The organism is Sphingobium sp., from assembly GCF_036170395.1.
Classification (GTDB): Bacteria; Pseudomonadota; Alphaproteobacteria; order Sphingomonadales; family Sphingomonadaceae; genus Sphingobium.
Genome location: NZ_JAVHPD010000070.1, coordinates 1 through 115,343, shown reverse-complemented (window position 1 = coordinate 115,343; position 115,343 = coordinate 1). Strand labels below are relative to the sequence as shown.

At 66.6% G+C, this 115,343-nt stretch carries 97 protein-coding genes (1 of these 97 running past the window's edge); 29 read left to right on the top strand and 68 right to left on the bottom strand.

The features are described from left to right. The 3 genes in view from fliF to V2B31_RS17640 are tightly spaced (at most 20 nt apart) and all read right to left on the bottom strand, a layout consistent with a single transcriptional unit that may run on beyond the window. A protein-coding gene (fliF, locus tag V2B31_RS17650) for a flagellar basal-body MS-ring/collar protein FliF (RefSeq protein ID WP_328280962.1) crosses the window boundary here: on the bottom strand, positions 1-1,456 show its 5' portion. 311 nt of this gene lie to the left of the window's left edge; only the first 1,456 of its 1,767 coding nucleotides appear in the window; its start codon is at positions 1,454-1,456; its stop codon lies off the left edge, out of view. 3 nt (positions 1,457-1,459) lie between these two features. Continuing rightward, on the bottom strand, positions 1,460-1,822 hold the full coding sequence (fliE, locus tag V2B31_RS17645; RefSeq protein ID WP_328281077.1) for a flagellar hook-basal body complex protein FliE: 363 nt from the start codon (positions 1,820-1,822) through the stop codon (positions 1,460-1,462). A gap of 20 nt (positions 1,823-1,842) precedes the next feature. Continuing rightward, on the bottom strand, positions 1,843-3,111 hold the full coding sequence (locus tag V2B31_RS17640; protein WP_328280960.1) for a sigma-54 interaction domain-containing protein: 1,269 nt from the start codon (positions 3,109-3,111) through the stop codon (positions 1,843-1,845). A gap of 342 nt (positions 3,112-3,453) precedes the next feature. On the opposite strand from V2B31_RS17640, the gene V2B31_RS17635 reads away from it, so the two are divergent. The 3 genes from V2B31_RS17635 to mdoH all read left to right on the top strand — a co-directional run bounded on the left by V2B31_RS17635 (position 3,454) and on the right by mdoH (position 7,923). Continuing rightward, complete coding sequence (locus V2B31_RS17635; RefSeq protein WP_328280958.1) at positions 3,454-4,269, top strand: flagellin N-terminal helical domain-containing protein; 816 nt, start codon at positions 3,454-3,456, stop codon at positions 4,267-4,269. A 225-nt stretch (positions 4,270-4,494) separates the two neighbouring features. Then, positions 4,495-5,982, top strand: coding sequence for a glucan biosynthesis protein (locus tag V2B31_RS17630; RefSeq protein ID WP_328280956.1), 1,488 nt, complete (start codon positions 4,495-4,497; stop codon positions 5,980-5,982). Between the two features lie 60 nt (positions 5,983-6,042). Next, positions 6,043-7,923: a glucans biosynthesis glucosyltransferase MdoH gene (mdoH, locus tag V2B31_RS17625; RefSeq protein ID WP_328280954.1), complete on the top strand. Its 1,881-nt coding sequence runs from the start codon at positions 6,043-6,045 to the stop codon at positions 7,921-7,923. A gap of 65 nt (positions 7,924-7,988) precedes the next feature. Here mdoH and V2B31_RS17620 read toward each other — a convergent pair whose 3' ends face one another. After that, complete coding sequence (locus tag V2B31_RS17620) at positions 7,989-8,450, bottom strand: Lrp/AsnC family transcriptional regulator (protein WP_328280952.1); 462 nt, start codon at positions 8,448-8,450, stop codon at positions 7,989-7,991. 151 nt (positions 8,451-8,601) lie between these two features. Here V2B31_RS17620 and ald point away from each other — a divergent pair, with 151 nt between their 5' ends. Continuing rightward, positions 8,602-9,717 carry an alanine dehydrogenase gene (gene ald / locus V2B31_RS17615; RefSeq protein ID WP_328280950.1) on the top strand — a complete coding sequence of 372 codons (1,116 nt, stop codon included), beginning with the start codon at positions 8,602-8,604 and terminating at the stop codon, positions 9,715-9,717. Between the two features lie 95 nt (positions 9,718-9,812). On the opposite strand, the gene V2B31_RS17610 is transcribed toward ald, so the two are convergent. The 9 genes from V2B31_RS17610 to V2B31_RS17570 form a co-directional block, all read right to left on the bottom strand. Then, entirely contained in the window at positions 9,813-10,199 is a 387-nt protein-coding gene (locus V2B31_RS17610; protein WP_328280948.1) for a putative quinol monooxygenase, read from the bottom strand. Between the two features lie 182 nt (positions 10,200-10,381). Then, on the bottom strand, positions 10,382-11,191 hold the full coding sequence (locus tag V2B31_RS17605) for a citryl-CoA lyase (RefSeq protein WP_328280946.1): 810 nt from the start codon (positions 11,189-11,191) through the stop codon (positions 10,382-10,384). Further along, on the bottom strand, positions 11,178-12,137 hold the full coding sequence (locus tag V2B31_RS17600; protein ID WP_328280944.1) for a 2-hydroxyacid dehydrogenase: 960 nt from the start codon (positions 12,135-12,137) through the stop codon (positions 11,178-11,180). The genes V2B31_RS17605 and V2B31_RS17600 overlap by 14 nt, the downstream gene beginning before the upstream one ends. Positions 12,138-12,245: 108 nt before the next feature. Continuing rightward, complete coding sequence (locus V2B31_RS17595) at positions 12,246-12,551, bottom strand: bifunctional 3-phenylpropionate/cinnamic acid dioxygenase ferredoxin subunit (RefSeq protein WP_328280942.1); 306 nt, start codon at positions 12,549-12,551, stop codon at positions 12,246-12,248. Between the two features lie 106 nt (positions 12,552-12,657). Then, entirely contained in the window at positions 12,658-13,494 is an 837-nt protein-coding gene (locus V2B31_RS17590) for an alpha/beta fold hydrolase (RefSeq protein WP_328280940.1), read from the bottom strand. Beyond that, positions 13,491-14,420, bottom strand: a complete 930-nt coding sequence (locus V2B31_RS17585) for a VOC family protein (protein ID WP_328280939.1) — start codon at positions 14,418-14,420, stop codon at positions 13,491-13,493. The genes V2B31_RS17590 and V2B31_RS17585 overlap by 4 nt, the downstream gene beginning before the upstream one ends. Then, positions 14,417-15,316, bottom strand: a complete 900-nt coding sequence (locus tag V2B31_RS17580; RefSeq protein WP_328280937.1) for an SDR family NAD(P)-dependent oxidoreductase — start codon at positions 15,314-15,316, stop codon at positions 14,417-14,419. The genes V2B31_RS17585 and V2B31_RS17580 overlap by 4 nt, the downstream gene beginning before the upstream one ends. Further along, positions 15,316-15,876 (bottom strand): aromatic-ring-hydroxylating dioxygenase subunit beta, encoded by a 561-nt coding sequence (locus tag V2B31_RS17575; protein ID WP_328280935.1) that lies wholly within the window; start codon positions 15,874-15,876, stop codon positions 15,316-15,318. Before V2B31_RS17575 ends, V2B31_RS17580 begins: the two co-directional genes overlap by 1 nt. Further along, entirely contained in the window at positions 15,873-17,144 is a 1,272-nt protein-coding gene (locus V2B31_RS17570; RefSeq protein ID WP_328280933.1) for an aromatic ring-hydroxylating oxygenase subunit alpha, read from the bottom strand. The genes V2B31_RS17575 and V2B31_RS17570 overlap by 4 nt, the downstream gene beginning before the upstream one ends. Before the next feature lie 152 nt (positions 17,145-17,296). Here V2B31_RS17570 and V2B31_RS17565 point away from each other — a divergent pair, with 152 nt between their 5' ends. Together V2B31_RS17565 and V2B31_RS17560 are read left to right on the top strand one after the other, a co-directional pair. Continuing rightward, positions 17,297-18,166 (top strand): AraC family transcriptional regulator, encoded by an 870-nt coding sequence (locus V2B31_RS17565; RefSeq protein WP_328280931.1) that lies wholly within the window; start codon positions 17,297-17,299, stop codon positions 18,164-18,166. After that, positions 18,163-18,849, top strand: a complete 687-nt coding sequence (locus V2B31_RS17560) for an enoyl-CoA hydratase/isomerase family protein (protein ID WP_328280929.1) — start codon at positions 18,163-18,165, stop codon at positions 18,847-18,849. Before V2B31_RS17565 ends, V2B31_RS17560 begins: the two co-directional genes overlap by 4 nt. Here the strand turns inward: V2B31_RS17560 and V2B31_RS17555 are convergent. The 21 genes from V2B31_RS17555 to V2B31_RS17455 form a co-directional block, all read right to left on the bottom strand. Further along, positions 18,830-19,669, bottom strand: coding sequence for a hypothetical protein (locus V2B31_RS17555; RefSeq protein ID WP_328280927.1), 840 nt, complete (start codon positions 19,667-19,669; stop codon positions 18,830-18,832). The two genes, V2B31_RS17560 and V2B31_RS17555, sit on opposite strands and share 20 nt — an antisense overlap. A 10-nt stretch (positions 19,670-19,679) precedes the next feature. Further along, entirely contained in the window at positions 19,680-20,405 is a 726-nt protein-coding gene (locus tag V2B31_RS17550) for a GntR family transcriptional regulator (protein ID WP_328280925.1), read from the bottom strand. A gap of 49 nt (positions 20,406-20,454) precedes the next feature. Then, positions 20,455-21,159 carry a glutathione S-transferase family protein gene (locus V2B31_RS17545; protein ID WP_328280923.1) on the bottom strand — a complete coding sequence of 235 codons (705 nt, stop codon included), beginning with the start codon at positions 21,157-21,159 and terminating at the stop codon, positions 20,455-20,457. Then, positions 21,159-23,549 (bottom strand): TonB-dependent receptor, encoded by a 2,391-nt coding sequence (locus tag V2B31_RS17540; protein ID WP_328280921.1) that lies wholly within the window; start codon positions 23,547-23,549, stop codon positions 21,159-21,161. Before V2B31_RS17540 ends, V2B31_RS17545 begins: the two co-directional genes overlap by 1 nt. 64 nt (positions 23,550-23,613) lie before the next feature. Further along, entirely contained in the window at positions 23,614-24,798 is a 1,185-nt protein-coding gene (locus V2B31_RS17535) for an MFS transporter (protein WP_328280919.1), read from the bottom strand. Continuing rightward, complete coding sequence (locus V2B31_RS17530; protein ID WP_328280918.1) at positions 24,795-25,943, bottom strand: acyl-CoA dehydrogenase family protein; 1,149 nt, start codon at positions 25,941-25,943, stop codon at positions 24,795-24,797. The genes V2B31_RS17535 and V2B31_RS17530 overlap by 4 nt, the downstream gene beginning before the upstream one ends. After that, entirely contained in the window at positions 25,940-26,668 is a 729-nt protein-coding gene (locus tag V2B31_RS17525) for an enoyl-CoA hydratase/isomerase family protein (protein ID WP_328280917.1), read from the bottom strand. The genes V2B31_RS17530 and V2B31_RS17525 overlap by 4 nt, the downstream gene beginning before the upstream one ends. Further along, on the bottom strand, positions 26,665-28,176 hold the full coding sequence (locus V2B31_RS17520; protein WP_328280915.1) for a class I adenylate-forming enzyme family protein: 1,512 nt from the start codon (positions 28,174-28,176) through the stop codon (positions 26,665-26,667). The genes V2B31_RS17525 and V2B31_RS17520 overlap by 4 nt, the downstream gene beginning before the upstream one ends. 400 nt (positions 28,177-28,576) lie before the next feature. Further along, positions 28,577-30,427 carry a bifunctional sugar phosphate isomerase/epimerase/4-hydroxyphenylpyruvate dioxygenase family protein gene (locus V2B31_RS17515; RefSeq protein ID WP_328280914.1) on the bottom strand — a complete coding sequence of 617 codons (1,851 nt, stop codon included), beginning with the start codon at positions 30,425-30,427 and terminating at the stop codon, positions 28,577-28,579. Then, positions 30,424-31,317, bottom strand: coding sequence for a shikimate dehydrogenase (locus V2B31_RS17510; protein ID WP_328280912.1), 894 nt, complete (start codon positions 31,315-31,317; stop codon positions 30,424-30,426). The genes V2B31_RS17515 and V2B31_RS17510 overlap by 4 nt, the downstream gene beginning before the upstream one ends. 63 nt (positions 31,318-31,380) lie before the next feature. Beyond that, entirely contained in the window at positions 31,381-34,332 is a 2,952-nt protein-coding gene (locus V2B31_RS17505) for a TonB-dependent receptor domain-containing protein (protein ID WP_328280910.1), read from the bottom strand. A gap of 66 nt (positions 34,333-34,398) precedes the next feature. Further along, positions 34,399-35,691 carry an MFS transporter gene (locus V2B31_RS17500; RefSeq protein ID WP_328280908.1) on the bottom strand — a complete coding sequence of 431 codons (1,293 nt, stop codon included), beginning with the start codon at positions 35,689-35,691 and terminating at the stop codon, positions 34,399-34,401. Further along, positions 35,688-36,143, bottom strand: coding sequence for a type II 3-dehydroquinate dehydratase (locus tag V2B31_RS17495; RefSeq protein WP_328280906.1), 456 nt, complete (start codon positions 36,141-36,143; stop codon positions 35,688-35,690). The genes V2B31_RS17500 and V2B31_RS17495 overlap by 4 nt, the downstream gene beginning before the upstream one ends. Positions 36,144-36,258: 115 nt before the next feature. Further along, positions 36,259-37,326 (bottom strand): hypothetical protein, encoded by a 1,068-nt coding sequence (locus tag V2B31_RS17490; protein ID WP_328280904.1) that lies wholly within the window; start codon positions 37,324-37,326, stop codon positions 36,259-36,261. Then, positions 37,323-37,856 (bottom strand): DUF3237 domain-containing protein, encoded by a 534-nt coding sequence (locus tag V2B31_RS17485; RefSeq protein ID WP_328281074.1) that lies wholly within the window; start codon positions 37,854-37,856, stop codon positions 37,323-37,325. Before V2B31_RS17485 ends, V2B31_RS17490 begins: the two co-directional genes overlap by 4 nt. Before the next feature lie 5 nt (positions 37,857-37,861). Then, entirely contained in the window at positions 37,862-39,472 is a 1,611-nt protein-coding gene (locus V2B31_RS17480) for a carboxylesterase/lipase family protein (protein ID WP_328280902.1), read from the bottom strand. Further along, positions 39,472-40,464, bottom strand: coding sequence for an alpha/beta hydrolase (locus V2B31_RS17475; protein ID WP_328280900.1), 993 nt, complete (start codon positions 40,462-40,464; stop codon positions 39,472-39,474). The genes V2B31_RS17480 and V2B31_RS17475 overlap by 1 nt, the downstream gene beginning before the upstream one ends. An 83-nt stretch (positions 40,465-40,547) precedes the next feature. Beyond that, positions 40,548-41,207, bottom strand: a complete 660-nt coding sequence (locus V2B31_RS17470; protein WP_328280899.1) for a TetR/AcrR family transcriptional regulator — start codon at positions 41,205-41,207, stop codon at positions 40,548-40,550. A 143-nt stretch (positions 41,208-41,350) separates the two neighbouring features. Further along, complete coding sequence (locus tag V2B31_RS17465) at positions 41,351-44,293, bottom strand: amidohydrolase family protein (RefSeq protein ID WP_328280897.1); 2,943 nt, start codon at positions 44,291-44,293, stop codon at positions 41,351-41,353. 23 nt (positions 44,294-44,316) lie between these two features. After that, positions 44,317-46,170, bottom strand: coding sequence for a gamma-glutamyltransferase family protein (locus tag V2B31_RS17460; RefSeq protein WP_328280896.1), 1,854 nt, complete (start codon positions 46,168-46,170; stop codon positions 44,317-44,319). A 49-nt stretch (positions 46,171-46,219) separates the two neighbouring features. Continuing rightward, positions 46,220-49,363 carry a TonB-dependent receptor domain-containing protein gene (locus tag V2B31_RS17455; RefSeq protein ID WP_328280894.1) on the bottom strand — a complete coding sequence of 1,048 codons (3,144 nt, stop codon included), beginning with the start codon at positions 49,361-49,363 and terminating at the stop codon, positions 46,220-46,222. A 434-nt stretch (positions 49,364-49,797) separates the two neighbouring features. Here V2B31_RS17455 and V2B31_RS17450 point away from each other — a divergent pair, with 434 nt between their 5' ends. The 3 genes from V2B31_RS17450 (at position 49,798) to guaA (ending at position 54,638) form a co-directional block, all read left to right on the top strand. Beyond that, positions 49,798-51,675 carry a gamma-glutamyltransferase family protein gene (locus V2B31_RS17450; RefSeq protein WP_328280892.1) on the top strand — a complete coding sequence of 626 codons (1,878 nt, stop codon included), beginning with the start codon at positions 49,798-49,800 and terminating at the stop codon, positions 51,673-51,675. Between the two features lie 98 nt (positions 51,676-51,773). Further along, on the top strand, positions 51,774-53,024 hold the full coding sequence (locus V2B31_RS17445; protein ID WP_328280890.1) for a TCR/Tet family MFS transporter: 1,251 nt from the start codon (positions 51,774-51,776) through the stop codon (positions 53,022-53,024). 42 nt (positions 53,025-53,066) lie between these two features. Continuing rightward, on the top strand, positions 53,067-54,638 hold the full coding sequence (gene guaA, locus V2B31_RS17440) for a glutamine-hydrolyzing GMP synthase (RefSeq protein WP_328280888.1): 1,572 nt from the start codon (positions 53,067-53,069) through the stop codon (positions 54,636-54,638). A gap of 91 nt (positions 54,639-54,729) precedes the next feature. On the opposite strand, the gene V2B31_RS17435 is transcribed toward guaA, so the two are convergent. Continuing rightward, on the bottom strand, positions 54,730-55,629 hold the full coding sequence (locus V2B31_RS17435; RefSeq protein WP_328280886.1) for a LysR family transcriptional regulator: 900 nt from the start codon (positions 55,627-55,629) through the stop codon (positions 54,730-54,732). A gap of 116 nt (positions 55,630-55,745) precedes the next feature. Here V2B31_RS17435 and V2B31_RS17430 point away from each other — a divergent pair, with 116 nt between their 5' ends. Beyond that, positions 55,746-56,699: an SDR family oxidoreductase gene (locus V2B31_RS17430; RefSeq protein ID WP_328280884.1), complete on the top strand. Its 954-nt coding sequence runs from the start codon at positions 55,746-55,748 to the stop codon at positions 56,697-56,699. A gap of 64 nt (positions 56,700-56,763) precedes the next feature. On the opposite strand, the gene V2B31_RS17425 is transcribed toward V2B31_RS17430, so the two are convergent. The 5 genes from V2B31_RS17425 to V2B31_RS17405 all read right to left on the bottom strand — a co-directional run bounded on the left by V2B31_RS17425 (position 56,764) and on the right by V2B31_RS17405 (position 63,697). Beyond that, a complete protein-coding gene (locus V2B31_RS17425; protein ID WP_328280882.1) occupies positions 56,764-58,116 on the bottom strand; it encodes a DUF3526 domain-containing protein in 1,353 nt (450 codons plus the stop codon). Then, positions 58,116-59,519 (bottom strand): DUF3526 domain-containing protein, encoded by a 1,404-nt coding sequence (locus V2B31_RS17420; protein WP_328280880.1) that lies wholly within the window; start codon positions 59,517-59,519, stop codon positions 58,116-58,118. Before V2B31_RS17420 ends, V2B31_RS17425 begins: the two co-directional genes overlap by 1 nt. After that, positions 59,516-60,241 (bottom strand): ABC transporter ATP-binding protein, encoded by a 726-nt coding sequence (locus V2B31_RS17415; protein ID WP_328280878.1) that lies wholly within the window; start codon positions 60,239-60,241, stop codon positions 59,516-59,518. Before V2B31_RS17415 ends, V2B31_RS17420 begins: the two co-directional genes overlap by 4 nt. After that, the gene (locus V2B31_RS17410) at positions 60,241-62,304 is read right to left on the bottom strand and encodes a TonB-dependent siderophore receptor (RefSeq protein ID WP_328280876.1); all 2,064 of its coding nucleotides are present in this window, start codon (positions 62,302-62,304) and stop codon (positions 60,241-60,243) included. The genes V2B31_RS17415 and V2B31_RS17410 overlap by 1 nt, the downstream gene beginning before the upstream one ends. Before the next feature lie 238 nt (positions 62,305-62,542). Next, positions 62,543-63,697, bottom strand: coding sequence for a PepSY-associated TM helix domain-containing protein (locus V2B31_RS17405; protein WP_328280874.1), 1,155 nt, complete (start codon positions 63,695-63,697; stop codon positions 62,543-62,545). A 363-nt stretch (positions 63,698-64,060) separates the two neighbouring features. Here V2B31_RS17405 and V2B31_RS17400 point away from each other — a divergent pair, with 363 nt between their 5' ends. The 3 genes from V2B31_RS17400 to V2B31_RS17390 are packed head-to-tail and all read left to right on the top strand — an operon-like array spanning position 64,061 to position 70,823. Next, positions 64,061-67,426, top strand: coding sequence for a transglutaminase family protein (locus tag V2B31_RS17400; protein WP_328281070.1), 3,366 nt, complete (start codon positions 64,061-64,063; stop codon positions 67,424-67,426). After that, positions 67,426-69,879: a circularly permuted type 2 ATP-grasp protein gene (locus tag V2B31_RS17395; RefSeq protein WP_328280872.1), complete on the top strand. Its 2,454-nt coding sequence runs from the start codon at positions 67,426-67,428 to the stop codon at positions 69,877-69,879. The genes V2B31_RS17400 and V2B31_RS17395 overlap by 1 nt, the downstream gene beginning before the upstream one ends. Next, complete coding sequence (locus V2B31_RS17390; RefSeq protein ID WP_328280870.1) at positions 69,876-70,823, top strand: transglutaminase family protein; 948 nt, start codon at positions 69,876-69,878, stop codon at positions 70,821-70,823. The genes V2B31_RS17395 and V2B31_RS17390 overlap by 4 nt, the downstream gene beginning before the upstream one ends. Here V2B31_RS17390 and V2B31_RS17385 read toward each other — a convergent pair. Next, on the bottom strand, positions 70,762-72,135 hold the full coding sequence (locus tag V2B31_RS17385) for a cytochrome P450 (RefSeq protein WP_328280868.1): 1,374 nt from the start codon (positions 72,133-72,135) through the stop codon (positions 70,762-70,764). The genes V2B31_RS17390 and V2B31_RS17385 overlap by 62 nt on opposite strands. After that, positions 72,132-73,256: a hypothetical protein gene (locus V2B31_RS17380; protein WP_328281067.1), complete on the bottom strand. Its 1,125-nt coding sequence runs from the start codon at positions 73,254-73,256 to the stop codon at positions 72,132-72,134. Before V2B31_RS17380 ends, V2B31_RS17385 begins: the two co-directional genes overlap by 4 nt. A gap of 22 nt (positions 73,257-73,278) precedes the next feature. On the opposite strand from V2B31_RS17380, the gene V2B31_RS17375 reads away from it, so the two are divergent. Next, on the top strand, positions 73,279-73,572 hold the full coding sequence (locus V2B31_RS17375; protein ID WP_328280866.1) for a hypothetical protein: 294 nt from the start codon (positions 73,279-73,281) through the stop codon (positions 73,570-73,572). Beyond that, positions 73,569-74,393, top strand: coding sequence for a 3-deoxy-8-phosphooctulonate synthase (kdsA, locus tag V2B31_RS17370; protein ID WP_328280864.1), 825 nt, complete (start codon positions 73,569-73,571; stop codon positions 74,391-74,393). The genes V2B31_RS17375 and kdsA overlap by 4 nt, the downstream gene beginning before the upstream one ends. Positions 74,394-74,495: 102 nt before the next feature. On the opposite strand, the gene V2B31_RS17365 is transcribed toward kdsA, so the two are convergent. The 3 genes from V2B31_RS17365 to V2B31_RS17355 all read right to left on the bottom strand — a co-directional run bounded on the left by V2B31_RS17365 (position 74,496) and on the right by V2B31_RS17355 (position 79,060). Next, positions 74,496-75,761 carry a glutamate-5-semialdehyde dehydrogenase gene (locus V2B31_RS17365; RefSeq protein WP_328280862.1) on the bottom strand — a complete coding sequence of 422 codons (1,266 nt, stop codon included), beginning with the start codon at positions 75,759-75,761 and terminating at the stop codon, positions 74,496-74,498. A 249-nt stretch (positions 75,762-76,010) separates the two neighbouring features. After that, complete coding sequence (locus V2B31_RS17360) at positions 76,011-76,640, bottom strand: class I SAM-dependent methyltransferase (RefSeq protein ID WP_328280861.1); 630 nt, start codon at positions 76,638-76,640, stop codon at positions 76,011-76,013. Positions 76,641-76,765: 125 nt separating this feature from the next. Further along, the gene (locus tag V2B31_RS17355; protein WP_328280860.1) at positions 76,766-79,060 is read right to left on the bottom strand and encodes a CDC48 family AAA ATPase; all 2,295 of its coding nucleotides are present in this window, start codon (positions 79,058-79,060) and stop codon (positions 76,766-76,768) included. A gap of 336 nt (positions 79,061-79,396) precedes the next feature. Here V2B31_RS17355 and V2B31_RS17350 point away from each other — a divergent pair, with 336 nt between their 5' ends. Both V2B31_RS17350 and V2B31_RS17345 read left to right on the top strand, forming a co-directional pair. After that, the gene (locus V2B31_RS17350; RefSeq protein ID WP_328280858.1) at positions 79,397-80,275 is read left to right on the top strand and encodes a LysR substrate-binding domain-containing protein; all 879 of its coding nucleotides are present in this window, start codon (positions 79,397-79,399) and stop codon (positions 80,273-80,275) included. Between the two features lie 57 nt (positions 80,276-80,332). Then, positions 80,333-81,487: a GGDEF domain-containing protein gene (locus V2B31_RS17345; protein ID WP_328280856.1), complete on the top strand. Its 1,155-nt coding sequence runs from the start codon at positions 80,333-80,335 to the stop codon at positions 81,485-81,487. Positions 81,488-81,660: 173 nt separating this feature from the next. Here V2B31_RS17345 and V2B31_RS17340 read toward each other — a convergent pair whose 3' ends face one another. Continuing rightward, positions 81,661-82,332: a glutathione S-transferase family protein gene (locus tag V2B31_RS17340; RefSeq protein ID WP_328280854.1), complete on the bottom strand. Its 672-nt coding sequence runs from the start codon at positions 82,330-82,332 to the stop codon at positions 81,661-81,663. A gap of 186 nt (positions 82,333-82,518) precedes the next feature. Between V2B31_RS17340 and acs the strand changes: the two genes are divergently transcribed. Beyond that, positions 82,519-84,462 carry an acetate--CoA ligase gene (gene acs / locus V2B31_RS17335; protein WP_328280852.1) on the top strand — a complete coding sequence of 648 codons (1,944 nt, stop codon included), beginning with the start codon at positions 82,519-82,521 and terminating at the stop codon, positions 84,460-84,462. Positions 84,463-84,976: 514 nt separating this feature from the next. On the opposite strand, the gene V2B31_RS17330 is transcribed toward acs, so the two are convergent. Further along, positions 84,977-86,185: a UbiH/UbiF/VisC/COQ6 family ubiquinone biosynthesis hydroxylase gene (locus V2B31_RS17330; RefSeq protein ID WP_328280850.1), complete on the bottom strand. Its 1,209-nt coding sequence runs from the start codon at positions 86,183-86,185 to the stop codon at positions 84,977-84,979. 253 nt (positions 86,186-86,438) lie between these two features. Further along, entirely contained in the window at positions 86,439-87,530 is a 1,092-nt protein-coding gene (locus V2B31_RS17325) for a branched-chain amino acid aminotransferase (protein ID WP_328280848.1), read from the bottom strand. Positions 87,531-87,685: 155 nt separating this feature from the next. Here V2B31_RS17325 and V2B31_RS17320 point away from each other — a divergent pair, with 155 nt between their 5' ends. Next, a complete protein-coding gene (locus V2B31_RS17320; RefSeq protein ID WP_328280846.1) occupies positions 87,686-88,702 on the top strand; it encodes a threonine aldolase family protein in 1,017 nt (338 codons plus the stop codon). Further along, complete coding sequence (locus V2B31_RS17315; protein ID WP_328280844.1) at positions 88,699-89,592, top strand: DMT family transporter; 894 nt, start codon at positions 88,699-88,701, stop codon at positions 89,590-89,592. Before V2B31_RS17320 ends, V2B31_RS17315 begins: the two co-directional genes overlap by 4 nt. Before the next feature lie 120 nt (positions 89,593-89,712). Here the strand turns inward: V2B31_RS17315 and V2B31_RS17310 are convergent, their stop codons facing one another. The 14 genes from V2B31_RS17310 to V2B31_RS17245 form a co-directional block, all read right to left on the bottom strand. Beyond that, positions 89,713-89,859, bottom strand: a complete 147-nt coding sequence (locus V2B31_RS17310) for a hypothetical protein (RefSeq protein ID WP_328280842.1) — start codon at positions 89,857-89,859, stop codon at positions 89,713-89,715. A gap of 55 nt (positions 89,860-89,914) precedes the next feature. Beyond that, the gene (locus V2B31_RS17305; protein WP_328280840.1) at positions 89,915-90,709 is read right to left on the bottom strand and encodes an SDR family NAD(P)-dependent oxidoreductase; all 795 of its coding nucleotides are present in this window, start codon (positions 90,707-90,709) and stop codon (positions 89,915-89,917) included. Positions 90,710-90,805: 96 nt separating this feature from the next. Next, positions 90,806-91,168 (bottom strand): HesB/IscA family protein, encoded by a 363-nt coding sequence (locus tag V2B31_RS17300; protein WP_328280838.1) that lies wholly within the window; start codon positions 91,166-91,168, stop codon positions 90,806-90,808. 87 nt (positions 91,169-91,255) lie between these two features. Then, positions 91,256-91,705 carry an SUF system Fe-S cluster assembly protein gene (locus V2B31_RS17295; protein ID WP_328280836.1) on the bottom strand — a complete coding sequence of 150 codons (450 nt, stop codon included), beginning with the start codon at positions 91,703-91,705 and terminating at the stop codon, positions 91,256-91,258. After that, positions 91,702-92,904 (bottom strand): cysteine desulfurase, encoded by a 1,203-nt coding sequence (locus tag V2B31_RS17290; protein ID WP_328280834.1) that lies wholly within the window; start codon positions 92,902-92,904, stop codon positions 91,702-91,704. The genes V2B31_RS17295 and V2B31_RS17290 overlap by 4 nt, the downstream gene beginning before the upstream one ends. Before the next feature lie 136 nt (positions 92,905-93,040). Next, a complete protein-coding gene (locus V2B31_RS17285; RefSeq protein ID WP_328280832.1) occupies positions 93,041-93,793 on the bottom strand; it encodes a SufD family Fe-S cluster assembly protein in 753 nt (250 codons plus the stop codon). Then, the gene (locus tag V2B31_RS17280) at positions 93,790-94,167 is read right to left on the bottom strand and encodes a hypothetical protein (RefSeq protein WP_328280830.1); all 378 of its coding nucleotides are present in this window, start codon (positions 94,165-94,167) and stop codon (positions 93,790-93,792) included. Before V2B31_RS17280 ends, V2B31_RS17285 begins: the two co-directional genes overlap by 4 nt. Further along, positions 94,164-94,907: a Fe-S cluster assembly ATPase SufC gene (gene sufC / locus V2B31_RS17275; protein WP_328280828.1), complete on the bottom strand. Its 744-nt coding sequence runs from the start codon at positions 94,905-94,907 to the stop codon at positions 94,164-94,166. The genes V2B31_RS17280 and sufC overlap by 4 nt, the downstream gene beginning before the upstream one ends. 105 nt (positions 94,908-95,012) lie before the next feature. Further along, positions 95,013-95,468, bottom strand: a complete 456-nt coding sequence (locus V2B31_RS17270; RefSeq protein WP_328280827.1) for a hypothetical protein — start codon at positions 95,466-95,468, stop codon at positions 95,013-95,015. Positions 95,469-95,475: 7 nt separating this feature from the next. Next, positions 95,476-95,694, bottom strand: coding sequence for a hypothetical protein (locus tag V2B31_RS17265; protein WP_328280825.1), 219 nt, complete (start codon positions 95,692-95,694; stop codon positions 95,476-95,478). Next, positions 95,691-96,188 carry an endonuclease domain-containing protein gene (locus V2B31_RS17260; RefSeq protein WP_328280823.1) on the bottom strand — a complete coding sequence of 166 codons (498 nt, stop codon included), beginning with the start codon at positions 96,186-96,188 and terminating at the stop codon, positions 95,691-95,693. The genes V2B31_RS17265 and V2B31_RS17260 overlap by 4 nt, the downstream gene beginning before the upstream one ends. After that, positions 96,188-97,669 (bottom strand): Fe-S cluster assembly protein SufB, encoded by a 1,482-nt coding sequence (sufB, locus tag V2B31_RS17255; protein WP_328280821.1) that lies wholly within the window; start codon positions 97,667-97,669, stop codon positions 96,188-96,190. The genes V2B31_RS17260 and sufB overlap by 1 nt, the downstream gene beginning before the upstream one ends. After that, complete coding sequence (locus tag V2B31_RS17250; RefSeq protein WP_328280819.1) at positions 97,666-98,076, bottom strand: RrF2 family transcriptional regulator; 411 nt, start codon at positions 98,074-98,076, stop codon at positions 97,666-97,668. Before V2B31_RS17250 ends, sufB begins: the two co-directional genes overlap by 4 nt. Positions 98,077-98,164: 88 nt before the next feature. Continuing rightward, positions 98,165-99,106, bottom strand: coding sequence for a helix-turn-helix domain-containing protein (locus V2B31_RS17245; protein WP_328280817.1), 942 nt, complete (start codon positions 99,104-99,106; stop codon positions 98,165-98,167). 546 nt (positions 99,107-99,652) lie between these two features. On the opposite strand from V2B31_RS17245, the gene V2B31_RS17240 reads away from it, so the two are divergent. Together V2B31_RS17240 and ggt are read left to right on the top strand one after the other, a co-directional pair. Then, complete coding sequence (locus V2B31_RS17240) at positions 99,653-100,696, top strand: quinone-dependent dihydroorotate dehydrogenase (protein ID WP_328280815.1); 1,044 nt, start codon at positions 99,653-99,655, stop codon at positions 100,694-100,696. Positions 100,697-100,750: 54 nt separating this feature from the next. Further along, positions 100,751-102,448 carry a gamma-glutamyltransferase gene (ggt, locus tag V2B31_RS17235; RefSeq protein WP_328280814.1) on the top strand — a complete coding sequence of 566 codons (1,698 nt, stop codon included), beginning with the start codon at positions 100,751-100,753 and terminating at the stop codon, positions 102,446-102,448. A 235-nt stretch (positions 102,449-102,683) separates the two neighbouring features. Here the strand turns inward: ggt and V2B31_RS17230 are convergent, their stop codons facing one another. The 3 genes from V2B31_RS17230 to V2B31_RS17220 all read right to left on the bottom strand — a co-directional run bounded on the left by V2B31_RS17230 (position 102,684) and on the right by V2B31_RS17220 (position 104,409). Beyond that, positions 102,684-103,187: a hypothetical protein gene (locus tag V2B31_RS17230; protein ID WP_328280812.1), complete on the bottom strand. Its 504-nt coding sequence runs from the start codon at positions 103,185-103,187 to the stop codon at positions 102,684-102,686. Between the two features lie 163 nt (positions 103,188-103,350). Further along, positions 103,351-103,773: a SufE family protein gene (locus tag V2B31_RS17225; RefSeq protein WP_328281066.1), complete on the bottom strand. Its 423-nt coding sequence runs from the start codon at positions 103,771-103,773 to the stop codon at positions 103,351-103,353. A 117-nt stretch (positions 103,774-103,890) separates the two neighbouring features. Further along, entirely contained in the window at positions 103,891-104,409 is a 519-nt protein-coding gene (locus tag V2B31_RS17220; protein ID WP_328280810.1) for a hypothetical protein, read from the bottom strand. 128 nt (positions 104,410-104,537) lie between these two features. Between V2B31_RS17220 and V2B31_RS17215 the strand changes: the two genes are divergently transcribed. Together V2B31_RS17215 and V2B31_RS17210 are read left to right on the top strand one after the other, a co-directional pair. Next, positions 104,538-105,428, top strand: coding sequence for an aldose 1-epimerase family protein (locus V2B31_RS17215; protein ID WP_328280809.1), 891 nt, complete (start codon positions 104,538-104,540; stop codon positions 105,426-105,428). A gap of 124 nt (positions 105,429-105,552) precedes the next feature. Further along, complete coding sequence (locus tag V2B31_RS17210) at positions 105,553-107,130, top strand: peptide chain release factor 3 (protein ID WP_328280805.1); 1,578 nt, start codon at positions 105,553-105,555, stop codon at positions 107,128-107,130. A 227-nt stretch (positions 107,131-107,357) separates the two neighbouring features. Here the strand turns inward: V2B31_RS17210 and V2B31_RS17205 are convergent, their stop codons facing one another. Further along, a complete protein-coding gene (locus V2B31_RS17205) occupies positions 107,358-108,503 on the bottom strand; it encodes an FAD-dependent oxidoreductase (protein WP_328280803.1) in 1,146 nt (381 codons plus the stop codon). Positions 108,504-108,772: 269 nt separating this feature from the next. On the opposite strand from V2B31_RS17205, the gene V2B31_RS17200 reads away from it, so the two are divergent. The 4 genes from V2B31_RS17200 to V2B31_RS17185 all read left to right on the top strand — a co-directional run bounded on the left by V2B31_RS17200 (position 108,773) and on the right by V2B31_RS17185 (position 112,445). After that, a complete protein-coding gene (locus V2B31_RS17200) occupies positions 108,773-110,023 on the top strand; it encodes a putative DNA modification/repair radical SAM protein (RefSeq protein ID WP_328280799.1) in 1,251 nt (416 codons plus the stop codon). A gap of 65 nt (positions 110,024-110,088) precedes the next feature. Beyond that, positions 110,089-110,439 (top strand): hypothetical protein, encoded by a 351-nt coding sequence (locus V2B31_RS17195; RefSeq protein ID WP_328280795.1) that lies wholly within the window; start codon positions 110,089-110,091, stop codon positions 110,437-110,439. A 57-nt stretch (positions 110,440-110,496) separates the two neighbouring features. Beyond that, positions 110,497-110,961, top strand: coding sequence for a hemerythrin domain-containing protein (locus tag V2B31_RS17190; RefSeq protein ID WP_328280793.1), 465 nt, complete (start codon positions 110,497-110,499; stop codon positions 110,959-110,961). 86 nt (positions 110,962-111,047) lie between these two features. Beyond that, positions 111,048-112,445, top strand: coding sequence for a UdgX family uracil-DNA binding protein (locus V2B31_RS17185; protein WP_328280791.1), 1,398 nt, complete (start codon positions 111,048-111,050; stop codon positions 112,443-112,445). A gap of 118 nt (positions 112,446-112,563) precedes the next feature. On the opposite strand, the gene V2B31_RS17180 is transcribed toward V2B31_RS17185, so the two are convergent. Then, on the bottom strand, positions 112,564-113,307 hold the full coding sequence (locus V2B31_RS17180) for a metallophosphoesterase family protein (RefSeq protein WP_328280789.1): 744 nt from the start codon (positions 113,305-113,307) through the stop codon (positions 112,564-112,566). After that, positions 113,291-114,064 (bottom strand): hypothetical protein, encoded by a 774-nt coding sequence (locus tag V2B31_RS17175; RefSeq protein ID WP_328280787.1) that lies wholly within the window; start codon positions 114,062-114,064, stop codon positions 113,291-113,293. The genes V2B31_RS17180 and V2B31_RS17175 overlap by 17 nt, the downstream gene beginning before the upstream one ends. A 143-nt stretch (positions 114,065-114,207) precedes the next feature. Between V2B31_RS17175 and V2B31_RS17170 the strand changes: the two genes are divergently transcribed. Then, positions 114,208-115,343, top strand: a 1,136-nt coding sequence (locus V2B31_RS17170; RefSeq protein WP_328280785.1) for a carbon starvation CstA family protein, incomplete at its 3' end; no start/stop codon positions are given.

Below are 115,343 nucleotides of genomic sequence, written 5' to 3'. Positions count from 1 at the left end.
GCAGCGCGACCAGCAACGCCGACACGTTGCGCGCCAGCGGAGCGATCCAGTCGGCCTCATACCAGGGGACGACCGGCGTCTCTGCCTTGACGAAGCTGCGCGAAGAGAGAGCGACCACGTCGCCGCGCGCCTGATCGAACCCCACCGCGCCCTTGACCAGCGCCTCCAGCGCCGCAATCTCCTGCGCCGAACGCGGCTTGCCGTCCGCGCCATTGTCGAGCGCGACCGCGACCGACAGCCGCTTGACCGTGCCCACCGCGTCCTTGGTGACCGAAACCTCCCGACCCAGCTCGAAGCTGCGGTTGAAGGTCTCTTCGGTCTTCATCAGCGGATTGGGCGGGGTGCCGGGCTGAGCGCCCTGCGTGCCGTCTGCCGTCTGCCCCTGAGTCACCGCCTGGCCGTTGGGGTTGGTCTGGGTGACGGTCGGGTTGACCGGCGCCTGGTTGCTGAGCGCGCCGGGGATGCCCGACGCCTCGCCCGCGCCCTGCCCGCGCGGATCGGACGCCCAGGTGCCCTGCTCGGTGCGTAGCCGCGCCTCATCCTGCGGGTAGGTTTCGCGGGTGGCCTGCCGTTCGGCGAAGTTCAGCTCGGCATGGACTTCGGCCGAAAACTTGCCCTCGCCCAGGATCGGGGTCAGCAGCGCGATCACCGACTGGCGATAGCGATCCTCCATCCGCGACTGGATGGCAAGCTGGCGGTCGTCGGCGGCGTTGCTGTCATTATTGCTGATGAGCCGGCCATTCTGGTCGACCACCGAAATATCCTCAGGGTTGAGTTCCGGGACCGAGGACGCCACCAGATGCACGATCGCGCTCACCTGCGCGTCGGTCAGGCTGCGCCCCTGCGCCAGGCGCAGCATTACCGATGCCGACGGCTTGGCCCGATCGCGCAGGAAGACGCTCGGCGGCTCGACCGCGAGATGCACCTTGGCGGTCTCGACGCTGTCGATCGCCTCGATCGTACGGGCAAGGTCGGTTTCACGGGCGGAGCGCAGCTTTTCGCCCTCGACCGCGCGGCTTGCGCCCATCGGCAGGCTGTCGATCATGCTGTTGCCGTCGGGCGCGCTCTTGGGCAAGCCCTGCGCGGCGAGCATCATCTTCGCCTTGAAATAGTCGCCTTCGCCCACGGTCATCGCGCCGCTATTGTCGAAGTCGTAGGCGATGCCATTCTGGTCCAGCACCTGCGCCACCGCCGACTTGTCAGCGTCGGGCAGGCCACGGAACAGGTCGCGCTGCGGCGGTTCGCGTAGCGCCAGCCAGGCAGCGCCGGCAACCGCGACCGTGCCGAGCAGGCCGATCAGCGGCAGGCTCTTCGCGACGGCGGGCTGCTTCATGAAGCCGGCGAAGCGCGCCTTGATGGCGTCGAACCCCTTGGCTCCCGCGCCGAAGGGCGTGGCGGTTGCGGGCAGGGCCGGAGCGGCGGAGCCGACGGTGGTGGAGAGGGCGTTCTCGCTCATCGATTAAACCGGCATGCTCATAATGTCCTTGTAGGCGGACAGAAGTTTGTTGCGGACCTGAAGGGTCGCCTCGAAGCTGACCGACGCCTGCTGCTTGGCGAGCATCACGGCGGCGATGTCGGTGGTCTCGCCCCGCTCGAACGCGGCGGCGGCTTCGCCGGCCTGGTTCTGGAGGCCGTTAACCTGGTTGAGCGCGCTGTTGAGCGCCTCGGTGAACGCGCCGGGCCGGGTGCTTTCCTGCGTCCCGCCGGTGGCCGCCGCCGCGCCGGCATTGCCGGCCTCGCTGATGTCGCGCAGCGCCGCATTTTTTTGCAGGATGGCGTTGCGGATCGCCATCACGCTGTCGGTCGGGGACATGCCGTTGATCGCCATGGGTCAGCCCTCCTTCACGCCGCCGCCAGCTCGCGCATCTCGGCGAGCCGATAGCGCAGCGTGCGTTCGGAAATGCCGAGCTTCCGCGCGGCAGCGGCGCGATGGCCATCGGTCTCGCGCAGGGCGAGGCGGATCGCCTCCAGCTTGGAATGGCGGGCCACATCGCGCAGCCGGATCGGCGCGGCCGGCGTGACCAGCGCCACCGGCGCGACAATGGCGGGCGCGGACGGCGGCGCAGAGCCCAGACTGAGATCGTCCGCCTCGATCCGATCGCCGTCGCGCAGCACCAGCGCGCGCTGGAGCACATTGCCCAGTTCGCGCGCGTTGCCGGGCCAGCCATGCGCGACCAGCTTCTCGATCGCCTCGGCGGTCGGCCAGACGAAGCCCGCCTTGCCCATGTCCGACAGGCGCAGCAGCATCGCGGCGGCGATGGCGCTGATGTCGCCCCGGCGTTCGGCCAGCGGCCGCAGCTCCAGCGGCATCACGTTCAAGCGCCAGTAAAGATCTTCGCGGAAGCGGCCGGCGGCGACTTCCTCGGCGAGGTTCCGGTTGCACGCCGCGATCACGCGGACATTGACCGGAACCGGATGCGTCGCGCCCACGGGCAGCACTTCGCCTTCCTGAAGCGCGCGCAGCAGCTTGGCCTGAAGCGCCAGCGGCAGTTCGGCGATTTCGTCCAGGAAGAGTGTGCCGCCGTCCGCCGCCAGGAACAGCCCTTCCGACGCATTGGCCGCGCCGGTGAAGCTGCCCTTGCGGTGCCCGAACAGCATTGCTTCCATCATCGTTTCGGGGAGCGCCGCGCAATTGACGGCGATGAAGTCGTGGGTCGACCGGCCCGATCGGGCGTGGAGGAACCGCGCCATGCCTTCCTTGCCGGTGCCGGTGTCCCCCTGGATCAGCACCGTGGCGTCGCTGCGTGCGACCCGCCCGGCGAGCGTCATCAGCCGCGCGCTGCCATTGTCGCCGACGGCGGGAACCGAAGCCGGCCGCGCCAGCTCGGCGATCAGTGCGAAGGCGAAGCCCATGTCGGCCATGCCGAAGGCGACCCGTGCGGGCAGGCCATTGGCGGCCGGCAACAGCGACGGCGCGCCGGGGACGATGGTGATGAGGATGTCGCGATGGGTGGCATGACCGATCTCGGTCGCCAGCAATATGCGGCGGTCGTCCCGGTCGCGCGGGCTGGCCGCATCCACGATCCGCACCGCATAAAGGGCATTTTCGAGCCAGTGCTGCAAGCCCGGAACGAGCGCGCAGACGCCACGGCTCACGTCAAGCGATGACATGAGTTTGAACCCCAAATTTTGGCCGGCTTGTACCCCCGTACGCCCCTAGCCCCTTCGATGAAGGATGCTTACGCCGCATGTGGTTATCAGAAGGTTAATTCGCATTGCCGCTTGCCGCCCGGCGGCAATTTATTTCCGGGCGGAGCGGCAAGAATATCGGACTTCTGTCTGTCGTGCGCGCGGCGCGCCCGCGTGGGGGCCGTCGCGCCCATGCGAATCGCCGCGCTCCGGCAAAAAAATCAAAGGCTCGGCTAAAAGCCCCCGACGCCCCGCCGTTATCCCCCTTCGAGGCCGCAAGCGCCCTGATGGCAGCGACCTGATGACGAACGGAAAGGGAAGATCATGACTGTTATCGGAACCAACACCGCGGCGCTGCGCTCGGCCAACGCCTCCTCCATGGCGTCGAAGTCGCTGTCCACCGCGATGGAGCGCCTGTCGACCGGCAAGCGCATCAACAGCGCGAAGGACGACGCCGCCGGCCTCGCGATCGCATCCAGCATGACCGCGCAGATCCGCGGCATGACCCAGGGCGTCCGCAACGCCAATGACGGCATCAGCCTGGCGCAGACCGCGGAAGGCGCGCTCGGCGAAGTCGGCAACATGGTTCAGCGTATGCGTGAACTGACCGTCCAGGCGCTGAACGGCACCAACGACGCCGACGCCAAGACCAACATCCAGGCGGAAATCACCCAGCTCCAGACCCAGATCACCGACACGCTGGCGAACACCGAATTCAACGGCACGAAGCTGTTCGACGGTTCGACCGCTTCGGTCGACATCCAGGCCGGCGCCAATGCTTCGGACGTTGTCACGATCACGCTGGACGACGTGGCGGGCGACGCTGACGTGACCGCCGCTCTGGCCGTCGACGCCACCACCGCGACGACCGCCGACCTCGCCACCTTCGACGACGCGCTGAAGGCGATCGCGACGACCCGCGCGAACCTCGGTGCGGTGCAGAACCGCCTCGAATCGACGGTCAACAACCTGACCAACAACATCACCAACCTGACCGATGCCCGCAGCCGCATCGAGGACGCCGACTTCTCGTCGGAAACCACCGCCCTCGCCAAGCAGCAGATCCTGAGCCAGGCGTCGACCGCCATGCTGGCCCAGGCCAACCAGAGCCAGCAGGGCGTGCTGAAGCTGATCGGCTAAGCGATACCGAATTGGGCGGGTGAGGTTTTGGTCACCTGACACCCGTCCAAGTGGCCCCCGGCGCACCAACAGTCCCCACCGCGCCGGGGGCGACACCTTCGATCGAACGACCAGAGTTTGAAGCCTCCGTCCCCCCGGGCGGAGGCTTCTTCGTTGCGCCCCGAGCGGACCGTTGCAGGGATATAAGGCTTGGCTTGGCCGTTTCCGCTCTCCATGAAGCAATCCATGACCGACATGAACCGGCGCGCCCTGCTCGCCGCCTCCGGCGCGGCGCTGCTGCTGCCCGACGCCCTGCGCGCCCAGACCGGCGCGGCCGCTTTCTCCTGGGAACGGCTCGTCGCCATGGCGCAGCAGCGCGCCCGCGCGCCCTTCCGCGACACGCCCGTCCATCCCGGCGCGGCGAAGGTCGATTATGACGCGCTCCACGCCGCCCGCTTCCGGGATGAACGCACATTATGGGGCGACCTGCCCGGAGCGACCGGCATCCGCTTCTTCCCCCTGTCGGTGAACGCCGCCCAGCCGGTGACGATCGCCACAGTCGAAAAGGGCCGCGCCACCCCGCTGCGCTACGATCCCGCGATGTTCGACATGCCCGCCGGCAACGCCGTCGGGGCGCTCGGGGCCGACGCGGGCTTTGCCGGCTTCCGCATCATGAACGCCGCGCGCGACGGCGACTGGCTGTCCTTCCTCGGCGCCAGCTATTTCCGCGCGCCCAGCCCGCAAAAGCAGTTCGGCCTCTCCGCCCGCGCGATCGCGATCAACACCAGCCTGCCCGGCCGCGAGGAATTTCCCCGCTTCACCCATTTCTGGCTGGAGCGCGTGAGCGACAACAGCGTCACCGTCTATGCCCTGCTCGACGGCGCTTCGATCACCGGAGCCTATCACTTCGCCAGCAGCCTTGGAGCGGACGGCGTCCGGCAGGACGTAACCGCCGCGCTCTTCCCCCGCCGCCCGATCGAGGAACTGGGGCTGATGCCGATGACCAGCATGTTCTGGTACGACCAGGCAAACCGCACCCAAGGCACTGACTGGCGGCCCGAAATCCACGACAGCGACATGCTCTCCATCGCCAGCGCCGACGGAACCGTGCACGCCCGCCCCCTCGTCAATCCATCGGCACCTCATTTCAGTACGTTTAAGGAAACCGATCCCAGGGGCTTCGGCCTGCTCCAGCGCGACCGCGACTTCGACCATTATCAGGATGACGGCGTCTTCTACGACCGTCGCCCTTCGCTCTGGGCGAGGCCATCGCAGCCGCTGGGCGCTGGGCAGGTTCGGCTCTACGCCTTCCCGACCGACAGCGAATATGTCGACAATGTCGCGGCCTACTGGACCCCGGATGCGCCCGCGCGCCCCGGCCGGCGGATCGACGCCGCCTATCGCCTCGACTGGAGCGCCGCACGCGCGCCCGCCGGCTCCGACATCGCGATCGTCGAGAATGTCTGGCGCGGCCGGGGCAGCCAGCCTGGCCAGGACCGCCTCGTGATCGACTTTTCCGGCGTGCCGACAGGCACGAAACCCGACATCTGGACGGACGGCGGCGAAGCGCGCATCGTCAACCGCGCCGGCTATCCCGTGCTGGGCAAGGACGGCCTGTTCCGCACCGTCCTCGACATCGAACGGCCGGGCGGCAAGGCGGCCGACATCCGCGTCCAGTTGCGCGCCGGCAATCGTGCGTTCAGCGAATATGTGCATTACCCGCTCGGCGCATGATGGGAACCGACCACGCAACGATCGGTTCTGCACGCGGGTCAATCGGATCGGAACAAACTCATGGGGAATGGAAGCGGGCCGGCGGCAAGCGCCGCTGCCGAAGATAAGCCATTGGCGCGCGCCTTCGAATCCGTGCCGGCGGAAGCGCCGATCGCCATGCCGGAGCAGGATTTCCGCGCCCGTCCGCCGCTCATCGCCCGCCGCCCGCTCAATATCGACATTTGGGCGCGGCGGCTGCTGGTCGTGGCGCTCGCCATGCTGCCCGCCGCCATGGCCGCGCATGAAATGCGCCGCTCGATCGGACTCGACGGCATCAGCGCGATGGAGGGCGTCTATCTCGCCCTCTTCATCTCGCTCTTCGCCTGGATCGCCTTCGGCTTCGCCACTGCGACGATCGGCTTCCTGCTGCTGACGCTGGGCGGCGGACGCAGCGTTACCCCGCGCGCCCTCCACGCATCGGAACCGCTGCGCGGCCGCACCGCCATCCTCCTCCCCGTCTGCAACGAGGATTTTCTGGGCGTTCTCGGCCGCCTCTCGATCATGGAGCGATCCCTGGCGCAGGTGATGGGCGGCGAGCGGTTTGAATTCTTCATCCTCTCCGATTCCAACGCCGAAAATGGCGAGAGCGAGCGGCGCGCCTACCAGGAAATGCGCGGCTCCTTCTCGCGCCCTGTCCATTATCGCCGCCGCGCGCTCAACATCGGGCGAAAGCCCGGCAACATCGCCGAATGGGTCCGCCGCTTCGGCGGCGGCTATGATTATATGGTCGTACTTGACGCCGACAGCGTGATGAGCGGCCAGACCATGGCCCGCCTCGCGTCCGACATGGAGCGGCACCCGCATGTCGGCCTCATCCAGACCGTGCCGACCGTGATGGGCGCCGCGACCCTGTTCGCGCGCTGGCAGCAATTCGCCAGCCGCCTGTTCGGGCCGATCTCGGCCGCCGGCATGATATGGTGGGCGGGGTCGGAGGGCATGTTCTGGGGCCATAACGCCATCGTGCGGGTGCGCGCCTTCGCCGAAAGCTGCGGCCTGCCCGAGCTTCCCGGCCGCGCGCCCTTCGGCGGTCACATATTGAGCCACGACATGCTGGAGGCGGCGCTGCTGCGCCGGCGCGGCTGGGACGTGCACATGGTCACGGCCGACGACAGTTTCGAGGAATTTCCGCCGTCCATGCCCGACCTCTTCACCCGCGACCGCCGCTGGTGCCAGGGCAATATCCAGCATGTCCCGCTGCTGGTGAAGATCGCCGGCCTGCATCCGGTCAGCCGCTTCCAGCTGCTCGTGGGCGCCAGCGCCTATTGCACCTCGCCCATGTGGTTGGCGCTGATACTGGTGGTGCTAGGCGGCGCGGCCAGCGGCTTGTGGCCCGCCGCCGCGATCCTGCCCTCGGGCGGTCTGCTGGCGGTGACGGCGGTGCTACTGTTCGGGCCGAAAATCCTCGCCATCCTCTGGGCGATGGCGGACCCGGCGCGTCGCATCGGCTTCGGCGGCGCGGCGCGGATGACGCGCGGCGTCATGGCCGACATTCTCCTGTCGATCCTGATGGCTCCGGTCGCGATGCTGACCCAGACGATCAATCTCGTCACCATCCTCATGGGGAAGAAGGCGAGCTGGAACGGCCAGACCCGCGACCGCGACGGCATGGCGATCGGCAGCGCGATCTGGCTGTTCAAATGGCATATCCTGCTTGGGATCGGCCTCACTCTGCTCGCGATCGAGGCGGGCGCGCTCGGCTGGACCCTGCCGGTCGTGATCGGCCTGTTCGCCGCGCCTCTGCTGGCTGCGATCACCGCGCGCAAGGATCTGGGCCGCCGGGCGGAGGAACGCGGCCTCTTCCAGGTCGCCGATCCCTGGTGGCGCACCCAGAGCTACCGCCCGCTGCGCTTCCGCTGGCCCACTGGCGCGCGCCGCCCGGCCATCGTCGCAAACGACGAGTAAGGCGATCGATTCGCCATTGCTGGAACATCATCTCCCTTGGCTGGACCGATCGACGTCCTCCCGCCCTAAACCCCGCGCAGCCGGTAGCCGCGCCAGTCGCGGATGCGGCGGATGGCGAAGCTGGTGCGGATCGCCGAGACGCCGGGCAGGCGCGCCAGGCAATCGCGGTGGATGGCGTCGAAACCGCTAAGGTCGGCGGCGGCTACGCGCAGCAGATAATCGGCCTGGCCCGCCATCAGGTGACATTCCAATATCTCGGGAAAGTCGGCGACGGCGGCCTCGAACCGGTCCATGGCCTCGCGGCTTTGGCTGGTGAGCGAGATTTCGACGAAGGCGTGAAGCGCAAGGCCAAGCGCGGCGGGATCGAGCCGCGCGGCGTAGCCGGCGATGAAGCCGGCCTCCTCCAGCAGCTTGATCCTGCGGTGGCAGGCGGAAGCTGAGAGGCCGATCCGTTCGCCTAAGTCAGCCATGGATCGGCGCGAATCGGCCTGAAGCGCTTCCAGCAAGGCGACATCGAACCGATCCATGCAACATCATCCCACCAAATCTGCGCTGGATCAGATATCATCCCGCACTAGCGCATTAAAGCCCATGAATGAGGGAACATCCGCCGCCACCCTTGCGCTATGATCCAGCGCAGGAAGGGCGCGCCGCGCCGGGAAAGCATGGAGAGCCAGGATGATCGTCGGCACCATCAAGGAAATCAAGAATCACGAATATCGCGTCGGCCTGACGCCCGAAAGCGTGCATGAACTGAGCGCGCACGGCCATCGCGTGCTGGTGGAAAGCGGCGCGGGCGAGGGGATCGGCGCGGGCGACGACCTCTATATGAAGGCCGGCGCCGAGATCATCGCGACCGCAGCGGAGATTTTCGCCGCCGCCGACATGATCGTGAAGGTCAAGGAGCCGCAGGCGGGCGAGCGCGCCATGCTGCGTCCCGGCCAGATCCTCTACACCTACCTGCACCTCGCCCCCGATCCCGACCAGACGCGCGACCTGATCGCCAGCGGCGCGACCTGCATCGCCTATGAGACGGTGACGGATGCGACCGGCGGGCTGCCGCTGCTGAAGCCCATGAGCCAGGTCGCAGGCCGCATGGCGATCCAGGCGGGCGCGACGGCGCTCGAAAAGGCGCATGGCGGGCGCGGCGTGCTGCTGGGCGGGGTGCCCGGCGTGCTGCCGGCCAAGGTCGCGGTGATCGGCGGCGGCGTCGTCGGCTTCAACGCGGCGCAGATGGCGGCGGGCCTCGGCGCAGACGTCACCATTCTCGATCGCAGCCCCGAGGTGCTCGAAAAGCTCGGCATGTATTTCGAGGCGCGGGCCAAGACGCGCTTTTCCAACAAGGCGAACCTCGCCGAATGTGTCGCCGAAGCCGACCTCGTCATCGGCGCGGTGCTGATCCCCGGCGCGGCCGCGCCCAAGCTCGTCACCGCCGACATGCTCAAGACCATGAAGAAGGGCGCGGTGCTGGTCGATGTCGCGATCGACCAGGGCGGCTGTTTCGAGACCAGCCATGCCACCACCCATGCCGATCCCACCTATGTGGTCGATGGCGTGGTCCATTATTGCGTCGCCAACATGCCGGGCGCGGTGGCGCGCACCAGCACTTATGCGCTCAACAATGTGACCTTGCCCCATGCGCTGCGCATCGCCGAGCTGGGCTGGAGGGAAGCGCTGCGCCGCGACCCGCATCTGCGCGCCGGGCTCAATGTCTGGGACGGGAAGATCACCTATCAGGCGGTCGCCGACGATCTCGGGCTGCCCTACACGCCTGCCGACGAAGCGGTCGCCTGACCGCTTCGTCGTCGCCCAAGCGCCTGGTCGGGAGCCCTCATCTAAGCTCGAAAGCCGCGTCCGCTATTTTCGGGCGGCGGTGCGTCCGGCGGCACTCATTCGCTGACCTGACCGCTTGCGCCGGGTAGCTTGTAAGCCAGCACCTGCGCGTGCTCAATCTTGGGCAAGCCCTCGAACAGATCGGGGGTTCGCGCGATGAGGGTGCGTCCCACCTTGCCCGCAAGATGGGCAAGGCGTCCGGCATTGTCAGGGAAGGTGTCGAAGATCGCGAAGTCTTCCTCGCCAAAACGCACAGCATACCATGTGGTCGTGTCGGGCTCGTCCATCACCGCGTCGAGGCTGCCACGCAGCAGGGCGTCGACCTCTTCGCCCTTCCCCGGCTTGGCGCGAAGGCGGATGAAAAGAGCCTTGGCCACCGCTGGCGTTGATGGCTCCGCCAGGGTGGGCGCATCATGCAAGGGGGCGGGTGCGGTAGTGTCCATACGAGTCTCCAGCCGGAAGTCCGCATCGGCTATGCGCCCGAAGCGCAGTGATGGGCATTCGCCACTTTCCTAAGGAATTCTACGAGGAGACGAGGCATCGGCGCCGCGGCGCAAGGTCACCAATATATGCAGCAGCCAATGACGCGCCGGCCTTTGCAAACAAGGTGATGCAGCATTGCAGGTCACTCGAAACGATGTAGCGGCGTCGTGCTGCCGTCCGCTTCACGATAGCGCACCGCTTGATTGGCCTGCATCGCCAGCGCGAAGCCGATCGGATTCTCCGCCTCCTCGGCGATATGGCCGATTACGCCGATCGCGCGCGCCAGGATCGGGATGGCGCGCGTCAGAAAGGGCGGCAATCCCATGTCGAGGCCGATCGCCGCGATCGGCGCTTGCACATTCATCACCAGGGGCTTTTCGTGGAGCGAGTCGGCGATTGGCGCCAGCGTCCGCAGTAACGCGACATGCGCCCCGGCGATGCCCAGTTCGTCGGCCAGCGTCAGCAGCCGCACGGCACGAGGGTCGGCCGGCTTGTGCAGCGGATGGCCGAAGCCGGCAAGTTTGCGGCCTGCGGCGATCTCGCCCTCGATCAATGCGCGCGCAACCGGCCCGGCCGCTGCCCCAGCCATAACCTGCTCCACCCCGGCGACCAGCAGATCGGCGCATTGCGCCGCCGATCCCAGCACGACAGAGCCAGCGCCCAATATGCCCGCCGCGACCGCGGCCTGGAGCGCTTCCGGGCCAGACGCATAGGTCATCCGCGCCGCGATCGCCGTGGGCGCCAGCCCATGTTCGGTGATGGCGATGATGAGCGCGTCGAGCATCGCCGCCTCAGCCGGCGTCGCCTCGCGTCCGGTCCAATGGAACAGCATGAACGCCGACAGGCTCATGCCACCGATCAGGTCGTTGCAGAAGTCGCGATCGCGCACGGTGATGGAAGCGCGGTCCGCCTTGCACAGCGCCGTGGTCGGGATGCCGCTACCCATGGCCATTCGTCGTCTCCCCGTGGAAAAAGCGGCCGATGAGCGGCGCGCCCGTCAGATGCCGCCGGACATTGCCATACACATGATCGGCCATCGCCCCGCGCGTGTCGCTGGTCAGGCTGCCGATATGCGGCGTCAGCGTGACATTGGACAAAGCCAGGAACCGGGGGTCGATTGCGGGTTCCTTGTCGAACACGTCGAGGGCGGCCGCTGCGATCCGCCCCTGCGCCAGCGCGTCGATCAGTGCGCTCTCGTCCACGACGGCGCCCCGCGCGACATTCACCAGCAGGCCGTCAGGCCCCAGCGCCTGGAGCACATCGCCATTGATCGCCCCCGTCGTCTCCGGCGCGCCGGGCACCGCCGCGACCAGCACGTCGCTCCACTGCGCGAGATCATGGAGCGAGGAGAAATAGGCGTAGTCACACCGCTGCTGGGCGCTACGCCCATGATAGCCGATCGTGCATCCGCAGGCGGCGGCGCGTCGGGCGAAGGCATGGCCGATCCGGCCGAGCCCATAGACGCCGACCCGCCTGCCCGCTGCCGATCGGCCGAGGGGCGGCGCTGTCCGGCCCCATGCGCCGGCGCGAATGAAACGATCGCACTCCACAATGCGCCGCAGCCCGCCGAGCATGAGCATCAGCGCAAGATCGGCGACATCGTCAGTCAGAAGATCAGCCGTATAGGTCAGCGCGACACCGCGTTCGCGCAGCAGATCGAGGTCCAGCAGATCGAGCCCGGCGCCGAAATGCGCCACCAGTTTCAGCCCCGTCAGCCGCTGAAGCAGTTCACGCGGCGCGCCATGTCCGGCGTGGGTGACGAGCACGCCGATGCCGTTGCCATGCTCGGCCAGCCAGCCTTCCTGATCCGGTAGCGCGGATAGCGCGACGATGTCGAGATCATCGGGCGGGCGATAGCCGGGCGGGACCGGCAGCGGCATGACCTCCGCGACGATCATCGCGGCGCCGCCGCCGGGCCGGCATAGCGATCATGACCCAAGAGCCGCAGGGGCGCCTTCACCACGACATGACCGGAAAAACGCGCAGCCGCCATCATGCAGCATCCCTCAAAGCTCGATGAAGATGTCGGTGCCCTCGACGACGACCCGATAGACACGCAGCGGCTCATAAGCGGGGGGCGTCAGCGCCTGGCCGGTTTTCAGGCAGAATTTCGCATTATGCCACGGACACTCGATGGTGCAGTCGTCCCCTACCCAGCCATCTATGATCGATGCTTCCTCATGCGAGCACATTTCCTGGGTCGCAAAGTAGCGGCCATCGGCGTGGAACAGGGCAATCGGCGGATCGTGCGGCACGGCCTTGGCCTCGCCTTCGGCGATGTCGCCCACTTGCGCTGCAAGGATGCGCGTCATCGGCCTGCTCCGCCCGTCCGGGCATGGCGGCGATCGACGGGCATATGCGCCCGCCCGCCGCTCCCATGCGCGCGGCGCGGATCAGCCACCGCAAGGTCCGCGACGATCATTCGGCACGGCTCAGAAACTCGGCGGTCAGCCGGTTGAAGGCGTCGGTTCGTTCCCACTGCACCCAATGACCGGTCTCGGCGAACACATGGAGTTCGGCGCGCTTCATCTGCTTGAAGGCCATCAGGCCGGATTCATAGGGCACCACCCGATCGTCGCGGCCCCACAGGATCAACGTGGGATGCGCGATGCGGCCGACATCCTGCCAGATCGGCTCGAACGGCGCTTTCGGCCCCGGCTCGTTGAGCGGCGCGGCCAGTACATCAGGGCGGGTCGATGCGGCGAAACGCTCTTCGACGATCGCGTCGGTCACTTGCGACGGGTCATGGATGAGCGCCTCGATCCAGGCGCGCATCTTCTCCTTCGTAGGCCCTTCGCCGCGGTAATAGCCAGCCATATGCCGCCACCCCTCGGTCGGAAACGGGCTGAACACCGGCATCCCGATCGGCGGTCCCAGCAGCACCATCCGGCGCACCCGCTCCGGCGTATCGAGCGCCAGCTTGGCCGCCGTGCCGCCGCCCAGCGAATTGCCGATAAGGTCGACCTGCGCCAGGCCCAGTTCGTCCATCACCGCCCGCACATGGCCCGAGAAAAAGGCCAGGCGCGGCCCTTCCAGTTCAGGCTTGTCGCTTTCGCCATAGCCAGGCAGGTCGATCAGGATCACGCGGCCGACTGCGGCCAACGCATCGATATTGCGATGATAATTGGAATAGCCCGACGCGCCGGGACCGCCGCCATGCAGGCAGATGATCGGAAAACCATCGCCGCCGCCATCCTGAACATGAAGTTTGAGCCCGCTGGAGTGGATATAGCGGCTTTCAAGCGCGAGCGTCATGCGTCTTCCCTTTCGTGCATGATGGTGGGGACCGGTGCGGGCGTGCCCGGCGGCGGACGGAAGCGATGTCCCCACGCCGACGGGGCGGCATGGTTCTGGACATGCCAGCTCTCATCCTCGACTTCCAATCCGCCCCAGCCATATTCGACCGCGAAGCCCGACGGCGTTATGTAATAGACCGAGAGCATATTGTCGTTTGAATGGCGGCCAAAGCTCAGCATCGTATGGACGCCCGCATCTTCGGCGCGATAGATGGATCGGCCGACATCGTCGATATTGTCGACCTCGATCATGAAATGCTGGAGCCGCTTGGGCATGGGGACGCTGCACAAGGCCAGCGAGTGATGGCGGCTGTTGCACCGCATGAAGGTGAAATCCACGGTCATGCCGGGCGCCATTTCCGCATGAACATAGTCGGACACGCGAAAGCCCAGCACGTCCCGATACCAGGCCTCGGTACGAACCCGGTCCGGCGTTATCAGGATGACATGGCCCAGCCCTTGGCGCCCCGTGACGAAGCGCGCGCCGATCGGACTTAGAAACGGCGCTTCGGTGCGGCGCAGCAGGCCCCAATAGGCTTCGCATGGCGTGCCGTCGCAGTCCGCAAAGCGGATCAGCGCCTCGACCTGCCGGTCCTTCACGTCGGCGGGGCTGCCGTCCTCGTAGGAAACGCCAGCCGCTGCCAGCCGCGCCCGCAGCCGGTCGAGCGCCGCAGCGTCGGCGACCTCCCAGCCCAGCCAGAGAATGTCGTCCGCCGCGTCGGCCACCAACCGGATGCGCGCCGCGTGATCGTCCATGCGCAGATCGATCGATCCATCGGGGCGATCGACCGGCTGAAGCCCCAGAAAGTCGGTTGCATAGCCGCGCCATCCAGGGAGATCGGACACGCCGAACCCCAGATAGCCAAGTGCCTTGATATCGCTCATGCTCGCTCCTCCGGCGCCGCTGCGCCGCTCATGATTGCCTGTAACTGCGCCATCGCCGCCGGGGTGGGATCGCCGGCGGGGTCAAGATCATAGCCGCCGGCCGGCTTCAGCACGCCGCGCACGCCATAGCCGCCATGCGCCTCGATCACGGCCCCCGTGATCGCGCGGCCATCCTGCGGATCGGCCAGCATGACATAAGCGCCGGTGAAATCGGCCGCCTCCGGCTGCCGCGCGAGCGGCATGACCAAAGGGGCCGCCACGGCCAGCGGCATCAGCGCGATCGACTGTTCGGCTTGCCCCAAGGCGGTCGGACCGCGCAAATCGGTCGTCACGCCACCGATCGCGACGCCATTCACTCGCACCCGGGGCGCAAGTTCGAAGGCGAGCTGGCGCATGAGGCCCAGCGCCGCATGCTTGGACGCGGTGTAGAGCGGCCCGCCCCCATTGGTGTAGAGCGCCGCGTTGGACAAAGTGAAGATCAGCGATCCGCCCTGGTCAGCAAGCGCCCGCGCCGCGGCCTGCGCGCCGAGCAGATAGCCCTTCACGTTAACCGCGAACAGCTCGTCGAACGCGGCTTCGGTGGCGTCCAGCGGAAGATCGATCAGTCGCGCGTTCCAGTCCCACAGACCGGCATTGGCGACGAATATGTCGAGCCCCCCGCCATGCGCCACCGCTGCCGCGACTGCCGCCCGGTTGTCCGCCTGCGACCGCACGTCGCCGGCCACCATGCGTACCGCGTCCCCGTGCTGCGCCACCACGTCGAGCGCCCGCTCGGCGTTGCGGTCCAACAACACGACGCGCGCGCCTTCGGCCACGAAGCGATCGACGATCGCCCGGCCCATGCCCGACGCGCCACCGGTCACGACTGCGCTCAGCCCCTCAAGACGACCGCCCATCAGAAGAAGATGCCGAGATTGTTGGCGAGGATCATCGTATGGTCGAACAGGATGACCCTCTCAGCGATGCGGAACGGGTAAGGGCCGTCGCTGCCCACCAGCCGATCATGCCGCGCGCCGGAGAATATCTCTTCGCAATCGTCCACCCGCCCGCGATAGACGAGGAAGTTGGAGTCCGCCTCGATCGCTCCGTCGGCCAGCCTGCGAACCTGGACGTTGGTGACGAGGTGCCGCGTGCGCGAAGGCGCATCCTCCGACCACGCCCGGTCGGTCAGCAGCCGCCGGACCCGCAGCGCCAGGAACTGCTTGCTGTCATCGAAATGCGCCGCCTGATCGGGCCGCGACCATTCGCCGGCCCGCTCGCGCGGGGTGCGGCTATAGCGGGTCGGCGCCCAGTAGCGGATGCCGTCGTCCAGCATGTCGAGCCATTCGGCAAATGCCCGGCGATCGAGCAGCGCGGCCTCCTGGAACAGGAATTGCTGGACGCTGTGCCAAAGCGGCAGATCGGCCGGCTCGCCGGCGTCGCTGACGCGATAGGGGAGCACCATTTCGTAGCTCATTGCCCATCCTCCAGCATCAGCTTTTGCCAATGCGCGTAAAAGCCCCGTGCGGCCGCCTCGCTCATCGCGAAGTCGGTGGTGCCGGGAAAAATCCCATCGGGGTCGCGGCTCTCGCCTCGGCCGATCTGGTTGTTGAAGACGGCGCTGCGGCCCATCGGCCCCCGAAGGGCGCGCTGGACCTCGGCCCAGTTTTCGGCGTCATCCTGTTCAAACACGCCCGATGAGGCAAAGGTGAACTGAGTCTGGAGCCGCGCCCTTTCCTTGATCTCGGGCGGCGCTTCCTTGTCCACCAGGGTCCAGGCCCACACCTCCATCTCGCCCGGTCCACGCGGCTGCCAGAGGCGAAGCGTCTGGTTGAGCGGCAGGATGCCGAGATTGGGGAAGATGTTGGCATGGACCGGCTGCGCGTCATGCCCGCGCAACGCGCCCAGCGTCTCGGCCATCAGCGGCCGACGCGACTGGTTATAGGCAAGCACGTCCATGCCCATCGCAATTGCCGTCTGCATGTCGGAGAGCTGGACGTCGGTGGTCACGACGCCACCATGTCCCTGATCGCGGAACTGCCGGCCGTTGACGACGGGCGGCTCACCCATCGGCATGTCGGGCGGCATGAACGCCATCGACGTGCCGACATGGGTATAGTCGAAATGATAGATATCGCTGGTAAATTGTTCGGCACCCAGTTTCCAGTTCGCCTTGACCACCCATTTCTGAACGCCGCCGATCACTTCGGTGCCGCCGGGGCGATCGAACATCATGTCGAAATACCATTTCGCCTCGCCCAGAAAATCGTCGAACGCCGGCGCGTCGGGATTCCAGGTGGCGAAGATCAGGCCGTGATAATTATGGATTTTGGCGACCTTGACCGCCCCCCAGCGGGTCTTGTCGATCTTGCCGCCATCGACCACGCTCTCTTTCGAGATCGAGATGAGGTTGCCGGCAAGGTCGTAGGTCCAGCCATGATAGGAGCAGGCGAACACCTTGGCCTGGCCCATGTCCGCGCGGCAGAGGCGAGCGCCGCGATGGCGGCATTGGTTGAGGAAGACGGCGATCGACCCGTCCCGCTGCCGCGCGACGATGACGGGATCCTCGCCCATTCGGCTGGTGAAGAAATCACCGGCCTTTGGGACCAGGCTTTCATGCGCGACGCACAGCCATGTCTTGCCGAACACGCGCTCTTGCTCCAGCGCGTAAACAGCAGGATCCCAGTAGATCGCTGCATCGATTGTCCCTGCCCCGGCATCGATCCAGCCTGCAGCGGGCCTCATGTCGGCAATTCCATCGGCCATTTCGGTCCTCTCTTCGTCGGGGCGTCTATCATCACCCCTTTCCCAAAGTGTAGGATACTTGTAGGGAGAGGCAATCACCGCAGATGAGCAACGGCAGTAACGGATAGATATATGGCAGACAGGGATAGGATTTGACGACGCTCGATCCGCGGCACCTGCGCCTTGGGGGGACGCTATATGGGCCGCTTCGCATGACCGGGCGCTGGGCAGCCGCAACCGCTGCGGTCGATGCGGCGCTCATCTATGCACCGCACGGCGGCAGTCTCTACTTTCGGATGGCTGGCCAGCGCGAATCGGTTGAGGTCGCCTCTGACCAGATTGCATTGCTCCCGGTCGGTATGGAGCATGAGGTTGCAAGCGATCCGGGCTGCAAGGCCGATGTCGCCGTCGAAGATCTGCTGCGCACCCGCCCGGTTCGCCAGAACACGCTTCTCACCCACCATGGCGCGGGCGAATCGCCGATTATCGACATGTGGTCGACCCAGTCCTTCTGGACCGGCGGAACCGTCGATTATCTGCGGGCGGTAGCGCCGCCGCTGATCGTCGTGACGCCGGACCCGGTGCTTCAGCGGCTGTGCGAAGCGATCGACCTTGCCGGGCGCGATCCGGGTTCCGCGATGCCGGTCATCGTCAATCATCTCGTCAACGCTCTGGTTGCGGCGATCCTCGCCGGTCCGCTACACAAAGCCGATCTGGTTCGCCCCTGGCTCGACAAGGGGCCGGGCCAGCGCATCGCCGACGCCGCGCGCCAGGCGGAGATGGCGCCCCGCACCTTTGTCCGCCGCTTTGCCGATGTGGCGGGCGCGCCGCCGGCGCGATTCCTCCGCCATCAGCGGCTGGCGCGCGCCGCCGCGATGGTGGAAGAAGGCGGACACAGCATCGCCGACATCGCCCGCGCCTGCGGCTATCGCTCGGCGACATCCTTCACCAAGGCGTTCGGCAAATATTATGGCAGTCCGCCAAGCGGCTGGCGGCGCGCGCAGAAAGGCGCTTCATCATGAGCGGTGCATTGACCGACAGGATCGGCTGCACGCTGACCGACGACGCCTGTTGGCTGCGGATCGAAGCGCCCGCCGCAGCCAGCAGCCTGCGCGTCCTGGACATGCAGGCGATCACCGACTGCTTGCGCGCTACGGCGGGACCGGTCGTGCTCGCCGGCAGCGCGACATTGTTCAGCGGCGGCGCTGATCGGGCCGATATGCTTGGGCGCCCCCGCGAGAGCGCTATCGCGCTGTTCGACCTGCTCGATGCGGTGCTGGCGCACGACGCGCCGGTGATCGGGGTTGCGCGCGGCCTGGCCGTCGGGGCGGGCGCATTGCTGCTGGCGGCAACCCACCGCATCCATGCGACGCCCGATGCGGTCTGGCGGCTGCCGGAGGTGAAACTTGGAGTCCCGCCTTTTTCGGCCGTGGCGCTGATGGAGGGGCGAGTAGCGCCAGCAGTGCTGACCGCCGCCGTCTATGATGGCATGGCGGTAAATGCCCAGGCATGGGCCGATGGCCGTTTCGACGATCCGGTTGCCGCGACCGAACAATGGCTGAGTTTGGAGCGCCGGCCGGGCGAATGGCGCGCTGCGGCCGACACGCACCATTTTCAGGCGCGCCCCCGCCGTTTGCGCCTCGCCCGCGCTCGGCGCGCCTCGCTCGATTATCTCGACGCCATGCTCAGTCCGGCAAGCGGATGACCAGCACCGTCAGGCCGTCTGCGCCCGCGACCAGCTCGCCGGCTTCCTCCGCTCCGATCTCCGCGGCGAAACGATAGCCAAAGTCCGCCCCGCCCAGCGTGCCCTCGCCCTGCGTCACAAACAGTAGGCCGGAGCCTTCGGTTCGGCCATCATAGACGTGCGTTCCGCCAGGTTCCAGCGTGCGCAGCGCTATGCGCAGCCCGCGTTCGTTGAACAGGCCCAGCAGGCGCTCGCTCGCGCCCGCTGCTCCGGCGATCGGGCGCGGGTGGATGGCTTGCGGATGCACGATAACGGGGCGCTCGTAGCGCGCCGGGGGATAAGCGATCGGTTCCTGGACGATATGCTGCCAGATCGCCTCGACCGAATCGATCGTCACCTCGGCCCCTGTCAGCGGGTGCGGGCCGATATAACGGCCGTCGCGAAAATCGCCGCCCGCCGCTTTCAGCTCCACGACCCCGCGGCGCATCTCCGCCTGGCTCAGAAAGCGGGACGCGCTGGCGCCCTCGCACTGAAGCAGCAGCATCAGCGACCGGCCGCGCGCTGACTGGGTGTAGGGCGTGCCTTCGCAAAAATAGCCGATCGTTCCTTCGGCCTGATCCTGTTCGCCGAAATTGAACGTCCCCTCCAGCATCACGCGGACCTGATCGAAATTATGGCCGTGAATGGGCGCGTCATAAGCGCTTTCGATACGGATGAGCGACAGCCAGTAATTGCCCGGGCCGCCCTCCTGTCCGGTCAGCACATCGCGCAGATATATGCCCGGATCGCGATGCCCCGGCCCTGTGTGCCATTGGATTTCCTCGCTATCGACGATCCGCATATCTGCTCCCTCAAATGGGTTCGTAAAATTTCGGCGGCATCTGCGCCGATGTGGCGGCGATCCGGCTGACATGCGCCCGCATCGCCTCGCGCGCGCCTATCACGTCGCCGGCCAGGATCGCGGCGGTGATCTGGCGGTGCTCGGCCTGCGCCTGGTGCATCCAGTCGGCCGGATAGCTGTCGCGAAACTGGTGCTGGATGAAATGCACCTGAAGGTGCAACCGCCCGTTGAGGTCGTCGAGCACATCATTGTCGGCCAGCGCAAAGATGAGCTGATGATAATCCTCATTAAGAGCGGTGAAGGCAGCCGCATCCTCGCTCGCCGCGGCCTGTTCGAGCCGACCGGTCAGGATGCCCAATTCTTCTCGGCGCGGCGATCCGGCGGCGCGGCGGGCCGCGAGTTCGGCGGCCATGGTCTCCACCGCTTCGCGCGCCTCGCCCAGCGCGACGACCTCCCGATGGGTCAGGCGGCGGACCCGGGCGCCGCGGTTGAACGCCAGTTCGATCACACCATCGGCAGCGAGCCGGCGAAGCGCCTCGCGAACGGGGCCACGGCTGACCTTGAGCCCTTGGGTCAGTTCCTCCTGCATCAGCCGCTGGCCCGGCACCAGCCGCCCCTCCCGGATCGCGCGGCGCACGCGGTCGACGATATAGTCGACGGCCGAATGATCGCGCCGTCCGGTTGCGCCTTTGCTGAAGCCGCCCTGCGCGGCCTGTGTGTCGTGCGTGTCTTCCATGACGACAGGGAATGCAGCGCGACGCGCGGCTTGCGCAAGCCCCCTTATGTCAGGCGGGAGCATCAGACCACCGTCCAGCCTGTCGCAATGCGGCGATCGCTTCTTCCAGCCGCGCTTCCAGCACAGCCATGCCCTTCGCCATCGACGGTCGTGTGCGGCACCGCTCCTGCCATTGGGCGATCGCAGGGAAGCGCACCGGATCCAGCCCGAAGTCGATGCCCTGTGCACGGTAGATGTCGATGAAGTGAAACCAAGGATAAAGCGCGAAGTCGGCGATCGTCAGCGTATCGGCGACAAAGTCCTGCCCTTGCAACTGGTTGTTCAGCACGGTGAACAGCCGGACCGCTTCGTCGCCATAGCGGGCAAGCGCATGGTCGTTGCCCGCAAGGGCCACCATGCGGAAGTGCCTAAGCTGACCCAGCATCGGCCCGATTCCGCTCATCTGGAACATGAGCCACTGATAAGCGACTGCGCGCTTCACCGGGTCGGCGGGAAGCATGGCCCCATGTTTCTCCGCCAGGTATAGGAGGATCGCGCCCGATTCCGCCAGCCGCAGGCCACCTGCCTCGCGGTCCTCCAGCACTGGCACCTTGGCATTGGGATTGATCGCGGCGAAAGGCGGCTGGTGCTGCTCCCCGCCCGCCACGTCGATCATCACCAAGTCATAGGACGCGCCAATCTCTTCCAGTAATGCGGTCACCTTGCCCACATTGGGGGTGACTGCGCCGTAGAGCCGATAGGGCGGGGTCGCCATCAGAAGGTGAACCTCAGGCTGGCGCCGGCCTCGCGGCCGCGCGCATAATAGCCGACATTGGTGCCGCCACCGGAGCGGAACGCATTGAGCAGATAGGTCTCGTCGGTCAGGTTCTTGCCCCAGATCGCAAAGGTCCAGCGCTTATCCGGGCTGCTGATCTGAGTGCGCGCGCTGAGCAGCGTATAGGCGGGCTGCGCGACCGCCGCATAATTGGACGGTTCATTCTCCTGCCGCGACCGGTGGCTGACTTCGCCGCGCAGCATCCATTCATAATCGCCGAACACGGCAGTGCGATACTCGGCGGCCAGACTGCCCTGGAATTCGGGCGCCTTGGGCAGTCGACCGCCATCGACGATGTTGGGCGGCGTATCGCGCGTATAGCGGGCATTCAGCAACCCGATCCCCGCCGTGATGCGTAGCCCACGCGCGACGATCGCCTGCGCCTCTATTTCCGCGCCATAGATGCGGGCAGCGCCGGCGTTCAGCACCGGGCTCGCCGTGCCGGTCGGAATTTGCACCGCCACCGTGGTCTGAATATCGGTATAGTCGGAATAGAAGCCCGCCATATTGAGCCGCAGCCGGCGGTCGAACAGGTCGGTCTTGGCCCCGACCTCATAGGACCAGATCGTCTCCGGCCCGAAGGCGGAGAAATCGGCATTGGTGGTAGCGCGGCCGTTGAAGCCGCCCGACTTGAACCCCTTGGCGGCCGAAGCATAGAGGAACAGCGACGGGCTGGCTTGCCAGTCGATGCCGAATTTGGGTGTCCATGCGTCATATTTGCCGACGCGACGGGTAGGGTCGATGGCATAGAGCAGACCGTTGGCGCCATAAACCGCGCCGCTGCCGCCGTTGCGCAGCGCCGAATAATCGAAGGTCTTGCGATCATTGGTATAGCGCAGCCCGCCGGTCACCCGCAGGCCGGTCGCAATCTCGAAATTGACCTGTCCATAGGCGGCATAGCTGCGCGACCGGATCGAGGAGTCGGTCAGGAACATATTGTCGAAGAACTGATTGCTGGGATTGCCGGCCCCGCCCGCGCATAATTGCGGGCTTGTCGCGCAATTCGCCCCGCTCACAACGGGAAAGGACGGCCCCGGCAGCGCCTCGAAAATCTGGAACAGGCCGGGGAAGATGCGGATATCGCCCACTTCGCTGGCGCTTTCGCGAAAATAATAGAGGCCGGCAACATAGGACAGCCTGTCATCCCACAGGCTGCCTGTGGCCTGCAATTCCTGGCTGAACTGGTCCTGGCGCGTGTCGTAGAGCGTATTGACCAGTCGGGAGTCAGTCCCGTCCAGGTCAGCGCTGAACAAGGCGCTCATTTCGCGGTAGGCGGTGATCGACTTCAGCGTCAGCGCGTCGCTCACCTCGAAGGCGATCGTGCCCGCCGCGCCCCAGAGGTCGGCGTCGTTGATCTGCTTGTCGTTGATCGTCGAGAAATCCCGTTCGCCGCGGCGGACATCGGCTGCGGTGATCGACATCGACGAGGATGGGCAGCCCGAGGTGCACAGACTGCCTGCGTTGAACAGGTTGTAAAGGGCAGCGAGCGTGGGCGAGCCGTTGTTGACGAGCACGAGGTCGATCAGACTTGTAGGGACGCCCGCCTGCCGCGCACGCGATCCGTCGATCGCAAGATCGATCGTCAGCCGATCCGACGGCACCAGGCGCAGCTGCGCGCGACCCACCAGACGGTCGATATAGCCCAGTTCCTGTCCTGTCGTGCGGTTGACCGAATAGCCATCCTGCCGCCGATATTGGCCCGATGCGCGAAAGAATATGCCCTCACCGAGCGGCACGTTGACCGTGCCGTCGAGATCGACGCCTTCATCGGTGCGAAGACCCGCCGACAGCGATCCCTCGAACCGGTCGACCGGTGGGTTTGACACTACCTGCACGACACCGCCGATCGTGTTGCGGCCAAACAGCGTCCCCTGCGGCCCGCGCAGCACTTCGACGCGCTGAACATCCTGCAGGTCGAGCACGCCGCCGACCGTCCGGCCCAGATACACGCCGTCGATATAGGTGCCAACGCCCGGTTCAAACGTAATGAGGAATTCGTCCTGCCCGACGCCACGCAGGAAAGCCGACGAGTTGAAGCCGCCGCCTGATGAGCGCGCAGCGCCCTCCAGCGTCAGATTTGGCGTGATGCGCGCCAAGTCCTTGAGGTCGTCAACCGCCCGGCTTTCAAGCTCGGCGCCCGATACGACCGAGACGGCGATCGGCGTTGTCTGAAGGCTCTCGTCAACCCGGCGCGCGGTGACGATGATGTCCGCAATCCCTTGCGTGCCAGAGGGCGGCGGAACCGCTTCGGACGAGGCTTGCGCCAGGGCATGCCCCCCGGACAAGGCCCAGATCGAACCGATCACGCACCCAAGTTTGACCTTACGCATAACAGCCTCCCCATATTTATGCGTGTATAATAGTGTACTACACATTTATATGCAACTCTGTTTTTCATGGCTTGGCGCGGGGCTCCAGCAGCAGGAACAGGACAGCGGACGATGCAAGAAGGCCGGCACTGACCCCTAAAGCGGTGGCGTAGCTACCTGTCAGGTCGTAGCTCAGCCCGAACAGCAAGCCGCCAAGCGGGAGCGCGGCTGCGTAGCAGAGGAACAGCTTGCCATAGGTGCGTGCATAGCGGCTCAGCCCGAAATAGCGGGCGCAGAGGAAGGAGAGGAGATCAAGCTCCGCCCCTTGCGAGAGGCCGATGCACAGCACGCCAACCACCGCGACGGCGGCATGTCCGCCGGGAACGGCGAGGACCAGAGCGCCGGCCGCCGCGACGATCATCACTGTGGCGGCGACCACCGTTGGCCGCAGTCGATCGAGCAGAACGCCTGTCACCAGCCGGCCTCCGAGCACGGCCAATGCCAGGATGCCGATCATCGCCGCCGCCGCCCCCGCGCCAAATCCGCGCGCAACGAACAGCGGCTGGAGTTGCGAGGCAAGCCCGATGGCCGGTATCCCGGCCAGAAACAGCGAACATCCCAGCAGCATGAAGGTGCGGCGGGAGCCGAGGGGCTGGTCCGACTCATCGGCGCGCGACACGGACGTCACCGGCCCAAGGCGCAGCCCCAGAGCCAGCGCCGCACCCCCGCCGAGCAGGGCAGCGCCGGCAAGCACGGCAAAGCCGGCGCGAAAGCCGGCCGTCTCAATCGTTGCGGACAATAGGGGAGACAGGATCGCTGCCGCAATCGACCCGCCCGCCAGCATCAACGCGAGCGCCGTGCCGCGCGCTGCTTCAAACCATGACACCAGCACCCGCGCATAGCCGATCGGCCCAGTCGCCGATCCGAGCAGCGCGGCAAGTCCGTAGCCGGCATAGAAGCGCCCGATATCGCCGTCCATCCCAGTCAGCAGCAGATAGCTGGCCGACAGGCCGACGGTCGACAGACCAATGATCCGCGCCGGCCCGAATCGGTCTATCGCCGCACCGATTGCGGGCAGCGCCAAAGCGGTAATCGGCACCGCCACCAGCACGCCGCCGATCGCCCCGCGCGACCAGCCGAACGCCGATTGCAGCGGCTCGACAAACAGGCTGAACATATAGCCGAACAGCGTGAAGCCCAGCCCGGCGCCCACGGTGCATGCCAGTAACGCGCGCCAGCCTCTGCGAAACTCGGCGCGCGCGGCGCTCATCCTTTCAGCGCGGCGCGCGCGATAATCATGCGCTGCACCTCGGACGCGCCCTCCCCCACCCGATAATGCCGCGTCTCCCGGTACAGCCGCTCGACCCCGCCGCTGCGGATCAGTCCTGCGCCGCCATGGACCTGCATCGCCCGGTCGGTTACCCGCCCGACCATCTCGGAGGCGGCGAGCTTGCACATCGATGCCAGTTGAGTCACCGGCTGCCCTTCGGCCATCCGCGTCAGCGCCTTCTCGAACAGCGCCCGGCAGCTTTCGATCTCAACGACCGAGTCGGCGATCATCCACTGCACCGCCTGGCGCGCGGCCAATGGTTCGCCAAAGGTCGATCGCGTGCGGGCATAATCCGTCATCAGCTCCAGCGCCTTCGACGCAGCGCCGATGCAGCTGATCGCCACGCCCAGCCGGCCTTCGTCCAAACTGTCCATGGCGACCGCGAAGCCCCCGCCAAGCCCGCCGATCAATGCCTCCTCGCTGACCAGGCAGTCGTCGAAACCCAGTTCCACAATCTGCTCGTTGCCGATGGTGACTTCGATTCGGCCGATCGAAAAGCCGGGCGCGGTCGTGGGCACCAGAAAAGCGCTGATGCCGCCCCGCGCCCGTTTTTCGGGATCGGTAAGGGCAATTACGAGCACCCAGTCGGCGACGTCGCCCAGGGTGATATAATGTTTGCGGCCGTTGATGCGCCAGCCGCCGCCCGCCACCGGTTCGGCGCGGGTACGGATCGCCGCCGCGTCGGAGCCGGCATCGGGCTCGGTCAGCGCGAAGGCCATGCGGCATTCGCCGCGCGCCACCGCCGGCAACAGCGTTTGCCGCTGCGCCTTATTGCCTGCCTTGAGGATCGCGGCCTGCACGGGGCCGCTCGACATCGTTACCCAAAGCGCGAAGGCGGAGGAGATGCGGCTGAATTCCTCCAGAACCACGCAATATTCGGCAAAGCTCAACCCCGCGCCGCCATAGGCAGGTGGCAAGGTAATCCCCAGATAGCCGGCGTCGGCCAGGAGGCGATAAGCCGGCTCGGGCAGGCCGGTCGGCTGGTCGATCGCGTCGATGAAGCCGGTCAGGCTGTTCTCGGCAAACGCGCGCACGTCGCTGCGCAGGCTCTCCAGCGCATCCCAATCAATCGCAAATTTGGTCATGCGCCATGCTCCGTCTTGCGCTGCATCATGGTGATCGAAAGCGCCGCCATCGCGCGCAATGCCGATGCGGACGCGTCGGCCGCACCGCCCGCTTCCCCCAACGCCTGCTTCAGCAGCACCGCGTGGGCGGTCGACTGGCGGGCGATCGGGGCTGCGAGCGCATGGGCGGCATCGATCAGGGCATCGGGCGCATGGACCGAGACGGCCAGCCCCAGCGCCCTTGCTTCCGCGCCACCGACGCTGCGGCCCGAGACGATCAAATCGGCCGCGCGCATTGCGCCGATCCGCGCCGAAAGCCGCGCCACGGCCCCGGTCACCGGCAGCGCGCCCATGCCGAACTCGGGCAGCGCGAAGCGCAGGTCGTCGCCCACGACCACCAGATCGCACATCAGCATCAATTCAGCGCCGGCGCCGATCGCCGCGCCCCGAACCGCGCCAATCAGCGGCTTGCGCGCGCGCGCCGGAGCGCATCGCGCCTCGACGCCCTCCCCCGCCAGGGTAGCAAGGTCAGTCGCCCATCCGGCGCCAAGGTCGAGGCCGGCACAGAAATGCGCGCCCGCGCCGGTCAGCACGATCACGCGCACCGCAGCATCGGCATCGCATTGTCCGACCCGGTCGGCGAGGGCCGCAACCATCGCCGGGTCCATCGCATTGCGCGCGCCCGGCCGGTCCAGGGTGATGGTGGCGATACCGTCCGCGACGTGCAGAGTAACTGTGTCGCTCATGCCGACTCTTCCATCCGAGCCAGCGCCATGGCGTGCACCGCCCTGCGGTCGATCTTGCCGGTCGGCGCGATCGGCAGGGCTTCCTCGACCCAGACCTGACGCGGATGCGCATAAGCAGGACCGTTGGCGATGGCCCATTGCTTCACGGCGGCTTCGTCCAGCGACGGCTCCGCCTCGATCATCGCCACCGGCACCTGCCCCTTCAGCCGATGCGGCACCGCGACCACGCAGGCGCTGCGGATGCCGGGATGCTTGAGCAGCACGCGCTCCACCTCGAGCGGGTAGATATTCTCCCCACCGCACACGAACATGTCATCCACCCTGCCGCGGAAGAAGAAGAAGCCTTCGGCGTCGCGTTCGAGAATATCGCCGGTGCGATACCAACCGTCGCTGAAGCGCGCGGCGGTCTCTTCCGGCCGGCCGACATAACCGAGCGCGACGGCCGGCGAACGGACCCACAATTCGCCTTCGTGCGCCGCCTCTTCCCCGTCGGGGCCGACCAGCCGCACGGTGACGCCAGGCAGCGGACGACCGCAGGAATCAAGCGTATATCTGCGCGCCGGGTCATGCCCCAGCGAAGCCCCTGCTTCGGTCGTGCCATACATATGGAATACACGCGCGCCGAACGCCTCTTCCATCGCGTCCAGCAGCACCCGACCGGTCGGCGCCGCGCCGATCATGATGGCGTCGAGCTTCGACCAGTCGCCGGCTTCGATCAGATCCTTCTGGTCGAGCAGCATCATCGCCATCGTGGCGACCGCGGTGAAGGTCGTGACGCCGTGCCGCTGGACCGCCGCCAGAAAGCGGCGGGGATGAAAGCGCGGAGCGATGACGATCGTTCCGCCCATGGTCAGCATCGTCTTGATCGTGCCCGTGCCATTTTTGTGGAATAAGGGCGTGGCCGCAAGCGTGACGGGCGTGCGCTGGTAGATCGCGCCATAGAAGGGGCGTTGATCCTCGAAATGCTGGACGCAGCCTTGATGCGTCATATCGACGGCCTTGGGCCGACCGGTCGATCCCGACGTCAGCAGGATCAGCGCGATATCGCTCGCCGCCTCTCTCGAACGATCGGCCACCGGATCCCGCAGGAACGCGCCCCAGGTCGTCACGCCATCGACCTGCGTTTCGCGCGCCAGGCTGATGAGCGGCAGACCCGCGCCATTGGCTGCGCGCAGAGCAGCCATCGACAGATCATCGCCGATCAGCGCTTTTGGCGACAGCTCTTCGATGATCCGGGCATAGTCCTCCGCACCGAGGCGCGGATTGGCCAGCGCCGGCACCAGACCGGCGCGCATCAGGCCGAACAAGGTGCTGACAAATTCGGCGCGATTGCTGAGCGCAACCAGCACCCGCCCGCCTATGGGCAGGCCCAGCGCGATCGCCCCTGCCGCAACGCGATCCACCTCAAGGTCGAGTTGGCCATAGCTCAGCGCCAAGCGGGTTTCGACCTCGTCCGTGTCAGCGAGTTCCACCACCGCCAACTGGCCGCCTCTTTCTTCCGCTCGCAAGCGTATCAGATCGTGAAGCCGCATCATTCCTCCATGTTTGTACTCCCATAGTGTAATACACATTTTGAGATCAACAGCTTTTTGGAGTGCAGCCAATAAGCATCATTCTGCTGGCATGCGCACGGCGTCGCACCCTTGGCGAGCGGGCGGCACTAAAGATGTCTGCGGGGTGCTCCAAAGGATCGGCGCCGGTTCCATGCCGGCGACGCGCCAAACGCAATTATGCGTGCTGCGCCCCCGTGGGATCAGCCGCCGCTGCGAAACCAATACATTGCTGCGATGTCACGCATCACCGGCTTGAGCGCCCGCTGGCTCAACCTCGAAGCCATCGTGAACAGGCGCTACCGGCGGAGGGGACGGCAAGTGCAACGGCGCGCGCGCCGGCTGATTGCCCCTTCCCTCAATGCGTCTGCTTGAACCGCTCCTGCGCCGCCAGCCGGACTCCGGCATTGGGTGCGCCATAGCCTTCATACCCCGTCCTCTCGACGAATTCGAAGAAGAAGCGCTTCTGGAATGCGCGGCTGTAGAGCTGTCGATATTCTCCGCCGTCGTTCTGATCGTAAAGCAGATGGGCATGTTCCATCGCGCTCACCGCCTTGGGATCGAGGCCGAAGCGAGCGCGAAGATCGTCATAATAATTGCCGCTGACCTCCAAAATCCGCGCCCCGCTTCGCTGGAGTTCCTCGGCCTTTTTGACCAGGTCTTTGGTGGCAAAGGCGATATGCTGATAGCCGCCGCCGAAATTTTGCTCGACGAAGCGGGATGACAACGTGCGGGCGGCCTCCGACGCATTGAGCGTGATGCGCAGAGCGCCGTCCGCGGTTTGCAGCGGTTGGCTCAGGACCAGCCCGGACGGGTCGATGACGTCCGCCTGCGCGCCGTGATCGAGTCCGAACAGCGACCGCCAATATAGTTGCCAGGACAGATATTCCTCGATGCGAACGACGGCCGCCAGATGGTCTATCGTCAGGTCGCGGGCATCGTGCGGCGCTCCTGTGGGCGCAAACTCGGCGTCCCACATCGCCGCCACCTCATCTTCGCCGATGACATAGATGATGCTGCCGCCAATGCCGCGCAGCGCCGGCAGAGCGAGATTGCCGGGCGCGTCCTTTTCGCCGACGGCTTTGATGCCGAGATGCTCGGCTCGCTTCGCCACGGCGTCGCGATCCTGCACCACCAGCCCGACCGCGCAGATGGACGGGCCGTGGGTCACGGCGAAGCTATGGCCGAACCCCTGCGGTTCGGCGTTGATGACAAGGTTCACGGCGCCCGACTGCCACCGCGTCACGGCCTTGGTCCGGTGCGTCCCGGTGCGGACAAAGCCGAGCGAGCGGAACATGGTTTCCAGATCGGCGACATCGCGGTCCTCGACGGCAAATTCGATGAATTCGGGCCGCGGGTTGGCGGGGGGCGGCGGTGCGGCGGCGGGGCGGCCCAGCAACCGGCAGGCCGCATCCTCGACATGGCGGAGCGACCTTAGCCCATCCTGCGCGATCAGGTCGGCCGACCAGCCCCGAAACCGGTCGTTGAAGATTTCCAGGCTGAGCGGCCCATCATATCCGGTGCGGCGGATTTCGGCGACAAAGTCGTTGACCGGCAGCCCGCCCTGTCCGGGAAAATTCCTGAAGTGCCGGCTCCAGTATAGCAAGTCCATGTCCAGCCTCGGCGCGTCGGCCAATTGCACGAAGGCGATCTTGCTGCCGGGAATGGCGCGAATGCTCTCGCTCGCTATGCCGCGCGAGAGCGAATGGAAGCTGTCGAGCAGGATGCCGATCGCGGGATGGTCCACCTCCTCCACGATCGCCCAGGCATCGCGATGGTCAAAGACATGGCGGCCCCAGGCGAGCGCCTCATAACCGACGATGATCCCGCGCCGTTCGGCGCGTTCGCCCAGTTCCCGCAGATCGGCGACGATCCGGCTGCGTTCGCCCAATGCTTGCGGCGCGCAATTGGAGCAGACCAGGATGCGGTTCACGCCCAGTTCGCCCATAAGGTCGAACTTCGCCTCCGCCCGGTCGAGCGCGCGCTGGCGCAGCGACCCCGGCATCCCTTCAAAGTCCCGGAACGGCTGATAGAGCAGGCAGGCAAGGCCAAGGTCGTCGAGCAGCGCACGCACCTCCCTGGGGCGCAGGGGGCAGGCGATCAGATCATTCTCGAATATCTCGACGCCATCGAAGCCCGCCGCCGCCGCCGCGCGCAGCTTTTCCTCCAGCGTACCGCTCAAGGATACGGTGGCGATCGCATAGGTCATCCAGCCCTGCCCTCCCTGTCGTCCCCGGACACCAGAGCAGCCCTGAAATTTGCCGCCATGCGCGCGCTGTCTGCGACCCTGCCGGTGAAATGCTCGAAAGCGCCCGCCGCCTGGAACACCGTCATGCCGCTGCCATCGAGCGTGGTGCAGCCGACCTGACGCGCCTCGCGCAGCAATTGCGTTTCCAGTGGGAAGTAAACGATGTCGGTCACCCAGAGGGCGGGGCGGAGGAACGCCTGCGGCACGGGCGTTCCCGCATAGCCCGCCATGCCGATGGGGGTCGCATTGACCAGCCCGTCGGCCTTATCGATCATAGCCCTGAGGTCGCGGCCCACGACAGCGCGGCCGGGACCGAATATGGTGCAAAGCGAGGCGCAGAGCGCGGTCGCGCGGTCCTCGTCCGGGTCGAACAGCACCAGCGCCTGCGTTCCCATCTGCAACAGTCCATGCGCCGTGGCCGCGCCGGCGCCGCCCGCGCCCATTTGCACCACGCTATCCATGCCCGCCATCGGCAGCCCGGACCGCAGATTGTGCATGAACCCGCTGACATCCGTGTTGAAGCCCAGTCGCCGTCCCGCGCGGAACGCCACCGTATTGACCGAGCCGATCTGCCGGGCCTCCGGCGATAGTTCGTCCAGGTGCGGGATCACGGCCTGCTTGTAGGGATGGGTAATGTTGACCCCTGAAAAGCCGCTCGTCTGCAATGCATCGAGCAATTCCGGCAGATAATCGCCATCCTTGCCTTCGGCGGCCAGGTCGAACAGGCGATAGATCAGGCGGATATGCTGCGCATCCGCTTCGCTCTCGTGCAGCCGCGGCGAAAGCGAGCCCTGAATATCACGCCCGATAAGGCCGGTCAAATATCGGGCGGCAGGAAGGACTTGGGTCAAGATCGTCATATCCGCTGGAGGATGGGAAGGCCGCCCCCGTCCAATGACGGAGGCGGCTCTTGCTCAGAAGTCGAACTTCGCGCCGACATAGAAGGACCGGCCGACCATGTCGTATGTCCCGGGATCGGTGCCGTTCTGGGAGCTGGCGACGAACGGGATGCCCTTGTCGAACAGGTTGGTGATCCCCGCCCGCAGCTGGACATTCTCCGTCACGTCGACCGTCGAAAACAGGTCGAACAGATTATAGGCCTTCACCCCGACCTGCTCTGCGGCGGGCGTGGTGATCGCACTGATGTCGCGCATCTTGCCCTGATAGCGCCAGCGCACGCCCATGCCGAAAACATCCGAACCATAGCCCAGCGTCGTCAGCGCCTTCCAGCGGGGCAGAGGACGCCCGATGGTGCTGGTGCCCACAAAGTCCTGCGAGGCCGTGCCCGGCAGCGTCTGCACCTTATAATGGTTGAGCCATCCGATCGCCGACGAGGCATAGATGCGCCCCGATCCGTCGCCCAGCCCCGCTTCGGAAAGCTTCAGCGACCAGTTCAGCTGAACGTCGATGCCGTCGGTATCGAGCGCGCCGAGGTTGAGATAAGGCTGCGCGATAGCGACCAGCTGCCCGGTCGGATCGCGCTGGATCAGCTGGCAGAACTCGTTGGCGTTGGAATAGCTGCTGTTCGACCCGTCGAGATTATAGCATTTCGCCAGCACCGTCAGGCCGTTGATGGTCGAAATCACGTTGCGGATCTTGATGTTGTAATAATCCACCGACAGCGAGAAGCCCGACAGCCATGGCGAGGACGCCTTGGGATTGAACACGAAGCCGATATTGTAGGTGTTCGCCTTTTCGGGCGTCAGGCCGCTATTGCCCTGGATATTGCCGCCGGTCGCCGTGGTCGCGAACTGATAGGCGTCGATCGCCGCGGCCGGTATCCCCTGCGCCAGGCAGAGCGTGCGGACCTGCCCGCCATTGGCCCCGGTTCGCGCCGACGATCGTATGTCGCACGGATCGCCGATTGCGGCAGGCGGCGTTCCGATCGCCAGCTGCGTTCCGGTGACGGGGGAGAACAGTTCGCCGATATTGGGCGCGCGCACCGCCCGCTGGTAGCTTCCCCGGATCAGCAGCGCTTCGACAGGCTGCCACCGCCCGTCAAATTCGTAGCTTTTGACGCTGCCCGTCGGCTTATAGTCGGAATAGCGGAACGCCGCGCCGACCCCCAGTTCGTGGAAGAAGGGCGTGTCCGACAGCACAGGCACGTCGATCTGCGCGGCGAATTCCTTGACGCTGATCTCGCCGCGCGCCGGGTTTGATCCCACGACGGCCTCGACATTGCTCGACACCAGATCGGGACTGGGATCATAACGATAGCTGTTTTTGCGATAGCCGGCGAGCAGCGCCAGCTGCACCGGTCCGGCCGGCAGATCGAACAGCGGCCCGTTCACCTGCGCCTGCGCCTGCGTCTGGGTCAATCGCTCGCGGCTGTTAACGGTGGCGGTCACATAATCCTGGCACGCCTGCGACAGCCGTGTCGCGTTGGCGATGCTGAACGGGTTGAAGCCGCCCGCGCACAGGGACGCGCCGCCGTCCGCCGCGTTGAGCAGGGTCTGCACGCGATTTTTCAGCACGGCGTTGAACATCGACTGGTCGTGCACCGTTTCGTCCCACGCCACGAACGCATCGAACTTCCACCCGCCGGTAATCGTGCCTTTCAGGCCGCCCAGATATTGCTGGACCCGGTAATTTTCGTCCCATCCCTTGTCGCCGATGCCGACATAGCGCGCGCTCCAGCGGAACGGCTCTGCCGGGTTGGGGCGGGACGCGAGGAGGGTGCGAAGGTCGGCGGGGATGAAGGGGTTGGTGACGGGAATCGTCGTGAACGGCGCAAATTGCGTCAGGCTGCTGCCGCTTTCCGTCGTCACGGTCGTATCGACGTACAGGAACTGGCCGTAGGCGGTGAGCGATTCGGTCAGATCGAACTCGCCCTTGGCAAAGGCGGACTTGCGTTCAAACGCATTGAGGATTTGAAGCTGCGGCCCGACCGGCATCCGCACATTGCCGCCGACCACGGCATAGGCGTCCGTGCGCGGCCCCTGATAGTTGATCGCGCCTGTCTGCACGAACAGCGATCCATTGTCGTTGAAGCCCAGATTGAGCGTCCGGTTGATCGGCGTCGTCACGCCGTAGCGGGCGAACACGCCGTTGAGCGCCGCCTGGCTTGGCAGGTTGAGCGCATTGGGCACGAATGCGCCCGTTCCGATGAAGGAGGAGGGCACCTTGTCCGCGAAGAAGCCGCGCTGCGCCCCGGAGAGCGGATCGCGATCCGCATAGCTCAGCGCCAGCATCAATCGACCCCGATCGTTCGCGAATTTCGTGCCGAGCGCGAGCGAGGCGTTGAACTTGCCATAGTCGCCACGGAAGCTGTTGCCGTTCTGAATGTCGGCCCGCACGCCGTCGAAATATCGGTCGGTCTTGAAATTGACGACGCCGGACATGGCGTCCGACCCGTAAATGGCGGACGCGCCGCCGGTGATGACATCGACCGATCCGATGATCGATTCCGGCAGGATGTTGATATCGACATTGCCGTTGATGTCGGACAAGGGCAGACGGCGGCCGTCGAGCAGGATGAGGTTGCGGTTGGACCCCAGCGCGCGCAGGTTCAGCGTAGCGCGTCCGCCCGCGCCCTGCCCGCCCGTTCCTGCGTTGCCCGACGGCGTGAAGCCGGGCAGCTGATTGAGCGAGTCCTCCAGCGTAATCTGTCCGCTCTGCTGGACAAGCTCGTCGGACACAGTGACGATCGGACTGACGGCGACACTGTTGGGCCGCGCGATCAGCGATCCGGTGACGACGATATCGGCGCCGGGTTCTGCCGCTGAGGCGGCCGGGGGCGCCAGCGCGGTCGAGGCCGCCTCCGCCGGGGCCGTATCCTGCGCGCGCGCGGCGCTCGCCCCCACGCCCAGCGCCAGCGCGACGAGCGATCCCCCAAGCCGCAGGCACAGCTTAAACTCTGATCTCATCCCATCCTCCCTTTTTTACTAACTAGTTCGTTAACAATGACACACAACCATGTGCGCGGCTTTGCATCAATCCAGTTCCACCCGCCGCACGTCACCGACGATGAAGACATAGGCCGCCGCTCCCACCAGCGCGAGTATGCCGATGAAGGCGAGAGCGCCGTAGAAGGAGCCGGTCTGGCCGACGATCAGACCGACGACGATCGGCGTCACGATCCCGGCGAGGTTCGCGCACAGGTTGAACACGCCGCCGGTCAAGCCGACGAACTGGCGCGGCGCGACATCGGAAATCAGCGTCCAGCCGAGATTGACCATGCCCTGCCCAAAGAAGGCGATCGACATGATCGCGATCACCACCGTGTTGCTCGTCACGAAATTGGCGAGAATGATCGTCGATGCGAGCAGCAATCCCGCGACGATGGGCAGCTTTCGTCCCACATTGGCCGATCCGGTGCGGCGAATGAGCATATCCGAGATCTGCCCTCCCAGGAGGACGCCGACCGATGCGGCGATATAGGGCAGCACCGCGAACGTCCCCGACTTCAGCCAATCCATGCCCCGCTCGGTAGCGAGATAGGTCGGAAACCAGGTCAGGAAAAAGACCAGCGTCGAATTGCCGCAGAACTGGCCGATCGACGCGCCCAATATCTGGCGCTGCGACAGGAGCTTGCCGACATTCGACCAAGAAAAGGCCGCCTTCCCGGCAGGGCCGTCTGCGGTCAGCCCTCCGCCGGCCCGGATATGGTCGAGTTCCGCCTGGTTCACCCGGCGGCTGTCGCCAGGATCGCGATAGCGCGCATACATGACGAGGCCGAACAGCATCCCGAGCGCCCCGGCGATCAGGAACAGCGCGCGCCAGCCGAAACTGCCGACGATCCAGAACAGGACCGGGCTGAAGAAGGCGAGGCCGGCATATTGCCCGACGGCATAGACCGAATTGGCCCGGGCGCGTTCATGCTGCGGGAACCAGCTGCTCAGGATGCGGCTGTTGCAGGGATAGCAGGGCGCTTCCGCCACCCCCAGCGCGAGACGAAAGCCGAACAGCATCGCCACATTCGCCGCCATGCCGTGGAGCAGGGTGAAGAAGGACCAGAGGATCAGCGAGCCGGCATAGGTTATCCGCGCGCCCAGCCGGTCGAGGATCAGACCGCCCGGAATCTGGGCGGCCGCGTAGGTCCAGGAGAAGGCGGAGAAGATGACGCCCATCATCTCCGGCGAAATCGCGAGTTCCGCCGTGAGCGATGGCGCGGCCACGCCCATGACGGCGCGGTCCATATAGTTGAGCAGCGTAGCGACGCTGATTAGCCCCAGAACACCCAGCCGCGCGCGCGTCGGGCGATGAGTCCCCGTCTCGGCCGTCATGCCGCGTTCCGCCTGTCGATCTGAAGCAGGTGGCGCACCGCCAGCACATAGCCGTCGATCCCCATGCCCGAGATGATCCCCGTCACCCATTGGGTCATGATCGACTGGGCGCGCCACGCCTCCTCGCGCCGGTGGATGTTGGACATATGCACTTCGATGATCGGGCAGTCGCACATTTTGAGCGCATCGAGCACCGAATAGCCGGCATAGGAGAAAGCGGCAGGGTTTATGACGATCCCGAAGGCGCCGATGCGCGCATCGTGCAGCCACTCGACCAGCTCATGTTCGGCGTTCGACTGGCGAAAGACTAGGTCGACACCGCTGCCGTCCAATTCGGCGCGGCAGGCCGCTTCGACGTCGGCCAGCGTGTCACGGCCGTAGATATGCGGTTCGCGCACCCCCAAAAGGTCCAGATTCGGCCCGTTGAGAATATGAATGAAACGCTGGCCCATGTCGGCCCGATCCTCCCCATCCTAAGCCGCCCGGTCGCTTGCCTGGTCTTGCGGACTCACGCCTATCCCCATTCGTCCGTCTAAGCAAGCATTATGTACGAGCTAGTTCATACAATCATTTCAGAATGGCGATCCGGTCGGCCTGATAGGAACCCAGCCACAGCCTGCCATCGACGATCACCGCGGCGGACAGGCCGTTGAAGACCGTGTCCGCCGGCCCGGACGCAAGCACGGACATGCGGCGCGTGGCCGGATCGAGCTGCGCGACTCGCCAGGCCCGATGGCAGAGCATGGCGTCCGCCACGCCATCGATGATCTTGCGCTCGCCGCCGCATCCCGGTTCGTCCCGCGCCATGCCGGCAAGCAGCAGCCTGTCGCCATCCCAATGAATATTGTCGGGCATGAAGTCGGTCGCTTCGACCCGCCAGAGCGGCTGCCGCGTGTCCCGCCGCGCATAAGCGACGACCTGGCGCAGCCCGAAGGCGATGACATAGAAGCCGCTGTCGTCCCTCGCCGTTTCCAGGCCGTTATTGCCGGGCAATTCGGTGCCGGGAAGCAGGCGAAACGCGCGCTCGTCCGGCGCGCGTTCAAACACTGCGCCCGTGACCCTGCCGAGCTCGAAATCCGTGATCGTCGTCCCCGGCCGCGTCAACACCGTGACGATCACCGTTCCGTCGCTATAGGATGCGACGGAATTGGCGACATGCCCCTCGGGCATCGGCATACAGCCCTGCCAGCGAAGGCGCGGCTGGGCGGCGGCATCGGTAAAATCGACCGCGAACCGCTCGATGGCCTCGCGCCCGCCATGATTGACGACCAGCAGTTGCGCGTGGCCCGGCGCGGTCACCCGGAGGCTGATGCCGCGCGCGGTGAACAGAGCCGGGTCGGGCGGGGTGTCGCAATCGGAATAAAGGCGATCATGCGCGATCTGATCTCCCCGCCCGGTAAACCAGAACGCCGCGCGCCGCGCGACACTGTCGACGATTTTGAGACCAGCGCCGGTCGAGAAGCCGCTTGCGATGATCCATCGCGTTCCTGGGATATGCGCCAGGTCTTCAGGCTTGCTCACGCCGGTCACGAAATCGAATTGGGTGGACGAAAGCGCCGCCTGTTCCGGCATCCCCTCGCGCGGCAAGGCACAGCCGCCCAGCAGCAGCGCCGCTGCAAACAAGGCTTGCCTCATGTCACGCGATAGACGCGAATGACGACCGCGGGCTTGGGCGCATCGGCAGGGGGCGTGCCGATGGTGCCGACGAACACAGCCTGGTTGAGCCAGCCATGGCGGCCCTCGGGCGCCTCGAAACTCGGGATCGTGCGGAGGTAGCGCTGCTTGGCGCCCGGCACTCGGCTGTTCGTCAGCCCGACATTGCGGACATGGATCAGCGTGCCGTCGTCGGCCTGCATCATATAGTCGGCCTCGATCACGGTCCAATTGTCGGCGCGCTGCAACTGCCAGTCCGCGCCGCCGCCCAGCACCTTGCCCGCTATGTCCGGCCCCTTGAACCACCCGCCGATGATCGGCACGCGACGGCGGGCGCCAAGCGGGGTCGCGCCGACCTCGATCGTCGGCTCCAGCGTCACCAGCGCCTCATAGACGAAGGCAAGCCCCGGCTCGTCCGCGCCGGCGGCTCTGGCATAAGCGACGGGCATCGCTGTCGCCACGGCAGCGACGGCCCCGGCCCTGAGCGCCTGCCGCCGGTCCATGTCCCGCATCGCGCTCAATCCCTCACCCTTGGCCGCTCCTGCGGCGGCGCAGCGGTGCGCAAGGCCGGCAGGATGGCAAAGCCGGGCCAGTCGATCATCCCGTCGCTTCCGGCCGGCGCCTCGTTGCCGAAAAGATGAAGGCGCGGACGCGCCAGATCCAGCGCCGGCCACGCCGCGCCCGGCTTGCCCGTCCGCGCGAACGCGAGCAGATGATCCATCATGTCGCTCGACAAGGCCCGGTCATAGGCTGTCCAGTCCCGCGTGACCCGAAAGCGATTGAGGCTGTCCAGCGTGCCCAGCCAATAGGGCACGTCCGCCGTATGATAGGCGCCGACCGTCGCCGGATCATGATCGGTGAAGCGGACGCCGGGGCGATAGGGGTGGGTCCGCGCGAAGAGATAGGCGAATGTCGGCGATCGGCCTCTGCCCTGGCCTTTGGCCCACTCCGCCATCTGAAGCCCCAGCGTCATGTCCCGGTCGATGTCGCGCGCGGCCCGGCGCGCCTCCTCGGCGGTGTCTGCGGGATAGGCCTGCAAGAGGATGGCGGCCTGCTCGCCAAATGCAGCGCGCACGGCGGCTTCATAGTCGGCCACGCTGCCCACAGGGCCGATGGAGCGGAAAAACTCGTCCCGGGTGAAGCCGATCAGCGCCGGCACATCATTCTGCCGCCCCTGCGCGAACATCTGCTCGGGCGTCGACGTCAGCACCTGCCCGTCGAGCACGATCGGACGCCGACGCAAGGGGGCCGCAGCCGCCATCACCCTGTCGGCCGGAATGTCGCGCATGTCCTCGACAGAGGTCGCGCCCAGCGCCCGCTGCAACGCCATGCCCTCTTCTTCCGCTTGCCCGAGTGGAGCGGGCGTCATCATCGGGCCGAACGCGCTGCCGCTCATCCCGATCACGCGATGGAACAGGCCGCTGGCGGCCGGGCTGGCCTGCAACAGCGATACCGACATCGAACCGGCGGATTGCCCCGCGATCGTGACATTGCCCGGATCGCCGCCAAAGGCGCGGATGTTGCGCTGGATCCATCGCAGCGCCGCGATCTGGTCCTTCAGGCCATAATTGCCCGAATGGCCGGCCCCTTCGGCCGTCAGGCCCGGATGCGCCAGGAAGCCGAGCGCGCCCAGCCGATAGGCGACGGCGACATAGATCGCCCCCTTCCGCGCCAGCGACTCGCCCGAATAATTCGCCATCGACGCCGAGCCAAGGTTGAACCCACCGCCATAAATCCAGACGATGACCGGATATGCCTCTCCCTTGGGCGGCGGGGCTTCGGGCGTCCAGATGTTGAGATAGAGGCAATCCTCGCTGGTCGCTTCTTCGCCGAAATAGTGATTGATGTTTCGCCCGCGCAGCGGCTGGATACATTCGGGCGCCGGACGATCGGCGTTCCAGACGCGTTGCCAGGCTGCATGGGGCTGCGGATCGCGCCAGCGCAGGTCACGCACCGGCGGCGCGGCGAACGGCACGCCCAGCCAGGCTCTGACCCCCGATGGCAATGTCTTGCCGGCGATCCGCCCCTTGTCCGTCTGCACCGGATCGCCGGCGGAGCGCTCGACCACCTGCGCTGTCACAGGCGACGCTGCGGCCAGCAGCAGCGCGCCGATCCATGCCCGGCGCATCAGCGCCTGCCCTTCAGATGCGTGTCGAAGAAGCGGAAGCTAAGGTTCAGCGCCCGCAAGCTGGCCTGCCGCGTCGCCGCTGCGTCCGCCCCGATCCAGCTATGCCCCACATCGGGAATGATCTCCAGCGTGACCGGCGCCCTCGCTGCCCCAAGCGCCTCCGCCAGTTCCTTCGACTGCGTGACCGGCACTGTCCGGTCGTCCGTCCCGTGAATCAGCAGCATCGGCGGATCCTTGGCGTCGACATGCGCGACGGGGCTTGCGGCGGCGATGCGATCGGCGGGGCATTGCCCCTTCTCGCAATCCAGATAGGCGTTTTCGGCACGCGGGATGGCGGATTGCGGCATGGTCGCGAAATCATAGACGCCATACCAGCCGACGCCCGCCTGCACGCAATCGCTCTGGCTCGCATTGCTCTTGTCCTCGCCCGTCGCCCCGCGCCCGCAGTCGAGCGCGGCCAGCGCCGCCAGCTGCCCGCCGGCCGAGCCGCCCCAGATCGCGACCCTCGCCGGATCGATGCCATAACGGGCGGCATTCGCCTTCAGAAAGCGGATGGCGGCCCGGACATCATCGATCGCCGCCGGAAACGGCGCCTCCCTCGACAGGCGATATTCCAGCGAAGCCACGACATAGCCCCGCGCGGAAAGCTCCGACAGAACGGCGGTGAAGTCGCTGAAAGCGCCCGATTGGCGCGTATGCCCGTTCATCCAGCCCCCGCCATGGACATAGATGACCAGCGGCTTGGTCCCCTCGTCCCTGGGGCGGTAGAGGTCGAGCGTGATCGGCCGATAGCCGGGGATGATGGAAAAGGGGATGTCGGTGCTGACGCGCACCCCATTGCCGAAGGTCAGGATGCGGTCGGGCATGGGATCGCCCAATGCCGGTTCGGGCGATGTCGCGGGCGCCGCCTCCTGCGCGCGCGCGCCGCTTGCCGCCGCAAGCGCAAGCAGAAGGCCGACACCGACGAAGCCTACGCGAAATGCCTTGCGCATATCTCTCTCCCTGCCGCTCGATCCAATGTGAGCGAACTGTTTCGTACATTGCTAGCGGGGGACGGAGCGCTCGGCAAGCGCAATCAGCGCCGGCACCAGCTCTCGATCACGTCGATCACGCTCGCGCGGCGACGGGCAAGCGCCTTGGCGGAGCTCATGTCGCGCTCAAATCCGAACGAAAATGTGTAGCGGTTCGACACATTGTAAAAACATAGCGCGCTGATGGTCATGTGCAGCTCGACCGGGTCGATTCCCTCCCGGAAATGCCCCGCCGCAACGCCCCGCGCCAATATGTCGCGCAGATGGTCGATCACCTTGCGGTTGCGCTCCTTGATGCCCGGCACTTCGCCGACATGCGCGCCGCGGAGGATATTCTCGTTCATCACCAGGCGGACGAATTCGGGATGCTGGTTATGATAATCGAACGTCGCGCCGACAACGTCGCGCAGCGCTTCGTCGGGCTTCAGGCGATCGCGCTGATTGTCGGCATCGACTTCCCGGACGGCAGTGTAGGCCCGCTCCAGCACGGCGCGATACAGGCCTTCCTTGCCGCCGAAATAATAATAGATCATCCTCTTAGACGAATGGGTGCGTTCGGCGATCTCGTCGATCCGCGCCCCGCTCAGCCCCTTGTCGGCGAATTCCGCCGTCGCGACCTCCAATATGTTGAAGCGCGTCTCCTCCGCCTCGATCGCGCGCGAATTGCGCGCGGCGTCGTTCTTGGTCGATGCGGCTTTGGCCACCTGGAATATCCTCTAACGTCGGGTCCGGCGGATCGCCATAATCCGCAATCCCGGCATATTCCATATGTCTCCCGCCGTTGCCGCCCCTGGCGAGTCAAATGCCGCCCCGTCCCTCGTCTATATGTCCGTTCGCAGCGCGTCCCTCATGGCTTCAGCATATCCTGCACATCGAACATCGTCCCGTTCGCCATGACCTTCACGACGTTGAACGTGTTGGCGATGTCGGCGCGGGGATCACCGTTCAGCAACACGATGTCGGCGAGCTTGCCCGCCTCCAGCGTGCCGGCGTCGAGCAGCAGCGCCTTCGCGCTGTTGACCGTCGCGGTCTGGAGAGCCTGGAACGGGGTTAGCCCCGCATCGACATAGGAGGCGATCTCCGAATGGAGGTTGGTGGCGATGATCGTGTCGGTGCCCGCCGTCACCAGCGTGCCGGCGTCATACATGGCCTTCAGCGACTTGAGGCTTCCCCCCATCAGCGGGCGCAGCAGCGTCGCCATCGCGTCCGTCTCCCGCACCGATTTCTGCGCCCAGACGGGGTAGAGGTTGACGCGCGGATCGTCGCGATAGGCGGGGTGCTTTTCCAGATAGCCGGTCAGCGATCCGAACATCGTCGGCGTGAGCGTGCGGCCGCTGCGCGCGAACAGCTGGATCACATCCTCATAGGCCATCCCCATAGGCCCCTGTTTGGGCGAATAGCCGCGCCGGCTGGTCGCGCCCAGATGCTCGGTCGCATCGACCCCGCTATAGGCGGCGGGGTAGATTTCATGCCCCGATACCGGAATGCCGAACGAGTGCGCCGCCTCCACGATGCGCCGCTGGTAGAGATCGGGCATCCGCACATAGCTTTTCATCAGGTCATATTTGAGCAGGCGGATGCGCTCCAGCTCCCGCTCCAGATGGGCGGGGCTGGAGACGGCGATGCCCATCTTGTAATAGACGCGATGCCATTCCATCAGCGAAGAGCCGGTGTAGATGCGCGGTCCGATGCGGACGCCCGCCTCGCTCGCCTCGCGATCCTCCAGCCCGTCATAGACCTGCGCGCCCGGATCGCGGACGGTGGTGATGCCGTAGGCGAGCCACGCCTTATGCTGGTTCGCGCCGAAATCCTTCTGCACATGGCTGTGATGTTCGATGAGGCCGGGGATGGCGGTAAGGCCGGTGCCGTCGACCAGCGTGCCGGTCGTGTGCAGCGCCGGATCATGATCCTGCACCGCGACGATGCGGTTGCCATCGACGACGATATCCTTGTCATGCTGGGTTTCGTCGCGGACGGAATCGACCAGATTGCTGACATGGATGATGGTGCGGCCGCTGGGCTTGGCGAGGGTGTAGCTGAGGTCGAGCGGCACGTCGGCGACCTTGCCGGTTTCCAGATCGACGGTCTTGAGCTTGTCGGCCGATTGATAAAGGATCGTTCTGGAATCCGCCGTCCAGGTCGGGAAATAGGCGATTTCGGAGCTGTAACTGCGCGGCGGACCCATCGGCTTGCCGCCGGGATCGACCGGCCAGACCTTCAGCAGCCCTTCGTAGATCGCCGCCATCTTGGTGCCGTCGGGCGACCAGGTGGGGCCGCCGCCGCCGCGCGTATCCATCGACATATTGGCTTCCGGGATCTGCCAGAAGGGCTGGCCCTTGCCATCGGCGGGGATCACATAGACCTGGTTGGTGCCTTCGCGGAAGCTGTTGGAATATTTGTAGGAGAGGCTGATCGCGACATATTTTCCGTCCGCCGACCAGCTGGGACTGCCGGGCTGGCCGAGCGATCCTTGCAGGCGCGTGATCTTGCCCGTGGCGACGTCGATGATGCACACGCCCGCAACGCCCCAGCGGCCGTCGACGTCGATATAGGCGATGCGGCTGCCGTCCGGCGACCAGGCCGCGCCGAGCGGCTGGGTGTCGATATTAGTGAGCTTGCGGTCCTTGCCGGTCGCAAGGTCGCGTATCCAGAGTTGCGGCAGGCCGCCGCCCTTGTCGGAGGTGTAGGCGATCTGCTTTCCGTCAGGCGACCAGGCGGGATCGGCGTCCATCGCGCCGTCCTTCGTCAGATTTTCGGGCGCGCCGCCCTTGGACGACATCAGGTAGAGATCGCCCAGCGCGACGAAGGCGATGCGGCTGCCGTCGGGCGAGATGGTCGGGTGAACGATGCCGAGCGCCTTGCGCGGCGCCGCGCTGTCCCAGTCGCGCCTGGCGCGGGTGTAGTTCGGCTTCACATATTCGAGCGTGGCGGAGAAGGGGATGGTCGCCGTCTTCGTGCCGGCACGATGACGCACGTTGCCGTCCGAGACATAATAATAGCCGGTCTTTCCCCAGGAGATGCGGAACGGAAAGACATTTTCCGCGCCGCTGACCGGCGTGCCGTCGATTTCGAGCCGGCTGCCCTTCGCGTCCTGCACGACATAGGCGAGTTCGCCCTTGGGGCCGAAGGATGGCGCATCGACCCGCCCCTCCACCGCGCGCAACGGACTCTCCGCGCCGGTGGCGAGCGTCGTTGCATAGAGGCCGGTCTTTGCGCCGTCCGTGCCCGAATAGGCGATGCGCGCGCCGTCCGGCGACCAGCTCGGCATCCGGTCCTCGCGCGGGTTGTTACTGACCTGCTTGATCGCGCCGGAGGCGAGATCGAGCGTCCAGATGTCGTAATTGCCGCTGCGGTCGGAGGAGAAGGCGATGGTCCGGCCATCGGGCGAGAAGGCCGGTTCGCGATCGTCATAAGCGCCCTGGGTCAGCTTGCGCGCGTCGGTGCCGTCGGGTTTCACCGTCCAGAGGTCATAGCCGCCCTCGCGATAGGCGAAATAGGCGAGCGACTTGCCATCGGGCGCCCAGACCGGCTGGCGGGCGTCGTTGAAATAGTCGGTGATCCGCACCGCCTTGCCCCCCTTTGCGGGGATGATCCAGAGGCTGCCCTGAAGATCGACCGCGAGCCATTTGCCGTCCGGGGAGACCGATACGGCCATCGACGTGCCTTCATGCACATCGAAGGCGACGGGCGTTTCGCCGCCGGGCGGAGGCGGGTTGGCCGGCGCGGCATGGGCGATCGGGGCGCCGCAGAGCAGCAATGCGGCAATGGTCGATTTCATATTGCAGGTCATGCCCTGCTCTCCTGTCGCTTGTCCTAATATCCGACTGCGTAGCCCATGCGGCGCGGGTCGGCCCCGGCCATGCGCGCGCCCGAGGGATCGACCATGATCCCCTGCACGCTGCCGATCGCATAGGGGCCGACCGGTTCGATCCGGTGGCGCATCGCTCGCAAGCCCTCCAGCGAGGCGGGCGCAAAGCGGCTTTCGGCCTGGACGGTGATCGCAGCGCCCGGCTGGTAGAAATTGGGTTCCGCGTCGAGCGCGAAGCGCGGCGCTTCGATCGCCGCCTGGATCGGCATCTGCCGGTCGATGGCGTTGACGAGGAACTGGAACTGGGTCTGGCCGATCGTCTCGCCGCCGGGCGAGCCGAAGACGAGTTTCAGCCGGCCCTTTTCCAGCACGATCGTCGGGCCATTGCCGAGCAGCGGCACCTTGCCCGGCGCGCGCCTATTGGGATGGCCGGGATAGGGCGCGGTGGACCCCAGGCGCAGGCCGTTGTTGAAGAGGATGCCGGTGCTACCCATGACAAGGAAGGTGCCGAAGCCGCCGCCTATGGTAGTCGTGACCGCGATGGCGTTGCCGTCCGCGTCGACGGCGGACAGGCTGGTCGTATCGCCGGGACGGGCGCGATCGTCTCGCGCCGCGAACCGGCTGCGCGCCAAGGACGCAAGCGCAGGCGTGCCGCCTTCGGGATAAAGGCCGGCGCGGGCGGGATCGATTAGCTTGCGGCGCTGCGCGGCCCAGGCTTTGGACAGCAGCCTTTCGACAGGCGTCCGGCTGAAGCGCGGATCGGCGGCATATTTATAGACATCCGCCTTGGCGACCTTGATCGCTTCGATCAGCAGATGGGTGAGGCGCGGGTCGTCAGGCGGCAGGGCGGCGAGGTCGAACCCTTCGACGAGGTTCAATTGCTCGCAGACTTCGAGGCCGGTGCGCGAGGTCAACGGGCTGCAATAGACGTCGAGGCCCCGATAGTTGGTCGTGACCGGCTTGTCCCAGCGCGGCTGATAGCTTTTGAGATCGTCCAGCCGCAGCCAGCCGCCAGTCGCTGCCGAGAAGCGCGCGAATTCCTGCGCGATCGGCCCCGAGTAGAAATAGTCATAGGCCGCCTGAAGCGCGCGGTCGCGATCGGCCCCGCCCTTCAAGGCCTGCGTCTCCGCGTCGGCGAGCGACTGGAAGGTCCGCGCGAGATCGGGGTTGCGGAAGATGGCGCGCGGCGCGGGCGGCTTTCCGCCGGGCAGGAAGATCGCGGCGCTTGTCGGGTAGAGCGCCAGCGTCTTTTGCGCGCGGGCGATGAACAGGGCGATCGACGGATCGAGCGGATGGCCGTCGCGCGCATAGCCGATCGCGGGCTCCAGCAGCACCGAGAGCGGCAGCTTGCCGAAGCGGCGCGCGAGCGCGATCCAGCCGCCGAACGCGCCCGGCACCGTCAGCGCCTTGGGGCCATGATCCATCGCGGCGGGATCGCCGTTCGGATCGAGCAGGCGGGGCGCACCGCCGGTGAAGGCGAGCGCATGGACCGCGCCGCTCCTGCGATCAAGGCAGGTGGCGAAGCCGTTGCCGCCCGCGCTCGATGCCCAGGGCTCGACCACGTTCATGACTGCCATCGCCGCGACCGCCGCGTCGGCGGCTGTCCCGCCCTGCATCAGCATCCGCGTGCCCGCCATCGCGGCGAGCGGATGGCCGGCTGTGACGCCGCCATGGGGCATCGGCACTTCGACGCGGTGGGCGGCGACGCTCGCCCCGCCCGATCGTGGCGCATCGGGCGCCCGGGCGCCTGACTGCGCGAGCCCCGACCGCGGCAGGGCGGCAAGGCCAACGCCCGCGATCCCCGCAGCCAGCAGTTCGCGCCGGTGAACGGTGCCGGGTTGTGAGTCGCGGTCGGTCATGACGTCCTTTTGTCCGACGAGCGGGAGGGCGCGCGCCATCCCCCTTGGCTCAGAAGCTCTTCTTGAGGCTGGTGTACCAGTAGCGCGCCTGCGGCGTGTAGACGCTCGACAGATAGCCGGCCGACGACAGCGGCGGGTCTTTGTCGAAGATGTTGCGCGCACCCACCTGGATCGAGGTGCCGTTGAGCGGACCGTCATTCTCGAACGTATATTGGGCGTAGAGATTGACGGTCGTCTGGCCCTTCACCACGAACTTGGTGTTGCTGGCGTCGAACACCGCATTTTCATACACATCGTCGACAAATTGGGTGAAGGCGCCGATCTTGACCGGCCCCATCGTCCAGTCCAGCGTGGCGGAAATGCGCCAGCGCGGCTGGCCGTCGCGGCCGATCACGTCGCCGCCGCCCTGGATCGGCACCGACGCGCTGATCTGGCCCGCCGCCTGCGCGTCGATCACCTGCTGCACGGCGGCAGGCGCATCGACATAATAGCTGATGAGGCGCGAGGCGTTGACGTTCAAGGAGAAGGTGCCGAGCGCGGCGGTCGGCAGATAATAGTCAAGGCCGAAATCGATGCCCTGCACCGTCACCGGCAGCAGATTCTGGAAATTGGCGACGACATAGAGAAGCTCACCCACCGGCGCGAGGCCGGTGCCGGCGGCAAGGTCGATATCGGTCTGCGTGGGCGCACGGCGCACGACATTGGGGTTGGTGCTGCCCTGGGTGCGGAGCAGATAGTCGAGGTTCAGCGCATTCTGATAGTCGAGCAGACCGACGACATTCTTCTGCTGGATCTTCCAGCGGTCGACGGTGAAGGTGACCTTGCCCCAGCCATCGCCCAGCGGCGGGGAGAAGACCGCGCCGAAGCTCCAGCTCGTCGATTCCTCGGGCTTCAGGTTCGGGTTGCCGCCGCTGCGCCGCAGGACGGAGATGCTGCGCGCGCATTGCGAGAAATTGCCGATGCGGCCGGCGCGCACGTCGGCCTCGCAAAGGACATAATCGATGCCCTGGTTCACGCGGTCGAGGGTCGAGGTGTTGATGACCTCCAGGTTGGGCGCGCGGAAGCCCTGCGACCAGGAGCCGCGCAGGCGCATCCCCTGCAACAGCTCCCATGATCCCGCGATCTTGGGCTTCGCCACCGATCCCACGTCGCTATAATCCTCGTAGCGGCCGGCAAGCTGGAATTCGAGGCTGCGGAAGAAGGGGACTTCCATGTCGGGGCTGAAGATCGGGATGGCGAGTTCGGCATAGGCGGACTTGACGTTGCGCTTGCCGCGCACGTCGGGCGAGGGGCTGGCGCCGCCCAGGTCCGAACCGTAGAAAATGCCCGTCACCGCATCGGTATAGGTCGTGTCGACCCCGGCGACGCCGCCCTGATAGGTGGAGCGATTGTCGTGATAGGTTTCGCGGCGATATTCGATGCCCGCCGCGATGCCGATGCTGTTGCCGCCCCACAGGCCGAGCAGCGCGTTGTTGGAAATCTTGAAATCGCCGAGCGCCAGGCTGGTGCGGGTGCGGCGGGTCGCGTCGATCATGAAGCTGTCGATCGTCGCCTGCGCATTGGGGGTGCAGTCGCCGATCGAGGGCGCGTCGACGCAGCCGCCGTTGAAGGGATTATAGGCGTCGGGCGTCGTGCGGTTGATCGCCTGTTGCAGCAGCGTGTTGGAGAAATTCCGCTGCGTGTCGGACGCCGTCGCCCAGGTGTAGAGCGCGGCGGTGTCGAAATCCCAGTCGCCCACGCTGCCGCGCAGGCCCCCCAGGAAGCGATATTGATAGTTGGTGACGTCGACCGGGCGCGATCCCACATCGACATAGCTGAGCGCGGTGATCTGCACCGGCAGGCCGGTCGCCGGCACCTGCGCGGTGGAGAGGCCGGGCAGGCGATTGGGCGAGCCGACCGGCCCCAGCGGGTTCCAATAGGCGTTGGCGGCGACGGTGATGGGAATGTTCGCCAGCGATCCCGGCGCGCCGATCGTCGCATGGGTAACCCCGCGATAGAAGCCCGCCTCGCCGAACAGGGTCAGGTTGTCGGTCAGGTCATAATGGGCGTTGGCGAACAGGTTGATGCGGCGGACCGAAGGCTGTGTCGTCAGATCCTTGAAGGTGCCGGGCGAATCGAAGCGCAGGTTGGAATCGACCGTCGCCATTTCGGTGACGCCATTGCCGTCGTCATAGCACATGCCCGGCGTGCCCGAAGCGATGCGGCAGCCGCTGTTGGCGTTGGGCTGAATGTGCCACTGGCTCGATGCATTGGTGAAGGCGGTGCCGTTGCTGGTGATGGCGCGGTTGAAGAAGCTGACGAGGCCGTTGGCGCTCGGCGTCGCGTTGAGCGCGCGGAACGTGCCCCAGGGCGTCGCCGTGCCTGTGCCGTTGAAGGCGTTCACATTGGCAAAGGACGTGCCGGCCACGAAGCGCCGGCGATCGGCGAAGGCGGTATAGTCCTGGTCGGCAAGGTAGAGCTTCGATTTGCGGGCATAGCCTGCGAACAGGGTGATGTTCCCGCGCCCTTCGGCGAAATTGGTGCCGACCAGGCCGTTGACCGCCAGTTCGCGCAGGTTCGTGCCTTCCGCGCCGCCATATTGGATGTCGAACCGCGCGCCCTTGTAATCGCTGTTGAGCACATTGTTGACCACGCCCGCCACGGCATCCGACCCGTAGAGCGCCGCCGCGCCGTCGCGCAGCACTTCGACCCGCGCGATATTGCCGACGGGGATGGTGTTGGAATTATAGCCGAAGGTCGGGACGCCCGAATCGATGACGCCGGTGATCGCCTGCGATGTCGGGTGGAGGACGGTGCGGCGGCCGTTGATGAGCAGCAGCGTATTGCCCTGCCCCAGGCCGCGCAGCGACACGGTTGATACGTCGCCGCGCGCCGCATTGGCGTTGCCGCCGCCCAACACTTGTTCGTTGAAGGTCACGCCGCCCAGTTGCGGGATGGAGCGGTAAAGGTCCGCGCCGGACACGGCGGCGACCGCTTCGATCTGCTGTTCGCCAACGACGTTGACGGGCAGCGCCCCGGCCGTGTTCGCGCCCCTGATCTGCGATCCGATGACGACGATTTCGGCGGCGGGCGGTTCCTCGCCCTGCGGCGCTGCATCGCTGGCATTTTGCGCAGCGGCGCTGCCGATGGTGAGGGCGCTCAGGCTGACCCCCGCGATGATCCGTAACTGACCGGCTGTGACCTTGACCCTCATGCTGCTGTTCCCCTGTCCTGCGTGCGCGCCTTTCTTTCAGGTCCACTCCGGCATGATGCGGGTCCATCGCGCCGCGCAGCCGGGCGAGCGCGTCCGCAGCCCGCAGAAGATGCGGGTGGCGCGATCGTCATTCTTGAAATCCGGGCAGTGCATCAGCGGACCCCCAAAAATGGAGTGCCGGCATCGTCCCCTTGAACACGGGTTATCGCGGCCAAAAAGGCCATTCGCTTCTCCACCCCGCAGCGGCGAAGGCTTTCGGTCGTAAGAACTGATAGCGGCGCAATTTCCGCCATCCGAAATTGCATTTTTGTGAACTTTATCGAAAACACCCATATGGATGGCGGACATCCCGCCGCCTTTCGTTGGGTCTGCGGCAAATGCACCCGCGCCGTCTTCGCCGGCGCGCCGATGATGGCAAACAGGGGATAGACGTCATGACCGACAAGCCCGAAATCGGCGTTTCACGCCGTGATCTCGCCGCTCTTGCCATGGCTGGCGTCGCCGCTGCGGGTTGGGAGGCAGGGGGGGTCGGCCAGACCGCATCGCAGCCGAAACCCGCGATCGAACCAACCAGATTGGTGAGCGCGGGCGAAACCCTGCGGCCCGAGATCGTCGGCAGTTTCGGCATTGTGGCGGCCGGGCGGCATTATGCCGTCGCCGCCGGCACGCGGATGCTGCTGGCGGGCGGCAACGCGACCGACGCCGGGGTCGCGGCCGTATTCGCCGCCGCCGTCACCGAAATCTCGCACTTCGGCTTTGGCGGCGAAGCGCCGACGATCATATATGACGCAAAGGCGAAGACGGTCTCCGTCGTGAGCGGACCGGGGACTGCGCCCGCGCTCGCCACGCCGGATCGGTTCGCGGCGGCGGGCGTGATCCCCGGCAACGGTCCCAATGGCGGCACCATCCCGGCGGTGGTCGATGCGATGGCGCTGGCGCTGCAACTCAACGGCACGATGAGCCTGCATCAGGTGATGCAGCCCGCGATCGAACTGGCCGACGGGTTCGTCATGTATAATTTCCTGGCCGAGGTGTTCGTCAGCCAGCAGAAGGCGACGGCGAAATGGGCCGACGCCTATGCCGCTTATTATCCGGGCGGGCAGCCGCCGCGCACCGGCGACATCTTCCGCCAGCCCAACCTCGCCCGCACGATGCGGATCATCGCCGACGCCGACGCCGCCGCCTTCAGGAAGAGCAAGGACCGCAAGGCTGCGATCCAGGCCGGGCGAGACGCCTTCTACAAGGGCGACATCGCCCGTCGCATCGGCGCGGCGATGGAGCGGGACGGCGGCGCGATCCGCTATGACGATCTTGCCGGCTACCGGGGCAGGATCGAAGCGCCGGCCACCACGCGCGTCTTTGGCTATGATGTCTGCAAGGGCGGCTTCTGGAGCCAGGGGCCGGCGATGCTGATCGCGCTCAACATCGCCGAAGCCGCCGGCATCGCATCGATGACGCCGGGATCGGCCGACTATCTCCATGTCGTTGCGGAATCGATCAAGCTCGCCTTCGACGATCGCAACATGTATTTCGGCGATCCCGATTTCGCGACCGTGCCGATGAAGGGGCTGCTGTCGAAAAGCTACGCCGCCGCGCGCGCGAAGGAGATCGGCCCACGCGCGTCGCTCGACCATCGCTATGGCGACCCCTGGGCCTATGAGGGGAAGGCGCGCACAACGCCGCTATTCACGCCCCATATGCTCAAGGCTCCGCCGCGCCCGACGGCGGATACGACTGCGATCGAGGTGGTGGACCGCGACGGCAACCTGTTCAGTTGCACGCCCAGTTCCGGCTGGATGCTGGGCGGCGCCTATATCGCCGGCGATACCGGCGTGCCGATGAGCAACCGGCTGACGATATTCGATCTCGACCCGCAAAGCCCCAACGTCCTCGCGCCCGGCAAGCGTCCCCGCACGACGCTGTCGCCCTCGATCGTCATGAAGGACGGCGCGCCGTTCCTGGCGATCGGGACGCCGGGCGGCGACAATCAGGACCAGCAGATCATGAACGTGCTGCTGCGGGTGCTCGCCTTTGGGCAGCCGCTCCAGGCCGCGATCGAAGCGCCGCGCATCAACTCCAACCATTTCCACGGCTCCTTCGCGATCAAGAAGGATGAGCCGGGCGTGCTGGAGATCGAGGATCGGGTGCCGCAGTCGGTGCGCGACGATCTGACCGCGCGCGGGCACAAGCTCGATGTGCTGGGGCCGTTCGGCGTGTCGACCGGCATCGTCGCCGCGGGCGTCGTTCCGGGCAGCTTCACGCTGCGCGGCGGCGCGGACGTGCGACGGGAGCGCTATGTGTTCGGATGGTAGTTACGCCTCGCCGGCCTTTAGAAGCCGGCGCATAAAGGACAGGCAGGCCGCATCATCCACCCTTGGCAATCCGCCGCCAGCCCGATAGCCCCACCGGCATGACCGTCCCCGCCCATCCGCGCCGCACCGCCGCCATCGCCTTCATCCTCGTGACGGCTTTGCTCGACGTCATGTCGATGGGCATCGTCATCCCGGTGCTGCCGCAACTGATCGAGCAATTGTCCGGTTCGATCGCGGCGGCGGGCCTCTGGAACGGCCTGTTCGTCGCTTTGTGGGCGGGGATGCAGTTCCTCTGCTCGCCGGTGATCGGGTCGCTGTCCGACCGATATGGCCGCCGTCCGGTGATCCTCGTCTCGATCGCGGGCCTCGCGCTCGACTATGTGCTGATGGCGCTCGCGCCCAATCTCTGGTGGCTGGCCCTGGGCCGCATCCTGGCCGGCGTCACCTCGTCCAGCTTCACCTCCGCTTTCGCCTATATGGCGGACATCACCCCGCCGGAGGGACGCGCCAAGGGCTATGGCCTGATCGGCGCGGCGTTCAGTGCGGGGTTCGTCGCCGGGCCGCTGATCGGCGGGGTGCTGGGCGAAGTGTCGCTGCGCGCCCCCTTCTGGGCCGCCGCCGCCCTCTCCGGCCTCGCCTTCCTCTATGGCCTTGTCGTGCTGCCCGAATCGCTGACGCCCGACAAGCGCATGGCCTTCAGCTGGACCCGCGCCAATCCCTTCGGCGCGTTGCGTCTGCTGCGATCCCACCCGGAGCTATCGAGCCTCGCCGTCGTCAATTTCCTCCTCTATTTCGCCCATCATCTCTTCTCCGCCGTGTTCGTCCTCTATGCCGGCGCGCGCTATGGCTGGGGGGCGTGGGAAGTGGGCGCGCTGCTCGCCCTCGTCGGTATCCTCGACATGGGGGTGCAGGGGATGCTGGTCGGGCCGGTCGTGAAGCGGCTGGGCGACGGACCGACCATGGTCATCGGCCTCGCCTTCGGCGCGATCGGCATCGGCGCGATGGGCCTCGCGCCCACCGGCTGGCTGTTCGTCGCGGCGATGCTGCCCAACGCGCTCTGGGGTCTCGCCATGCCGACGATCCAGTCGCTGATGACCCGGCGCGTGTCCGAAAGCGAGCAGGGCCAGCTTCAGGGCGCGAACAACAGCGTCGGCGCGATCGCGGGTATCCTCTCCCCGCTCTTCTTCGGCGCGGTCTATTCCGCCTCGGTCGGGGGCAATCCCTTCTTCCCCCATATCGGCACGGCGTTCCTGATGGCGGCGCTGGTGCTGGCGAGCGCGGCGCTACTCGGCTGGCGCGCCGGTCGCCATGCGACGCCGCAACTGGACAGCGGCGCAGCGGGGCACTAACCGGGCGCGAATCCCTTAACCGCGCAACCAAAGGCGATTCCCATGACGCTGCCCCATCAGGACACCATCCTCATCGTGGATTTCGGCAGCCAGGTGACCCAGCTCATCGCCCGCCGCGTCCGCGAAGCCGGCGTCTATTCGGAAATCGCCCCTTTCACCGCCGCCGCCGAAGCGTTCGAGCGATTGAAGCCCAAGGGTATCATCCTCTCCGGCTCGCCCGCCGGCGTGCCGGAGGAAGGCAGCCCCCGCGCCCCCCAGGCCCTGTTCGACGCAGGCGTGCCGATCCTCGGCATCTGCTACGGCCAGCAGGTGATGAGCCATCAGCTCGGCGGCGAAGTGCGCCCCGGCCATGAAACGGGCGAAGGCGGCGAATTCGGCCGCGCCTTCCTGACCGTGACCGAGCCCTGCGCGCTGTTCGACGGCCTCTGGCAAGTCGGCGAGCGGCATCAGGTCTGGATGAGCCATGGCGACAAAGTCACGAAATTCGCGCCGGGCTTCAAGATCGTCGCTGTGTCGGACGGCGCGCCCTTCGCCGTCATCGCCGACGAACAGCGCAAATATTACGGCACGCAATTCCACCCCGAAGTCGTCCACACGCCCGACGGCGGCAAGCTGATCGCCAATTTCGTCCGCCATGTCTGCGGCCTCGCCGGCGACTGGACCATGGCCGAATTCCGGCAGGTCAAGATCGCCGAGATCCGCGAGCGGGTCGGCGATGGCCGCGTCATCTGCGGCCTGTCGGGCGGCGTCGACTCAGCGGTCGCCGCCGTGCTGATCCACGAGGCGATCGGCGACCAGCTGACCTGCGTGTTCGTCGATCATGGGCTGATGCGGCTCGGCGAAGCCGAACAGGTCGTCAGCCTCTTCCGCGAACATTATGGTATCAAGCTGGTGCATGTGAACGCCGAGGAGCGCTTCCTGAGCGGCCTCGCTGGCCTCACCGACCCCGAAAAGAAGCGCAAGTTCATCGGCGGCGAATTCATCGCCGTGTTCGAGGAGGAGGCGGCGAAAATCGGCGGCGCGGACTTCCTGGCGCAAGGCACGCTCTACCCCGACGTGATCGAATCGGTGTCCTTCACCGGCGGCCCTTCGGTGACGATCAAGTCGCACCATAATGTAGGCGGCCTGCCCGAGCGGATGAACATGAAGCTGGTCGAACCGCTGCGCGAACTGTTCAAGGACGAGGTGCGCGTGCTTGGTAAGGAACTGGGGCTGCCGGATATCTTCGTCGGCCGCCACCCCTTCCCCGGCCCCGGCCTTGCCATCCGCATCCCCGGCGAAGTCACCAAGGAGCGCTGCGACATATTGCGCAAGGCCGACGCCATCTATCTGGAAGAAATCCGGAGCGCTGGCCTGTATGACGCCATCTGGCAGGCGTTCGCGGTGCTGCTCCCGGTCCGCACCGTGGGCGTCATGGGCGACTATCGCACCTACGACAATGTCTGCGCGGTGCGCGCCGTCACCTCGACCGACGGCATGACCGCCGACATCTACCCCTTCGACGCCGCCTTCCTCAGCCGCGTCGCGACCCGCATCATCAACGAGGTCAAGGGCATCAACCGCGTGGTGTATGACTATACGTCGAAGCCGCCGGGCACGATCGAGTGGGAGTGACAAGGACTCGCGATCACGCGGGGCGTGACCGCGGCCTTGTCACTCGGCAGCGCGAGCTGCCGCATCTCATTGACCATAATCGCGACCTTAATCACCCGCCAAGGACGCTCTTCGCGTGATCGATGAACGCACGCAGTTTCGGCAGCACCTGCGAGCGCGAGGGGAAGTAGAGGAAGAAGCCCGGCGTATCCGGACAGAAGGGCTGCAGCACCTGCTGAAGCCTTCCCTGCGCGACGAGCGGCGCCGCTGCTGACGTCAGCGTATAGGCGAGACCCAGGCCCGCCGCAGCGCTCCCGACCAACAGACCTGAGTCGTTGACGACCATTCCACCTGCGACCGCCACCTCGACCTCCCGACCGTCGATTGCGAACTCCCAGCGATAGAGGTCGCCGCGCGCGGTGTTCCTGAAGTTGATGCAGCTGTGGTCGCGCAGATCCGCTGGCGTCGTCGGGCGGCCGTTACGGGCGAAGTAATCGGGCGCGCCGACCACCGTCATCGGTTCGGGCGGGGTCAGCCGCACGGCGACCATATCGGCGTCGACGATTTCGCCCAGCCGAATTCCGGCGTCGAACCCGTCGCCCACAATGTCAGCGAGCCGGTCCTCGACCAAGACCTCAACCGTCACCTCCGGATGTGCCGCGCGAAAGCCGGGCAGAAGCGGCTCGATGACGCCAGCCAGTGCAATGCGCGGCACGTTGAGACGTAGCGTGCCGCTCGGCCGGCCACCTAACGCAGACGCCGCGCGAAACGCAGAGGCGATCGCTTCTGCGCCCGGCTTGGCCTCGGCCAGGAAGCGGTGTCCCGCTTCGGTAAGCGATACGCTGCGCGTCGTGCGCGCGAGCAGTGCAACGCCCACGCGCGCCTCAAGCTGACGGATCGTCTGGCTTACGGCCTGGGGGGAGACGCCCAGTTCAGCGGCAGCCGCGGTGAAGCTCTGGCGTTCCGCCACGCGCAGAAAAGCGACGACGCCGTCGAGCAGATCACGCTGCACTATCAACTCCAACTTGAGAGTTCACCAATGATATAGCGGATTATCGCGGAAATGAAGCGCGCCTAAATTCATCGCATCGGGGGCCTCGGCGGCCCCGTCCCAAAGAGGAGGAAGCGATGATGCAGACCGACAATAGCCGCCGCACCTTCATCCGCGCCGCGCTCGCCGCCGGCGCCACCACGGCCGCCGTCGGGTTCGCCCGCGCGGCGCAAGCGCAGGAGACTCAGTCCATGACCAAGCTGCTCGACGGCAAGGCCGTCCTCGTTACCGGCGCAGCCCGGGGCATCGGCCGGGCAATGGCAGAAGCCTTTGCCGACGCCGGCGCAAATGTCGCGCTGCTCGATATCGCCGACCCCTCAGCCTATCGCACCGCGCGTGGCTATCGCGTCGCCAACATGTCCGAATTCGACGCCGCGGTCGCATCGGTCGGGCGGCGGGGCGGCCGCACGCTGAAGCTGGTAGCCGATGTGCGCGACCACGCTCAAATGGAACGCGCTACCGCGCGCGCCGCCGAGGCGTTCGGCGGCCTCGACGTCGTGCTCGCCAACGCCGGTTTCGTGGCTTGGCATCCGTTCGAGGACGGCACGCCCGCACAGTGGCAGGAGGTGTTCGACACCAATGTTCATGGCGTGTGGAACACGATGCATACCGCCATCCCGCACCTGCGCCGTCGCGGCGGCGGTCGGATCATCGCAACCTCATCGATCGGCGGTCGGTTCGGCGTGGCGGGCAACGGTGCCTACACCGCGTCAAAATGGGCGGTGATCGGCATGGTCAAGCAGGCCGCCGCCGAACTCGGCAAGCACAATATTGCGGTCAACGCCGTGGCGCCCGGCCCGGTCGACACGCCGATGTATCGGTCGGAGGGGCAGCGCCGGTCGATGGGCGCCGCGAGTGCAGCGGACCAGGACCGGATGCTCGCGCCGATGCTGCCCTATGGCGGCCGTGCTGTGCAAGATCCGCGCGAGATCGCCGACGCAGCGGTGTTCCTCGCGAGCGACGCCGCGCGCGGCATCAGCGGCGTCTCGCTCGATGTCGCTCTGGGGTTCAATGCCAGCTACACGGCGTGATGCTCGGACGCGAACGCACCCGGCGGTGGCGGCGCGGCTGGTCCGGGAACGCCACCGCACCATCTCACACGGACACGCGGCGAAAGCGATGCAGCGCCACCGCGCCGACCAGCAGCGCCAGCGCGAATAGCGCCAGCAGCTGCGCGACGGGCCGCACGGGCTCCGGCCGCCAGTCGAATGCGGGAAGCGCCGCATATTCGGGGCGCGTCATGATCGCGCCGCGGTCGATGAACCCGCCGAGCGCCGCCTTGGTCTGGCCCATATAGTCAACCGCCGCGCGCCGGAACGCGAGCGAGCGGCCAACATCGGTGCCGGCGGTCGCGGTCATCGCATCGGCGGCGATCATGGGCGGCGACAACCAGGCCAGTGCGCGCACGATGCCTTGTTGCCCGGCAAGTTGCGCGTCGAAGCGGCGGGCGATCGGTTCTACCGCCCTGTCGACGGTGCGCGCGATGCTGAGCGACTTGCGGACCGAGGCGAGCCGGCCTGCGAAGCTTTCCGACGCAAGGTCGGGATGGTCGTTCTCATACGCCGTGGTCGAGGACATTTCGGCGGCGCGGGCGGTCGCAATCTGCGCAAAGCGCGAGGGCGGCGGATAGGCGAGCTGCGCCGTAGCGGTGACGGCGGCGGGCAGCACCAGTGTCAGCATGGCCCAAACGGAGACGAGCGTCAGCGCTGCCGTCTCGGCCCCGATGCGGAGCGCGTTCACGAACAGGATCACCGCCCACCAGAAGGCGGCAAGCGCGACGGCCACGAGCAGCCACCATCCCGCCGCCGTGCCGCGCTCGTCGATCTGTGGACCGGTCGCGAGCAGCACGACGGCCGCCATGGCCAGCGGTCCCAGCACAAGCAGCAATCGCGGCACGCTTCGGGCGAGGAGCACGCGCGTCGGCGTGCCGCCCTGCGCCAGCAGCAGGCGCGCCGCGCCACTCTCACGGTCGGCGGCGAACAGACCATAGCCAAGCCCGATCAGCGCCAAGGGCATGAGCACGACCGCGACGAAGCCGAGGTCGAGCGAGCCTCGCGCGGCGGCTTCCGGGTTGTCGACGGCGGTGCGCTCGAACAGCGTGTCCACGCGCGAGCGCAGCGTCACCGTCGTCGCGTGCGGCTCGATCGCTGCCCGACCAGCGCTGAAGTCGGCGAGCGGCGGCGCGGGCGAGACCGCCTGGGTGCGCACCCAGTAGGGAACCACGATGGCGAGCGCCCGGTCGAAGTCCGGCGCGAACGCGCCTTCCACTCGCTCGCGCGCTTTCGCGTCGCCCTGCGCCGCGATCGCGCGCCCATCCAGTTGCTGGTCCATCAGCACCCGGCCGTTCGCGACGGCGAGCGCGCAGGACAGCGCGAGGAAGAGCAGCAGCACCCAGGCGAAGCGCTCGCGCGCCAGCAGCCGAGCTTCGAGCGCGATCAGGCGCAGCATCAGACGATACTCCGCGCGAGCCGATGGGATGCGAGGCGCAGCAGCAGGGCCGTGGCAAGAGCCCATGCGCCGAGGATCGCAAGATCGAGCCAGATGGTCCGCAGCGTCGCCCCCACGTTCGGCATGTGGAAGCGGAATTCGTCCGTCGCGCGCCACAGGGCGGAGCCCGCCTTATAGTCGAAGTCCTCGCCCGCGCCATGCTCGACCATGTCGCGATTGAGCGCCCCGATCATCGCGCGCCGGTGCGCCTCGGCCTGGTTCTGGAAGGCGAGCTGGTGCGGTCCGTCGGTGCCGGCGAGCGCGGTCGATACATTCTCCAGCGCCGGCACCGGCGACAGGAGCGACGCCCAGCGCATCGCCGCGCGCTGTTCGGCATGGATGGCGGCAAGACGGCCGAAATGGCGGTCGAAGACAACCGCGCCATGCTTCTCGCTCTCGTCGAGTTGCAAGCCGGCGAAGCTGACGGGCAGATCCTCGACCTTGCCGACGCCGTAGCGCTGCAGCACCGCTGCCTCAAACGCCTTGTCTTCGAACGGATCGGGCGCCTTGGCGAGGTCCGTGCGCAGAGCGCTCCAGAAAGCGTCGGGTGCGGGCGTCGGCGCGGTTGCCTGGGCGATCGCCACGCCGGCCCTGGGCGCGAGCAGCACGGCCACGCACCACAGGCCGATCAGGATCAGCATCGCGCCTGAAACCGTGCGGGCGAGTGCGGAGACGGCGACTGCCGCCGTCGCGACGATGCCGAAGAACAGGATGTACGCCAACGTCCATAATGCAAGCCGGAGCGGATCGACAGCGCCGGCCAGCAGCGCCGCCGCGATCCCGGCGGCGAGCACCGGGGCGGCGAGCAGCAGCGCAATGCGGGCCAGGCCGCCGAGCTTGCGTGGCAGAAGGCCACGGGCGTCCGCGCCACCAATGAGCAGCAGCGCAAGCGTGCCGCGCTCGCGCTCGCGCGCGACAAGGCCGGCGGCAATCACGAAAATCAGGAGCGGCACGATGGTCTGGAGCACCCAGGCGACGCTGAACGTGCCGAGGTCGAAGGCGATCGCCGCGTCGTCGATCGCACGGGCGCGCGCGCCATTCTGGTTGTGCGCCTCCATCCATATCGCCGCCCCTGCATAAGGCGTCACGCCGGGCTCCAGCACCGCGAGCGGCGTCAGCGGGCGGAGCGCCCAGGTGGCGAAGTGCGCGACCGAGTGCGGGTTGCGCTCGCCCTGGCTCTCCCAGGTGACGCGGTCGCGCCGCTCGGTCGCGACCCGGTCGGCCTCATAGGCCGCCACCCGCGCATAAGCCGTCATCACGGCGGCGAGGGAGAGCAGCACCATCAGCGCCGCCATGACCAGCAGCCGCCGGTCGCGGACGAACTCGCGCCAATCCTTGCGCGCGATCGCCGACGCCGCCGTCATGCCGCGCGCTCCGCCATATGGGTGAGGTAGAGCTGTTCCAGTTCGCCCGCCGAAAGGGTCGCAGGCTCGACCATGTCCACAAGGCGGCCGTGGCGCATGATGCCGATGCGGTGCGCCACTTCCTTCGCGCGGAAGATATCGTGGGTGGAAACGAGGAGCGCCGTGCCGCTCGCCGCCGTCTCGCGCAGGACGGTGACGAGGTCGTTGGCGGCGGCCGGATCGAGGCCGGACAGCGGCTCGTCGAGCAGGATCGCTTGCGCGCCCTTCATCAGCGCGATGGCGAGCCCGAGCTTCTGGCGCATACCCTTGGAGTAGCCGCCCGAGGCGCGGTCGATCTGTTCGAGCGGGAAGCGCAGACGCGACAGGATCGCGTCACGCTCGCTCATGTCGACGCGCTTGCCCGCAAGCTCGGCGAAGAACGCCAGATTCTCAGCCCCGGTGAGCGCCGGGTAAAGACTCACCACCTCGGCTACATAACCGAGCTTCGACCGCGCACCGGCCGGGTCGCTCGCGACCGAACGCCCGTCGACCAGCGCCTCGCCCGCGCTCGGCTCGGTGAAGCCGAGGAACAGGTTCAAGGTCGTCGTCTTGCCGGCGCCGTTCGCCCCCAGGAGGCAGATGATCTCGCCTGCCGCGACACTCAGGTCGAGGCGATCCAGCGCCAGGTGGTCGCCATAATATTTGGTGAGGCTCCGCGCCTCGAGCAACATGGTCCCGGTCATCAGAAGCTGGCCCTCAAGCTGGCCTGCACAACCCGGGGCTCGCCATAGTTGATCGAGCCGAAGTTGGCGGCGGTGAAATAGCGGGTGTCGAAGAGGTTCTTGACGTTCAGCTGGAGCGTGACCCGGTCGAAGCGATAGCGCGCGCCAAGATCGACGACCGTGAAGTCGGGAAGCGTGTCGCCCTCGTCGGTCGCCCGGCGCTTGCCGACATGGCGAACCCCGGCCGACAGGTCGGCGGCAGGCAGGCCGAAGGCGGCGCCGTCCAACGTCGCGAACGCGGCTGCGGCGTGGCGAGGCACGTTCAGTGGCCGCAGGCCCTGGTCGCCATTGTTGCTGCGAGTGATCTCGGCGTCGAGGAACGCATAGCCAGCCTGCACGCGGAGCATGTCGAACGGGCGGCCGGTCAGTTCCAGTTCGAAGCCGTCATGACGCTGCGCGCCGACGAGCACGCTGAAGCCGGGATTGGCGGGATCGCCGTTGACGATGTTGGTCTGGTCGATGCGGAACGCGGACGCAGTCGCTTCGACACGTCCGTCCTGCGAGCGCCAGCGCAGCCCCGCCTCATATTGCCGGCCCAGCGAGGGCGGCGGGGTCTCGCCGCTGGTGAGCGGGTCGAATCCGACCTGCGGCTCGAAGGATTCCGCGTAGCTGACATAGGGGTTGAACCCGCCGGGCGCGAGATACATCAGCGCGGCGTTGAAGGTGACCTTTTCGTCGTCCTGCCGACGGCTGGTGCCAGCGCTCGGATCGCGCGTCAGATTCTCGGAGTCGCTGTAGCGCACGCCCGCGACCGCCACGAACCGCTCGGCGATCTTGGCGCGGTACTGCGCATAGGCGCCGAACTGGGTCAGCCTGTTGTCGGACGCGAAGAAGGGGCCGAGCGGGACGGGCGCGGCGCCGTATACCGGGTTGAACAGGTCGAGCGGGGCGAGGCCGAACAGGTCGCCGGCATTGTCGTCATCATAGCGTTGATAGTCGAACCCGGCGACGATCCGGTGCTCGACCGCGCCCGTGCGAAATACGCCCTCAAGCTGATTGTCGAGCGCAAGCAACGTCCGGTCGGCGGTGTAGACGAAGCCGCGACGGTTGATCGCCGTATCGGTCGATCCCGGCCGCGGCGCCTGGACGATAGGGCCTTCAAGCGCAAAGTCGCTATATTTGAGCTTGGAGCGGAACTCCAGGGCAGGCGAGAAGCGGTGGCGGAACAGATAGCCAAGCTGCCATTGCTCGGACTCGATCCGCGGCAGGCCCGGCTCGCCCAGAAAGCGCGAACGCGGCACCCGGCCGCTCGCATTGGGCCGGATCGTGCCGGCGAGCGGCAGGCCGATGGTGCGGTCATACTCGTCGCGCTGATATAGGGCGATCAGGCTAAGCTGCGTGTCGCGCGACGGCGACCAGCTGAGCGAGGGGGCGGCGAACCGGCGCTCCGATCCGACGGAATCTTGCACGTCGTCGCGAGTCGAGACGACCACAGGCAGGCGAGCCGACCATGTTCCTGCGCTATCGAGCGCGCCGCCAAGATCGGCGAAACCGCGCACGAGACCGAAGCTGCCGACCTGCACGCCGACCTCCCGCACCGTCTCGGCGCTCGCGACCTTGCTCGTCAGGTTGACCAGACCACCCGGCGCGATCTGGCCGTAAAGCACGGATGCAGGGCCTTTCAGCACGTCGATCGACGCCAGGCCCCAGGGCTCCTGCTGTTGCAGATAGCCGGGATCGAGGCGCAGCCCGTCGCGAAACTGGTAGCGCGATTGGGAGAAGCCGCGGATGAGAAACTCGTCAAAACCCTGCCGCCCGGCAAGCTCGGCCTGGATCGATGGCGTGAAGCGCAACGCTTCCTCCACCGATATCGCGCCCTGCCGCTCCAGTTGTTCGGCGGGGATGACGGTGATGGCCTGCGGGGTTTCGCTGAGCGGGACGCTGAACTTCGACACGGAACCGGTGACGACGATCGGTTCGACGGACGCAGGCGCATCCGGCGCCTGCGGGCCTGGCTGCGCCAAGGCGGGCGTGACCCCTGCAAGCGCGATCGCCAGAAAGGCCGTTTCGTTATGCCAGCGCATCAGCTATCCCCCAGGAACCCGCTTGCTTGATATGTTATAGTATAACACATGACAACCCTTCTTCGCCTTCATGTCGCCCAGTGGCGGCAAATCCACTTGTGGCTCGCGCTTGTGCTCGGCGCGCCGATCGCCGTCGCGAGCGCCGCCGGGCTGCCGATCACATATTGGGAGCTGACCGACAGCTGGGCCGATCCAGCCTTCTACCGCGAGACGCGCGTCCAGCGGAACAGCCCCTGGCTCATTCGGCCGGGATCGACGCCAAAGAGGCCGAACCATGCCGCCTTGTCCTGCGCGCCGATTGCTTGCGTGCCCACATGAGCAGCCCGGTGACCACGAACATGCAGGTGGCGATGCCCGTCACGAAAATGGCGATGCGTCCGGGCCAGCCCAATGCCTTCCCGCTGTGCAACGGGAACTGCCATGCCAGGAGGACATCGCCCCCCGACCCGTCCGCCGCATGGGTGTCCGACATGATGCGACCGTCATGCGCATCGACGAATATCCAGCGGCGTCCATAGGGATCGATGTCGCGTTGGTCATAGACGCGAAGCCAGTAGAGTCCCTTGGCCGCGTTGAACGCCAGGCCATCGACCTGCGCCGATCCGGCGCGACCCACCGCCTCGTCGAAGCCGATCGGCGGCGCCAAGAGCGGCTCAGCCAGAGCCTGCCGCTGTTCGTCGATCCGCGGCGTCAATGGCGATATCGCGTTCACCGCCATCTTAAATTCCTCGTGCCAGTTGAAGTAGACGCCCGAAACCGCAAGCGTCAGCGTCACCGGAAACAGCCACAGGCCGATCGCGCGGTGCAGGTCGAAGATCCGCTTATGGCCTCTGGCGGCACGCCGGATGCGAAAGCTCTCGCGCCAGCGGGCGGCGTTTGGAAAGGATAGCGCCGCCGCGACAGCATGGTCGACCACCCACAGCAGCGACAGCAATCCGAGCAGCCAGGCCATCCACTCGCCAAGGTGCATCGAATAATGGAGCTTGTAGACAAAGCTGGTGATGCCACGCCTGGAAAGGTCGATCGCGTCATAGTCGCGCGCGCCGAGCACGCGTGCCGTCGCGGGATCGACGAACATCTGCCACGCGCTGGCCTTCGCTTCCTCCGGCGCGTCGGGGCGCTGGGCCAGATAGACGAGGTGGGTCGCGCGCCTGTTGTCGGCGATGTCGATATAGCGCACGAACTTGTCGGGATGGCCTGCCAGAGCGGCCGCCGCCACCCGGTCGAGCGGCTGCGGCGCGCCCGAGCTGGCGGTGAACAGATCCGGGTTCAGCGCCCGGTCGATCTCCTCATAGAAGACAAGGATCGAGCCGGTCGCCGCGATCAGGAACAGCCAGACCGCGCCCAACAGCCCGAACCACCGATGCCAGAGAAGGAGCGGCTGGCGGCGCACGGCTCAGAATTTCGCGCCGACCGAAGCGCGCACGGTCCGCGACGCCGACAGCAGCCGACCGCCGGCCGCCAAGCCGGAAAAGACCGCGGCGAACCCGCCTGCACGCGCCACCCCACGCGACATGATTGCTCCTGCGAATGATTTGCAAGAGTCGGTATCAAGCCGCCTGTTAAGAGTCAATCGCAAAAGCGGCGCGACCTTATGCAGCAGCGGCGTAGCCAGTGGTGGAGGGCGGCCGTCTCATCCGCCTTCTCGAAGACCGGACGCCGCCACTCTGCCTCCGCCATTCCAGCCGCTGGCAAATTCGCGTGCCAGCAACGATTCCGCATTGCATTGCAGCAAGCGGTGGCGTTTGATCGCGCCATGCTCAAGGCCGCGCTTCACCACCTCACCGCCTATCGCTACAGCCGCCCGATCCGCCTGGGGCCGCAGGTCATCCGCCTTCGCCCCGCGCCGCACAGCCGCACCAAAATCCCCAATTATGCGCTGAAGATCGAGCCGGCGAACCATTTCCTGAACTGGCAGCAAGACCCGCACGGCAACTGGCTGGCGCGGATCGTCTTTCCCGATCCGGTCGATCATTTCTCGATCGAAGTCGACCTGCTCGCCGATCTCGACATCATCAACCCGTTCGACTTCTTCGTGGAGCCTTATGCGGAGGACTATCCCTTCGCCTATGACGATCAGCTAAGGACCGACCTCGCCGCCTATTTCGACGTGGAGGCGCAGGGGCCGCTGTTCGAGGCGCTGGTGGCCGAGCATCAGGGGCATGAGGGCCGCACCGTCGACTTCCTGGTCGAGGTCAACCGCCGCCTGCAAAGCCAGGTCGGCTATGTCATCCGCATGGAGGCCGGCGTCCAGAGCCCTGAGGAAACGCTGGAGATCGGCACCGGCTCCTGCCGCGATTCCGCCTGGCTGCTCGTGCAACTGCTGCGCCGGCTGGGCTTCGCCGCCCGCTTCGTGTCGGGCTATTCGATCCAGCTCGTCGCCGATGTCGAGCCGATCGAGGGGCCGAAGGGGGTGACCCAGGATGTGGTCGATCTCCACGCCTGGGCCGAAGCCTATGTACCGGGCGCCGGCTGGGTCGCGCTCGACGCGACCAGCGGCATGTTCGCGGGCGAGGGCCATATCCCGCTCTGCGCTACGCCCCATTATAAGTCCGCCGCCCCGATCAGCGGCATGGCCGAACCGGCGGAAGTCGATTTTCATTTCGAAATGAGCGTCAGCCGCATTGCCGAAGCCGTGCGCATCACCAAGCCCTTCACCGACGCGCGCTGGGACGCGGTGATGGCGCTGGGCGCGCAGGTGGACGCCGACCTCCAAGCGCAGGACGTGCGCCTCACTATCGGCGGCGAGCCGACCTTCGTCGCCGAGGGCGGCGGCGAGGCGGGCGAATGGAATGGCGACGCGGTCGGCCCGACCAAGGCGTCCTACGCCGACCGCCTGATCCGCAAGCTGCGGGCGGAATTCGCGCCGGGCGGGCTGCTGCACCATGGGCAGGGCAAATGGTATCCAGGCGAAAGCCTGCCGCGCTGGGCATACGCCGTCTATTGGCGACAGGACGGGGTGGCGATCTGGCGCGACGAGAGCCTGATCGCCACCGATGATCCGCCGGACGGCGCGCGCGCGACCACGGCGGAGGACGCCCGCGCCTTCCTCGCCGCGCTCGCCGCGCTCGCCGGCAATATGGGTTTCACCGAGGAATACACCCACCCGGTCTATGAAGACCCGGCGGTCTGGATGGTGAAGGAAGCAGACCTCCCGATCAACACCGATCCGCAAGACCCCGCCATCGCCGACCCCGAAGCCCGCGCCCGCATGGTAAAGACCTTCGAGCGCGGGCTCGACCAGCCGGTCGGCTATGTCCTCCCCGTCCAGCGCTGGCAGGCGGCGGCGCAGACCCCGCGCTGGCAGAGCGAAATCTGGCAATTGCGCCGCGGCAAGCTGTTCGCGGTGCCCGGCGACTCCGCGCTCGGCTATCGCCTGCCGCTGGGATCGCTGCCGCATGTGCCCGAATCCGCCTACCCCTATATCCACCCCCGCGACACCAGCGAACCGCGCGGGCCGCTCGCCGATTTCCGCGCGCAAGTGAGCGAACCCGCCAGCCGCGAGGAAGCGCAGCGCGTCCAGCGCGTCGCCGATGCGGAGGGCGGCGCGGCGGCGCAGGAGCGGGTCGAGCAGGTCTTCATCGAAGGCGCGGTCCGCACCGCCATCACCGTCGAGCCGCATGGGCGCCATCTCTCGGTCTTCCTGCCGCCGGTCCGCGAACTGGAGGATTATCTCGAACTGATCGCCGAGGTCGAGCGCGTGGCGGAAGCGACCCGCATCCCCGTGAGGATCGAGGGCTATGCCCCGCCGCCCGACCCGCGCCTCAATGTGCTCAAAGCCACGCCCGACCCCGGCGTGATCGAGGTCAATGTCCACCCCGCCGCCAGCTGGGCCGAGACGGTGGACATCACCGAACGCCTCTACGCCGCCGCGCGCGAATGCCAGCTTACCGCCGACAAGTTCATGGTCGACGGCCGCTCGATCGGCACCGGCGGCGGCAATCATATCGTGCTGGGCGGCCCGACCCTCACCGACTCCCCCTTCATCCGCCGCCCGGACTTGCTGAAAAGCTTCGTCCTCTACTGGCAGCGCCACCCCTCGCTCTCCTATCTCTTCTCCGGCCTCTTCATCGGCCCGACCAGCCAGGCGCCGCGCATCGACGAGGCCCGGCATGACGGCCTCTATGAACTGGAGATCGCGCTGGCGCAGGTGCCCGATCCGATCCGCGAGGGCGTGGACAAGCTGCCGCCGCCCTGGCTGGTCGACCGGCTGTTCCGCAACCTGCTGGTGGACGTGACCGGCAACACCCACCGCACCGAAATCTGCATCGACAAGATGTTCTCGCCCGACGGCCCGACCGGACGCCTCGGCCTGCTCGAATTTCGCGGGTTCGAAATGCCGCCCGAAGCGAAGATGAGCCTCGTCCAGCAACTGCTGCTGCGCGCGCTCACCGCCTGGTTCTGGCGGCATCCGCAGCAGGGCGGCTTCGTGCGCTGGGGGACGGCGCTGCACGACCGCTTCATGCTGCCCCATTTCGTGTGGAGCGATTTCCTCGAAGTGCTCGCCGACCTGCGCGGCGGCGGCTATGATTTCGACCCCAACTGGTTCGAGGCGCAGCGCCAGTTCCGCTTCCCCGTCCATGGCGAAGTGGACGCCGGCGGCGTCGGCCTCGAAATCACCCATGCGCTTGAACCCTGGAACGTGCTCGGCGAAACCGGCGCGATCGGCGGCACGGTGCGCTACGTGGACTCCTCGACCGAACGCTTGCAGGTGCGCGCCACCGGCCTGGTCGCTGGCCGCCACATCGTCGCCTGCAACGGCCGCCGCGTGCCGATGACGCCGACCGCAGTGCCGGGCGAGGCCGTAGGCGGCGTGCGCTACAAGGCATGGGCGCCCGCCAACTGCCTCCACCCCCAACTCCCGACCAACGCGCCGCTCACCTTCGATATATTCGATAGCTGGAGCGGCCGCTCGCTGGGCGGCTGCGTCTATCATGTCGCGCATCCGGGCGGGCGCAATTACGACACGCTGCCGATCAACGGCTATGAAGCCGAAAGCCGCCGCAAGGCGCGCTTCCAGGATCATGGCCACACCCCCGGCCCGGTCGACATGCCCCCGCCCGAACTGCCGGGCGAATTCCCCATGACGCTCGACCTGCGCTTGCCGCACGCGGCAGGGTGATGGCAACGACCCTGACCCGCGACTGGGCCGACGCCTACCTCGCCGCCGCGCCGCAGGGCGATATGTTCGCCGGCGCGTCGGCGGAGATGGCCCCGCGCTGGCGCATGATGCTCGATCGCCTCTCGACCCAGGCGCAGGGCGATCCCGCGATCCTCGCCGATCATGTCGGCCGGCAGGCGGCCGAACAGGGTCTCGCCTTCCGCCTCACCGGCGACGAGCAGGAGCGCGCCTGGCCGCTCGGCCCGGTGCCGCTGCTGATCGGCGCTGCCGAATGGGCGCATATCGAGCGCGGCCTCGTCCAGCGCGCCGAGCTGCTCGAACGGGTGATCTCCGACATCTACTTGACCCAGTCGCTCGTCCGCGACGGCAAGCTGCCGGCGAGCGTCGTCACCGGCAGCCCGCATTATTGGCGGGTGATGACTGGCACGCCGCCGCCGCGCGGCCATCACCTCCATTTCTACGCCGCCGACATCGGGCGCGGCCCGGCCGGCGAATGGCGCGTCCTCGCCGACCGGGTTCGCACCCCCGTGGGCGTTGGCTATGCGCTGGAAAACCGCCTTGCTTTGTCGCGCGCCACCGGCGACCTCTTGAGCGCGCTGCACGCCCGCCGCCTCGCCCCCTTCTTCACCGAACTGCGCCGTGGCCTCGCCGCCGACTGCGCCCGCGCCGATCCGCGCATCGGCCTTCTCACCCCCGGCCGCTTCAACCAGAGCTATGCCGAACAGGCGCATCTCGCCCGCTATCTGGGGCTTCTGCTGGTCGAGGGCGACGATCTCATCGTCTCGGACGGCCGCCTGTTCGTCCGCACCATCCAGGGCTTGAAGCGCATCGACGGCCTGTGGCGCTGGATGGACAGCCGCTTCATCGATCCGCTCGCCTTCGATCCCAAATCGCGGATCGGCGTCCCCGACCTCTATGACGCCTGCGCGCGCGGCGGCCTCATGATCGGCAACTGGCCCGGCGCGGGCGTCATCGAATCGCGCGCCTTCGCCGCCTTCCTGCCGCAGCTTTCACGCGCACTGATGGGCGCCGACCTCATCCTCCCCAATATCGCGACCTGGTGGTCCGGCCAGCCGCGCGAGCGCGATCATGTCCGCGCCCGGCTCGACGATCTCGTCGTCGGCTCCGCCTTCGATCAGGACGCCCCCGGCCTCCCCCGTAGCCATTTCCTCCCCGGTTCCGCGCTCGACCCCGGCCAGCGCGCCGCCCTGCTCGACGCGATGGCGCGCCGCCCGATGGACTATGTGGGGCAGGAGCTGGTGAAGCTGTCCACCACCCCCGCGATCATCGAGGGGCAGCTCGCGCCCCTCCCCTTCACCCTGCGCCTCTTCGTCGCGCGCGACGCGGCCGGGCACTGGCGGGTCATGCCCGGCGCCTTCGCCCGGCTCGCCGCCCATGGCGACATTCGCGCGGCGCTGATGGGCCGGGGCGACATGTCCGCCGATATGTGCGTGGTCGATGACAAGCCCGCCCCGCCCGACAGCCTCTTGGGCGGCGGAACCCCCGCCATCCGGCGCATCGGCGGGATGCTCCCGGCCAAGGCGGCGGACAATCTCTTCTGGCTCGGCCGCTATATTGAGCGCGCCGAGGCCACCACCCGCCTCATCCGCGCCATCGCCGGCGGGTCGATCGAGGCCGATCTTGGCCCCTCGCTCGCCAGCCCCACCATGGCCCGGCTGGTCGATCAGCTCAGCCTCTGGGGCGCGGTGCCGGGCGGCGGCGCGGCGGTCGGCCCGCTCTGCGCGACTGCGCTCGGCGACGCGCGCCAGCCCGGCAGCGTCCGCGCGCTGATGGCCAACGTCGCCAATATCGGCGAAGGGCTGCGCGACCGGCTGGCGAGCGACTTCTGGCGGCTCGTCCGCCTGCCCCTCCCCGCCTTCGACGGCGCGGTCACCGAAACATTGCTCGACGCCTCCTCGCGCCTCATCGAGCGCTTCTCCGCTTTGTCGGGCCTGGCGGCGGAGAATATGGGCCGCAGCGACGGCTGGCGCTTCCACGACATGGGCCGCCGCATGGAGCGCGCCATCGCCGGCTGCCGCCTCCTCACCCTGTTCGGCGGCGACAATGCGAGCGACGATGATCTCATCCTGCTGCTCGACCTGATGGATAGCCAGATCAGCTACCGCACCCGCTATCTTTCCGGCCCCGCGCTCGCTCCGGTGCGCGATCTGCTCGCGCTCGAACCGCATAATCCCCGCGCGATCCTCTACCAGGCGCAGCGCCTCGCCGATCATGTCGCCGCGCTCCCGACCCTGCGCGCCGATGGAATGCCCGAAGAACCCCGCCGCCTGGCCGACGCGCTCGTCGCCCGGCTCGCGCCCCTGACCGGCGACATGCTGGCGATCGCCGACATCGCCGACGCCGAAAGCCGCCTGCTCGGCCTCTCCGACGCGATCGGCCAGCGCTATTTCCTTCAGGTGCGCAAGACCGAAAGCGCGGACCTGCTCGCATGATCTACCATGTCCGCCACCGCACGACCCTCCGCTACGCCGCGCCGGTCCGGCTCGCCCGTTTCAACCTGCGCCTGAAGCCGGCACCCTGGCCCGGCCAATGGACCTCCGACCACCAACTGAGCGTCGATCCCGCCCCCGCCATCATCGAATCGCGCCCCGCCGCCTGGCCGGTGCAGGTCGCGCGGCTGGTGATCGAAAGCCCCATCCGCGAACTCATCATCGAAAGCCGCTTCCGCGCCGGGGTGCAGGGCGGCGTCATCGCGCCGCAGCCCGACGATCCCGTCATCGCCTCGGTCGCTGACGCCGCGCTCGCCAATCGCGACATGGGGCCGGCCGCCCCCGCCCATTATCTCTACGCCTCCGCGCGCGCACCGCTGCTGGCGCAGATCGGCGCATGGGCCGGCGCGACCCTCGCCCCCGACCAGCCGATCGTCACCGCCGCGCTCGACCTTGCGCAGCGCATCCGCGCCGAGTTCCGCTATCAGGCGGGCGTCACCGATGCCGGCACCCCGGTCGCCGACGCCTTCGCCGCCCGCCATGGCGTCTGCCAGGATTTCGCCCATGTCATGCTTGTCGCGCTGCGCCACGCCGGCCTGCCTGCCGCCTATGTCAGCGGATACCTGCGCACCCTGCCCCCGCCCGGTATGCCCCGCCTCGTCGGCGCGGACGCGATGCACGCCTGGGTGATGCTATGGTGCGGGCCGACGCGCGGCTGGATCGGCTTTGATCCCACCAATGGCTGCATCGCGGGCGAAGGGCACCTCTTCGTCGCCATGGGCCGCGACTATGCCGATGTCGCGCCGATGGACGGCCTGTTCGTCGGCGGCGCGGGGCAGAGCCTGTCGGTCAGCGTTGATGTCGCGCCCGAGGAGGAGACGACGCCTAGCCGATCGCCTCGAACATCAGCTTCATCCCCCGGCGCGGCCGCACCGTCAGGCGGCTGATCGGCTCGGGCTTGAACCCGCTGGCGACGGTCAGCCGGTAACGGCGCACGATGCTGGCGATCACCGTCATCCCCTCCTGCTGGGCAAAGCCCGCCCCCACGCATACGCGCGGCCCCCGGCTGAACGGGAACCAGGCCTGCTTCACCATCTCGGCATTGGCGGGATCGGCGAAGCGATCGGGATCGAAACTGTGCGGGCACGCCCAGTTGTCCTTGTTCCGCTGCGTCAACCAGGGCGCGACCACCAGCATCGCGCCCGGCACCAGCTGCTTGTCGCGCATCTGCATCGGGCACGGCACCTCGCGCGGGAAGAAGGCGAGCGGCGGATAGAGGCGCAGCGTCTCCTTGAAGACGTTGCGGACCATATGCATGTCCTTCAGCATCGCGGCGGTAAAGGGCTGGTCCCCGGCAATCTCGGCGACCTCGGCCCGCGCCCGATCCTGGATATGCGCGCATTCGGCGAGCAGGTAGAGCGCCCAGGTCATGGTGCTGGCCGACGTCTCATGCCCCGCCAGGAAGATGGTCGCGACCTGGTCCATCAGCTCCTTGAAGGTGAAATGCGCCCCCGTCTCGGGATGCTTCGCCTCCACCAGCGACTGGAGGATGTCCTTATGCTCGCTCGCCTCGCCGGCGTGAAACGCATCGAACCGTGCCTCCACAATCGGACGGAACACCTCGCGGATCGCTTCCGCCGGCTGCTCTGACCTTTTCTCGAACCAGCGGCTCGGCAAGCCGTACAGCCCCAGCATCGACGCCGAATGCGACAGCCGCTGGAACCGCCCGAACGCCTTGTGGATGATCGCGGATCGCTTCAAGTCCAGCGTCTGCGAGAACAAGGTGCGAAAGATGATGTCCGCCGCGACATGAGTCATCATCGGATCGACGTCGATCGGGCGTGACCGATCCATTCCATCGATCCGCTCCAGAAAGGCGTCGGCCGCCCCCACCATCAGCGGCATCGACTTGGCGAGCGCGGTGTGGGCGAAGGCGGGATTGACCATCGCCCGCTGATTTTCCCAATCCTCGCCATTGGCGGAAAAGACGCTATTGCCGATCAGCGGCCACAGCCCCTTCACCAGCTCGCGATGCTTGGGAAATTCGGTCCCGCCCTTGAGGATGCGATCGACCAAAGGCAGTTCGTTGGCGATGTACATGAGCTGCCCCTTGCCCCGCACTTCGCCCATCTTCATCGTATAGCTTTTCTCGAACAGCACATGGATCCAGCTGTGCCAGCCGATGAAGAAGCGGCGCAGCATGGTGCGCTTGTTGCGCGTGGGTTGCGGGAAGGGCGGGGTGAAGAGCGGCTCGGTCATGGGATGGCCCGAAAGGCGGCGATGGCGTCGTCCAGCCGGCGCGGCCCGGCAGTCAGGCTGATGAAATCGACCGGCGACACGCTGTCTCCCACCCGCAGATAATCGAAATGCGCCTCATATTTGTTCGACCAGCCCTTATTGTGATTTTCCGGCCGGTAGAAAAGGTGAAAGCGCGGCGAGAGCATGTCCACCCGTGCGGCATGGGCTTCGCCTTCCAGCAAGAACGGATTGACGTTGAAATAGGCCGCGCCGTCGGGCGGGTAGGACAGGTCGACATAGCGGAAATGCTTGTCGGCGAGCGCTTTCAAGTCCGCATGATACCAGCGCGCATCGGTCCGCAGCGCAATCACCGGCACCACCTGACCCAGCCCCACCATCGCGAAATGATCCGGCAGCCTGTCGCCGCGCAGGTCGAAGATGCGCCGCATCAGCGACATGCCGAGGATCGTCCCGGCGCTGTGGGTCACCAGCAATATCTCGTCCCACGGCCCGTCCAGCTCCGCGACGATCCGCCGCGCGAACAGGTCCAGCCTTTCGTCCAGCGCCTCGCCCGGCCCCCGCGCCGCCAGCCCATGATGATAATAGGTGAAGCGCAGCAGCCAGGGCACCACCAGCTTGGTCAGCCATTTCCCCGAAAAGGCCGCGCTCACCCCGATCCCGATCAGCGCCGCCGCCCAGAAGGGCAGGACGGTCCACAGCAGGAGCGCGGGGATCAGCGCGAACAGCAACGGGATCATCACCGCCAGAAAGGGTGGGTAGCAGATGGTCAGCACCGGCCCCGGCCGCAGCCTCTTCATCCGCTTGAACTGCATGAAGCGCGCATGGCCGACATAGGTGGCGATCGACCGCCAGGCGAGGGTCAACGGATTGCGGACCCACACCTTTCCGACCAGATCCTCCCAGCGCAGATATTCATAGTCGGTCTCGACCCCGGCCGCCGGATTCTCGACCGTCCAGATCGCCGAAGACGCCGGCCCCGCCCGCCGCGCGCTCACATCGATGGGGTCGCCGGTCAGCGCGGCGTGCCGCGCCGCCTGCTCGCGATAGAGATGGTGATAGAAACGCACGCCGCGCGGGTCGAATCCGCCGAGATAAAAGACTTTGCGCTTGAACTTTTGCACCGGCCCCGCCCTAATCGCGCGCATGACCACGCCCGAACGCGACTACTGCTATTTCATCGACCACCGGAAATACAACCGCAATGTCGGTTGCCGGCGGCATGACAATATGTACGGCATCAATGGCGGCGGCAGCGAGCGCGACCGCTGGCGCGCGGACCTCACCTTCTACCGCCATATGAAGGCGAACGGCGATCCGATGGCGCTGCCCGCTTTGCTCGCCTGCCTCGCTTTCGGCTGGTTCTGCTGGAACTATCACCCCGGCAAGGGGCTGTGGCGCGGCCAGTTGCTCCGCCGCTTCGTGAAAGCGCCAAAATGAGCGTGCGTACCGTGCAGGTCGGCGAGGTGACGATCGCCAATGACCGCCCCTTCGTCCTCATCTCCGGCCCCTGCCAGATCGAAAGCCGCGACCACGCCCTCTTCATGGCCGAAGCCTTGTCAAAGGCGGCGGCGGGCGCGGGCGTCCCCTTCATCTTCAAGAGCAGCTTCGACAAGGCGAACCGCACCTCCGTCTCCGGCCAGCGCGGCGTCGGCATAGACGCTGGCCTCGCCATCCTCGCGGAGGTGAAGGCGAGCCTCGGCTGCCCCGTCCTCACCGACGTTCACGACGCGACCCAGGTGGAGGCTGCCGCGCAAGCGGTCGACATCCTCCAGATCCCGGCCTTCCTCTGCCGCCAGACCGACCTGCTGCTCGCCGCCGGCCGCACCGGCGCGGTCGTCAACGTCAAGAAGGGCCAGTTCCTCGCCCCCTGGGACATGGCGGCGGTGGCGCAAAAGGTCGCCTCCACCGGCAACGAGCGCATATTGCTCACCGAACGCGGCGCGAGCTTCGGCTACAACACTTTGGTCAGCGACATGCGCGCGCTGCCCGTCATGGCGCAGACCGGCTATCCGGTGATATTCGACGCCACCCATTCGGTGCAGCAGCCCGGCGGCTTGGGTTCAGCCTCGGGCGGCCAGCGCGAATACGCCCCCCTCCTCGCCCGCAGCGCCATCGCCGCCGGCGTCGCCGCCATCTTCGCCGAAGCCCATCAAGACCCCGACAACGCGCCCTCGGACGGCCCGGTCATGCTTCCGCTGGAATGGGTCGCGCCGATGCTGGAGAAGCTCAAGGCGATCGACGAGGTGGTGAAAGCATAACCCTTCCCCGTCATGCCAGCGAAGGCTGGCATCTCTCTTTTCTTCGGTCCTGGCGCGAACAGAAGAAGGGAGATCCCAGCCTACGCTGGGATGACGGTGGTTTCAAGGCCGCACCTGCCCCGTCCCCCGCACGATCCACTTATAGGTCGTCAGCCCCTCCAGCGCCACAGGCCCGCGCGCATGGAGCCGCCCGGTCGAAATGCCGATTTCCGCCCCCAGCCCGAACTCGCCGCCATCGGCGAACTGCGTCGAGGCGTTCCACATCACGATCGCGCTGTCGACCGCGTTCAGGAAATGCTCGGCGGTCGCCGCATCGTCGGTGATGATCGCGTCGGTATGGTGGCTCGCATGAGCCGCGATATGCGCGATCGCCCCGTCCACCCCATCGACCTGCGCCACCGACACGATCGCGTCGAGATATTCGGTGTCCCAATCCTCGTCCGCCGCCGCGCTCACCCGCGCGTCCATCGCCTGCACGCCGGCGTCGCCGCGCACTTCGCAGCCCGCGTCGAGCAATGCCGCCACGATCGACGCGCCTTCGCTAAAAGCCCGGTCGATCAGCACCGTTTCGGTCGCGCCGCAAATGCCGGTACGGCGCATCTTGGCGTTCACCACCAGGCTGCGCGCCATCGCCGGATCGGCCGCAGCATCGACATAGCTGTGGTTGATCCCGTCGAGATGCGCCAGCACCGGCACCCGCGCTTCCTCCTGCACCCGCGCCACCAGGCTCTTGCCCCCGCGCGGCACGATCAGATCGACGAACTCGGCGGCTTTCAGCAGCGCGCCCACCGCCGCACGGTCGGTCGTCGGCACCAGTTGCACCGCTTCGGCGGGCAGGCCAGCGGCGATAATCCCCTCGATCATCGCGGCATGGATGGCGCGGTTGCTTTCCTTCGCCTCGCTGCCGCCGCGCAGGATCACCGCATTGCCCGCGCGCAGGCACAAGGCCGCCGCGTCTGCCGTCACATTGGGCCGGCTTTCGTAGATGATGCCGATCACGCCCAGCGGCACCCGCACCCGGCTGAGTTCGAGGCCATTGGGCCGGACGATCGTGTCGATCACGCTGCCCAGCGGATTGGGCAGCGTCGCCACCTGCTCCACGCCTGCCGCCGCGCCCGCGATCCGCCCCTCGTCCAGCTTCAGCCGGTCGAGCATCGCGCGCGACAGGCCGTTGGCGGCGGCATTTTCCATGTCGCGGGCATTGGCGGCGATGATCGCCGGCGCATGGTCCCGCACCGCCTGCGCGGCGCGGCGCAAAGCGTCGGCCTTCTGCGCGTCGCTCGCCTGCGCCAGCACGGCGGCGGCGGCGCGCGCCCGCGCGCCGAGCGTCGCGATCAGCATTTCGGGGGTCTGGGTCAGGTCGTTCATGGAAAAGGTCTCGCCGGAATGGATCGAGCCGCGCCTTAGCATGAAAGCGATCCGCGACAAACGGGCTCCGCCGCCAAAGGTTCGACGGCCGGATCATGGGTCGCGAATGATCCGGCCGCCGGTGGGCGAACTGCTCCGCCTCGCCCTCGTCCTATCGAGTCCGCATCGCATCTACATACCCTATACGGGGTAGGGATGCGGCCTTTTTTTCATGACAATTCCGTAACAAAAGCGGCGGCGCCAGCCCGATCAGGCCGCCTGCGCCAGCTCTTCCTCCCGCGTCGCGCGGATCATCCGGCACGGCGGGATGTTGCGCCATTCCATCGCGTCGGAAATCTCGCCGAACAGCGGGCGCAGCAGCCGCATCACGAATCGCGAATATTGGTAGATCAGGAACGATCCGCCCGGCCGCAGCGCCGCCTTGGTCTCGGCGCAAATCTGCGCGCCGACGCCATCGGGCAGGGTCGAAAAAGGAATGCCCGACAGCACATAATCCGCCTCGACATGGCCCGCTTCCCGGATGAAGCGCCGCACGTCGGCCGCCGACCCATGGACCACCCGCAGCCGGGGATCGGCGATATGCGCCTCCAGCCAGGCCACGAAATCGGGGTTCAGGTCGATCGCGATCAGCATGGCGTCGGCGGGCAGCCGGTCCAGGATCGACCGGGTGAAGGTGCCCACCCCCGGCCCATATTCCACGAACAGCCGGGTCGATCGCCAGTCCACCTGATCCAGCATCCGGTCGACCAGCACGGCCGAGGACGGGATGACCGACCCGATCATGCCGGGATGCCGCACGAACTGACGGAAGAAGAGCGACCATTGGCTCCAGAATGACCCCGCGACATTATCATGCTTTTTCAGTGGAATGGAGGCCATCAACGCTCGCCTATTCTCTCGTGTCAAAATGCTGCGCATGGTCGTGCCGGGCGGCGATCGTCTTTGCAACAGACTTGTCATAAACACAGGAGGGACGGATGGGTTCATCCGCCGCCACCCGTTCCTCATCCTTCCCGGTCGCGCGATCGGACCATGCCCGGCGCGATGAAGCCGATCGGCGACACTTCCATCGCCCGCTGCTTCAGCTGCGACTGGATCTGCTCATATTCGCGCTCCATCTCCGGCGTCACCGACGCGCGCGTATCTTTGAGCGCCTCCTCGAAATGCGCCTGGGTCACCTTGTCGACGCTCAGCGACTGGCGCAGCGCGACGAGCCCGGCCCGCCGCACCAGATCCTCCAGGTCCGCGCCGGTGAACCGCTCGGTCTCGCGCGCCAGATAGTCGAGATCGACATCGTCGCCCAAGGGCATCTTGCCGGTATGGATGCCAAGGATGCGCCGCCGCCCGGCCTCGTCGGGCACCGGCACATAGATCAATTCATCGAACCGCCCCGGCCGCAACAGCGCCGGATCGACCAGAGTCGGCCGGTTGGTCGCGCCGATCACGACGACGGACTGCAATTCCTCCAGCCCATCCATCTCCGCCAGGATGGTGTTCACCACCCGCTCGGTCACCGCCGGCTCGCCCAGCCCCCCGCCGCGCGCGGGGACCAGGCTGTCCAGCTCGTCGATGAAGATGACCGTGGGCGCCACCTGCCGCGCCCGCGCGAAGAGGCGGGCGATCTGCTGCTCGCTCTCCCCATACCATTTGCTGAGGAGATCGCTCGATTTGGTCGCGATGAAATTGGCCTGCGCCTCGCGCGCCACCGCCTTCGCCAGCAATGTCTTGCCGGTGCCGGGCGGACCGTAGAGCAGAAAGCCCTTGGCTGGACGGATGCCGATGCGGCGAAAGGCGTCGGGGTCTTTGAGCGGCAGTTCGACCCCTTCCTTCAGGCGCATCTGTGCCTCGTCCAGCCCGCCGATATCGGACCAGCCGATATTGGGCGCCTGCACCATCACTTCGCGCATCGCCGAAGGCTGGACCCGCTTGATCGCGGACATGAAGTCTTCGCGCGTGACCGACAATTCCTCCAGCACATCCTGGGGAATCGTCCCTTCCTCCAGATTGAGGCGCGGCATGAACCGGCGCACCGTCTCGATCGCCGCCTCACGGCTCAGCGCCGCCAGGTCCGCGCCGACAAAGCCGTAGGTCATGCGCGCCAGTTCGGACAGGTCCACCTTGTCGCCCAGCGGCATCCCGCGAGTATGGATGCCCAAAATCTCGCGCCGTCCGCGCTCGTCGGGGACGCCGACGATGATCTCGCGGTCAAAGCGGCCCGGCCGCCGCAGCGCCTCGTCGATCGCTTCGGGCCGGTTGGTCGCCGCGATCACCACCAGATTGGCGCGCGGCTCCAGCCCGTCCATCAGCGTCAGCAACTGCGCGACCAGCCTTTTCTCGGTCTCGCCGGTCACATTGCCGCGTTTGGGCGCGATCGAATCGATCTCGTCGATGAACAGGATCGAGGGCGCGGACTTGCTCGCCGCCTCGAATATCTCGCGCAGCTGCTTTTCCGACTCGCCATAGGCGGAGCCCATGATTTCCGGCCCGTTGATGAGGAAGAATTCCGCCTCCGCCTCATTGGCGACGGCGCGGGCGAGGCGCGTCTTGCCCGTCCCCGGCGGCCCGTGGAGCAGCACCCCCTTGGGCGGATCGACCCCCAGCCGCTCGAACAGTTCGGGGTAGCGCAGCGGCAGCTCCACCATCTCGCGCAGCTGGTCGATCGTGTCGGCCATGCCGCCGACATCGTCATAGGTGACGTCGGCGCGGCGCAGCTCGCGCGGCTCCTCATATTCGGCGCGCAGCTCGACCTCGGTGTCGCCGTCGATGTGCACCACCCCCTTGGGCGTAGTCGATACGACCACCAGCCGGATTTCCTGGAGCGCATAGGCCGGCGCGGCCAGCATCTGGCGCAGCTGCGGCGGCATGTCCGTGGGCGGCACCTGCTGCTGCCCGGCGGTCGCGACGATATCCCCGGCGGCGAGCGGCCGCTGGAAGAAGACGCGCTTCAGCGCATCGGGATTGCCCTGGAGCCGCAGGTTATTTTGTGCAGGCGCGAACACCACCCGTTGCGCCGGGCGCGGCTCGATCTTGGCGATCTGGACGAAATCGCCCGACCCGACGCCGGCATTGGCGCGCTGGAGCCCGTCGAGCCGCAGCACGTCCAGCCCCTCATCCTCCTTATAGGGCCGCACCACCCGCGCGGAGGTCGACCGCTTGCCGATAATCTCCACAACATCGCCCTCGGCCAGATGCAGCTCCGCCATCACGGCGAGCGGCAAGCGCGCAAGTCCGCGCCCCGCATCCTCCGGCCGCGCATTGGCCACCTGTATCTTCCGTCCGGTCTTGTCCTGATCGGCCACGCATCGTCCCCGTCTTTGTCGCTCCGTAACGAGATAGGGAACGCGGCAGCGATCGGAAAGACCCTTGGGCAGGCGATAACATGGGACAAAAAAAGGGCCGGCAAAATGCCGGCCCGGAAAGTTTTAGGAGAGGATGCCTGAAAGGCAGTTCCTATATGCGTTGCAACGTGAAATATTGCAAGTGCGAAAGAAGATGACTGATTGCAAAAATTGCATCTTGCCATTTTGCCCGATTTCCTGCTCTTTAGGGGCAGGATGCTTGGAACCGGGCTGCGCGCCGTTCGATAAAGAGAATTGACGCGGCGCAGCGGATCGGGTTCGGACGATAGACGGAATATGCGCAGATTGCCGCCCCTCACGGCCCTTGAGGCCTTTGTTCAGGTCGCGCGCCTCGGCTCGGTCAAGGCGGCCGCGGAGGAGCTTGCGCTGTCGACTCCGGCGCTCAGCCGGCGCGTCCAGGCGCTCGAACGCTTCATCGGCCGCCCTTTGTTTGATCGCAAGCATCAGGCCTTGGAGATCAACGCCGACGGCCAGCGCCTGCTGGACGATATCGCCCCGGCGCTCGATTCGCTCAGCCTCGCGCTTGAAAATATCCAGAGCGGCGGCAACCAGCTTCGCCTGCGCCTCGCGGTCATGCCGCTCTTCGCCACCCAGCGATTATTCCCGCACCTCGGCAAGCTCAGGCAACAGCATCCGCAGCTCCATATCGACATCGAAACCACGCCCCATGCCGTCGCGCGCCTCGGCGAAGGGCTCGACGCCGCGATCGTCCTGTCGAAGGACATCGATCCTGCCCTCTACGCCCACCAGCTCGATCATGAGGAAGTCTATCTGATCGGCCGGCGCGAACTGCTGGAGGGGCCGCACGCCCTCACCAGCCCGGAGGAGCTGGCGCAGCAGACGGTCCTGCTCCACCGCGACATGGCGCTCTCCTTCGACGCCTGGAAGGAAGCGGCGGGGTTGCCCGACCTGCAACCGCTCGCGATCGACAATTATGATTCGGGCCAATTGATGCTGGAGGCCGCCGCACAGGGCCTTGGCGTCGCGGTCATGCACGCCAGCCATTATGAACAGGCGGGCGATCCGCGCCTCGTGCGGCTCTTCCCGATCCACGTCGACAGCCCCTATCGCTATTTCTTCGTGTGCCGCCCCCGCGCGCTCCAGACCCGCGCGGTGCGCATCTTCCGCGACTGGCTGGTCGCCGCCGACATCTGACGCGGAAATTTCCATCCGCGCGCTTAACCTCGTTTCCGCGCCGCCGTATTAAGGGGCATGACCGGGGGAACAACCATATCCGCTAGCCCGCAACATGGGCTGACCGACCGTCTGGCGCGCTGGGCGCGCGGCCTGTCGGGCCGATCCGAAGAGGATCAGGAGACAGATACGCAGCGACCCCGCTCCGGCAGCGCCTCCAGCCGCGAAATCAACCGCCGCCGCCAGCTTTATGCCGATATCGGCGACTTCCTCTTCGCCCATGACCTCGATCTCACCCCGATCAACTTCAGCGTCGCGCTCGATTATCTGACCGGCGCCAATATCGGCGTCGAAAAGGCAATCCGCGCCGTGATGATGGAGCGCGGCAAGATCACCAACGGCTGGATCGAAACGCTCGCGGCCGAACAGCGCAGTGACGAAGTCACCCCCGACTCGCTCGCCGCCATGCTCGACAAGGTCGAGGAAAATCTGAGCACCTTCACCGGGCTCATGCACGAATCCCGCAACTCGGCGAAAAGCTACGGCGCCGCGCTCCAGGAAGAAGCGAAGGAACTGGAAGGGCGCGACGGCGAGCCGGTGCTCGCCCGCCTCGTCGGCCTCACCCGCTCGATGGTCGAAAAGACCCGCCAGGTCGAAGGCCAGCTACGCGAAAATCAGAAGCAGACCCAGGCGCTCAAGTCGAGCCTAGAAAATGCCCGCCGCGCCGCCGAGCATGACCATCTGACCGGCCTGCCCAACCGCCGCGCCTTTGAAGGCGTGCTGCGCGAAGAGGTGAAAGCGGCGCAGGAAAATGGCGAAATGCTCTCGGTCGCCTTTTGCGACATCGATCATTTCAAGAATATCAATGACACCCACGGCCATGACACGGGCGACCGGGTGCTGAAATTCGTCGCCGGCTTGCTCGCCAAAGCGTCCAACGACCGCTGCCATGTCGCGCGCCATGGCGGCGAGGAATTTGTGATGCTGTTCCGCGGCAAGAGCGCCGCCGACACTTGCAAGGCGGTGGACGACGTGCGCGAGGATCTTGCCGGCCGCAGCCTCGTCAACCGCACCAATGGCGAGCGGATGGAGCGGGTGAGTTTCTCCGCCGGCGTCGCCAACGTGCTCGCCTTCGACGATCCGCGCGCCGCCCTCAAGGCCGCCGACCGCGCCCTCTACCTCGCCAAGGAACATGGCCGCAACCGCGTCTATCTGGCAGCGGAGACTGACTGACCGTTCTAGAGCGCCGAGCGCCAAACCCGAACCCCCTCCGTTCGGTTCGACTAGTCTTCGAGCGCAGTCGAGAAGGCGTATCGAGAACGCTTGCACCATCCTTCTCGACTGACGGTTCTCGACTTCGCTCGAACCTGCTCGAAGCGAACGGATCAGATTGAACGCGCAATGATCTAAAAATCCGGCTTCTCATAATGGGGCGGCGGGGTGATGACCTCCATCCGCTCCGACAGCAGCGGGCGGAAGGACGGACGCGACTTGAACCCGGCATACCAGCGCTTGACCGGCTCATGCCCGGCCCAGTCGATCCCGCCGAGATAATCCGCGACCGACAGATGCGCCGCCGCCGCGATATCGGCCAGGCTCAGCGTCCCACCCGCCATCCAGCTGCGATGGTCGAGCAGATAGTCCATATAATCCATATGGACGTTCGCCCGCTTCATCGCCTCGCGCAGCACGCGCGCGTCGGGCGGCGCGCGCTCGATCAGGCGCTTCTTCATCCGCTCGTGCAGCAGCGGGCCGACCACGTCGCCATAGAAATTCTGGTCGAAAAAGGCGGTCAGCCGCCGCACTTCCGCCCGCCCCGCCGCCGTGCCGGAAATCAGCGGAAATTTCTCCACCGTCTCCTCGAAATATTCGCAGATCGCCTGGCTGTCGATCAGCGTCACGCCCTTCTCCTGTTCGACCATGACCGGCGTGGTGCCGGCGGGGTTCAGGTCCAGAAACTCGTCCCGCATCGCCCAGGGCGATTCGCGGATCAGATCATAACCGATCCCCTTTTCGCCCAGCAGCAGCCGGACCTTGCGGGAAAAGGGGCAGAGCGGGAATTGATAGAGCAACCACATAGGCGATCCCTGTTAGGCGCGCGGGGCTGAAGGGGAAAGCCGCAAAATGTCGTTCCGAGCGCGAGGCGCATAAGGCGGGCGATCGCGCCCCTTCGCCATGATAAACGGCATGTTGCACCCTTCCGAACCGGCTATCGGGGCGATAGAAGAGCCGCCAAACTGGTTGCGCGATGGAAAGGATGCCCGATGTCTGACGATTATTTCCCGGTGCCGGGCGCATGGGCCAGCGAGGCGCTGATGGACCGCGCGGCCCGCGACGCCGATTATCGCCGCTCGATCGAGGATTCGCACGCTTATTGGCTCGACCGGGCAAAGCGGCTCGACTGGATCAAAGCCCCCACCCTCACCAACCAAAGCAGCTTCGCCGAAGCCGATTTCGGCGTCCGCTGGTTCGCCGACGGCGTCCTCAACGTCAGCGCCAACTGCATCGACCGGCACCTTTCCGAACGCGCCGATCAGATCGCGATCCTCTGGGAGCCCGACGCCCCCGACGCACCCACGCGGTCCTACACCTACGCGCAAGTGCATGAGCAGGTCTGCCGCCTGGCCAATGTCCTCAAGGGCGCGGGCGCGAAGAAGGGCGACCGCATCACCGTCTATATGCCGATGATCCCGGAGGCTGCCTTCGCCCTCCTCGCCTGCGCCCGGATCGGCGCGATCCATTCGGTCGTGTTCGGCGGCTTCTCGCCTGAAGCCCTCGCCGGCCGCATCCAGGATTGCGATTCGACCTTCGTCATCACCGCCGACGAAGGCTGCCGCGCCGGCAGGAAAGTCCCGCTCAAGACCAATGTCGACGCCGCGCTCAAGGACTGCCCCGGCGTCAGGACGGTGCTGGTGGTGAAAGCCACCGGCGGCGACATCGCGATGCAGCCGGGCCGCGACCTCTGGCTGCACGAGGAAGCGGCCAAGGTCGCCGCCGACTGCCCGCCCGAGCCGATGAACGCCGAAGACCCGCTCTTCATCCTCTACACGTCGGGATCGACGGGGAAGCCCAAGGGCGTGCTGCACACCACCGGCGGCTATCTGCTCTGGGCCAGCCTCACCCACCAACTCTGCTTCGATTATCGCCCCGGCGACATCTACTGGTGCGCCGCCGACATCGGCTGGGTCACGGGGCACAGCTATATCGTCTACGGCCCGCTGGCGAACGGCGCGACGACCTTGATGTACGAAGGCGTCCCCAACTGGCCCACCCCAAGCCGTATCTGGGAAGTGGTGGACAAGCACCAGGTCCAGACCATCTTCACCGCCCCCACGGCGCTCCGCGCGCTGATGAAGGAGGGCGACGATTATGTGACCCGCACCAGCCGTAAGTCGCTCCGCCTGCTCGGCACGGTCGGCGAACCGATCAACCCGGAGGCATGGCGCTGGTATCATCATGTCGTCGGCGAGGATCGCTGCCCGATCATCGACACCTGGTGGCAGACGGAGACCGGCGCGGCGATGATCGCACCGATGCCGGGCGCCACCGACTTGAAGCCCGGCTCCGCCACCCTGCCGATGCCCGGCGTCGTGCCGCAGATCGTCGATAGCGAGGGCAAGGTGCTGGACGGCGCGGCCGAGGGCAATCTCGTCATCGCGCAAAGCTGGCCGGGTCAGATGCGCACCGTCTGGGGCGATCATGACCGCTTCTTCCAGACCTATTTCACCACCTTCCCCGGCAAATATACCACCGGCGACGGCGCGCGCCGCGACGCGGACGGCTATTACTGGATCACCGGCCGCGTCGATGACGTCATCAACGTCTCGGGCCACCGCATGGGCACCGCCGAAGTCGAAAGCGCGCTCGTGCTGCACGAGGCCGTGGCGGAGGCCGCCGTCGTCGGCTTCCCGCATGACGTCAAGGGCCAGGGCATCTACGCCTATGTGACCTTGAACAGCGGCGAGGAACCGAGCGACGCCCTGCGCGCCACCCTCGTCAAATGGGTCCGCACCGAAATCGGCCCGATCGCCACCCCCGACGCGATCCAGTTCGCCCCCGGCCTCCCCAAGACACGCAGCGGCAAGATCATGCGCCGCATCCTCCGCAAGATCGCGGAAGGCGAGGTGTCGGCGCAGGCGCTGGGGGATACGAGCACGCTCGCCGACCCGTCGGTGGTGGACAATCTGGTGGAGAACCGGGTGGGGTGAAAGGTCGCGCGGCCGCAACGGGCCAGCGATCTCCGGTTGAATTTAGCCCTCAGATCGTGTATCTGTGCGTTTCTGCCAAAGTCACACTTCGACTTTCGTTACAGAACCCCCGGCACGGCAATGACGGGGGTTCGCTCGTTTGGGGACGCGCGGCAACGCGCCCCCGCCCGTCGCCCAACCTGTGATGACCCTGACTCATCTCCCCTCCCCGGCGGGGAGGGGGCGGGGGAGGGGGAGCGAGGCGAAGCCGAGCGTCCACGCTGTCGTTGGTACACCCCCCACCCGGCCTCCCCCTCAAGGGGGAGGGGCCTTGTAGGTCACGATCATTGCAGGTTGGTATTATTTGGAGCGCGAAACCTCTACAATCTTGAGAACCAAGGTCGCGAAGGCGAACATCGCCCCAAGGGCGATGCCGACTTCTGCCAAATTCACAACTTCTACTCCTTTCGGTACGCGGCGCTATTGCCGCGCATCCGGATTAGGAGATGTCGCCGCCCACTTCCATTAAACCTTTTCAGACCATCTCGCCCGCCAGCAGCTTGGGCAGCGCGCCGGATTGCCCCCGCGCCTCCGCCATGAAGCGGTTCTTGAGCGGGGTCGCGCGCTGCACCGCCGCCAGCCCCGCGCGGCGCACCAGCGAGGGCAGCTTGCCCGGCACGTCGAACAGCCGCACCAGACCGTCCATCGCCACGCTGGTCATCATCGCGTCCAGCCCGCGCCAGCGCTGATACCGGGCCAGCAACTGCGCGTCGCCCGGATCGAGCCCCAATCGCATCCCGTCCACCAGCACCTCCACCAGCGCAGCGACATCGCGGAAGCCCAGATTCACCCCCTGCCCCGCGATCGGATGAATCGCGTGCGCACTGTCCCCCACCAGCGCCAGGCGCGTATCGGTGATCCGCGCCGCATGGTGGAAGCCCAGCGGATAGGAGGATCGCGGCCCCGCCAGTTTGATCTCGCCCAGAAATCCGCCGATCCGCTTCTGCGCTTCGGCGAGCCAGGCGCGCTCGCCCAGCTTCAGCATCGCCGGCGCCTGATCGGTCGGCACCGTCCATACCACGGCGGACCGGGTGCCCGGCAGCATCGGCAGCAGCGCGAAAGGGCCGCCGACATAGAAAATCTCGTAGGCGGTGTTGGCGTGCGGCACCTCATGGTCGATCGCCGTCACCATGGCGGTATGTTTATACTGCCAGCGCGTCGTGCGGATGCCCGCCGCCTCGCGCGTCGGGCTGTTCCGCCCTTCCGCCGCCACCAGCAAAGCCCCGCCGATCGTCGCCCCGCTCGCCAGCGTCAGCGTCACGCCATCGGCGTTGCGATCCACATGCACCGCCCGGTCGGGCTGGAAGATGGTGAGATTCTCGGCCTCCGCCGCCGTCCGCGCCAGCGCCACGCGCAGGTCGCGATTAGGCACCATCACCCCCATCACCCCGTCGTCGCTATCCGGCGCGAAATCGAGCGCGCCCGGTTCCAGCCCGTCGCTCACCCAGATGCGGTCGATCGGGCAGCCCTTGCCCTCCAGATGCGGCGCGACGCCGATCGCGCGCATCATCGCGAGGCTGGTCGAGCTGATCGCCGACACCCGCCCGTCGAACCCGGCGGCGGTGGTCGCGACCGGATCGGCCGGATCGATGACGGCGCAGCGCACCCCATGGCTGGACAGAGCGATGCCAAGCGTCAGCCCGACCAGCCCCGCCCCCAATATCACGACGTCGTAGCGTTCCATGGCCGCTTATCTAGGGAGCGACTGCCGAATTGGGAAGCACCCCGACGCCCGGCCTGCCCGAAAGGTCAGAGCTGCGCCCCCCCCGATCGTCATCCCCGCGACCCGAAGGGCGACCGAAGGTCAACGCGGGGATCCATCTCCTACGCTATCCTCTGGGCGAAAGGTCGGGAGATGGATTCCCGCCTTCGCGGGAATGACGAAAAAGTGAGAGTCGTAGGCGTAACACCCCAAACGGAAAGCTAACGGGAAGGACTCAAACCCGCCGCACCCACCCCGCCGGATCGGCCACCGTTCCCCGCTGGATACCCGTCAACTCACCCCGCAGCGCCTCGGTCACCAGCCCCCCATCGCCATTGCCGATGGTGAAGTCGCCGCCCGCGCTCTTCACCGTGCCGATCGCCGTCACCACTGCCGCCGTGCCGCAGGCGAAGGCTTCGCGCAGCTTCCCGCTCGCCGCGTCGTCGCGCCATTGCGCGAAGCTGTAGCGCTCCTCGCGCACATCATGCCCCTTGGAGCGCGCCAGGCTGATGATCGAATCGCGGGTGATGCCGGGCAGGATCGTCCCCCCCAGCGGCGGCGTCACGATCGAGCCATCCTCCATCACGAAGAAGACGTTCATGCCGCCCAGTTCCTCGACCCACTTATTCTCGGCGGCGTCGAGAAAGACGACCTGGTCGCACCCGTGCGATATCGCCTCCTTCTGCGCGACGAGGCTCGCGGCATAATTGCCGCCGCACTTGGCCGCGCCCGTCCCGCCCCGCGCCGCGCGGGTGAAATGCTCGGACACCCACAGGGTCACCGCCTTCTTGCCGCCCTTGAAATAGGCGCCGGCGGGCGAAGCGATCACGCAGAATATATATTCGTTGGACGGCCGCACGCCGAGGAAGGTCTCGCTCGCGAACAGGAAGGGGCGCAGATACAGGCTGCCCTCGCCGCCCGGAATCCAGTCGGCGTCGATCTTCACCAATTCCTCGCACGCCTCCAGGAAGATGTCCTCGGGCAACACCGGCATCGCCAGCCGCTCGGCCGACGCGGCGAAGCGGCGGGCATTCTCCTCCGGGCGGAACATGGCGATGCTGCCATCCTCCAGCCGGTATGCTTTCATCCCCTCGAAAATCTCCTGCGCATAATGGAGCACCGCGCAGGCCGGATCGAGCTGGAACGGCGCGCGCGGCTCGACCTTGTGGCTGTGCCAGCCCTGCCCTTCGGTGTAGCGGATCGTCACCATATGGTCGGTGAACAGCCGTCCGAAGCCGGGATCGGTGAGCAGGATCGCGCGCTGGTCGGCCGCGACAGCCTGGCTGTTGCGGGTGACGGTGAAGCGCGGCGTCTGCTCAGCGGCCATGGTGAGTCTCCTTGATCTGGCTCGAAGGCGCTCGCCTATGTCACAGTGCGCCTTCTGAAACAATGGGTCATATATACTGACCTATTATCACAACAGGGCCAGCCGCCCCGCGCTGGCCTCTTCCCGCGCCGCTGCCGCCTCGCTATCGCCGCCCTATGCACTTCTTCTCCGACAATGCCACCCCCGTCTGCCCGCAGGTCATGGCCGCCATCGCCGCCGCCGATCAAGCCGACCACGGCTATGACGGCGACCGCTGGAGCGCGCGGCTCGACTCTGCCTTCTCCGCGCTGTTCGAGACGGAGGTGAAGGCGCTCTGGGTTGCGACCGGCACGGCGGCGAACAGCATTGCGCTCGCCACCCTCTGCCCGCCCTATGGCGGCATCCTCGCGCATGAGGAGGCGCATATCGTCATTGACGAGTGCGGCGCGCCGGGCTTCTTCACCCATGGCGCGACGATCATGCCGCTGCCGGGCGACGGCGCGAAGCTGACGCCCGATACCGTCGCGGCGAAGCTCAAGACGATCCGCCCCGACGTCCACCAATCCCCCGCCCGCGCGCTCAGCATCACACAGGCCAGCGAATATGGCCGCGTCTATCTGCCCGCCGAAGTCGCCGCGCTCGGCGATCTCGCCCGCGCTTATGGCCTCGGCTTCCACATGGACGGCGCGCGCTTCGCCAATGCGGTCGCTTGTCTAGGCTGCGCGCCGGCCGACATCACATGGCGCGCGGGCGTCGACGCCCTTTCCTTCGGTTGCGTCAAGAATGGCGGCATGGTGGGGGAAGCCCTGCTCTTCTTCGGCCCACAGGCCGAGGTGCGGGCCGAGGACGCGAAGCGCTGGCGCAAGCGCTCGGGCCATCTCTTCTCGAAGGGCCGCTATCTCGCCGCGCAAATCCTCGCCATGCTGGAAGGCGACCTCTGGCTCGCCAACGCCCGCGCCGCCAACGCCGCCGCGCGGGCGCTGGCCCAAGCAATCCCCGCCCGCCTGCTTCACCCGGTCGAGGCCAATGAGCTGTTCGTGCGCCTGACCGCTGATGAGGCGGCACAACTGCGCACGCGGGGCTTCGACTTCTACGACTGGGGCGATGGCGCGGCGCGGCTCGTCACCAACTGGGCGCAGGACGCGGCCGCCGTCGCTCCGTTCGCCGCCGCGCTGGCGGCGCTCGACCCATGACGACGCGCCCGACGGCGATCGCAGTCCCCTTCGCCCTCGTCACCCTCATCTGGAGTTCGACCTGGATCGTCATCCGCGACCAGATCGGATCGGTCCCGGCAAGCTGGTCGGTCTGCTACCGCTTCCTGCTCGCCGGCATCGCGATGGCGCTCTTCGCCCGGATGCGCCGCGTGCCGCTCGGCATCGGCGCGCCGGGCCTGCTCTTCGCCGCCGCCGTCGGCCTGACGCAATTCGTCCTCAACTTCAACTTCGTCTATCGCGCGGAGCATTATTTGACCTCGGGCGTGGTGGCGGTCATCTATGCGATGCTGCTCATCCCCAATTCGATCTTCTCGTGGCTCTTCTTCCGCCAGCCGGTTGGCCGCCGCTTCATCGGCGGGTCGCTGGTTGCGGTCGCGGGCATCATCCTCATGCTGCTGCACGAATATCGCGCCGCCACGGTCAGCCCGGACGCGGTGCTGCTGGGCGCGGCCTTCTCCTTCGCCGGGCTGCTCAGCGCTTCGGCGTCGAACGTCATGCAGGGAATGGAGGTCTCGCGCCGCCTGCCGATGATCGCGGTGCTGACCTGGGCGATGCTGATCGGCGCTGGACTGAACGCTGCGTTCGCCTGGGCCACGGTCGGCCCGCCGCAGTTCGATCCCCGGCCCGCCTATCTGCTCGGCGTCGCCTGGCTCGGCATCGCGGGGTCGGTCGTCACCTTCCCCCTCTATTTCACGCTGATCCAGCGCATGGGCGCAGGGCGCGCCGCCTATACCAGCGTCCTCATCCCGATCATCGCCATGCTGATCTCGACCCTGGTGGAGGGCTATCGCTGGTCCCCCCTCGCCATCGCCGGCGCGCTGCTGGCGATCGCCGGCATGGCGATCGCGCTACGGGCGAAAGCGGCCTAGCGCCGATCAGGTCATCCAACCTCCGTTCGGGCTGAGCCTGTCGAAGCCCCTACTTTCCTTCGAAAAACACTGCCCTTCGACAGGCTCAGGGCGAACGGTTTTTAGGTGATGGGCGGTGCGTCACCCCACCCGATAGCGCTGCTTGGCGGCGTTCACCCGGTCGATCAGGCTCGTAATCGGCGGCGACTCCCGCCCCACGCGCCCCGGCGCGGGCATGGCTTTCATCTGACGGCTGAGGGCGGCGAAGCGTTGGTCGAAGCGGCTCATGCCCCGCTTGTCGAGCCCAGAGGTTAATGATGCGTAAACCACGCGTCAGGCCGCATCACAGGCACGCCCGCAGCCCTTCCGCATAGGTCGGATAGAGCGGCCGCCACCTGAGCAGCCGCTTCGCCCGCCCGTTCGCCACCCGCCGGTTCTCGGCATAGAATCCCCGCGCCATCGGCGACAATTGCGCTTCCTCCATCGATTGCAGCGGCGGCCACGCCAGCCCCAGCAAATCGCACGCCGCCTCGATCACGCGGTTCTGCGCGCAGGGCAGGTCGTCCGCCAGATTATAGACCCCCGCCGGCCCATCGAATGAGGCGATCACGCCCGCAACGATATCGTCCACATGCACCCGGCTGAAAACCTGCCCGGTCAGGTCGATCCGATGCGCCCGCCCTTCGCGCACCCGCTCCAGCGCCGACCGACCCGGCCCGTAAATGCCCGGCAACCGAAAGCGCCGCATATCGGCCCGCAGCGCGCCCCACGCGAGATCGGCGGCGACTCGCGCCGTTCGCCGGCCCGCACCGACCGGACTGCCCTCATCCACCCAGGCGCCTGCCGCGTCGCCATAGACGCCGGTCGAGGACAGATAGCCGGTCCACAGCGCCGGCGCGGCGGCGATCGCATCGCGATAGCGGACAAGCACCGGATCATCCTCGCCCTCCGGCGGCACCGACGAAAGGATATGGCTCGCCCCGGCAATGGCGGCGCGCACCCCGCGCTCATCCTCGAACGCCAGCACATCGTCTCCGGCGCTCCGCCGCACGCCCGTCACGCGCCACCCCTGCCCGCGCAGCCGGTCAGCCAGCCGCGAGGCGGTATAGCCCATGCCCAGGATCAGCATATGCGGCATCGCACCGGAGTCTCCGTGCTCCTGTGAAAGCAGGAGCCTAGGGTCGACTGTCCTGCCCTCAATCCTGGGCTCCTGCTTGCGCAGGAGCACTGACGGTCAAACCGTAAAACTCTCCCCACAGCCGCAGCTACCCTTGGCGTTGGGATTGTTGAACACGAAACCGGCGGCGAAATCATCCTCCACCCAGTCCATCGTCGATCCGACGAGATACAGCACCGACGCCCCGTCGATATAGAGCACGCCGCCCGGCGTCTCGATCTTCTCGTCGAATTTCGCCTCTTCGCTCACATAATCGACCGAATAGGCAAGGCCGGAACAGCCGCGCTTGGGGGTCGACAACTTGACCCCGATCGCGCCTTCGGGCGCCTGGTCCATCAGTTCGGCTATGCGCCCCTGCGCGCTCGGCGTCAGAAGGACGGCCGCCGGCCGCGCGCGGGTCTTGGTGATAGTCTCGCTCATCTTCTACCTCTTTCACCCCTCCCCTTCAGGGGAGGGGACGGGGGTGGGGTGGTTGCGGCACGCGCTTCGGCTGCCCCACCGCAGCCATCACAGCATCCCCAGTTCGAGCTTCGCCTCGTCGCTCATCTTCTGCGGGTCCCACGGCGGATCCCACACGAGGTTCACCTCGACATCGCCCACCCCCGGCACCGCGCCGACGCGCAGTTCGACCTCGCCCGGCATGGATTCGGCGACCGGGCAATGCGGCGTCGTCAGCGTCATGGTGACGACCGCGTGGCCATCGTCGGTCACATCGACGCCGTAGATCAGCCCCAGATCATAGATATTGACCGGAATCTCGGGATCGTAGATTTCCTTGAGCGCATCAATGATCCCGTCATAGAGGCTCCCGCCCGGCTCGCCCGCCGCCGTCTCGACCGGCTTCTGCGCCAGAAACCCGTCCAGATAGTCGCGCTGGCGCGGTTCCTCCACGCGCGCCTTGGGCGGCGCTGCCACCGCATCGACTTCCTCGACCATGATCTTTCTTTCCTCGGTCATCCGAAGATCTTCCTCACTCGTTCCAGTCCCGCGACCAGCGCGTCCACGTCGCTCTCGTCGCTGTAAATGCCGAAGCTCGCCCGCGCCGTCGCCTCGACGCCCAGATGCCGCATCAGCGGCTGCGCGCAATGGTGGCCGGCGCGGATCGCGACCCCGCCCTCGTCCAATATGGTGCCGACATCGTGCGGATGCACCCCCTCCACCTCGAAGGACAATATGCCCGCACTGTCCGCCGGCCCGAAGACGCGGACGCTGTTGATCTGCTCCAGCGCCGCCCGCGCCTTCCCCACCAGCGCGCATTCATGCGCGTGGATGCGATCGAGGCCGATGCCCTCCACATAATCGATCGCCGCCGAAAGCCCCACGACGCCGGTGATATGCGGCGTCCCCGCCTCGAACCGCGTCGGCGGCGGCGCATAGGTCGTTTTCTCGAACGTCACCTTGTCGATCATCGACCCGCCCCCCTGATAGGGCGGCATCGCGTCGAGCAGTTCCTTGCGCCCCCACAGCACGCCGATCCCGGTCGGGCCATAGAGCTTGTGCGCGGAAAAGACGTAGAAATCGCAATCGAGCGCCTGAACGTCCACCGCCAGCCGCGGCACCGCCTGGCACCCGTCGATGAGAATCTTCGCGCCTACCGAATGCGCGATCTCGGCCGCGCGCCGGCAATCCAGCACGCTGCCGAGCACATTGGACACGTGCGCCAGCGCCACCATCCTGTGCGCCGGCATCATCATCGCCGCCATCGCGTCGAGATCGATCCGCCCGTCCGCCGTCAGCGGCACCACGTCGATCGCCGCGCCGACCTTTTCCGCCACGATCTGCCACGGCACGATATTGCTGTGATGCTCAAGGCAAGACAGCAATATGCGGTCGCCGGCTTTCAGTTGAGTCCCCGCCCAGCATTGCGCGACCAGGTTGATCCCCTCGGTCGCGCCACGCACATAGACGATCTCGCTGTCCGACGCCGCGCCGATGAAGCCCGCCACCTTCCGCCGCGCCGCCTCATAAGCCAGCGTCATATTCGCCGACCGCTCATAAACGCCGCGATGCACCGTCGCATAATCCGCCCCATAAGCCCGCGCGATCGCATCGATCACAGCGCCCGGCTTCTGCGCGGTGGCCGCGCTGTCCAGATAATGCCAGTCCCCCACGCCGGGAAAATCGTGGCGCAGGCTAAGTCCGGCGGCCACGCTCATATCATCCTCCCCTGCAAGGGGAGGGGGACCGCCGCGAAGCGGTGGTGGAGGGGTGTCACCCTATCGATAGCGGGACACCCCTCCGTCAGGGCTTCGCCCTGCCACCTCCCCTTAAAGGGGAGGATGATGTCGTCCCTCATACCAGCGCCTCCAGCTTCGCCAGCGCCGCCGCCTCCAGCGCGCCCTTGACCGCTTCGTCCTCGACCCCGTCGAACACCCCCGCGACGAACGCCTTCAGCAGCAAAGTCTTCGCCGTCGCCGGGTCCATCCCCCGGGACGCCATGTAGAAGAGCGCCGCCTTGTCCAGCTCGCCCACGGTCGCGCCATGCGCGCATTTCACATCGTCGGCGAAAATCTCCAGCTCGGGCTTCGCGTTCGCGGTCGCGGTGCGGTCGAGCAGCATCGCCTTCACCGACTGGAACGCATCGGTCCGCTGCGCATCGCGCGCGACGTTGATGCTGCCGAGATAGCTGCCCACCGCCCGCTGCCCCAGGATCGACCGGATCGTCTGCCCGCTGGTCGCGTCGGGCTGCGCGTGGCGCACCTTCGTCACGATCTCCAGCACCTGGTCCCCGCCGCCGATGATCGCACCGCCCAGCTCGAAATGGCTGCCCCGGCCCAGCGTCACGTCGAACGTCACCCGCCCCAGCCGGCCGCCGACATTGAGCAGATGAAAGTCGCACCGCGCGCCATCGGCGATATCGATGACATAATCATGCACCGCCACGGACCCCTCCGCCGCATCCTGCAACAGATGATGCGCCGCGCTTTCGCCTGCCGCGACCTCGATCCGCGTCGGCGCGGGCAGGGGCCAGACGGACGCGACGGCCTCCACATCGCTGTAGCGCCAGGCTTCGTCCCGGCGTGTCGGAAGATCGAGCAGGCTCATCGCGCCTTATCCCTCAGCAGTGCGAAGAGCAGGCCCAGGCCCGCCCCCCACATGATCGCCGCCGCGCCGAACTGGGTCGCGCTGCTGACGGAGGCGTAGAAGGACGGCGCAAAGCTGATGGCGAGCCCGTCCAGCAGCAAGGCGGTCAACGTCCCCCATGCCATCAGCGGCACGAGCTGGCCGGGGCCGGCGCGCGTCGCCAGCCGGACTATGTCGACCGTCAGCCAGCTGCTGACGATGATCGCCACGAACAGGATGGCGGACATTCTGCCCCCGTCGAACAGCCAGGGCAGGAAATGCACCAGCCGCGCCGCCGCGAGCCACAGGATCGCGCCGATCAGGATGGCGATCAGCCTCTTCCTCGCGATCGTCACGCCACCACCTCGGCATAGCCCTCGCGCTCCAGCGCCAGCGCCAACTCCGGCCCGCCCGACTTCACGATCCGGCCCCCTGCCAGCACATGCACATAGTCCGGCTTCACATAGTCGAGCAGCCGCTGATAATGGGTGATGAGCAGCACCGCCTTGTCGGGACGGCGCATGATCGCGTTGATCCCCGCGCCCACGATCTTGAGCGCATCGATGTCCAGCCCCGAGTCCGTCTCGTCCAGGATCGCCAGCTTGGGGTCGAGTATCCCCATCTGCACCATCTCGGCCCGCTTCTTCTCGCCGCCCGAAAAGCCGACATTCACCGGGCGCTTGAGCATGTCCATGTCCAGCCCCAGCAGCCCGGCCTTCTCCTTGGCGAGCCGGATGAACTCGCCCCCGTTCAGCTCCGCCTCGCCCCGCGCGCGCTTCTGGCTGTTGAGGCTCTCGCGCAGGAATTGCAGGTTGGACACGCCCGGTATCTCGACCGGATATTGAAACCCCAGGAACAGCCCCGCCGCCGCGCGCTCGTGCGGCTCTTGTCCCAGCAGGTCGACGCCGTCAAAGGTCGCGCGCCCGCCCGTCACGTCATAGCCCGGCCGCCCGCCCAGCGTATAAGCCAGCGTCGATTTCCCCGCGCCGTTCGGCCCCATGATCGCATGGACCTCCCCCGCGTTGATGCGCAGCGAGAGACCCTTGAGGATCGCCTTGCCGTCGATTTCATTGGACAGGTTTTCAATATCAAGCATGAGCCATTCCCGGCGTAGATGTTCTAAAAATCCTCCCCTTTAAGGGGAGGTGGCAACCCGAAGGGTTGACGGAGGGGTGTCCCGCTATCGAGGAGGCGAACCCCCTCACCCCCCATGCGCCCGCTGCAACGTTCGCGCGGTCCAGAAGGCCATGTCGCGCACGTCGCCCGGCGCGGGGAACAGCGTATCGATATGCCGCTTGATCGGCATATAGGGCCACCAGTCCGCGTCCTTCTCGGGTGGTCCCTTCTCCAGCACGCCCGACACGAACTCGGTCACCGGCCCCATGCGCGCGAGGTTGGGCGCCTTCGCCTTGTGAAACGCCTTGTCGCTCTTGAGCTTTTCGGTAAAGGCCGCGTCCCCCTTCTCCAGCGCCGCGCGCGCTTCGGCCTGATAGGCGTCAAGATCCCCAAAATCCTTCCGCGCCCGCGCCTCCAACTCGCCCTCTTCCAGCTCATAATCCTCGGTCAATATGCGGATCGCGGCGGTCCATGACTGGCCATTGCCAACATCCTCCGCGAAATCCGCGAGAGCATCCTGAATATCGTCTTCGTCGCTCATTATTTTTTCACCGTCCCAGAATTTTGCGTAGCGGCTTTATTACGAGATATGCACTGATCAGCAGCGGCGCGTAAAAGATCATCAGATCAGCCCATTTGTCCCGACCGAATACCGGAACACGAAACCCGTTCGCATCATAACCCAAGCCGATGAGCCAGAGCGGCAAAATGACGACCGCCCAAAGCAGTAACAAAGCCAGCATTGCCAAACCGCTACGCTTACTCATGGCGATGCCCTTTTTAGCCCCTCCCCTTCAGGGGAGGGGTTGGGGTGGGGCGCTCGCCGATCGGGAAGGCTTTCGAGACGATCGAGCAACGCCCGCGCGACGCCTTCGAGATTGCCCATCACATCGGCGTTCGTAACGCGGAAAACATGATAGCCCTGCGCTTCCAGCTTCGCCGTGCGACGCGCGTCAGCGCTTGAATCGAGGTGCGTATCGCCATCGACCTCGGCGATCAGCCCTTTGCGCGGGCAAAGGAAGTCAGCAATAGCATCGCCAATTACAGCTTGTCGGCGAAACTTATATCCCCCTAGCTGGGAACGAGACAGGATGCTCCATAGCCGCGTTTCGGGTTCCGTTGGATTATTGCGGTTGTTGCGAGCATTTTCACCAATCGCATCGAGCCGCCCAGCCGAAACGCCCCACCCCCGGCCCCTCCCCTGAAGGGGAGGGGAGTCGATGGATACCGCCCAGTCATGAAGGTGGGTCTGTTCACCCATCACCCCACGCTCCCCTCCAGCGAAATCCCCAGCAGCTTCTGCGCCTCGACCGCAAACTCCATCGGCAGCTGCTGCAACACCTCGCGCGCGAAGCCGTTCACAATCAGCCCCACCGCCGCCTCCTGGTCCAGCCCGCGCTGCATCGCGTAGAACAGCTGATCGTCGGAAATCTTGCTCGTCGTCGCCTCATGCTCGATCTGCGCGCTGGGGTTGCGCACTTCGATATAGGGCACGGTATGCGCGCCGCACTGGTCGCCCAGCAGCAGGCTGTCGCACTGGGTGAAGTTGCGCACCCCCTCCGCCCCCGGCGCCACGCGCACTAGCCCCCGATAGGTGTTGTTGCTCCGCCCGGCCGAAATCCCCTTCGACACGATGGTCGACCGCGATCCCTTGCCGTTATGGATCATCTTCGTGCCGGTATCGGCCTGCTGCATATTGTTGGTCAGCGCGACCGAGTAGAACTCGCCGACGCTATTCTCGCCGTTCAGCACGCAGGACGGATATTTCCAGGTGATCGCGCTCCCCGTCTCCACCTGCGTCCAGCTGACCTTGCTGTTGCGCCCCTGGCACAGCGCCCGCTTGGTCACGAAATTATAGATGCCGCCCTTGCCCTGCTCGTCGCCGGGATACCAGTTCTGCACGGTCGAATATTTGATCTCGGCGTCGTCCAGCGCGACCAGCTCCACGACCGCGGCGTGCAGCTGATTCTCGTCGCGCATCGGCGCGGTGCAGCCTTCGAGATAGGAGACGTAAGACCCCGCGTCCGCCACGATCAGCGTCCGCTCGAACTGCCCCGTATTCTCCGCATTGATACGGAAATAGGTGGACAGCTCCATCGGGCAGCGCACGCCCTTAGGGATGTAGACGAACGTCCCGTCGGAAAAGACCGCGCAATTCAATGTCGCGAAATAATTGTCGCGCATCGGCACGACCTTGCCCAGCCACTGGCGCACCAGATCGGGATATTCCTTCACCGCCTCCGAAATCGAGCGGAAGATGACCCCCGCCTCCTCCAGCTCCTTGCGGAAGGTGGTGGCGACCGAGACGCTGTCGAACACCGCGTCCACCGCGACCTTGCGCGCGCCCTTGACGCCTGCCAGCACTTCCTGCTCGGCGATCGGAATGCCCAGCTTCTTGTAAGTCGCCAATATCTCGGGATCGACCTCGTCCAGCGAATTCAGCTCCGCCTTCTTCTTGGGCTCTGCATAATAATAGGCGTCCTGATAATCGATCGGCGGCACATTGAGCTTCGCCCAGTCCGGCGCTTCCATCGTCCGCCACATCGCAAACGCCTTCAGCCGCCAGTCGAGCAGCCATTGCGGCTCGCCCTTCTTGGCCGAAATGAAGCGAACGGTATCCTCGTTCAGCCCCTTGGGCGCGAAATCCTGCTCGATCGCCGACGACCAGCCATGTTCATAGGCCGACGCGCGCTCCGCCGCCTCATGCGCCTCGCGGTTGCGGATGTTCATCTCGTCGGTCATGCCATTTCTCTCGTCAAACTCGCGATCGTCACCCCGGCGAGCGCCGCCCGGATCGCATCATTCGCGACATTCATGTGCGGACGGATGCGGCACTCGGTCTCCAGATTGCAGTCATGCGCGCCCATTTCGGCGCAGGCGGTCATGGCGATCGGCCCTTCCACCGCCTCCACCACATCGGCCAGCGTGATCGCGGCGGGCGGGCGCGACAACCGCACCCCGCCGCCTGTCCCCCGGCTCGATTCGAGCAGTCCCGCCGCCGACAGCCGGCTCACCAGCTTCTGCGCGGTGGGCAGGGGAATGCCGGTCTCGGCGCTCAGCGTCGTCGCGTTCATCCGGGCCGCACCACAGTGGCGCGCAGCGGCGCTCATCAGCACCACGGCATAATCGGCGAAACTCGACAGGCGCATTGCGAACCATTCTCAAATCGGACGGAATCGATCCGATTGCCCGCATGTGGTCCCCCGCGCGCGCAGAATCAAGCCTTTTATGCGTGGCTCAGGACAGCCGGTTGAGCACCGCCACATCGCCGCCCAGCGACCGGCGCAGCAGGGTGAGCTGCGCCACGGCGCTCGGTTCGGTCTGCAACTGATGCGGGGTCAGCCCAATGAAATGTTTGATTTCCCGGATGAAGTGCGACTGGTCGTAAAAGCCGCCCTCCTCGCACAATTGCTGCCAGCTCTCCCCGTCGAGCGCGATCCGCGCCGAACAGCGCAGCGCCCGATATTTGCGCGCGAGCAGTTTGGGCGGCGCGCCATAATATTTGTTGGTCAGCCGCGCGAGCTGGCGCGGCGACAGGTCGGTGGTCTCCGCCAGCGCCTCCAGCCGGGGCGATCCCTCGTCCATCAGCCAGGCGTCGACCGCCGCCAGCAGCTGCCAGGTCGCGGGCCGCAGCGCCTTCACCAGCCGCGCCAGCTCGGCCCAGCATAGCTCGGCCATCGCATCGGCATCCCCGCCCAGCGCACGCAGCCGCATGAGCAGCCCCGCATAGGCCGGCCCGCGCTCGGCGGCGAGGTCGCACAGCCGGTCCGCCAGCCCGCTCGCGTCCCCGCCATGGAGCGACATCCAGCCGGCGGGCAGCAGCGACACGCCCACCACCTGAGCCGGCCGGTCAAGCTCGAAGCGAGTCGCGCCCATGGTCGGCCCCAGCAGGCAGACTTCGGGCGTCTCCATCACCATGCCGTCATGGAAATAATAATGGCCCCCGCCCGTCAGCATGAAGCGCAGCTGCGGGACGTCCGCCCTTGTTGCGTCTGCGTAACGATCGGCGGAAACCGAGAAGATATAGAGCGATCCGAAGTAACGGCGCAGCGCCTCGGGCGGCGCGAAATAGCGCAGCCTGACCGGACCCTGCGCCGCCGCCACCGTATAGGATAGCGGCCCCTGGTCATCGGGCAGCGCAACGGCGCTGCCGCTCGCTTCGATCCAATGCGACCCCATTTTCAAACCCCTGCGCAGCACTATGCGCGGACGGCTGTCACGCGCAAGCGTTTCCGTGCGCTTAACCCTGTCTTGTCGGTCAAAAAAATGGCGATGATGTGCTTTGCAAACCCGATATCGCGCGCCGAGCAGGGCATCCTCCCCTGGAAGGGGAGGTGTCGCGCGCGAAGCGCGTGACGGAGGGGTGTCGCCCTATCGATAGCTGGACACCCCTCCGTCTGGCCTGCGGCCATCCACCTCCCCTTACAGGGGAGGATTTTCGTTCTGGGTCTTTAAAGGACATAATCGCCAAAAAAATGACCCGGCGGCCTTTGGGGGCCACCGGGTCAGTAAAAGGTCTCATCGGCCAATCGGCCTAAGAGCCTTCGGGTCGCAGGGGCGCTTTACGCCCGAATCGGGGCAAGATTATTGGACGGATCGGACATTTCGCGGTCGCAAACCGTCTCATTGATGACGTTTTCTGTCATCAAATTGCGTAGGCGCGCGGGTGTTGCCGCATCGCCACAGCGACTCGACGTTGCACTGCGGCGCTGGCATAGCCGCGCCATGCTCTACCGCGTCATCCGCCCGCTGCTCTTCACCCTGGACGCCGAACGCGCGCACAATCTCTCGATCGCCGCGCTGCGCATGATGCCGACCGCCGCGCCGCTCCGGCCCGACCCGATGCTGGAGATAGAGGTCGCCGGCATCCGCTTCCCCAATCCGGTCGGCCTCGCGGCGGGTTATGACAAGGATGGCCGGGTGGCGCACAAGATGCACGGCCTGGGCTTCGGGTTCGCCGAACTCGGCACGCTGACCCCGCTCGCCCAGCCGGGCAATCCGCAGCCCCGCCTGTTCCGCCTGGTGGAGGATCGCGCCGTCATCAACCGCTTCGGCTTCAACAATGGCGGCCAGGGCGCGGCGGCCGACCGCATCGCCCGCTACCGGCAGGACAAGGGCGTGGGGCCGGTGATCGGCATCAACATCGGCGCGAACAAGGATGCGGCGGACCGTATCGCCGACTATGTCACCGGCGTCACCTGCATGGCCCCGCTCGCCGATTATCTGACCGTCAACATCTCCTCCCCCAACACGCCGGGCCTGCGCGCATTGCAGGACCGCGCCGCGCTCGACGAACTGCTGGCCGCCGTCATGGCGGCGCGCGGCCGGCAGCGCATCCCCATCTTCCTCAAGGTCGCGCCCGACCTCGAACCCGCCGATATGGAGGATATCGCGCTTGCCTGCACCGACCATCAGGTCGATGCGCTGATCGTCTCCAATACCACGATCGGCCGTCCGCCTTTGCAATCGCGCCATGCCGGCGAAGCGGGCGGCCTGTCGGGCGCGCCGCTGCTCGAACTGTCGCACCAGCGGATCAAGGATTTTCACGCCCTGCTGCGCGGCCGCATCCCCCTGATCGGCGTCGGCGGCATCGCAACCCCGCACCAGGCCTATAAACGCATCCGCGCCGGCGCGTCGCTGGTCCAGCTTTACAGCGCCCTGGTCTATAAGGGGCCTTATCTCGCGCGGCGGATCAACAAGGGCCTGAAAGACCTGCTGAAACGTGACGGCTTCGCCACCGTCGCCGACGCCGTGGGCGTGGACGCCTAAGCCACGCGCGCCAAACAAGTTGCAGCGCACAATGCAATGTCTATCCTGCCCCCTATGACCTTCCGCCTCCCCGGCCTGCTGGCCCCGCTCGCCCTCCTCGCCTTCGCTCCGAACCCCGCCGCCGCCCGCACCCCCGTCCCCCCCTCGGCCACCGTCTCCGCCGCCGATCCCCGCGCGGCGCTCGCGGGCCAGGAGATCCTCCGCCAGGGCGGCAGCGCCACCGACGCCGCCATCGCCATGATGCTGACGCTGGGGGTGGTCGAACCGCATAACAGCGGCATCGGCGGCGGCGGCTTCATCCTCCACCATGATGGCCGCACCGGCGCGCTGGAGACGCTCGACGGCCGCGAGGCCGCGCCCGCCGCCGCCCGCCCCGACCGCTTCCTGAAGGACGGCAAGCCCCTCTCCTTCCGAGAGGCCTGGCCCGGCGGCTATTCGGTCGGCGTCCCCGGCAACCTGCGCATGGCGTGGGACGCGCACAGGAAATGGGGCAAGCTCCCCTGGGCCGATCTGTTCCAGCCCGCGATCCGCTACGCGCGGGACGGCTTCCAGCTCGGCGAGCGCACCGCCACCGCGCTCCGCGCCACGCAACAGGTCTGGGCCGATTTCCCGGAGATCCAGAAGCTCTTCTGGATCGACGGCGCGCCGCCCCCGGTCGGCACGACGCTTACCAACCCGCCGCTCGCCGCCCTCTACCAGCGCATCGCCGCCGAAGGCCCCGACGCCTTCTACACCGGCGAGAATGCCAGGCTCTTGAGCGCCGCCGTCACCAACGCGCCGAAAAACCCCGTGCCGATGACGGAGGCCGACATCGCCGCCTACCGGGCGATCCCGCGCACGCCCGTCTGCGGCAAATATCGCGTGTGGAAGGTGTGCGGCATGGCCCCCGCCTCGGCCGGCGGCATCACCGTCCTCGAAATCCTGGGCATGGTCGAGCGCTTCCCGCTCAGGCAATGGGGCAAGGACGATCCGCGCAGCTGGCACGTCATCGCCGAAGCGATGCAGCTCGCCTATGCCGATCGCGACACCTGGATCGGCGACCCCGCCTTCGTGTCGGTCCCGGTCAAGGGGCTGACCTCCCCCGCCTACTTGAAGCAACGCTCCACCCTCATCCGCCTCAACAGGGCGCTTAACGACTATAAGCCCGGCACGCCCCCCGGCGCGCCGCCCCGCACCCCCGCCAAGCCGCAGCCGGAAGAAGGCACCAGCCATTTCGTCGCGGTCGATCGCAACGGCGACATCGCCGCCTGGACCTCCACGATCGAGAGTTTCTTCGGCAGCCAGCTCGTCGCGAACGGCGTGATCCTCAACAACGAACTCACCGACTTCAGCTTCACGCCCGAAAAGAACGGCGCGCCCGTCGCCAACCGCGTCGAACCGGGCAAGCGCCCCTTGTCCTCCATGTCCCCGACCATCGTCTATGATGCGAAGGGCGTCCCTGTCTTCACCGTGGGCGCGGCGGGCGGCAAGACCATCATCATGCAGGTGGCGAAAGCGCTCATCGCCCATTTCGACTGGGGCCTCTCGGCGCAGGACTCGATCGCGCAGGGCCTCGTCTATTTCAACGGCGACGGCCTCGTCCTCGAACAGGGCACCGACCGCGAAGCGCTTAAAGCCCCGCTCGAAAAGCTCGGCCACCGCGTGAGCATCACCCGCCTCGGCCTCAAGGCCAACGCTGCCGAGCGCCTCCCCGACGGCCGCTGGCAAGGCGCCGCCGACCCCCGCAGCCCCGGCGTCTCGCTACAGGAATAACGCCCCGTCGCCCCGGCCCTGAGCCGGGGCCCCGCTTCTTATCTTCCTTCGCGGGGAAGAAAGCGGGATACCGAGTCAAGCCTGTCCTGAGCTTGTCGAAGGGCCTGTGCTGCCGGTAGAGGAGAGATTCTGGTTCGCGCAGAGGCGCAGAGGCCGCAGAGCTTATAAGTGCCGCCAGAGGCGGCTTTCATATCCACTCCGCGCCCTCTGCGCCTCTGCGCGAATCCGATTCACCTCACCCCTTCAAATCCAGCCCCGCCACATTGAACGTGAACGGCGCGGTCTGTTCCTTGCCGTCCACCACCAGGTCGACCGTCACTGTCTTCGCCTTGCGAATCGCGGCATAGGCCCCCTGTGACGGCGCGATGGTAATGCCGTCATCGTTAGTCGCCACCCGCCCCTTCCATTCCTCGGCCTTGCCCCCGTCGATCCGCGCCTTGATGCGGCAGTCGGACAGGTCGCAGGTGAAGGGCGCGCCGACCAGCTTCACCGTCACGTCCGCCGTCCCGTTCTTGAGCGGCTGCACCAGCAGCACGGAGAATGTATCCGGCGCGGTCATCGTCTGCACCGCATTGGCGCTGCCGATATAGGCGACCTTCGCGCCCTTCGCGCTCTCGCCCTTGCCGCCTTCATATTTCCAGGTCTGGCCGATCTGCTCGCGCTGGGTCGGCCCTTCGTTCTTCTCGCCCGAACAGGCCGCCAGCGCGGCCACGGCCGCGATCGTCAGGATGGCGCGCATCGCTCGTCTCCTCATGCGTTGGTTACGCAGGGAGAATGTTCGGTGTCACATATGGTTGCCTGGCGCGGGATGGCTTGATGTTCCCCGGCGAAGGCCGGGGTCCAGTCCGGAGCGTGGAACTGGACCCCGGCCGTCGCCGGGGAACATACCCTTGCACTTGATCTTAGCTATATCGCGCGGCGGTTTCGCGGATCAGCGCGATCATGTTGGGGATGCCCTGGGTGCGGTTGGAACTCAGCTGATTCTTGAGGTCGAACGGCGACAGCGCGCCTTCGATGTCCGCCGCGCCGATCTCGGCGGGTGCGCGATCCTGCACGCTCAGCAGCACCAGCGCGATGATCCCCTTGGTGATCGCGGCATTGCTGTCGGCCAGAAAATGCAGCCTTCCGTCGTCCAGCACCGTCGGATAGACCCACACCGCCGCCGAACAGCCCCGCACCAGAGTCGCGTCGGTCTTGAGCGCGTCCGGCATCGGCTCCAGCTTGCGCCCCAGGTCGATTAGCAACCGATAACGGTCGTCCGCATCCAGAAATTCATATTCGTCCTGAAGGTCGGCCATACTCGGTAGATCGGTCATGCCCGCCATATAGGGCGAAACGCGGCAGGGGGAAGCCACCTTTACCACGCCAAACCCGTTCAGGCTGAGCCTGTCGAAGCCCGCGCGCTACGCCCTTCGACAGGCTCAGGGCGAACGGAGGCTAAATTATGCCGAAACTTTACATCCCTTCGCGGAAGCCAACCCCCGCAAATAGCCCCGCCGCGCGATCCCCGCCGTCACCGCCGCCTGCAAGCGCCGTTCAGCCGGGGCCGCGCCGCTGATCTCGCGCACCAGCCCGCGGAAGGGGATCAGCGAGTTGACGATCGTCTTGCCCACCGCCTCGGCGATCTTGCCGGTGCGGTTCTCATTGGCCTGCGTACCGACGGTGAAGTCCGCGCCCAGCACGGCGTTCAGCTCGGCCATCGCCGCATTCAGCCCCTTGCACGTCCGCGACGGCGGCGGCGCATAGGGGTTCTCCACCGCCTTCACCAGAACCGGCGGGATCTCGTCCTTGTCCAGGCCCACATCCTTGGCCGGCTGCGACGCGATCTTGCCGGCCTTGTCCAGCGTATCGTCCCGCTTCTCCTCCTGCTTGCTCTGGTCCTTCTGGTCCTTCTGCTCCTGCGCCTGCGCAAGAGCCGGCGTCAGCATCGCAAGCGCGGCAGATATGGCAATCATCTTCATCTTTGGTCCTCCCACGCCGCCAATGCGCAAGGCGCGGCATCGGTTCCCCTGCGAAACGATAGGCCGGGCGAGACAGGTCCGCCGCCCCGCGCTAGAAAGGCGTCGTCCCTTTCACGGAGCCATGATCCTTGTCCGATCCCGACGCGCGTTTCGCCATCGCCTCGCCGGCCCTTTCCGCCAGCATCAGTCCCCTCGGCGCGGAGCTCTGGTCGCTCGCCGACGCCGCCGGGCGCGATCTCATGACCGACGCAGATCCGCGCTGGTGGACCGGCCACGCGCCGCTGCTCTTCCCCTTCGTCGGCCGCTCGCGCGGGGATATCTACCGCCTCGACGGCCGCGACTATCCCATGCCCCAGCACGGCTTCGCCCGCCGCAAATGCTTCGCCCTCGTCCACCAGTCGGACGCCCGCGTCACCCTCCGCCTCGAAGCCGACGATGAAACCCGCGCCGCCTACCCCTTCGACTTCCGCCTCGACATGGATTTCGCGCTAGAAGGGCCAACGCTCCGCATGACCGCCACCGTCAGCAATATGGGCGAGGCCAAACTGCCCTTCGCCTTCGGCTACCACCCCGCTTTCGCCTGGCCGCTCCCCTATGGCGGCGGCGTCGAGGACCACCGCATCATCTTCGAGGCTCCCGAACCCGCCCCGATCCGCAAGGTCGGCAACGAACCCGGCCTCATCGCCCGCGAACCCTTCCCCTCGCCGGTCGAAGGCGACACGCTCGCTCCCACCCACGCCATGTTCGAGGGCGACGCCCTCATCTGGGACGACCTAAACAGCCGCTCGCTGACCTGGGGCGTCCCCGGCAAGCCGCACCTCAAAATCGCCTTCCCCGACACCCCCTGGCTCGGCCTCTGGCAGAAGCCCGGCGCGCATTATCTGTGCGTCGAACCCTGGGCCGGCATGGCCGATCCGGTGGGCTTCACCGGCGACGTCTGGGACAAGCCCGGCATCATGGCCCTCCTCCCCGGCGACGCCCGTAGCTTCCGCATGGACGTAACGCTGGTTGCGGACTGACCCCCTGTTTATTTCCGTCATTCCCGCGTAGGCGGGAATCTATCTCCCAACCCCGCCTCCTGACGCAACGTCAGGGGATGGATCCCCGCCTTCGCGGGGATGACGCCATAGAATGACCGCTTAAATGACCATCCCCTCCCGCCGCACCTTCGCCATCATCTCGCACCCCGACGCCGGCAAGACCACGCTCACCGAAAAGCTGCTGCTCGAAGGCGGCGCGATCCACCTCGCCGGCGAAGTCAAGGCGCGCGGGGCCAATCGCCGCGCCCGCTCCGACTGGATGAAGATCGAGCAGCAGCGCGGCATCTCGGTCACCTCCTCGGTCATGACCTTCGAGCGCACGCGCGACGGCGAGACCATCACCTTCAATCTGCTCGACACGCCGGGCCACGAGGATTTCTCCGAGGACACCTACCGCACGCTCACCGCCGTCGATTCCGCCGTCATGGTGATCGACGCGGCCAAGGGCATCGAGCCGCAGACCCGCAAGCTGTTCGAGGTCTGCCGCCTGCGCAATGTCCCCATCATCACCTTCGTCAACAAGGTGGACCGGGAGGGCCGCGAAATCTTCGGCCTGCTCGATGAGGTCGCCGACCAGCTCCAGCTCGACGTCTGTCCGATGAGCTGGCCCGCCGGCATGGGCGGCGAGTTCGAGGGCATCTATGATTTCGCCACCAACCGCCTGCGCCAGCCCACCGGCCCCTCGCGCGAGTTTGAAGGCAAGGAAGCGCATCTCTCCGGCCTGGATGATCCCGCCTTGGCCGACCTCCTCACCCGCCAGGCGCTCGACCGCCTGCGCGAGGAGGCCGAACTCGCCCAGGGCGGCTATGCGCAATTCGATCTCGCCCGCTACCGCGCCGGCGACCTCACCCCGGTCTATTTCGGCTCGGCGCTCAAGCTTTTCGGCGTCACCGAACTGATCGACGCGCTGGCCGCCCACGCCCCGCCGCCCCGCGCCCAGCCCGCCGAACCCGCCGCCGTCGAACCCGACCAGAATGAAGTCACCGGCTTCATTTTCAAGGTGCAGGCGAACATGGACCCGATGCACCGCGACCGCATCGCCTTCATGCGCCTCGTCTCGGGCAAGTTCCGCCGCGGCATGAAGCTCACCCCTTCAGGCTCAGGCAAGCCGCTCGCCGTCCACTCGCCGATCCTCTTCTTCGCGCAGGACCGCGAACTCGCCGACGAAGCCTTCCCCGGCGACATCATCGGCATCCCCAATCATGGCGCGCTGCGCGTCGGCGACACTCTCTCCGAAAAGCCCGGCCTGCGCTTCACCGGCCTGCCCAATTTCGCGCCTGAAATCCTGCGCCGCGTCGCCTTGAAAGACCCGACCAAGACCAAGCAGCTCCGCAAGGCGCTGGACGACCTCTCCGAAGAAGGCGTCATCCAGGTCTTCTACCCCGAAATCGGCAGCCAGTGGATCGTCGGCGTCGTCGGCCAGCTCCAATTGGAAGTGCTGATCTCGCGGCTGGAGGCCGAATATAAGGTCGCCGCCGGCCTCGAACCCTCCCCCTTCGACACCGCCCGCTGGATCAGCGGGGACGAGGCCGCAATCAAGGATCTCGTCGCCTACAATGGCGCCAACATGGCCAAGGACCGCGACGGCAACCTCGTCTTCATGGCCCGCAGCGCCTGGGACATAGGCTACCAGCAGGAACGCCACCCCAAGATCAAATTCAGCGCCACGCGGGAGCGGTAAAGCCTGCGCATACCAAACCCGTTCGTCCTAAGTAGCCATTGAGCTTGTCGACGGATCAGGCTTAGAACATCGAGCCTTCAATCTTTTCCGTTCACTTCGAGCAGGTTCGAGCGAAGTCGAGAACCGTCGGTCGAGAAGACCATCGCAAGCGTTCTCGATACGCCTTCTCGACTTCGCTCGAAGGCACTCGAACCGAACGGATTGAGAGTGACGCACCCAGATCACCCTCACGCCCAAAACCCCGCCAGCCGCCTCACCCACTCCTGCGCCGCCACATGGTCCGGTTCCTCATTGGCGTCGCCATAGCCGAACCATTCGTCCTCCCCCACCTCCTGCACGACGATCCCGTCGCGCCGCGCCAGCATCGAGAGCGTCCCATAATAGACGCCATAGGTGACCCCCGCCTGCGGGATCAGCCAGGCGATCTGCCCGCGCACCGGCACGATGCTCTCGTCGCGCCACAAAGCCCGCGCGCCATAGCCGGTGCAGTGGATGATCGCCGGCTGCTTCAGCTTCGTGACGTCGCCCGGCGCATGAAACTCCATCGGCACGATCGTCCCGCCCGCGATAAGGAAGTCCGTCGTGAGCTGCCGCATCAGGTCGGCGACGTTGAAGGTCAGCGAACTGTTGCGCCGGACATAGGCGGGCCGGAACGGATGCGTCCCCGGCGCCAGGTCGACGCTGCGCGGCATGATATCGGCCAGCCGGCTTTCCAGATGCAGAAATTCGTCGGCCCGCTCCACGCCCGGCGCCGCCGCGCGCCGGGGGCCAAAGGGCGTGTCCGACAGCATATAGCGATCGGTCCATTCCACCGGATCCCCCGCCATCCCGAGCAGGCTCTGGAAATAGGAGAAGGACGCGCGCGCCATCGTCTCCCACCGGTCGCCGAAGCCCGGATCGACCGCTTTCTCCATCGCGACCCGGCTGTCCGGCGACCAGGTGCCGGTCGCGCGCGCCGACCGGACAAAGGGAAATTGCCCTTTCGTATAGATGGTGACCCGCGCGCCCGCCCGCTGTGCCGTCAGCGCCGCCGTCAGTCCCAGCGCTCCCGCACCGATCACCGCCACCTCGCGCACCCCGTCCGCCAACGCCAGCGCGACTGCCGCCTCCGCCGATCCCCAGCTCAAGGACCAGCCGCTGCCGCCATGGCCGTAATTATGGACGACCCGCTTGCGCCCGACCTGCTCTACCTCGATGCGCGGCCCGGCAGCGCGGAAGGGCCGCAGGCAGACGGTGGTGCGGAAGATGCGGTCGGGCGTCGCGCGCACCGGCTCCACCCCCGCGAACGGATCGAAGACCGCGCCCGCCTTCGCCGCGAGGGGCAACGCCGCCGCCAGCCCCGCAGCCCTGCCGATAAATGCCCGCCTGTCCATCCGCGCCTCCCGATCGATGCCCGTTCCAACGAAGCAGCGCCTCAAGACCGCAAGCCGCCATCTCCTATTCTCCTACAGCCATTTGCGAACAGTCTCCAACACCCCTCAAAATAAGACCGATTTATCAATATGTTATATATAGGAGAATCGCCAAACCACGAATCAGCTGTTCCACTCGCTGTTCCACTTACTCTTCATATCCTGCCCCTTGGTCCACCCCTTGATCCAGATCATGGACAGCGCCCCGCTTTGAACATATCAGGAACGATATGGCGCAGCTAAGCACCCGGCAGAAACTGGAAATCCTCGCCGACGCGGCGAAATATGACGCCTCCTGCGCCTCGTCCGGCACCGCCAAGCGCGACAGCCGGGGCGGCAAGGGGATCGGCTCGACCGAGGGCATGGGCATCTGCCACGCTTACGCCCCCGACGGCCGCTGCATCTCGCTGCTCAAGATACTGCTCACCAACAGCTGCATCTTCGACTGCCATTATTGCATCAACCGCCGCTCCAGCGACGTCCGCCGCGCCCGCTTCACCGCGCAGGAGGTGGTCGACCTCACCTTGAGCTTCTACCGCCGAAACTATATCGAGGGGCTGTTCCTCTCCTCCGGCATCATCCGCTCGTCCGACTATACGATGGAGCAATTGGTCGAGGTCGCCCGCTCGCTGCGCGAAGACCATGATTTTCGCGGCTATATCCACTTGAAGACCATTCCCGACGCCGACCCCGACCTGCTGCGCCGAGCCGGCCTCCACGCCGACCGTCTCTCGATCAATGTCGAACTGCCGACCGAAAGCGGCCTCAAACGCCTCGCCCCGGAGAAGGACGGCACCCGGATCGAAGGCGCGATGGGCCAGCTCAGGAGCGAGATTGACGACACGAAGGACGCCCGCCGCAAATATCGCCATGCTCCCAAATTCGCCCCCGCCGGCCAGTCCACCCAGATGATCGTCGGCGCCGACGCCGCCGATGACCGCGCTATCATTGCCCGCGCCAGCACCCTCTACGACCGGCACAAGCTGCGCCGCGTCTATTACAGCGCCTTCTCCCCCATCCCTTCGCCCAGCGCGGTGCTGCCGCTCAAGCGCCCGCCGCTGCTGCGCGAACATCGCCTCTACCAGTCGGACTGGATGATCCGCTTCTACGGCTATGACGCGCGCGAGATCGCGGCGGCGACCGACCCGGCGTCCGGCTGCCTCCCGCTCGACATCGATCCCAAGCTAGCCTGGGCCTTGAACCACCGCGCCGCCTTCCCGGTGGACGTCAACCGCGCCCCGCGCGAAGCGCTGCTCCGCGTCCCCGGCCTCGGCGTCAAGGCGGTGGACCGCATCCTCATGAGCCGCCGCCACCGCCGCCTCCGGCTCGACGACATTGCTCGCCTCACCACATCGATCAAGAAGCTCCGCCCCTTCCTCATCGCCGCCGACTGGCGGCCGCTGGCGCTTGCCGACCGCGCTGACCTGCGCGCCCGCCTCGCCCCGCCGGCACAGCAGCTCGACCTTTTCACCCAATTGTAATTATGGGTTGATCGCGCGCCCGGATCGTGAAACTCTGCTGCGGGGTCATCAAGGGAGTAGGGGTCTTGGCAACCGCACTCGGCAACAGCGCGCATCCGCGCAAGAGCTTCGCCAAACGGATCAGCACGCATCTCGCCGCCGCGCTGGTTTTCTTCTGCCTCGCGCAGATCGGCATCGTGGCGAAGATGGGCGGATCGCTCGTCCTGCACCTCGGCATCATCATCGCGATCGGCGGCTATGCCATCGCGGCGCGCGGGCTGGAGCGGCGCTGGCAGATGCTCGAACGCGGCGCCCTGTCGGAGCACGGCCTCGCCACCCGCTACCGCGTCGATGTCTTCCAGATTTGGGCCGCCAGCATCATCGGCGCTCTGCTCTGGATACCTGTCGGCATCATCTATCGCTTCCTCTTCGGGTAGGCTCGGACCCAAAAGCGCCCGCCATCGTTGTCCGCCCGTAACCAAGGAGGACTTGCCATGGCCGACGCCACCATCTTCGATCGCCTCAAGCAGGATCATGACAGCCACCGCCAGCTCTTCGCCAAGATGGACGAAGCGAAGGACGACGCCGACCGCCTCGAAAAGCTGTTCGAGCAGTTCAAGGTCGAGGTGAAGGCCCACGCCGCTGCGGAGGAGGAAACCCTCTACGCCACCATGCTCGCCCGCCCCGACCTGCGCGAAGATGCCCAGCACAGCGTCTCCGAGCATAAGGAGATCGAGGATTATCTCGAGGAAATGGAAGAGCAGGAATTCGACGGCAAGAAATGGCGCGAAACCTTCGCCCAATTGAAGAAGCGCTACCTCCACCATATCGAGGAGGAGGAAGAGGAAATGTTCCCCGACGCCGCGAAGGATCTGACCGACGAAGAGGAAAAGCAGCTCGGCGACAAGTTCGCCGAACGCAAACCCGCCGAACTGGAACGCGCCCAGGCGGAGGATTGAATCTCAACGTCCGTTCGGTTCGAGCCTGTCGAGAACCATTTCCCAGCTTCTCGACAGGCTCGAACTGAACGGCAATTGCTGACGCAATGCACCGCATCACCCTCTCCACCCCCGATGATTTCGACGGCTGGCGCACCGCCGCCCGCCGTCTCGCGGTGGCGGGGGTCGATCCGGCCGACGTGACCTGGCAGGTCGGCGACACCCCCGCCGACCTCTTCGCCCCCGATCCCCTCCCGCCCGAACCGCTCCGCGCCGCCTTCTCCGTGCCCCGCGCCTTCATCGACTTGGCCGAAAAGGCGATCCTGCACAGCGACCCCGAGCGCTTCGCCCTGCTCTATGCGCTCCTCGTCCGCCTCCGCGACCGGCCCGGAACGATGGAGGACAAGGCCGATCCCCTGCTCCGCCGCGTCGACGCGCTCGCAAAGGCGGTCCGCCGCGACATCCACAAGATGCGCGCCTTCGTCCGCTTCCGCGAGGTGGAGGAAGATGGCGGCACCCGCTTCGTCGCCTGGTTCGAGCCCGACCATCATATCGTCCGCGCCAATGCCGGCTTCTTCTTCCGCCGCTTCGCCACGATGCGCTGGTCGATCCTGACGCCGGAACTCAGCATCCATTGGGACGGTGAGACGGTGCGCGAAGGGCCGGGAGCCACCCGCGCCGACGCGCCGGACGGCGATCCCGTAGAGGCTTTGTGGAAGGGCTATTATGCCGCGATCTTCAACCCGGCCCGGCTCAAGACCGGCGCGATGCTCTCCGAAATGCCCAAGAAATATTGGCGCAACCTCCCCGAAGCCGCGCTCATCCCCGATCTTATCGCCGGCGCGCAGGCGCGCGAGGCAGCCATGATCGCCACCGCCCCGACCCCGCCCAAACGCCAGGGCAATGCCGCCACCGTCTGGGCCGGCATCCGCGACGAAGCCATGGCCTGCACCCGCTGCCCGCTTTACAAGGACGCGACCCAGACCGTGTTCGGCGAAGGCCCGCTCGACGCGCCGCTCTTCTTCATCGGCGAGCAGCCCGGCGATCAGGAGGATCAGGCCGGCCGCCCCTTCGTCGGCCCCGCCGGGCAGCTCTTCGACCAGGCGCTGGGTGAGGCCGGCGTCGATCGCAGCCGCGCCTATGTCACCAACGCGGTCAAGCATTTCAAGTTCGTCCGCCAGGGCAAGCGCCGCCTCCACCAGTCGCCCGACGCCGGCGAGATTCAGGCCTGCCGCTGGTGGCTCGGGCAGGAAATCGACCTCGTCCGCCCCCGCCTGATCGTCGCGCTTGGCGCGTCCGCCGCCCGTGCCATGCTCGGCAAGGCCGTGACGATCAGCCGGACCCGCGGTACAGCCATCCCGCTGGAAAGCGGGGCCGAGGGCTGGGTGACGGTTCACCCCAGCTACCTCCTCCGCCTCCCCGACGAAACCAAACGCGCCGAGGAGCGCGCGAGGTTCGTCGAGGAATTACGCTCCATCGGCGAGCGGGTCAAAGCGCTGGCTTAGGCCAGGCCACCTTCACTCCGTCACCCCGGACGTGATCCGGGGTCCCGCTTTCTTGGCAACGACTGAGAAAAAGCGGGGCCCCGGATCAAGCTCGGGGTGACCAGCTATTGAGACCCCCTCACACCGCGATCAGCGCATAGGGCCGTCCAAACCGCTCCGACACCACGAACTGCGCGCAATTATACACCGGCACCCCGCGCGGCGTCTTGCCCTCGAAGGTGCCGCGATGGGCATGGCCGTGGACGGCAAAGCGCACATTGTCGAACCGGTCGATCGCGTCCGCCAGCCGCGAGGAACCCAGGAACGGGAAAATCTCCGCCGGCTCCCCCTCGACCGTCTGCGCGACCGGCGCATAGTGCAGCACCGCAACCACCCGCTCGGTGCGCAGCGACCGCAAGGCATTCTCCAGCTTGCGCGCCTCGTTGATCGACTCCTCGACGAAGCCCTTGATCGCCCGCTCGCCGAACGCGCCCAGCTCGCCCCGCCCGAACCCGCCGACAAACCCCTTGACCCCGGCAAAGCCCACCCCCTTGATCTCGACCGCCTGCTCGTCCAGCACCGTGACGCCCGCGCCGTTGAGGATGCGCGTCACTTCTTCGGGCTGGCCGCATTCATGATCGTGATTGCCCAAGACCGCGACGATCGGGATGGAACAGGCGCGCAAATCCTCCGCCAATATCTCCGCCTCGCGCGTCTTGCCGAAATTGGTGAGGTCGCCGCACAAAGCCAGCACGTCGGCTTTATCGGAAATCTCGGCGAACAGGTCGCGATATTTATGCTCCTGCTGGTCGGTGACATGCAGGTCGCCGATGGCAGCGACGGTCAGGCTGCCGGCGGATGCCGCCTCACTTGTTGCGATCATGGCTTTCCTCCAGTCCCTTGCCAACCACGTCGGCGAACCCCCATTCGGTGATGTCGACCAGATAGTCGCGTGGGGACAGCAGCCGTCCCCGGCACACCCGGATATTGGGCACGGGCAGTTCCGCGCGCGTCTGCAACCGGCCCAGCAGTTCCTCGAACAGCCAGAGCGGAATGCAATGCCGCTCGGTCGGATAGATGAAGCGGAAATTGAGCAGGTGGATGAGCAGCACCTCCCAGTGCAACTCCACCGCGTCGAGCAGCTTCTGCCAGTCGATCGCCTCATGCTGTTTCAGGATCATGTGCGCGACATCCGCGCCGTCATAGCGATAGCGGTCCTGGATGAAGATCTTGGACAGAATGAACTCGGTCGGCGGGGTGATCCGCACGCGGATGCCATAGACATCGGCGTGGGAGGCGTTGCGGAACCATTCCTCGGTCACCGGCAGGCTGGCCGACGAGATATTGTAGATGACGTCGAAGAAATTGCCGTCCTTCCACACCTTGCCGATCCAGCGCTCGTCCTCGAACTCGACCTCATGTCCAAGATGGCGAAAATGGGCGAGGATGCGCGGCGCGTCGCCGGCCTTGCAGAACACGTCCAGATCCTTGGTCGGCCGCACGATCCCGGTATGGCACCCCAGCGCATAGGTGCCCGACAGCATGAAGGGGATGTCCGAGGCGACCAGTTCCTTGAGACTGTCGGCATAGAATTGCTTCGCCTCGGGCGGCGGATCGAAGGCGGTGGGATCGCAGGTCATCGGACACTCTGGTTGCGGCGGGAAGGGAGCAACGGGCGGCGGGCGGATTGCGTTCCGTTTTGGCGGGGCAGGCGGTTGTCTTTCAGGCCGAGCGGCTTACGGTGCCCTCCTCCAAGCTCCGCGACTGATTTCGGTGAGGCGACATGACCCGACACCTGCCCTGGCTCCTGACGGCGATCGTGGGCGCGGTCGCGCTCTGGGTGGTTGCCGTGTCGCGCGGCGAAGCCGTCAACGCGCTCTGGATCGTCGTCGCGGCGGTCTGCTGCTTCCTCGTCGCCTATCGCTATTATGCGCTGTTCATCGCCCGCCACGTCATGCGGCTCGATCCCGCGCGGCCCACCCCCGCCATCCGCCGCGCCGACGGGCTCGACTATGTCGCGACCGACCGCACCGTGCTCTTCGGCCATCATTTCGCGGCGATCGCCGGCGCGGGGCCGCTGGTGGGGCCGGTGCTGGCAGCGCAGATGGGCTATCTCCCCGGCACGCTCTGGATCATCGCCGGCGTGGTGCTGGCGGGCGCGGTGCAGGACTTCATGGTCCTCTTCATCTCCATGCGCCGCGACGGGAAATCCTTGGGCGAACTCATCCGCATGGAGATGGGGCAGGCCGCCGGCACGATCGCCCTGTTCGGCGCCTTCATGATTATGGTCATCATCCTTGCGGTGCTGGCGCTGATCGTGGTGAAGGCGCTCGCCGAAAGCCCGTGGGGCATGTTCACCGTCGCCGCCACCGTGCCGCTGGCGATGCTGATGGGCGCTTATACCCGCTGGATCAGGCCGGGCCGGATCGGCGAAGTGTCCCTGCTTGGCCTTGTCGGCCTTCTCGCCGCGATCGTCTATGGGCAGGCGGTCGCCGCCTCGGCGGTCTGGGGGCCGGCCTTCACCTTCACCCCCGTGCAGCTCTGCTGGATCTTGATCCTCTATGGCGCGGTCGCCTCGGTGCTGCCGGTCTGGCTGCTGCTCGCCCCGCGCGATTATCTCTCGACCTTCCTCAAGATCGGCGCGATCGCGGCGCTCGCCATCGGCATCGTCATCATGGCTCCCCCCTTGAAGATGCCCGCGCTCACCCAGTTCGTCGGCGGCAACGGCCCGGTCTGGGCCGGCGGCCTCTTCCCCTTCCTCTTCATCACCATCGCCTGCGGCGCGGTCTCGGGCTTCCACGCCCTCATCTCCAGCGGCACCACCCCCAAGCTGATCGCCAGCGAAGCCCATGCCCCGCTGATCGGCTATGGCGCGATGCTGATGGAGGCGTTCGTGGCGATCATGGCGCTGGTCGGCGC

Coding starts and splice junctions, on each gene's coding strand:
- V2B31_RS17640 (WP_328280960.1), bottom strand. CDS start 3,111: ATGTCATCGCTTGACGTGAGCCGTGGCGTCTGCGCGCTCGTTCCGGGC.
- V2B31_RS17635 (WP_328280958.1), top strand. CDS start 3,454: ATGACTGTTATCGGAACCAACACCGCGGCGCTGCGCTCGGCCAACGCC.
- V2B31_RS17630 (WP_328280956.1), top strand. CDS start 4,495: ATGACCGACATGAACCGGCGCGCCCTGCTCGCCGCCTCCGGCGCGGCG.
- mdoH (WP_328280954.1), top strand. CDS start 6,043: ATGGGGAATGGAAGCGGGCCGGCGGCAAGCGCCGCTGCCGAAGATAAG.
- V2B31_RS17620 (WP_328280952.1), bottom strand. CDS start 8,450: ATGGATCGGTTCGATGTCGCCTTGCTGGAAGCGCTTCAGGCCGATTCG.
- ald (WP_328280950.1), top strand. CDS start 8,602: ATGATCGTCGGCACCATCAAGGAAATCAAGAATCACGAATATCGCGTC.
- V2B31_RS17610 (WP_328280948.1), bottom strand. CDS start 10,199: ATGGACACTACCGCACCCGCCCCCTTGCATGATGCGCCCACCCTGGCG.
- V2B31_RS17605 (WP_328280946.1), bottom strand. CDS start 11,191: ATGGCCATGGGTAGCGGCATCCCGACCACGGCGCTGTGCAAGGCGGAC.
- V2B31_RS17600 (WP_328280944.1), bottom strand. CDS start 12,137: ATGATCGTCGCGGAGGTCATGCCGCTGCCGGTCCCGCCCGGCTATCGC.
- V2B31_RS17595 (WP_328280942.1), bottom strand. CDS start 12,551: ATGACGCGCATCCTTGCAGCGCAAGTGGGCGACATCGCCGAAGGCGAG.
- V2B31_RS17590 (WP_328280940.1), bottom strand. CDS start 13,494: ATGACGCTCGCGCTTGAAAGCCGCTATATCCACTCCAGCGGGCTCAAA.
- V2B31_RS17585 (WP_328280939.1), bottom strand. CDS start 14,420: ATGAGCGATATCAAGGCACTTGGCTATCTGGGGTTCGGCGTGTCCGAT.
- V2B31_RS17580 (WP_328280937.1), bottom strand. CDS start 15,316: ATGGGCGGTCGTCTTGAGGGGCTGAGCGCAGTCGTGACCGGTGGCGCG.
- V2B31_RS17575 (WP_328280935.1), bottom strand. CDS start 15,876: ATGAGCTACGAAATGGTGCTCCCCTATCGCGTCAGCGACGCCGGCGAG.
- V2B31_RS17570 (WP_328280933.1), bottom strand. CDS start 17,144: ATGAGGCCCGCTGCAGGCTGGATCGATGCCGGGGCAGGGACAATCGAT.
- V2B31_RS17560 (WP_328280929.1), top strand. CDS start 18,163: ATGAGCGGTGCATTGACCGACAGGATCGGCTGCACGCTGACCGACGAC.
- V2B31_RS17555 (WP_328280927.1), bottom strand. CDS start 19,669: ATGCGGATCGTCGATAGCGAGGAAATCCAATGGCACACAGGGCCGGGG.
- V2B31_RS17550 (WP_328280925.1), bottom strand. CDS start 20,405: ATGGAAGACACGCACGACACACAGGCCGCGCAGGGCGGCTTCAGCAAA.
- V2B31_RS17545 (WP_328280923.1), bottom strand. CDS start 21,159: ATGGCGACCCCGCCCTATCGGCTCTACGGCGCAGTCACCCCCAATGTG.
- V2B31_RS17540 (WP_328280921.1), bottom strand. CDS start 23,549: ATGCGTAAGGTCAAACTTGGGTGCGTGATCGGTTCGATCTGGGCCTTG.
- V2B31_RS17535 (WP_328280919.1), bottom strand. CDS start 24,798: ATGAGCGCCGCGCGCGCCGAGTTTCGCAGAGGCTGGCGCGCGTTACTG.
- V2B31_RS17530 (WP_328280918.1), bottom strand. CDS start 25,943: ATGACCAAATTTGCGATTGATTGGGATGCGCTGGAGAGCCTGCGCAGC.
- V2B31_RS17525 (WP_328280917.1), bottom strand. CDS start 26,668: ATGAGCGACACAGTTACTCTGCACGTCGCGGACGGTATCGCCACCATC.
- V2B31_RS17515 (WP_328280914.1), bottom strand. CDS start 30,427: ATGACCTATGCGATCGCCACCGTATCCTTGAGCGGTACGCTGGAGGAA.
- V2B31_RS17505 (WP_328280910.1), bottom strand. CDS start 34,332: ATGAGATCAGAGTTTAAGCTGTGCCTGCGGCTTGGGGGATCGCTCGTC.
- V2B31_RS17500 (WP_328280908.1), bottom strand. CDS start 35,691: ATGACGGCCGAGACGGGGACTCATCGCCCGACGCGCGCGCGGCTGGGT.
- V2B31_RS17495 (WP_328280906.1), bottom strand. CDS start 36,143: ATGGGCCAGCGTTTCATTCATATTCTCAACGGGCCGAATCTGGACCTT.
- V2B31_RS17490 (WP_328280904.1), bottom strand. CDS start 37,326: ATGAGGCAAGCCTTGTTTGCAGCGGCGCTGCTGCTGGGCGGCTGTGCC.
- V2B31_RS17485 (WP_328281074.1), bottom strand. CDS start 37,856: ATGCGGGACATGGACCGGCGGCAGGCGCTCAGGGCCGGGGCCGTCGCT.
- V2B31_RS17480 (WP_328280902.1), bottom strand. CDS start 39,472: ATGCGCCGGGCATGGATCGGCGCGCTGCTGCTGGCCGCAGCGTCGCCT.
- V2B31_RS17475 (WP_328280900.1), bottom strand. CDS start 40,464: ATGCGCAAGGCATTTCGCGTAGGCTTCGTCGGTGTCGGCCTTCTGCTT.
- V2B31_RS17465 (WP_328280897.1), bottom strand. CDS start 44,293: ATGACCTGCAATATGAAATCGACCATTGCCGCATTGCTGCTCTGCGGC.
- V2B31_RS17460 (WP_328280896.1), bottom strand. CDS start 46,170: ATGACCGACCGCGACTCACAACCCGGCACCGTTCACCGGCGCGAACTG.
- V2B31_RS17455 (WP_328280894.1), bottom strand. CDS start 49,363: ATGAGGGTCAAGGTCACAGCCGGTCAGTTACGGATCATCGCGGGGGTC.
- V2B31_RS17450 (WP_328280892.1), top strand. CDS start 49,798: ATGACCGACAAGCCCGAAATCGGCGTTTCACGCCGTGATCTCGCCGCT.
- V2B31_RS17445 (WP_328280890.1), top strand. CDS start 51,774: ATGACCGTCCCCGCCCATCCGCGCCGCACCGCCGCCATCGCCTTCATC.
- guaA (WP_328280888.1), top strand. CDS start 53,067: ATGACGCTGCCCCATCAGGACACCATCCTCATCGTGGATTTCGGCAGC.
- V2B31_RS17430 (WP_328280884.1), top strand. CDS start 55,746: ATGATGCAGACCGACAATAGCCGCCGCACCTTCATCCGCGCCGCGCTC.
- V2B31_RS17425 (WP_328280882.1), bottom strand. CDS start 58,116: ATGCTGCGCCTGATCGCGCTCGAAGCTCGGCTGCTGGCGCGCGAGCGC.
- V2B31_RS17420 (WP_328280880.1), bottom strand. CDS start 59,519: ATGACGGCGGCGTCGGCGATCGCGCGCAAGGATTGGCGCGAGTTCGTC.
- V2B31_RS17415 (WP_328280878.1), bottom strand. CDS start 60,241: ATGACCGGGACCATGTTGCTCGAGGCGCGGAGCCTCACCAAATATTAT.
- V2B31_RS17410 (WP_328280876.1), bottom strand. CDS start 62,304: ATGCGCTGGCATAACGAAACGGCCTTTCTGGCGATCGCGCTTGCAGGG.
- V2B31_RS17400 (WP_328281070.1), top strand. CDS start 64,061: ATGCTCAAGGCCGCGCTTCACCACCTCACCGCCTATCGCTACAGCCGC.
- V2B31_RS17395 (WP_328280872.1), top strand. CDS start 67,426: ATGGCAACGACCCTGACCCGCGACTGGGCCGACGCCTACCTCGCCGCC.
- V2B31_RS17390 (WP_328280870.1), top strand. CDS start 69,876: ATGATCTACCATGTCCGCCACCGCACGACCCTCCGCTACGCCGCGCCG.
- V2B31_RS17385 (WP_328280868.1), bottom strand. CDS start 72,135: ATGACCGAGCCGCTCTTCACCCCGCCCTTCCCGCAACCCACGCGCAAC.
- V2B31_RS17375 (WP_328280866.1), top strand. CDS start 73,279: ATGACCACGCCCGAACGCGACTACTGCTATTTCATCGACCACCGGAAA.
- kdsA (WP_328280864.1), top strand. CDS start 73,569: ATGAGCGTGCGTACCGTGCAGGTCGGCGAGGTGACGATCGCCAATGAC.
- V2B31_RS17365 (WP_328280862.1), bottom strand. CDS start 75,761: ATGAACGACCTGACCCAGACCCCCGAAATGCTGATCGCGACGCTCGGC.
- V2B31_RS17360 (WP_328280861.1), bottom strand. CDS start 76,640: ATGGCCTCCATTCCACTGAAAAAGCATGATAATGTCGCGGGGTCATTC.
- V2B31_RS17350 (WP_328280858.1), top strand. CDS start 79,397: ATGCGCAGATTGCCGCCCCTCACGGCCCTTGAGGCCTTTGTTCAGGTC.
- V2B31_RS17345 (WP_328280856.1), top strand. CDS start 80,333: ATGACCGGGGGAACAACCATATCCGCTAGCCCGCAACATGGGCTGACC.
- V2B31_RS17340 (WP_328280854.1), bottom strand. CDS start 82,332: ATGTGGTTGCTCTATCAATTCCCGCTCTGCCCCTTTTCCCGCAAGGTC.
- acs (WP_328280852.1), top strand. CDS start 82,519: ATGTCTGACGATTATTTCCCGGTGCCGGGCGCATGGGCCAGCGAGGCG.
- V2B31_RS17330 (WP_328280850.1), bottom strand. CDS start 86,185: ATGGAACGCTACGACGTCGTGATATTGGGGGCGGGGCTGGTCGGGCTG.
- V2B31_RS17325 (WP_328280848.1), bottom strand. CDS start 87,530: ATGGCCGCTGAGCAGACGCCGCGCTTCACCGTCACCCGCAACAGCCAG.
- V2B31_RS17320 (WP_328280846.1), top strand. CDS start 87,686: ATGCACTTCTTCTCCGACAATGCCACCCCCGTCTGCCCGCAGGTCATG.
- V2B31_RS17315 (WP_328280844.1), top strand. CDS start 88,699: ATGACGACGCGCCCGACGGCGATCGCAGTCCCCTTCGCCCTCGTCACC.
- V2B31_RS17310 (WP_328280842.1), bottom strand. CDS start 89,859: ATGAGCCGCTTCGACCAACGCTTCGCCGCCCTCAGCCGTCAGATGAAA.
- V2B31_RS17305 (WP_328280840.1), bottom strand. CDS start 90,709: ATGCCGCATATGCTGATCCTGGGCATGGGCTATACCGCCTCGCGGCTG.
- V2B31_RS17300 (WP_328280838.1), bottom strand. CDS start 91,168: ATGAGCGAGACTATCACCAAGACCCGCGCGCGGCCGGCGGCCGTCCTT.
- V2B31_RS17295 (WP_328280836.1), bottom strand. CDS start 91,705: ATGACCGAGGAAAGAAAGATCATGGTCGAGGAAGTCGATGCGGTGGCA.
- V2B31_RS17290 (WP_328280834.1), bottom strand. CDS start 92,904: ATGAGCGTGGCCGCCGGACTTAGCCTGCGCCACGATTTTCCCGGCGTG.
- V2B31_RS17285 (WP_328280832.1), bottom strand. CDS start 93,793: ATGAGCCTGCTCGATCTTCCGACACGCCGGGACGAAGCCTGGCGCTAC.
- sufC (WP_328280828.1), bottom strand. CDS start 94,907: ATGCTTGATATTGAAAACCTGTCCAATGAAATCGACGGCAAGGCGATC.
- V2B31_RS17270 (WP_328280827.1), bottom strand. CDS start 95,468: ATGAGCGACGAAGACGATATTCAGGATGCTCTCGCGGATTTCGCGGAG.
- V2B31_RS17265 (WP_328280825.1), bottom strand. CDS start 95,694: ATGAGTAAGCGTAGCGGTTTGGCAATGCTGGCTTTGTTACTGCTTTGG.
- V2B31_RS17260 (WP_328280823.1), bottom strand. CDS start 96,188: ATGGGTGAACAGACCCACCTTCATGACTGGGCGGTATCCATCGACTCC.
- sufB (WP_328280821.1), bottom strand. CDS start 97,669: ATGACCGACGAGATGAACATCCGCAACCGCGAGGCGCATGAGGCGGCG.
- V2B31_RS17250 (WP_328280819.1), bottom strand. CDS start 98,076: ATGCGCCTGTCGAGTTTCGCCGATTATGCCGTGGTGCTGATGAGCGCC.
- V2B31_RS17245 (WP_328280817.1), bottom strand. CDS start 99,106: ATGGGGTCGCATTGGATCGAAGCGAGCGGCAGCGCCGTTGCGCTGCCC.
- V2B31_RS17240 (WP_328280815.1), top strand. CDS start 99,653: ATGCTCTACCGCGTCATCCGCCCGCTGCTCTTCACCCTGGACGCCGAA.
- ggt (WP_328280814.1), top strand. CDS start 100,751: ATGACCTTCCGCCTCCCCGGCCTGCTGGCCCCGCTCGCCCTCCTCGCC.
- V2B31_RS17230 (WP_328280812.1), bottom strand. CDS start 103,187: ATGCGCGCCATCCTGACGATCGCGGCCGTGGCCGCGCTGGCGGCCTGT.
- V2B31_RS17225 (WP_328281066.1), bottom strand. CDS start 103,773: ATGGCGGGCATGACCGATCTACCGAGTATGGCCGACCTTCAGGACGAA.
- V2B31_RS17220 (WP_328280810.1), bottom strand. CDS start 104,409: ATGAAGATGATTGCCATATCTGCCGCGCTTGCGATGCTGACGCCGGCT.
- V2B31_RS17210 (WP_328280805.1), top strand. CDS start 105,553: ATGACCATCCCCTCCCGCCGCACCTTCGCCATCATCTCGCACCCCGAC.
- V2B31_RS17205 (WP_328280803.1), bottom strand. CDS start 108,503: ATGGACAGGCGGGCATTTATCGGCAGGGCTGCGGGGCTGGCGGCGGCG.
- V2B31_RS17200 (WP_328280799.1), top strand. CDS start 108,773: ATGGCGCAGCTAAGCACCCGGCAGAAACTGGAAATCCTCGCCGACGCG.
- V2B31_RS17190 (WP_328280793.1), top strand. CDS start 110,497: ATGGCCGACGCCACCATCTTCGATCGCCTCAAGCAGGATCATGACAGC.
- V2B31_RS17185 (WP_328280791.1), top strand. CDS start 111,048: ATGCACCGCATCACCCTCTCCACCCCCGATGATTTCGACGGCTGGCGC.
- V2B31_RS17180 (WP_328280789.1), bottom strand. CDS start 113,307: ATGATCGCAACAAGTGAGGCGGCATCCGCCGGCAGCCTGACCGTCGCT.
- V2B31_RS17175 (WP_328280787.1), bottom strand. CDS start 114,064: ATGACCTGCGATCCCACCGCCTTCGATCCGCCGCCCGAGGCGAAGCAA.